This window comes from Branchiibius sp. NY16-3462-2, from assembly GCF_001594145.1.
Lineage (GTDB): Bacteria > Actinomycetota > Actinomycetes > Actinomycetales > Dermatophilaceae > Branchiibius.
In genome coordinates, this window is sequence record NZ_LVCF01000042.1 from 1 (window position 1) to 114,160 (window position 114,160).

Annotated in this window: 105 protein-coding genes and 1 riboswitch (1 of these 106 cut by a window edge); of the genes, 62 read left to right on the forward strand and 43 right to left on the reverse strand. The window is 66.9% G+C overall.

The window, feature by feature from the left end:
• Window positions 1-176: 176 nt before the first annotated feature.
• Window positions 177-698, forward strand: a complete 522-nt coding sequence (locus tag AZH51_RS14925; RefSeq protein WP_291525642.1) for a hypothetical protein — start codon at window positions 177-179, stop codon at window positions 696-698.
• 94 nt (window positions 699-792) lie between these two features.
• On the opposite strand, the gene trxA is transcribed toward AZH51_RS14925, so the two are convergent.
• Entirely contained in the window at window positions 793-1,176 is a 384-nt protein-coding gene (trxA, locus tag AZH51_RS14930; protein ID WP_291525643.1) for a thioredoxin, read from the reverse strand.
• Window positions 1,177-1,468: 292 nt separating this feature from the next.
• On the opposite strand from trxA, the gene AZH51_RS14935 reads away from it, so the two are divergent.
• Window positions 1,469-1,936, forward strand: coding sequence for a cysteine dioxygenase family protein (locus tag AZH51_RS14935; RefSeq protein ID WP_291525644.1), 468 nt, complete (start codon window positions 1,469-1,471; stop codon window positions 1,934-1,936).
• Between the two features lie 155 nt (window positions 1,937-2,091).
• Window positions 2,092-3,570, forward strand: coding sequence for a DEAD/DEAH box helicase (locus AZH51_RS14940; protein WP_291525645.1), 1,479 nt, complete (start codon window positions 2,092-2,094; stop codon window positions 3,568-3,570).
• 6 nt (window positions 3,571-3,576) lie between these two features.
• Here the strand turns inward: AZH51_RS14940 and AZH51_RS14945 are convergent, their stop codons facing one another.
• Window positions 3,577-4,047 (reverse strand): aminoacyl-tRNA deacylase, encoded by a 471-nt coding sequence (locus tag AZH51_RS14945; RefSeq protein ID WP_291525646.1) that lies wholly within the window; start codon window positions 4,045-4,047, stop codon window positions 3,577-3,579.
• 51 nt (window positions 4,048-4,098) lie between these two features.
• On the opposite strand from AZH51_RS14945, the gene AZH51_RS14950 reads away from it, so the two are divergent.
• The 3 genes from AZH51_RS14950 to AZH51_RS14960 are packed head-to-tail and all read left to right on the forward strand — an operon-like array spanning window position 4,099 to window position 6,717.
• Entirely contained in the window at window positions 4,099-5,355 is a 1,257-nt protein-coding gene (locus tag AZH51_RS14950) for a low temperature requirement protein A (RefSeq protein ID WP_291525852.1), read from the forward strand.
• A 10-nt stretch (window positions 5,356-5,365) separates the two neighbouring features.
• A complete protein-coding gene (locus AZH51_RS14955; RefSeq protein WP_291525647.1) occupies window positions 5,366-6,169 on the forward strand; it encodes a crotonase/enoyl-CoA hydratase family protein in 804 nt (267 codons plus the stop codon).
• A complete protein-coding gene (locus tag AZH51_RS14960) occupies window positions 6,166-6,717 on the forward strand; it encodes an NUDIX hydrolase (RefSeq protein ID WP_291525648.1) in 552 nt (183 codons plus the stop codon). The genes AZH51_RS14955 and AZH51_RS14960 overlap by 4 nt, the downstream gene beginning before the upstream one ends.
• On the opposite strand, the gene AZH51_RS14965 is transcribed toward AZH51_RS14960, so the two are convergent.
• The 3 genes from AZH51_RS14965 to AZH51_RS14975 all read right to left on the reverse strand — a co-directional run bounded on the left by AZH51_RS14965 (window position 6,676) and on the right by AZH51_RS14975 (window position 8,753).
• Window positions 6,676-7,227: a hypothetical protein gene (locus AZH51_RS14965; protein ID WP_291525649.1), complete on the reverse strand. Its 552-nt coding sequence runs from the start codon at window positions 7,225-7,227 to the stop codon at window positions 6,676-6,678. The genes AZH51_RS14960 and AZH51_RS14965 overlap by 42 nt on opposite strands.
• 72 nt (window positions 7,228-7,299) lie before the next feature.
• Window positions 7,300-7,785: a phosphoribosyltransferase gene (locus tag AZH51_RS14970; RefSeq protein WP_367188057.1), complete on the reverse strand. Its 486-nt coding sequence runs from the start codon at window positions 7,783-7,785 to the stop codon at window positions 7,300-7,302.
• 5 nt (window positions 7,786-7,790) lie between these two features.
• Window positions 7,791-8,753, reverse strand: coding sequence for an endonuclease/exonuclease/phosphatase family protein (locus tag AZH51_RS14975; protein WP_291525651.1), 963 nt, complete (start codon window positions 8,751-8,753; stop codon window positions 7,791-7,793).
• Window positions 8,754-8,804: 51 nt separating this feature from the next.
• On the opposite strand from AZH51_RS14975, the gene AZH51_RS14980 reads away from it, so the two are divergent.
• From AZH51_RS14980 to AZH51_RS15000, 5 genes are all read left to right on the forward strand, one after another.
• Window positions 8,805-10,880 carry an NAD(+) synthase gene (locus tag AZH51_RS14980; protein ID WP_291525652.1) on the forward strand — a complete coding sequence of 692 codons (2,076 nt, stop codon included), beginning with the start codon at window positions 8,805-8,807 and terminating at the stop codon, window positions 10,878-10,880.
• Between the two features lie 61 nt (window positions 10,881-10,941).
• Window positions 10,942-14,184 carry a DEAD/DEAH box helicase gene (locus AZH51_RS14985; RefSeq protein WP_291525653.1) on the forward strand — a complete coding sequence of 1,081 codons (3,243 nt, stop codon included), beginning with the start codon at window positions 10,942-10,944 and terminating at the stop codon, window positions 14,182-14,184.
• 72 nt (window positions 14,185-14,256) lie between these two features.
• Entirely contained in the window at window positions 14,257-15,123 is an 867-nt protein-coding gene (locus AZH51_RS14990; RefSeq protein ID WP_291525654.1) for an SDR family NAD(P)-dependent oxidoreductase, read from the forward strand.
• Window positions 15,124-15,203: 80 nt separating this feature from the next.
• Window positions 15,204-16,178: a diiron oxygenase gene (locus AZH51_RS14995; RefSeq protein WP_291525655.1), complete on the forward strand. Its 975-nt coding sequence runs from the start codon at window positions 15,204-15,206 to the stop codon at window positions 16,176-16,178.
• Window positions 16,179-16,205: 27 nt separating this feature from the next.
• Window positions 16,206-17,876, forward strand: a complete 1,671-nt coding sequence (locus AZH51_RS15000; RefSeq protein WP_291525656.1) for a 4Fe-4S binding protein — start codon at window positions 16,206-16,208, stop codon at window positions 17,874-17,876.
• On the opposite strand, the gene AZH51_RS15005 is transcribed toward AZH51_RS15000, so the two are convergent.
• Window positions 17,877-18,479 carry a hypothetical protein gene (locus AZH51_RS15005; protein WP_291525657.1) on the reverse strand — a complete coding sequence of 201 codons (603 nt, stop codon included), beginning with the start codon at window positions 18,477-18,479 and terminating at the stop codon, window positions 17,877-17,879.
• A 180-nt stretch (window positions 18,480-18,659) separates the two neighbouring features.
• Here AZH51_RS15005 and AZH51_RS15010 point away from each other — a divergent pair, with 180 nt between their 5' ends.
• The 4 genes from AZH51_RS15010 (at window position 18,660) to AZH51_RS15025 (ending at window position 22,452) form a co-directional block, all read left to right on the forward strand.
• Complete coding sequence (locus AZH51_RS15010; RefSeq protein ID WP_291525658.1) at window positions 18,660-20,798, forward strand: glycosyltransferase family 39 protein; 2,139 nt, start codon at window positions 18,660-18,662, stop codon at window positions 20,796-20,798.
• An 18-nt stretch (window positions 20,799-20,816) separates the two neighbouring features.
• Entirely contained in the window at window positions 20,817-21,659 is an 843-nt protein-coding gene (locus AZH51_RS15015; RefSeq protein ID WP_367188058.1) for a dolichyl-phosphate beta-glucosyltransferase, read from the forward strand.
• 149 nt (window positions 21,660-21,808) lie between these two features.
• Window positions 21,809-22,060 (forward strand): type II toxin-antitoxin system VapB family antitoxin, encoded by a 252-nt coding sequence (locus AZH51_RS15020; RefSeq protein WP_291525659.1) that lies wholly within the window; start codon window positions 21,809-21,811, stop codon window positions 22,058-22,060.
• Window positions 22,057-22,452: a type II toxin-antitoxin system VapC family toxin gene (locus tag AZH51_RS15025; RefSeq protein WP_291525660.1), complete on the forward strand. Its 396-nt coding sequence runs from the start codon at window positions 22,057-22,059 to the stop codon at window positions 22,450-22,452. The genes AZH51_RS15020 and AZH51_RS15025 overlap by 4 nt, the downstream gene beginning before the upstream one ends.
• A gap of 432 nt (window positions 22,453-22,884) precedes the next feature.
• Here the strand turns inward: AZH51_RS15025 and AZH51_RS15030 are convergent, their stop codons facing one another.
• The 5 genes from AZH51_RS15030 to AZH51_RS15050 form a co-directional block, all read right to left on the reverse strand.
• Complete coding sequence (locus AZH51_RS15030; RefSeq protein WP_291525661.1) at window positions 22,885-24,183, reverse strand: M1 family metallopeptidase; 1,299 nt, start codon at window positions 24,181-24,183, stop codon at window positions 22,885-22,887.
• Window positions 24,183-28,016, reverse strand: coding sequence for a Pls/PosA family non-ribosomal peptide synthetase (locus tag AZH51_RS15035; protein ID WP_291525662.1), 3,834 nt, complete (start codon window positions 28,014-28,016; stop codon window positions 24,183-24,185). Before AZH51_RS15035 ends, AZH51_RS15030 begins: the two co-directional genes overlap by 1 nt.
• 195 nt (window positions 28,017-28,211) lie before the next feature.
• On the reverse strand, window positions 28,212-29,402 hold the full coding sequence (locus tag AZH51_RS15040) for a hypothetical protein (protein WP_291525663.1): 1,191 nt from the start codon (window positions 29,400-29,402) through the stop codon (window positions 28,212-28,214).
• Between the two features lie 14 nt (window positions 29,403-29,416).
• Entirely contained in the window at window positions 29,417-30,808 is a 1,392-nt protein-coding gene (locus tag AZH51_RS15045) for an FtsX-like permease family protein (RefSeq protein WP_291525664.1), read from the reverse strand.
• The gene (locus tag AZH51_RS15050; RefSeq protein WP_291525665.1) at window positions 30,805-31,560 is read right to left on the reverse strand and encodes an ABC transporter ATP-binding protein; all 756 of its coding nucleotides are present in this window, start codon (window positions 31,558-31,560) and stop codon (window positions 30,805-30,807) included. The genes AZH51_RS15045 and AZH51_RS15050 overlap by 4 nt, the downstream gene beginning before the upstream one ends.
• A 172-nt stretch (window positions 31,561-31,732) precedes the next feature.
• Between AZH51_RS15050 and AZH51_RS15055 the strand changes: the two genes are divergently transcribed.
• Window positions 31,733-32,041 carry a hypothetical protein gene (locus AZH51_RS15055; RefSeq protein WP_291525666.1) on the forward strand — a complete coding sequence of 103 codons (309 nt, stop codon included), beginning with the start codon at window positions 31,733-31,735 and terminating at the stop codon, window positions 32,039-32,041.
• 10 nt (window positions 32,042-32,051) lie between these two features.
• Here AZH51_RS15055 and AZH51_RS15060 read toward each other — a convergent pair whose 3' ends face one another.
• The 5 genes from AZH51_RS15060 to ligD all read right to left on the reverse strand — a co-directional run bounded on the left by AZH51_RS15060 (window position 32,052) and on the right by ligD (window position 36,289).
• Window positions 32,052-32,702, reverse strand: a complete 651-nt coding sequence (locus AZH51_RS15060; protein ID WP_291525667.1) for a response regulator transcription factor — start codon at window positions 32,700-32,702, stop codon at window positions 32,052-32,054.
• Window positions 32,696-33,871, reverse strand: coding sequence for a histidine kinase (locus AZH51_RS15065; RefSeq protein ID WP_291525668.1), 1,176 nt, complete (start codon window positions 33,869-33,871; stop codon window positions 32,696-32,698). Before AZH51_RS15065 ends, AZH51_RS15060 begins: the two co-directional genes overlap by 7 nt.
• 4 nt (window positions 33,872-33,875) lie before the next feature.
• A complete protein-coding gene (locus AZH51_RS15070; RefSeq protein ID WP_291525669.1) occupies window positions 33,876-34,847 on the reverse strand; it encodes a cation diffusion facilitator family transporter in 972 nt (323 codons plus the stop codon).
• A gap of 143 nt (window positions 34,848-34,990) precedes the next feature.
• Window positions 34,991-35,299 (reverse strand): helix-turn-helix transcriptional regulator, encoded by a 309-nt coding sequence (locus AZH51_RS15075; protein WP_291525670.1) that lies wholly within the window; start codon window positions 35,297-35,299, stop codon window positions 34,991-34,993.
• A gap of 21 nt (window positions 35,300-35,320) precedes the next feature.
• The gene (gene ligD / locus AZH51_RS15080) at window positions 35,321-36,289 is read right to left on the reverse strand and encodes a non-homologous end-joining DNA ligase (RefSeq protein WP_291525671.1); all 969 of its coding nucleotides are present in this window, start codon (window positions 36,287-36,289) and stop codon (window positions 35,321-35,323) included.
• A gap of 31 nt (window positions 36,290-36,320) precedes the next feature.
• Here ligD and AZH51_RS15085 point away from each other — a divergent pair, with 31 nt between their 5' ends.
• Entirely contained in the window at window positions 36,321-36,593 is a 273-nt protein-coding gene (locus tag AZH51_RS15085; protein WP_291525672.1) for a hypothetical protein, read from the forward strand.
• A gap of 67 nt (window positions 36,594-36,660) precedes the next feature.
• Window positions 36,661-38,445: a long-chain-acyl-CoA synthetase gene (locus AZH51_RS15090; RefSeq protein WP_291525673.1), complete on the forward strand. Its 1,785-nt coding sequence runs from the start codon at window positions 36,661-36,663 to the stop codon at window positions 38,443-38,445.
• 9 nt (window positions 38,446-38,454) lie between these two features.
• On the opposite strand, the gene AZH51_RS15095 is transcribed toward AZH51_RS15090, so the two are convergent.
• Window positions 38,455-38,736 (reverse strand): hypothetical protein, encoded by a 282-nt coding sequence (locus tag AZH51_RS15095; RefSeq protein WP_291525674.1) that lies wholly within the window; start codon window positions 38,734-38,736, stop codon window positions 38,455-38,457.
• A gap of 69 nt (window positions 38,737-38,805) precedes the next feature.
• On the opposite strand from AZH51_RS15095, the gene AZH51_RS15100 reads away from it, so the two are divergent.
• The 3 genes from AZH51_RS15100 to AZH51_RS15110 are packed head-to-tail and all read left to right on the forward strand — an operon-like array spanning window position 38,806 to window position 40,977.
• Complete coding sequence (locus AZH51_RS15100) at window positions 38,806-39,432, forward strand: histidine phosphatase family protein (RefSeq protein ID WP_291525675.1); 627 nt, start codon at window positions 38,806-38,808, stop codon at window positions 39,430-39,432.
• Window positions 39,429-40,340, forward strand: coding sequence for an alpha/beta hydrolase (locus AZH51_RS15105; protein ID WP_291525676.1), 912 nt, complete (start codon window positions 39,429-39,431; stop codon window positions 40,338-40,340). The genes AZH51_RS15100 and AZH51_RS15105 overlap by 4 nt, the downstream gene beginning before the upstream one ends.
• A 43-nt stretch (window positions 40,341-40,383) precedes the next feature.
• Window positions 40,384-40,977 (forward strand): hypothetical protein, encoded by a 594-nt coding sequence (locus AZH51_RS15110; protein ID WP_291525677.1) that lies wholly within the window; start codon window positions 40,384-40,386, stop codon window positions 40,975-40,977.
• A gap of 1 nt (window position 40,978) precedes the next feature.
• Here AZH51_RS15110 and AZH51_RS15115 read toward each other — a convergent pair whose 3' ends face one another.
• Entirely contained in the window at window positions 40,979-41,746 is a 768-nt protein-coding gene (locus AZH51_RS15115) for a hypothetical protein (RefSeq protein WP_291525678.1), read from the reverse strand.
• A gap of 63 nt (window positions 41,747-41,809) precedes the next feature.
• On the opposite strand from AZH51_RS15115, the gene AZH51_RS15120 reads away from it, so the two are divergent.
• From AZH51_RS15120 to AZH51_RS15130, 3 genes are read left to right on the forward strand one after another with little or no spacing between them, the layout of a single operon-like run.
• Complete coding sequence (locus AZH51_RS15120) at window positions 41,810-43,477, forward strand: FAD-binding dehydrogenase (RefSeq protein ID WP_291525679.1); 1,668 nt, start codon at window positions 41,810-41,812, stop codon at window positions 43,475-43,477.
• 24 nt (window positions 43,478-43,501) lie between these two features.
• Window positions 43,502-44,674 carry an AI-2E family transporter gene (locus AZH51_RS15125; RefSeq protein WP_291525680.1) on the forward strand — a complete coding sequence of 391 codons (1,173 nt, stop codon included), beginning with the start codon at window positions 43,502-43,504 and terminating at the stop codon, window positions 44,672-44,674.
• Entirely contained in the window at window positions 44,671-45,174 is a 504-nt protein-coding gene (locus AZH51_RS15130; protein WP_291525681.1) for an NUDIX hydrolase, read from the forward strand. The genes AZH51_RS15125 and AZH51_RS15130 overlap by 4 nt, the downstream gene beginning before the upstream one ends.
• A 4-nt stretch (window positions 45,175-45,178) precedes the next feature.
• On the opposite strand, the gene AZH51_RS15135 is transcribed toward AZH51_RS15130, so the two are convergent.
• From AZH51_RS15135 to AZH51_RS15145, 3 genes are read right to left on the reverse strand one after another with little or no spacing between them, the layout of a single operon-like run.
• The gene (locus AZH51_RS15135) at window positions 45,179-45,730 is read right to left on the reverse strand and encodes a bacterial proteasome activator family protein (protein WP_291525682.1); all 552 of its coding nucleotides are present in this window, start codon (window positions 45,728-45,730) and stop codon (window positions 45,179-45,181) included.
• A 17-nt stretch (window positions 45,731-45,747) separates the two neighbouring features.
• Window positions 45,748-46,716: an NAD(P)H-quinone oxidoreductase gene (locus AZH51_RS15140; protein WP_291525683.1), complete on the reverse strand. Its 969-nt coding sequence runs from the start codon at window positions 46,714-46,716 to the stop codon at window positions 45,748-45,750.
• Window positions 46,717-46,726: 10 nt separating this feature from the next.
• The gene (locus AZH51_RS15145) at window positions 46,727-47,500 is read right to left on the reverse strand and encodes an IclR family transcriptional regulator (RefSeq protein WP_291525684.1); all 774 of its coding nucleotides are present in this window, start codon (window positions 47,498-47,500) and stop codon (window positions 46,727-46,729) included.
• 55 nt (window positions 47,501-47,555) lie between these two features.
• Here AZH51_RS15145 and hutH point away from each other — a divergent pair, with 55 nt between their 5' ends.
• From hutH to AZH51_RS15180, 7 genes are all read left to right on the forward strand, one after another.
• A complete protein-coding gene (gene hutH / locus AZH51_RS15150; RefSeq protein WP_291525685.1) occupies window positions 47,556-49,112 on the forward strand; it encodes a histidine ammonia-lyase in 1,557 nt (518 codons plus the stop codon).
• A gap of 26 nt (window positions 49,113-49,138) precedes the next feature.
• On the forward strand, window positions 49,139-50,791 hold the full coding sequence (hutU, locus tag AZH51_RS15155; protein WP_291525686.1) for a urocanate hydratase: 1,653 nt from the start codon (window positions 49,139-49,141) through the stop codon (window positions 50,789-50,791).
• Window positions 50,788-51,963: an allantoate amidohydrolase gene (locus AZH51_RS15160; RefSeq protein WP_291525687.1), complete on the forward strand. Its 1,176-nt coding sequence runs from the start codon at window positions 50,788-50,790 to the stop codon at window positions 51,961-51,963. The genes hutU and AZH51_RS15160 overlap by 4 nt, the downstream gene beginning before the upstream one ends.
• Window positions 51,960-53,291 (forward strand): formimidoylglutamate deiminase, encoded by a 1,332-nt coding sequence (locus AZH51_RS15165; RefSeq protein ID WP_291525688.1) that lies wholly within the window; start codon window positions 51,960-51,962, stop codon window positions 53,289-53,291. The genes AZH51_RS15160 and AZH51_RS15165 overlap by 4 nt, the downstream gene beginning before the upstream one ends.
• Entirely contained in the window at window positions 53,279-54,418 is a 1,140-nt protein-coding gene (gene hutI / locus AZH51_RS15170; protein ID WP_291525689.1) for an imidazolonepropionase, read from the forward strand. Before AZH51_RS15165 ends, hutI begins: the two co-directional genes overlap by 13 nt.
• A gap of 210 nt (window positions 54,419-54,628) precedes the next feature.
• Window positions 54,629-55,243, forward strand: a complete 615-nt coding sequence (locus AZH51_RS15175; RefSeq protein ID WP_291525690.1) for a TetR/AcrR family transcriptional regulator — start codon at window positions 54,629-54,631, stop codon at window positions 55,241-55,243.
• A 143-nt stretch (window positions 55,244-55,386) separates the two neighbouring features.
• Window positions 55,387-56,943, forward strand: a complete 1,557-nt coding sequence (locus tag AZH51_RS15180; RefSeq protein WP_291525691.1) for an MFS transporter — start codon at window positions 55,387-55,389, stop codon at window positions 56,941-56,943.
• Window positions 56,944-57,041: 98 nt separating this feature from the next.
• Here the strand turns inward: AZH51_RS15180 and AZH51_RS15185 are convergent, their stop codons facing one another.
• The 3 genes from AZH51_RS15185 to AZH51_RS15195 all read right to left on the reverse strand — a co-directional run bounded on the left by AZH51_RS15185 (window position 57,042) and on the right by AZH51_RS15195 (window position 60,208).
• Window positions 57,042-58,412, reverse strand: a complete 1,371-nt coding sequence (locus AZH51_RS15185; RefSeq protein ID WP_291525692.1) for an HNH endonuclease signature motif containing protein — start codon at window positions 58,410-58,412, stop codon at window positions 57,042-57,044.
• A gap of 180 nt (window positions 58,413-58,592) precedes the next feature.
• On the reverse strand, window positions 58,593-59,825 hold the full coding sequence (locus tag AZH51_RS15190) for a DUF6596 domain-containing protein (protein ID WP_291525693.1): 1,233 nt from the start codon (window positions 59,823-59,825) through the stop codon (window positions 58,593-58,595).
• Window positions 59,822-60,208: a YciI family protein gene (locus AZH51_RS15195; RefSeq protein WP_291525694.1), complete on the reverse strand. Its 387-nt coding sequence runs from the start codon at window positions 60,206-60,208 to the stop codon at window positions 59,822-59,824. The genes AZH51_RS15190 and AZH51_RS15195 overlap by 4 nt, the downstream gene beginning before the upstream one ends.
• 142 nt (window positions 60,209-60,350) lie before the next feature.
• Here AZH51_RS15195 and AZH51_RS15200 point away from each other — a divergent pair, with 142 nt between their 5' ends.
• Window positions 60,351-60,740 (forward strand): ankyrin repeat domain-containing protein, encoded by a 390-nt coding sequence (locus AZH51_RS15200; RefSeq protein ID WP_367188059.1) that lies wholly within the window; start codon window positions 60,351-60,353, stop codon window positions 60,738-60,740.
• Here the strand turns inward: AZH51_RS15200 and AZH51_RS15205 are convergent.
• A complete protein-coding gene (locus AZH51_RS15205) occupies window positions 60,737-61,027 on the reverse strand; it encodes a DUF4235 domain-containing protein (protein WP_291525695.1) in 291 nt (96 codons plus the stop codon). The two genes, AZH51_RS15200 and AZH51_RS15205, sit on opposite strands and share 4 nt — an antisense overlap.
• 69 nt (window positions 61,028-61,096) lie before the next feature.
• Window positions 61,097-61,546: a DUF4282 domain-containing protein gene (locus tag AZH51_RS15210; RefSeq protein ID WP_291525696.1), complete on the reverse strand. Its 450-nt coding sequence runs from the start codon at window positions 61,544-61,546 to the stop codon at window positions 61,097-61,099.
• A gap of 90 nt (window positions 61,547-61,636) precedes the next feature.
• Window positions 61,637-61,742: riboswitch (TPP riboswitch) on the forward strand.
• A gap of 18 nt (window positions 61,743-61,760) precedes the next feature.
• Here AZH51_RS15210 and AZH51_RS15215 point away from each other — a divergent pair.
• The 4 genes from AZH51_RS15215 (at window position 61,761) to AZH51_RS15230 (ending at window position 66,678) form a co-directional block, all read left to right on the forward strand.
• Window positions 61,761-62,843, forward strand: a complete 1,083-nt coding sequence (locus tag AZH51_RS15215; protein ID WP_291525697.1) for a thiamine ABC transporter substrate-binding protein — start codon at window positions 61,761-61,763, stop codon at window positions 62,841-62,843.
• A 77-nt stretch (window positions 62,844-62,920) separates the two neighbouring features.
• The gene (locus AZH51_RS15220) at window positions 62,921-64,540 is read left to right on the forward strand and encodes an iron ABC transporter permease (RefSeq protein ID WP_291525698.1); all 1,620 of its coding nucleotides are present in this window, start codon (window positions 62,921-62,923) and stop codon (window positions 64,538-64,540) included.
• Window positions 64,537-65,544 (forward strand): ABC transporter ATP-binding protein, encoded by a 1,008-nt coding sequence (locus tag AZH51_RS15225; RefSeq protein WP_291525699.1) that lies wholly within the window; start codon window positions 64,537-64,539, stop codon window positions 65,542-65,544. Before AZH51_RS15220 ends, AZH51_RS15225 begins: the two co-directional genes overlap by 4 nt.
• A gap of 9 nt (window positions 65,545-65,553) precedes the next feature.
• Window positions 65,554-66,678, forward strand: coding sequence for a phosphatase PAP2 family protein (locus AZH51_RS15230; RefSeq protein WP_291525700.1), 1,125 nt, complete (start codon window positions 65,554-65,556; stop codon window positions 66,676-66,678).
• On the opposite strand, the gene AZH51_RS15235 is transcribed toward AZH51_RS15230, so the two are convergent.
• Window positions 66,565-67,341 carry a thioesterase family protein gene (locus AZH51_RS15235; protein WP_291525701.1) on the reverse strand — a complete coding sequence of 259 codons (777 nt, stop codon included), beginning with the start codon at window positions 67,339-67,341 and terminating at the stop codon, window positions 66,565-66,567. The genes AZH51_RS15230 and AZH51_RS15235 overlap by 114 nt on opposite strands.
• A gap of 181 nt (window positions 67,342-67,522) precedes the next feature.
• On the opposite strand from AZH51_RS15235, the gene AZH51_RS15240 reads away from it, so the two are divergent.
• The 4 genes from AZH51_RS15240 to AZH51_RS15255 all read left to right on the forward strand — a co-directional run bounded on the left by AZH51_RS15240 (window position 67,523) and on the right by AZH51_RS15255 (window position 79,331).
• Complete coding sequence (locus AZH51_RS15240; protein ID WP_291525702.1) at window positions 67,523-68,731, forward strand: hypothetical protein; 1,209 nt, start codon at window positions 67,523-67,525, stop codon at window positions 68,729-68,731.
• A 101-nt stretch (window positions 68,732-68,832) separates the two neighbouring features.
• Entirely contained in the window at window positions 68,833-71,019 is a 2,187-nt protein-coding gene (locus tag AZH51_RS15245) for a cation-translocating P-type ATPase (protein WP_291525703.1), read from the forward strand.
• Between the two features lie 138 nt (window positions 71,020-71,157).
• Window positions 71,158-78,642, forward strand: a complete 7,485-nt coding sequence (locus AZH51_RS15250) for a DUF5979 domain-containing protein (protein ID WP_291525704.1) — start codon at window positions 71,158-71,160, stop codon at window positions 78,640-78,642.
• Entirely contained in the window at window positions 78,639-79,331 is a 693-nt protein-coding gene (locus AZH51_RS15255) for a class F sortase (RefSeq protein ID WP_291525705.1), read from the forward strand. The genes AZH51_RS15250 and AZH51_RS15255 overlap by 4 nt, the downstream gene beginning before the upstream one ends.
• On the opposite strand, the gene AZH51_RS15260 is transcribed toward AZH51_RS15255, so the two are convergent.
• Window positions 79,328-79,630 carry a hypothetical protein gene (locus tag AZH51_RS15260; RefSeq protein WP_291525706.1) on the reverse strand — a complete coding sequence of 101 codons (303 nt, stop codon included), beginning with the start codon at window positions 79,628-79,630 and terminating at the stop codon, window positions 79,328-79,330. The genes AZH51_RS15255 and AZH51_RS15260 overlap by 4 nt on opposite strands.
• Before the next feature lie 149 nt (window positions 79,631-79,779).
• Here AZH51_RS15260 and AZH51_RS15265 point away from each other — a divergent pair, with 149 nt between their 5' ends.
• Window positions 79,780-81,048: an MFS transporter gene (locus AZH51_RS15265; RefSeq protein WP_291525707.1), complete on the forward strand. Its 1,269-nt coding sequence runs from the start codon at window positions 79,780-79,782 to the stop codon at window positions 81,046-81,048.
• Here the strand turns inward: AZH51_RS15265 and AZH51_RS15270 are convergent.
• Window positions 81,018-81,638 (reverse strand): GNAT family N-acetyltransferase, encoded by a 621-nt coding sequence (locus tag AZH51_RS15270; protein ID WP_291525708.1) that lies wholly within the window; start codon window positions 81,636-81,638, stop codon window positions 81,018-81,020. The two genes, AZH51_RS15265 and AZH51_RS15270, sit on opposite strands and share 31 nt — an antisense overlap.
• A gap of 42 nt (window positions 81,639-81,680) precedes the next feature.
• Complete coding sequence (locus tag AZH51_RS15275; RefSeq protein WP_291525709.1) at window positions 81,681-82,475, reverse strand: trypsin-like serine protease; 795 nt, start codon at window positions 82,473-82,475, stop codon at window positions 81,681-81,683.
• A 180-nt stretch (window positions 82,476-82,655) separates the two neighbouring features.
• Between AZH51_RS15275 and AZH51_RS15280 the strand changes: the two genes are divergently transcribed.
• On the forward strand, window positions 82,656-83,234 hold the full coding sequence (locus tag AZH51_RS15280; protein WP_291525710.1) for a PadR family transcriptional regulator: 579 nt from the start codon (window positions 82,656-82,658) through the stop codon (window positions 83,232-83,234).
• Window positions 83,219-84,772: a DHA2 family efflux MFS transporter permease subunit gene (locus tag AZH51_RS15285; RefSeq protein WP_291525711.1), complete on the forward strand. Its 1,554-nt coding sequence runs from the start codon at window positions 83,219-83,221 to the stop codon at window positions 84,770-84,772. Before AZH51_RS15280 ends, AZH51_RS15285 begins: the two co-directional genes overlap by 16 nt.
• Before the next feature lie 10 nt (window positions 84,773-84,782).
• Here the strand turns inward: AZH51_RS15285 and AZH51_RS15290 are convergent, their stop codons facing one another.
• Window positions 84,783-86,261, reverse strand: a complete 1,479-nt coding sequence (locus AZH51_RS15290; RefSeq protein WP_291525712.1) for an MFS transporter — start codon at window positions 86,259-86,261, stop codon at window positions 84,783-84,785.
• Window positions 86,262-86,383: 122 nt separating this feature from the next.
• On the opposite strand from AZH51_RS15290, the gene AZH51_RS15295 reads away from it, so the two are divergent.
• From AZH51_RS15295 to AZH51_RS15305, 3 genes are read left to right on the forward strand one after another with little or no spacing between them, the layout of a single operon-like run.
• A complete protein-coding gene (locus tag AZH51_RS15295) occupies window positions 86,384-87,082 on the forward strand; it encodes a TetR/AcrR family transcriptional regulator C-terminal domain-containing protein (RefSeq protein WP_291525713.1) in 699 nt (232 codons plus the stop codon).
• A 2-nt stretch (window positions 87,083-87,084) separates the two neighbouring features.
• Entirely contained in the window at window positions 87,085-87,675 is a 591-nt protein-coding gene (locus AZH51_RS15300) for a GNAT family protein (RefSeq protein WP_291525714.1), read from the forward strand.
• Window positions 87,676-87,684: 9 nt separating this feature from the next.
• Window positions 87,685-88,749: a putative zinc-binding metallopeptidase gene (locus AZH51_RS15305; RefSeq protein ID WP_291525715.1), complete on the forward strand. Its 1,065-nt coding sequence runs from the start codon at window positions 87,685-87,687 to the stop codon at window positions 88,747-88,749.
• Here AZH51_RS15305 and AZH51_RS15310 read toward each other — a convergent pair.
• Window positions 88,711-89,457 carry a dienelactone hydrolase family protein gene (locus AZH51_RS15310; protein ID WP_291525716.1) on the reverse strand — a complete coding sequence of 249 codons (747 nt, stop codon included), beginning with the start codon at window positions 89,455-89,457 and terminating at the stop codon, window positions 88,711-88,713. The genes AZH51_RS15305 and AZH51_RS15310 overlap by 39 nt on opposite strands.
• Window positions 89,458-89,472: 15 nt before the next feature.
• The gene (locus tag AZH51_RS15315; RefSeq protein ID WP_291525717.1) at window positions 89,473-90,510 is read right to left on the reverse strand and encodes a S66 peptidase family protein; all 1,038 of its coding nucleotides are present in this window, start codon (window positions 90,508-90,510) and stop codon (window positions 89,473-89,475) included.
• 62 nt (window positions 90,511-90,572) lie between these two features.
• Between AZH51_RS15315 and AZH51_RS15320 the strand changes: the two genes are divergently transcribed.
• The 6 genes from AZH51_RS15320 (at window position 90,573) to AZH51_RS15345 (ending at window position 96,740) form a co-directional block, all read left to right on the forward strand.
• The gene (locus tag AZH51_RS15320) at window positions 90,573-91,097 is read left to right on the forward strand and encodes a GNAT family N-acetyltransferase (RefSeq protein WP_291525718.1); all 525 of its coding nucleotides are present in this window, start codon (window positions 90,573-90,575) and stop codon (window positions 91,095-91,097) included.
• Between the two features lie 145 nt (window positions 91,098-91,242).
• On the forward strand, window positions 91,243-92,415 hold the full coding sequence (locus AZH51_RS15325; protein WP_291525719.1) for a substrate-binding domain-containing protein: 1,173 nt from the start codon (window positions 91,243-91,245) through the stop codon (window positions 92,413-92,415).
• Window positions 92,416-92,498: 83 nt separating this feature from the next.
• Window positions 92,499-93,284, forward strand: coding sequence for an ATP-binding cassette domain-containing protein (locus AZH51_RS15330; RefSeq protein ID WP_291525720.1), 786 nt, complete (start codon window positions 92,499-92,501; stop codon window positions 93,282-93,284).
• Complete coding sequence (locus tag AZH51_RS15335) at window positions 93,281-94,600, forward strand: ABC transporter permease (RefSeq protein WP_291525721.1); 1,320 nt, start codon at window positions 93,281-93,283, stop codon at window positions 94,598-94,600. The genes AZH51_RS15330 and AZH51_RS15335 overlap by 4 nt, the downstream gene beginning before the upstream one ends.
• Before the next feature lie 24 nt (window positions 94,601-94,624).
• Window positions 94,625-95,806 carry an ROK family protein gene (locus tag AZH51_RS15340; protein ID WP_291525722.1) on the forward strand — a complete coding sequence of 394 codons (1,182 nt, stop codon included), beginning with the start codon at window positions 94,625-94,627 and terminating at the stop codon, window positions 95,804-95,806.
• A gap of 58 nt (window positions 95,807-95,864) precedes the next feature.
• On the forward strand, window positions 95,865-96,740 hold the full coding sequence (locus tag AZH51_RS15345) for a GNAT family N-acetyltransferase (RefSeq protein ID WP_291525723.1): 876 nt from the start codon (window positions 95,865-95,867) through the stop codon (window positions 96,738-96,740).
• A 54-nt stretch (window positions 96,741-96,794) separates the two neighbouring features.
• On the opposite strand, the gene AZH51_RS15350 is transcribed toward AZH51_RS15345, so the two are convergent.
• Window positions 96,795-97,310: a peptidoglycan-binding protein gene (locus AZH51_RS15350; protein ID WP_291525724.1), complete on the reverse strand. Its 516-nt coding sequence runs from the start codon at window positions 97,308-97,310 to the stop codon at window positions 96,795-96,797.
• 182 nt (window positions 97,311-97,492) lie between these two features.
• Between AZH51_RS15350 and AZH51_RS15355 the strand changes: the two genes are divergently transcribed.
• From AZH51_RS15355 to AZH51_RS15365, 3 genes are read left to right on the forward strand one after another with little or no spacing between them, the layout of a single operon-like run.
• The gene (locus AZH51_RS15355; RefSeq protein WP_291525725.1) at window positions 97,493-98,239 is read left to right on the forward strand and encodes an SDR family oxidoreductase; all 747 of its coding nucleotides are present in this window, start codon (window positions 97,493-97,495) and stop codon (window positions 98,237-98,239) included.
• 29 nt (window positions 98,240-98,268) lie between these two features.
• Window positions 98,269-99,153: an oxidoreductase gene (locus tag AZH51_RS15360; protein WP_291525726.1), complete on the forward strand. Its 885-nt coding sequence runs from the start codon at window positions 98,269-98,271 to the stop codon at window positions 99,151-99,153.
• A 54-nt stretch (window positions 99,154-99,207) separates the two neighbouring features.
• Complete coding sequence (locus AZH51_RS15365) at window positions 99,208-99,744, forward strand: potassium channel family protein (RefSeq protein WP_291525727.1); 537 nt, start codon at window positions 99,208-99,210, stop codon at window positions 99,742-99,744.
• On the opposite strand, the gene AZH51_RS18765 is transcribed toward AZH51_RS15365, so the two are convergent.
• From AZH51_RS18765 to AZH51_RS15390, 4 genes are read right to left on the reverse strand one after another with little or no spacing between them, the layout of a single operon-like run.
• A complete protein-coding gene (locus AZH51_RS18765; RefSeq protein ID WP_367188060.1) occupies window positions 99,725-100,615 on the reverse strand; it encodes an NUDIX domain-containing protein in 891 nt (296 codons plus the stop codon). The genes AZH51_RS15365 and AZH51_RS18765 overlap by 20 nt on opposite strands.
• A 9-nt stretch (window positions 100,616-100,624) precedes the next feature.
• Window positions 100,625-101,374: an ABC transporter permease gene (locus AZH51_RS15380; RefSeq protein ID WP_291525728.1), complete on the reverse strand. Its 750-nt coding sequence runs from the start codon at window positions 101,372-101,374 to the stop codon at window positions 100,625-100,627.
• 7 nt (window positions 101,375-101,381) lie between these two features.
• Window positions 101,382-102,143, reverse strand: coding sequence for a class I SAM-dependent methyltransferase (locus AZH51_RS15385; RefSeq protein WP_291525729.1), 762 nt, complete (start codon window positions 102,141-102,143; stop codon window positions 101,382-101,384).
• A complete protein-coding gene (locus tag AZH51_RS15390) occupies window positions 102,140-102,559 on the reverse strand; it encodes a hypothetical protein (protein WP_291525730.1) in 420 nt (139 codons plus the stop codon). Before AZH51_RS15390 ends, AZH51_RS15385 begins: the two co-directional genes overlap by 4 nt.
• A 159-nt stretch (window positions 102,560-102,718) precedes the next feature.
• Between AZH51_RS15390 and AZH51_RS15395 the strand changes: the two genes are divergently transcribed.
• Genes AZH51_RS15395 through AZH51_RS15405 form a run of 3 tightly spaced genes read left to right on the forward strand, consistent with a single transcriptional unit; the run spans window position 102,719 to window position 104,742 of the window.
• Window positions 102,719-103,807 (forward strand): histidine kinase, encoded by a 1,089-nt coding sequence (locus AZH51_RS15395; RefSeq protein ID WP_291525731.1) that lies wholly within the window; start codon window positions 102,719-102,721, stop codon window positions 103,805-103,807.
• Window positions 103,804-104,460 carry a response regulator transcription factor gene (locus AZH51_RS15400; RefSeq protein ID WP_291525732.1) on the forward strand — a complete coding sequence of 219 codons (657 nt, stop codon included), beginning with the start codon at window positions 103,804-103,806 and terminating at the stop codon, window positions 104,458-104,460. Before AZH51_RS15395 ends, AZH51_RS15400 begins: the two co-directional genes overlap by 4 nt.
• 36 nt (window positions 104,461-104,496) lie before the next feature.
• Window positions 104,497-104,742 carry a GAP family protein gene (locus tag AZH51_RS15405; protein WP_291525733.1) on the forward strand — a complete coding sequence of 82 codons (246 nt, stop codon included), beginning with the start codon at window positions 104,497-104,499 and terminating at the stop codon, window positions 104,740-104,742.
• Between the two features lie 678 nt (window positions 104,743-105,420).
• On the opposite strand, the gene AZH51_RS15410 is transcribed toward AZH51_RS15405, so the two are convergent.
• Window positions 105,421-107,211 (reverse strand): alkaline phosphatase family protein, encoded by a 1,791-nt coding sequence (locus tag AZH51_RS15410; RefSeq protein WP_291525734.1) that lies wholly within the window; start codon window positions 107,209-107,211, stop codon window positions 105,421-105,423.
• A gap of 214 nt (window positions 107,212-107,425) precedes the next feature.
• Between AZH51_RS15410 and AZH51_RS15415 the strand changes: the two genes are divergently transcribed.
• Genes AZH51_RS15415 through AZH51_RS15425 form a run of 3 tightly spaced genes read left to right on the forward strand, consistent with a single transcriptional unit; the run spans window position 107,426 to window position 109,930 of the window.
• Entirely contained in the window at window positions 107,426-108,193 is a 768-nt protein-coding gene (locus tag AZH51_RS15415; RefSeq protein WP_291525735.1) for a hypothetical protein, read from the forward strand.
• Window positions 108,194-109,054, forward strand: coding sequence for an undecaprenyl-diphosphate phosphatase (locus tag AZH51_RS15420; RefSeq protein WP_291525736.1), 861 nt, complete (start codon window positions 108,194-108,196; stop codon window positions 109,052-109,054).
• Window positions 109,055-109,114: 60 nt separating this feature from the next.
• Window positions 109,115-109,930 carry a ferric reductase-like transmembrane domain-containing protein gene (locus AZH51_RS15425; RefSeq protein WP_291525737.1) on the forward strand — a complete coding sequence of 272 codons (816 nt, stop codon included), beginning with the start codon at window positions 109,115-109,117 and terminating at the stop codon, window positions 109,928-109,930.
• 452 nt (window positions 109,931-110,382) lie between these two features.
• Here AZH51_RS15425 and AZH51_RS18770 read toward each other — a convergent pair whose 3' ends face one another.
• Window positions 110,383-111,381, reverse strand: coding sequence for a G1 family glutamic endopeptidase (locus tag AZH51_RS18770; protein WP_367188061.1), 999 nt, complete (start codon window positions 111,379-111,381; stop codon window positions 110,383-110,385).
• A gap of 431 nt (window positions 111,382-111,812) precedes the next feature.
• Between AZH51_RS18770 and AZH51_RS15430 the strand changes: the two genes are divergently transcribed.
• Complete coding sequence (locus AZH51_RS15430; RefSeq protein ID WP_291525738.1) at window positions 111,813-113,015, forward strand: DUF2207 domain-containing protein; 1,203 nt, start codon at window positions 111,813-111,815, stop codon at window positions 113,013-113,015.
• Here AZH51_RS15430 and AZH51_RS15435 read toward each other — a convergent pair whose 3' ends face one another.
• The 3 genes in view from AZH51_RS15435 to AZH51_RS15445 are tightly spaced (at most 19 nt apart) and all read right to left on the reverse strand, a layout consistent with a single transcriptional unit that may run on beyond the window.
• Window positions 113,016-113,636 (reverse strand): DUF402 domain-containing protein, encoded by a 621-nt coding sequence (locus AZH51_RS15435; RefSeq protein ID WP_291525739.1) that lies wholly within the window; start codon window positions 113,634-113,636, stop codon window positions 113,016-113,018. It abuts the gene before it with no gap.
• A 10-nt stretch (window positions 113,637-113,646) separates the two neighbouring features.
• Window positions 113,647-114,072: a hypothetical protein gene (locus AZH51_RS15440; RefSeq protein ID WP_291525740.1), complete on the reverse strand. Its 426-nt coding sequence runs from the start codon at window positions 114,070-114,072 to the stop codon at window positions 113,647-113,649.
• 19 nt (window positions 114,073-114,091) lie between these two features.
• Window positions 114,092-114,160, reverse strand: the final stretch of a protein-coding gene (locus tag AZH51_RS15445; RefSeq protein ID WP_291525741.1) for a VOC family protein. 336 nt of this gene lie beyond the right edge of the window; the window shows 69 of its 405 coding nt (coding positions 337-405); the start codon falls outside the window, past its right edge; its stop codon occupies window positions 114,092-114,094.

The following is a 114,160-nucleotide window of genomic DNA, read 5'->3' on the forward strand; positions in this document are numbered from 1 at the left end:
CAACCGGCGCCGCCGGCAACGACGCCTCGGCAAGCTCACCCCCGTGGAGTTTGAGACAATCTACACGGCCGCACAAGCGGCCTAAGAACTACACACCCCGAGTGTCAACCAAATCGGGGGCAGTCCCTCCTGGCGTAGACGCCGAGGATGTCCAGCGCGCAATTCGATTGGGATCGATGCAGGCGGAGCTCGCAGGCCGGTCATCGCAGGACGTTGTCCGCGATGTCTCCACGCGAGCCACGGTCTTGCGTGAGCTGGCTGCCAACGCGTGCGACCTGCCCGAAGGTGAGGAGCGCCGGGCACTGCTGCTGGCGGCTGGAGGACTCTACGACGCCGACCGCTCCATTGCGTGGAGCGTGGTGAACACCGAGGTTGCGCAGGCCCTTGGATGTGAACCGGTCGCCATCTGGTGGGCAGAGGTGATCCCACCAGGATCGACCAACCCGCCTTCAGCCAATGATGCCGAAGTGCGCGAACTCGTCGCCGAGACCTTCGCCGATCTGATCATCGCCGACCTGTCCGCAGACGAGCGCCGCGCGATCGTTCTTCGTCAGGCTGAGCTGGACCCGCCACGGGTTGACCGGTGGATCGACATGCTGGTTGAAGAAGTGTGGCACGGCGAGACGTCCCCCGCCGTGCCCACACAGGTCCGTTCGATACTCCGATCGGACCTGCTGCAGCGGCTTGCCCGCCGCTGATTCTGGAGCTATTCACCTTCTGCAGGACTGATTCGCTGAATCGGGCTCCAAAATCGTTGATCGCTCCAGAATCAGCCACGCAATCAGGCGTAGGTCAGGCTCCGGCAGAGTCTCCCTTGGCCTGCTGCTCAGCGATCTCGGCGTGGATCTTCTCCATCGGCAGGTTGCGCACCTGCTCGATGACATCGGCGAGCGCCCGCTGCGGCAACGCGCCGGAGTCGGCAAACACCAGGACACCTTCGCGGAACGCCATCACCGTCGGGATCGAGGAGATGTTCAGCGCACCGGCGAGGTTCTGCTGCGCATCGGTGTCGACCTTGGCGAAGACGATGTCGGAGTGCTGGGCGGACGCGGCCTCGAAGACCGGTCCGAACTGACGGCACGGCCCGCACCAGGTCGCCCAGAAGTCGACCAGCACGATGTCGTTGTCGTTGATGGTGGACGCGAAGTTCTCTTCGGTCAGCGTGGTCGTGGCCATGGACGTGCTCCTCGTATCTGCAGTCAAAACGTCTCGCTCTTGTTCAACGTGTTCTGTCGGCAAAGATTCCCCCACACGCCCCGCACAGTGTCCGCCTAGCGGAATCACCTTTGGTCCGTGCGTGGATGGCATGGTGAACTATGGGCATGTCTTCGACCGCCACCTATACCGCGATGCGCCTCACCCAGCGCGCCGCGATGTGGCATCGCTGTCGCGTCTGAGCACACCCGCTCACGTCCGACCAGCCCGGGCCCACCGCCCGAACCCCCAACCCACGAAGGCTTCCCATCACATGTCCACCCCATCGGTTTCATCACTCGGTATCCGTGACTTCACGGCCGAGCAGCTGGTCCGTATCGCGCGCCTTTTCGCCTCCGACGACAGCCACGCCGGCCAGGTCGACCTGTCGGTGACCGAGCGTCAGCGCATCCCGCTGGACTCCACCGAGCACCTCGAGGTGTGGCTGATGGTCTGGCCGGTCGGGTCGAGCACCGGGTGGCACGACCACGGCCAGGCAGCCGGTGCGTACGTCGTGGTGACCGGTGAGTTGATCGAGGAATCCCGTCGCGGTGGCTCGGCCGACGATCACCTGCTCGGCAAGGGCGAGGAGCGCGCTTTCGGCCCCGGGCACATCCACAACATGACCAACGTCGGCGACACCCCGGCGTTGACCGTGCACGCCTACTCCCCGGGCCTGACCGAGATGACCCCATACGAGCTGGTCGACGGCCGATTGGTGCCCGTCAACCCTAAGCACTAGGCTGGCTGAGGCCGCGCGCCCCGTTCTGCAGCGCACGCGCCTTTGCGATTCATCCAGTCGATGCCCATTCCGTCGATGCCATCGTGACGCGCTCGCACCCGCGAGGACCGCGCCGGGCAGAACCGACCGCATCACCCTGTTCTTTCGGAGAACCTTTGTCACTCAGTACTTCTGCACGTCCCGCTGCCCAGAAGGCAGCAACCTCCTTCGGCGCGCTCGGCGTGCCCGCCCCGTTGGTCGAGGTCCTCACCAGCGCGGGCATCACCACCCCCACTCCCATCCAGAGCGCGACCCTGCCGGATTCCCTGGCCGGTCGCGACGTGCTGGGCCGAGGCCGCACCGGCTCCGGCAAGACTTACGCCTTCCTGCTGCCCCTGGTGGCGCGGTTGGCGGCCAGCTCAGGTCGGCGTACGCCGAAACGCCCCCGGGCGCTGATCCTGGCCCCCACGCGTGAGCTGGCTACCCAGATCGATGAGGCACTTGCTCCGCTGGCCGCGAAATACCGCCTGACCTCCCGCACCGTCTTCGGTGGTGTCGGCCAGGGTCCGCAGGTCAGCGCCATCCGCGGTGGTGTCGACATCGTCGTGGCCTGCCCCGGACGGTTGGAAGACCTGATGGGTCAGGGTCACGTCGACCTGTCAGCCGTCGAGGTCACAGTGCTGGACGAGGCCGACCACATGGCCGACCTCGGCTTCCTGCCCGGTGTCCGCCGCATCCTGTCTAAGACGCCGCAGCGCTCGCAGCGGTTGCTCTTCTCCGCCACGCTCGACTCCGGCGTCAACCAGTTGGTCAAGGCGTTCCTGCACGAACCCGTGACCCACGAGGCCGACTCGGCGCAGTCGCCGGTCTCCGCGATGAGCCACCACGTCCTGCACGTCGCCGCGAATGACCACCTTCCGGTGCTCACCGACCTGGTGGCCGCGCCTGGCCGCACGGTGGTCTTCACCCGCACCAAGCACCGCGCCAAGAAGCTTGCGCGCCAACTCAATTCAGTCGGTGTCCCCGCGGTTGAGTTGCACGGCAACCTTTCCCAAGGTGCGCGCACCCGGTCGATGGACGCGTTCCACTCCGGCGCCGCGGAAACACTGGTCGCCACCGATATCGCCGCGCGCGGTATCCACGTCGACGACGTCGCCCTGGTCATCCACGCCGACCCGCCGGTCGAGCACAAGGCCTACCTGCACCGTTCCGGACGTACGGCGCGCGCCGGCGCTCGCGGCACCGTCATCACCCTGATGACGGACGACCAGGTCCGCGACGTGCGCGACCTGACCCGCCAGGCCGGCATCAAGCCGACGACCACCCGCGTCACGGCGCAGCACCCGTTGCTGCGCGAACTGGCCCCGGGTGAGCGGACGTTCGCCGAACCGTCGGCCACGTCGCCCGCGGCCGCGCCGGCTCAGGCACCGTCCAGCGGCAACCGCGCACCGCGATCGGGTAACCGGTCGGGTAACGGCCGTGGCCGCTCGAACCGCTCGTCGTCGGGTCAGTCGGGCCGTTCTGGTCAGTCGCCCCGCTCCGGCCAGTCCGGACGTGGCGCCGGCGGTTCCGGTGGTGGGCGTGCGGCTCAGCCGGCCGCTCGCAAGTCCAGCGCCGCCGACTTCTCCTCGCGCCGGTCCAGCCGCGCGCGCTGAGGGTAGCTAGCCCGCCGACTTACTGATGTCGGCCACGGTTGCCTTGAAACCGCGGATCAGGTCGTCAGCCTCGACCCAGAGGCTGCGACCGGATGCCCCGGCGCCCATGGAGATCCGGCGACCAACGACGCTCGCATCGGCGTACACCGGCCAATTGCCCTGCGCGCCGAACGGGGTGATGGTGCCGCGCGCGTAGCCGGTCGCGGCGAGCGCGTCGTCGGCATCCGGTAGCCGGAGTTTGTTGACACCGACGAGCGCTCGCAGTTTGGCCCAGTCGATCTGCCGGTCGCCGGGGATCAGCGCCAGCAGGTAGTCGCCGTCATGTCGTTTCACCACAAGGGTTTTCACGATGTCGGCGGGACTGATCCCTTGGGCGGCGGCGGCCTCCTCCAAGGAGCCTGCCGGCGGCCGGTCGACAACCTCGATGGTGATGCCGCGGGCAGCGGCGTCCTGTTCGGCAGCAGAGGGTTCGCTCACCGGCCCAGTATGCTTCGCGGCGTCCGCCCCCGACGCTCGCAGTAGGTGACAATGACCGACCACGCGCATGCCCAGGTGCACCGGATCCGGCAGATGACCGGTCGCGACCCGCACGAAGAGGGTCGGGTCTCCAGCCCGCTGGAGTTGCTCTTCGACCTGACCTTCGTGATCGCGGTCGGTGTCGCCGCGACGTACCTGGCCGAGGTCACCGCCGAGGGTCACATCCTGCCCGCACTGCTCGGGTTCGGCTTCGCGACCTTCGCGATCACCTGGGCGTGGATCAACTTCACCTGGTTCGCCTCGGCGTTCGACACCGACGACTGGGTCTATCGCGCGATGACGATGGTCCAGATGGTCGGCGTCGTCATCCTGGCGCTCGGCATCCCGGCGATGTTCGAATCCATCGAAGAGGGACACCACCTGGACAACCGGGTGATCGTCGCCGGATACGTCGTGATGCGCGTGGCGATGATCTCGCAGTGGCTGCGGGTGGCCAAGCAATCGCCGGAGTACCGCGACACGGCACTGCGCTACGCCAAGGGCGTCGGCCTGGCCCAGATCGGCTGGATCGTGGTGGCGATCATCGAGCTGCCGCTGGTGCCGACCTTGTGCCTGACCACTGCGCTGACCGTCTTCGAGATGTGTGTGCCCTTCTGGGCGGAGTCCACCACGCGCCCGACCCCGTGGCACCCGCACCACATCGCCGAGCGGTACTCCCTCTTCGCGATCATCGCCCTGGGTGAGGGACTGGTCGGCACGATTGCCTCCTCGACCGGCGTCCTCGGTGGTGAACACGGCGGGCACTGGACCTGGTCCGCCGTGGCGGTGGTCATCGCCGGCGTCGGCCTGACCTTCGGGTTGTGGTGGATCTACTTCATCAACCCGTTCGGCAAGGTGCTGGAGCATCGCCCGCAGTACGCGTGGCTCTTCGGCTACGGCCACATCATCGTTTTCGGCTCGATCGTCGCGGTCGGGGCCGCGCTGCACCTGGCCGGGCTCTACGTCGAGCATCACACGCAGTTGTCCGCGACCCAGGTCATTGCCTTCATCGCGGTGCCCATCGCGATCTATATCGTGTCGATCTACGCCATCCACCTGGTGCTGTTGCCGGTGTGGTCGTGGCTGTACGCCTGGCTGATCCTAGCCGCGCTGGCCGTATTGGGCCTGGCCATCGCGCTGGCAGCAGCAGGGGTGTCGGTCCCGGTGTGTCTGCTCATCGTCATGGTGGCGCCGTTCATCCAGGTCGTGGGCTACGAATGGCGCGGTCACAACTTCCAGCAGCGAGCCCTGGACCAACTCTCTGATTAGTCTTGTGGTCATGGCAGAAGAGCTCGTCACCTGCGATATCGCCGATCAGATCGCCCGGGTGCACCTGAACCGTCCGGCCAAGCTCAACGCGCTCACGCTGCCGTTGCTGGCGCAGCTGGTGCAGACCGCGCACCGGCTGCGGGCCGACCGCTCGGTGCGGGCCGTGGTGTTGGCCGGCGCCGGCGAATCGTTCTGTGCCGGCTTGGATTTCGCGTCCGTGGGCAAGGACCCGAAGAAGATGTTCCTGGGGTTCGTCCCCAATCCGATCCGGGGGACCAACCGCTTCCAGGAGGCGTGCTGGGCGTGGCGACGGCTGCCCGTGCCGGTGATCGCTGCTGTGGAGGGTCACTGCTACGGCGGCGGCATCCAGATTGCGCTGGCCGCGGACTTCCGGATCACCCACCCCGACGCGAAATGGTCTGTGCTGGAAGGCAAGTGGGGACTGATCCCGGACATGACCGGGGTGCGCTCGCTGTCCGAGCTGGTCGGGGTCGAGACGGCCAAGCGCCTGACGATGACTGCCGAGGTGATCACCGGTGCCCAGGCGCACCAACTGGGGCTGGCCGGGCAAGCCAGCCTCTCGCCGTACGCCGATGCCCTGGCTCTGGCGGAGCAACTCACCCAGCGCTCCCCGGACGCCCTCGCCGCTGCCAAGCGGCTCTTCGACAAGGCGGGTGGGGTGTCGCCGCGCCGGCTCTTCGCCGCCGAGCGGCGTGAACAACTGCCGCTGCTGTTGGGACGCAACCACAAGGCCGCCCGGACCGCTGGGCTGAACCGGGAGACGCCGACGTACGTCGATCGCGCCCGTCGATGAAATCGTCCTGGCAGCAGGTCAGTTCGCGGATCGCCTACGAGAACAACTGGATCCGCGTCGTCGAGGACGAGGTGATCCGACCTGACGGGTCGCCCGGGCTCTTCGGGGTCGTCGAACTGCGAAACCCGGCCGTCTTCGTGGTCGCGCTGACCGAGGACGACGAGGTGTTGCTGGTGGAGATCGACCGGTACACCGTCGGCCGGTCCCTCGAGGTGGTTGCTGGGGGGACCGACGGTGAGGAACCACTGGTCGCCGCGCAGCGGGAGTTGCTGGAGGAGACCGGCGTGGTCGCGCAGACCTGGCGGCAGGTGGGGACCTTCTTCAGCCTCAACGGCGTGTGCCGGCTGCACTGCACGGTCTACCTCGCGACCGATCTGACCAACCCGCCCGAGGAGTTGTCCGAGCATCAGCACCTCGAAGGGATCGGTGCGGTCTTGCGGGTGCCCTGGGACGCCGTACTGCGATTGGTCGCGGGCGGCACGATCGTCGACGGCGAGAGCCAGTCCTCACTCCTGCTGGCTGCCGTAGCGCTGGGCCGCGTCCACTAGATCAGACTCCTGATAGGTGCAGTGCATGATCAGGGTGCGCTGCAGGAGTCGTCCGATGGCACCCTCGAGCCGCAAGACGTCTCCGGTAGTCGTCAGTTCTGGCGCGATGGTGTGGATGTCGAGCAGCGGCTCGCCAGCCTTCTCGGCTGCTTCGGGCCCGAACATGGCAGCAGTCATCGCCCGATCCACATAGGGCATCGGATACCAGCATCGTTCGACGAGGTGGGTCTGGTCGAAGCCGAAATGCTCGCCGAGCCACTGGACCGCGGGCTGCGCGGCCGGGAGGAGGGTTTGGCGAGGTAGCTGTCGGGTGGCGGACCGGGACACCTTGGAGAGCATTCGCGTCACCCCGGTCTGGGAGATACCCAGCTCAGCTGCCAGTTGGGTATGAGAAATGCCCGTCAGGCTGGCCGCCTTGACCAGCAGGATTCTCTGCAACCGCGTGACTTCCGCGGACCAGACAGCGGCCTGGTGCGCGCGATGCCAGGTGGCATCTGGACCGCGGGTCATGGGGTCATCCCAGCCCACGGCGTCGAGCGGCTGGGCATGGGCGGTCGAGTGGGGGCGGCCGGGGAGGCCGGGTTAGGGGATCAGGCCGGAGCCGGAGCTCCACGGGAAGTTGATCCAGCGATCGGTGGCCTTCCAGGAGAAATCCGGCGCGATGATCGTGGTCGGCTTGGTGTAGATGACCGCGGTGCGGATCTCGCTGGCGTGCGGTTTGAGCAGGTCCACGACCAGCGCCAGCGTCTTGCCGGAGTCCACGACGTCGTCGACGATGAGCAACTTCTTGCCGGTCAGGGCGCCGGTGTCCAACAGCGGCTCCAACACCACCGGCTCGGGCAGCGTCTCCTCGATGTCCGTGTAGAACTCGACGTTCAGCGTTCCAGCGGCCTTGACCTTGAGCGCGTAGGCGATGGCACCGGCCGGGATCAGGCCGCCGCGGGCCACGGCGATGACCAGTTCGGGGCGGAAGCCGGAATCCTCGATCGCGGAGGCCAATTGCCGGGATGCCTGCCCGAAGATGTGCCAGGTCAGATTCTCGCGCTCATCATCAGCAATCTCAGCCACGACGCTCACGGTATCCGCAGCTGCGCCTCCACCGCGCGGTGGTCACTGCCATTGGCGGGCAGCACCGACACGTCGTGGGTCTCAGCGCCGCGCAGCAACACATGGTCCAGCCGGATCAGGCCGAAGCTCGCGGGCCAAGTGAACCCGAAACCGAAGGACGAGCCGTGGGCCTCCGGGGCGGCCGCGGACAACTCCTGGAACGACGGGTCGGTCGAGGCGGCGTTGAAGTCACCCATCATCACGATCCGTTGCGAGGGATCAGCTCGCACCACAGCGCTGAGATTTGCCAGCATCAGGTTGCGGTCGGCGAACTCGTTCCACCGCACCGAGGCCATGTGCACGACGTACACGCGCACGGTCCCCGACGGCGTCGCGACGTCCGCCCGGAAGGCGCGCGCCCACGAGAACCCCAGGCTCATCGCCCGGGTGTTGCTGATCGGGTACTTGCTCCACAATCCGACCGTCTGGATCGCATACCGGTAGCGGTAGTTGCTCAGCGTGTCCGTGATCGAGGCCCGCTGCGTCGGCGTGAACTCCTGCAGCGCCACCAGATCGGCGTCCTGCGCGGCCAGGTTGCGGACGGTGGCCACCGTGTCCGGGTTCTCCGCCTGCACGTTCTGGCTGATTACCGTCAGGTTGCTGGTGGTGGCCAGATCACGGGCGGGCAGCAGGTACGGCGCGCACACGGCCAACCAGGTCGCGGCCGCAACCAGCGCGGCAACGACCGCGACGATGCTGCGACGCGCGGCCGCCCTCACCAGCAGGATCAATGCCGGGATCCACAGCCACGGCAGCAGCGTCCCGAAGACGTTGGTGATGCCACCGCGGTGCGGCAGCTGGCCGTGCAACGCCACGACCAGCGCGAAGAGCACCGCCAGGATCGCGCACACCCACGCGGTACGCCGCGGGCGGGCCGGGTCGAAATCCTCCGGCATCCGCCGGGGCTGGGTCTCGATCGGGCTGGTCATCGCCCGATTCTCCCAAAGGAAACTGTGCCAAGCGGTCATAGGATCGCGGTCATGGACTTCTACAACAGTTACGCGCACGGCTTCGCGCGGGTAGCTGCGTGTGCCACGCCGACCGCGATCGCCGACCCGGCCACGAACGCCGCGACCGTCATCGCCCAGGCGAAGGCGTGCCACGACCAGCACGTCGCCGTTGCGATCTTCCCCGAGCTGACTCTCTCCGGCTACGCCATCGACGACCTCTTGCTGCAGGATCCGCTGCTGGACGCGGTCGAAGCAGCCCTCGCCGAGGTGGTCGCCGCCAGCACCGACCTGCTGCCGCTGCTGGTCGTCGGCGCGCCGTTGCGGCACGGCAACCGGCTGTACAACTGCGCGGTCGTCGTGCACCGTGGCCGCATCCTCGGGGTCGCCCCCAAGGCCTATCTGCCGAACTACCGCGAGTTCTACGAGAAGCGGCATTTCGCCGCCGGTGACCTGAGCACCGGCCAGACCCTCACCTTCGGCGCGGGGGCGCCCGATCGGCGTACGTCGATCGCAGGACTCGAGGTGCCCTTCGGCACCGATCTGCTCTTCAGCGCGAGCGACCTGCCGGGGTTGGTGCTGCACGTCGAGGTGTGCGAGGACATGTGGGTGCCGGTGCCGCCGAGTTCGGTCGCGGCGCTCGCGGGCGCGACGGTCATGGCCAACATTTCGGGGTCGCCGATCACGGTCGGGCGGGCCGAGGATCGCCATCTTTTGTCCCAGGCGCAGTCCGCAAGATGTCTGTCGGCATATCTGTATGCCGCTGCAGGACAAGGGGAGTCGACGACAGATTTGTCCTGGGACGGCATGACGATGGTCTACGAATGCGGCGGCCTGCTGGGGGAAACGGAGCGTTTCCCCGACGGCCCGGTCGCCACGGTCGTCGACATCGACCTTGACCGGATCCGCCAGGACCGGTTGCGCGACGGCTCGATCGACGACAACGCCCGCACGTACGAGCAGTGGTCCGGGGCGTTCCGCACGATCAGTTTCGAGGTGGCGCCCCCCGCCGGGGACCTGGGCCTGCTGCGGCAGATCGACCGCTTCCCGTTCGTGCCGGACGATCCCGCCCGGATGGCGCAGGACTGCTACGAGGCTTACAACATCCAGGTGTCCGGCCTGATGCAGCGGCTGCGCGCGATCGGCCAGCCCAAGGTCGTGATCGGGGTGTCCGGTGGTCTGGACTCGACGCATGCGCTGATCGTTGCGGCCCGGGCGATGGACCGGCTGGGCCGGCCGCGCTCGGACATCCTGGCCTTCACGATGCCTGGTTTTGCGACAGGAGCCACCTCCAAGGGTTTCGCGTGGGCACTGGGTGAAGGCCTCGGGGTGACATTCGAGGAGCTGGACATCACCCCGGTGGCGCGGCAGATGCTCACCGATATGGGGCATCCGTTCGCCGGCGGGGAACCGGTCTACGACGTGACCTTCGAGAATGTGCAGGCGGGTCTGCGCACCGACTTCCTGTTCCGGATCGCCAATCAGCGTGGCGGCATCGTGCTCGGCACCGGCGACCTGTCGGAGCTGGCGCTGGGTTGGTGCACGTACGGCGTCGGCGACCAGATGTCGCACTACACGGTCAACTCCGGCATCCCCAAGACCCTGATCCAGCACCTGATCCGCTGGGTGGTGACCGAGAAGTTCTTCGACGAGGCCGTGGGCCAGACGCTCACCGGCATCGTGAACGCAGAGATCTCCCCGGAGTTGGTTCCTGCCGGCGAGGACGAGAAGCCGCAGTCGACCGAGGACGCGATCGGGCCCTACGCGCTGCAGGACTTCAACCTCTACCACGTGCTGCGCTACGGCTTCCGGCCCAGCAAGATCGCCTTCCTGGCGTGGCACGCCTGGCATGACCCGGCGCTGGGCGACTGGCCCGAGGGGATGCCGGCCGATCGGCGTACCGGATATGACCTGGAGACCATCACGCACTGGCTGGAGGTGTTCATCAAACGGTTTTTCGCCTTCAGCCAGTTCAAGCGATCCGCTCTGCCGAACGGGCCCAAGGTCGTCCACGGTGGATCCCTGTCCCCGCGCGGCGACTGGCGCGCCCCCTCCGACGGCAATGCCGCGGTCTGGCTGGCCGAGTTGCACGACGCCCTGCCCGACTGAGCGGGGAGCACTATCCACAGCGGCTCCGGTGGCCGTCGGTGCTGACGCCTAACCTTGGGACATGGCCGGATTCGCGAGCACCCTTCGCACTGCGAAGTGGTTGACCCGGCTGACCCCCGAGGACGTCCGGATGTCCGTGCACCCCTTCGCCTACGAACGCGGGGTGGGGTACGCCGACGCGGAGCGGGTGATCGCGCTCTATGGCGAAGCCTCCCGGTTGACGGGGCTGGTCGCTGGTTCTGAGGCCACGCCGTACGCAGTGATCGTGACCGTGCGTGATGTCGGGCGCGGCCGGGTGAGCTGGACCTCGCGCTGCTCCTGCCCGTTGGAGACCGACTGCAAACACGTGGTGGCCGCACTGCTGACGGCCATCGAGGTGATCGCCCCGCAGGCCCCGCCGCCGCCAGCACCCGACGCGTGGCGCGGCCGGGTCGAGACCTGGGTCCGGGAGGCTGCAGCGCAGGCGGAGGAAAAGATCGCCGTGGGTTTGCGGTTCGCGATGACCTCCGGACCACGCGCCGGTGGCGAACTCAGCGTCATCGTGACCCCGACGCGGATGGGCAAGAGTGGGCGGTGGCACAAGGAAGTGCGCTGGTCGGATCTGGAGTACGACGCAGCGCGGGTCTACGACACCCGGCAGGCCCGGGCGGCGGTGGAGTTACGCAACCGGTTCCGCAACAGCAACGCCTCCCGCTACGTCTACGGCGACACGATGATGCTCCAGTTCGCCGATGCTGCGGTATGGCCAGCGCTGCAGGCCGCCATCGACGCCGGTGTGACTCTGGTGCCGGGCTACCAGCAGGACTTCCCGATCCGCTTCGAACTGCGCCGACGGGAGCCGCGGGTGCAGGTCCAGCGTGATCCCGACGGAAGCATCGAGTTACAGGCGGATCTGGAGTCGGTCCCCGGCGGCCGGTTCGTCGGCGAGCCACTGCATGCCGTCATTTCCTACGACGATGCCGGACTGCAGATCCTCGGCTTTGCGGCGCCGGTCAGCCCGATCGTCGATGCGTTGATCCGCGAGGGTTCGCTGCATGTTCCGGCCGCCGACGCGGACGAATTCCTGCAGGTCTACTACCCGCGACTGGCTCCGCGCATCGAGACCGCGGCACCGATCGCGGGTGAGATCGAGCAACCTGAACCGCTGCGGCTGCGTCTGACCCTGAGCCCGGCGCCCGGTGCGGTCGACGGCCCGCCCGGGATCGGCGTACGGGCGCACATGTTCTACGCCGGCCGGTTCGCCCAGGACGTGAGCCTGGAGCACACCTCGATGCGGCGGGATCGGGCGATGGAGCGCGACCTGGTCCAACGGTTGGTGCCGGTGTTGCAACCGCTGGGTCTGCTCGAAACCATCGGTGGGCTCGGCTGGTGGCCCCGCGCCCAGCACGTCCTGTCCGACGAGGGTGCCCTGGCGCTGATCGACGGCCTGGAGGAGTTGCGCGCCCACGACGACCTGGTGCTGGAGATGGCCGGCGAGCTGCCGGTGTTCGAGGAGTCCGGCGCCGACCCGTTGATCGAGATCGCGACCCATCAGGATCCGGACGACCCCGACTGGCTCAACCTGATGGTCACCATCAGCATCGACGGCGAGTCGGTGCCGATCGGACCGCTGATCAAGGCGCTCGCCCAGGACAAGGAGGTGCTGGTGCTGCCGTCGGGCACCTGGTTCACCCTGGACAAACCGGAACTGCTGCGGCTTCGCGACCTGCTGGCCGAGGCGCGCGAGATCGCCGACCGACCCAGTGGGGTGGCGATCAACCGCTATCAGGTCGGGTTGTGGGATGAGTTGGAGCAACTCGGGATTGTCGATGAGCAGGCGTTCGCCTGGCAGGCGACCGTCAAGGCGCTGCGCTCCCACGGCGCGGACCTCGAGGCGGAGCTGCCGGACGGGTTGAAGGCCGAGTTGCGGCCCTACCAGCGCACTGGCTACGGCTGGCTACACACGTTGTGGAGCGCCGGCCTGGGCGGGGTGCTGGCCGACGACATGGGTCTGGGGAAAACCCTGCAGACTCTCGCTCTGCTCGAATCTGCCCGTGTCACAGGTGATCTCGATGACAAGCCGGTTCTCGTGGTTGCGCCCAGCTCGGTGGTCGGGACCTGGGTTTCCGAAGCCGCGAAGTTTGCACCCGACCTGAACGTCGTGCCGGTCGTGCAGACCAGTGCGCGACGGGGTGCGCAGGCCCTGGCTGATCAGGTGCGGGGCGCGCATGTGGTGGTCACGTCGTACGCCGTGTTGCGCCTGGACGCCGAGGCGTTCCACGCCCTGCCCTGGCGGGGTCTGATCCTCGACGAAGCGCAGAACGTCAAGAACCACCAGAGCAAGACGTTCCACGCGGCCAAGCGGATCGGTGCCCCGTTCACGCTGGCGATGACCGGCACCCCGCTGGAGAACTCCCTGATGGATCTGTGGGCGATGTTCGCGCTCGCAGCACCCGGGCTCTACCCCAGGCCGGAGCAGTTCGCGGCGATCTACCGCAAGCCGATCGAGAGTGGGGACAAGCCCGAACGCCTGGACCAGTTGCGTCGCCGGATCCGGCCGCTGATGTTACGACGAACCAAGTCCGAAGTGGCAACTGACCTGCCGGACAAGCAGATTCAGGTGCAAAACATCGCCCTCGGCACGCGACACACCGCGCTCTACAAACGGCACTTGCAGCGCGAACGCCAGCGCATGCTCGGGCTGCTGGAGGACCCGGAAGCCAACCGGATCGCGATCCTTGCCTCGTTGACGCGATTGCGGCAGTTAGCACTCGACCCGAGCCTGGTCGATGAGGAGTACGCCGCCCGGGAATTGCCGGCGAAGCTGGCCTTCCTCGTCGAGCAGATCCAGGAAGTCTCAGCCGAAGGGCACCGCGCGCTGGTCTTCAGTCAGTTCACGCGCTTCCTGGGCCGGGCGAGAGACGCATTGGAGATCGCCGGGCTGAGCACCTCCTACCTGGATGGCTCCATGACGGCCAAGGCTCGTCAGAAGGAGATCGACGCGTTCCGGTCCGGCGACCAGTCGGCGTTCCTGATCTCGCTGAAGGCCGGCGGCACCGGCCTGACCCTCACAGAGGCCGACTACGTCTTCGTGCTGGACCCGTGGTGGAATCCCGCTGCCGAAGCGCAGGCGATCGACCGGGCGCACCGCATCGGTCAGGACAAACCCGTGACGGTGTACCGCCTCGTGTCGGCCGAGACGATCGAGGAGAAGGTGCTCGCGCTGCAGGAGCGCAAACGCGACTTGTTCACGCAGGTGGTGGACGACGGTGGTGCGCTGAGCGGGGGACTGACAGCGCAGGACCTGCGCGGCCTGTTCGAGTGAGAACTTACGCATCCGGAGGTTTTCTTTCTACGGAAGTAGAAATGTGGCCCGGGTCACGTCTACAGTCGGCGCATGGCTCTCTTCTCCAAGGAACGTTCCTACCGTGACGCGCGCGTCCTGCTGACCGGCGGTTGCTCCGGCCTCGGCCTCGAACTGACCAAGCTCTTCGCCGCCGATGGCGCCCGGGTCCTGGTCGGGGACGTGCACGAGCAGGCGCCGGAGGGGGTGCTGCCGCAGGGTGTCGAGTACCGCCAGCTCGACATTCGCAGCGATGAGCAGTGGGAGGAAGCCCGCAACTGGATGGAAGCCAACTGGGGCGGCATCGACGTCCTGGTCAACAACGCCGGGATCGCAGCAGGTGGCCGCCTCGATGTCGAGGGGATGGACAACTGGAAGCGCATTGTCGACATCAACCTGCTCGGCGCGGTCCGCGGCATCCGCACCTTCGTGCCGTTGATGAAGGCCCAGCATTCGGGTCAGATCATCAACACCGCGTCACTGGCCGGGCTGGTGCACGCCCCGGCGATGGCTTCCTACAACGCCGTCAAGGCCGGGATCGTCGCGATCTCGGAGACGGCCCGCTGGGAGTTGGCGCCGTACAAGATCACGGTCTCGGCGATCTGCCCGTCGTTCTTCCGCACGAACCTGCACCACTCCCTGGAGGGCAAGGACGTGGAGATGCAGGAGACCGCCGTCAACCTGATCACCAAGGCGCCGCGCGGTGCAGCGCAAGTGGCGGCCGCGGCGTACAAGAAGGTCAAGCAGGGCAAGTTCATCGTCATCACCGACCCTGACGGGCAGATCGCCTACTTCGGCAAGCGCTACTCGCCCCTGGTCTACAAGGCGCTGATGCTCCAGGCGGGTCGTCGCGTTGGCTCCGGGAAGACTCCGGTCCCCCCGATCATCGACAAACTGCAGTCGCTCGGCGCGAAACGCTGATCGCATCCGTGCTGGTCAGCGGCTTTTGCGCCGTCTAGGTCTGGCGGTTACCGATCCGTATCTTCTACAGTGGTAGAAACGTGATCCAGATCACGACATTTCCGTTGCAGCATCCCGCTCCACAGCTCTCGATCTCCGAGGAGAAGCCCATGTCACTGGCCACCGAGTTCCGGACCTCCATTGACGACGATGACTTCCTGGCGCGTCTGCTCAGTTCCAGTGAGCAGTTGTCCTACGACCCCGACAAGGAGATCGACTGGGCGGCTCCGCTGGATCCCACCAAGTACGGGCTGAACCCGGAGTGGAGCACCCTCTACGGGACGCCGCTGTGGGACAAGATGTCCGAGGAGCAGCGCATCGAGCTGACTCGCCACGAGGTCGGCTCGATCATGCAGATCGGCATCTGGTTCGAGATGATCCTGCAGCAGATGATCGTGCGGGATCAGTACGTGAAGGACCCCTCGGGCGATGAGTTCCGCTTCGCCCTCGTGGAGATCGCTGATGAGTGCCGGCACTCGCTGATGTTCGCCAAGACCTGCGAGAAGCTCGGCGTTCCGCACTACAAGCCGGACCCGATCTCCAAGGAGTTGGCCCGCGGCTTCAAGGCGCTCGCCTTCGGTGAGAACGCCTACGGCGCCATCCTGGTGGCCGAGGAGATCCTCGATGTCATGCAGCGGGACTGGATGCGGGGGGAGAACGTACTCGATGAGGTGCGCACCACCAGCAAGATCCACGTGGTGGAGGAAGCCCGGCATATGGGCTTCGCCCGGCACGAGATCCGTGAACGCATGGAAGGCACCTGGGCGCCGCGTCAAATGCTGGCGGCCAAGGCCATCGCCATCGTCGCCTTCGTCATCGTGAAGAACCTGGTCAGCAAGGACGTCTACGAGAACGTCGGGTTGGACCGCAAGGAAGCCCTGCACGCGGTGAAGCACAACACCCACCACCAGAACCTCATGCGGCTGTCCTGCATCCACCTGATGGACTTCCTCAACGAGTGCCGGCTCATCACGCCGGTGAGCACGCCGTGGTACCGCGCCGTGCACATGCTCTGACCCGTATCCACGCGAACAGAAAATTCCATGGCTTTCGTTATCACGCAGTCCTGCTGCGCGGATGCTTCGTGCGTCTCCGTGTGCCCCGTCAACTGCATCCACCCGACTCCCGACGAGCCGGACTTCGGCACGACTGACACGTTGTACGTCGATCCGGCCGTCTGCATCGACTGCGGCGCGTGCGCGGATGCCTGCCCGGTGAAGGCCATCGTGCCGGCGGACATCCTGCGTGGTGATGCCCGCAACTTCATCGACATCAACGCACAGTTCTACGAGACGCCACGCGACGAAACCGTTTGGAGTGCACCGTCGTTCACGCACTCGATGGACACCGACGGGGATCCGTTGCGCGTCGCGATCGTCGGGTCGGGGCCAGCTGCCTCCTACACGGCGCGGCACCTGTTGACCACCACCACGTGTGATGTGGCGATTTTCGAGCGGCTGCCGATTCCCGGCGGCCTGCTGCGGGAGGGCGTTGCGCCTGATCACGGCAGCACCAAAGCCATGGCCAGTGCGTTCCGGTGGGTCTACGCGCATCCCCGCACCTCGACGTACTTCAACGTGGAGGTCGGCAAGGACATCAGCCTGGCCGAGTTGCGCCAGCGGTTCCACGCGGTGATCTACGGGGTCGGCGCCCGCGGTGCCAACACGATCGGTTTCGTCGGGGAGCAGGACCCGGCCGTCGTGCACGCCGGCGATGTCGTCGGTTGGTACAACGGTCGGCCCAGTGAGCCCGGGGTGGAGCCGTTCGCGATGCCGCTGGACAAGGAGCGCGTCGTCGTCATCGGCAACGGCAACGTGGCGCTCGACGTTGCCCGCACTTTGCTGGCCCCGGTCGAGTCGCTGCAGACCACCGACATGCCTGCCGGTGTGCTGGAACAGTTGCGGCACAGCAAGGTTCGCGAGGTCGTCGTGCTCGGTCGCCGGGCACCGAAGTTCGCGGCGTTCACCCGCCCCGAGTTGCTGATGCTGCCCGAGACCGCGAACTGCGATGTGGTGATCGAGGACCGTCCCGGCATCCGCGACGAGATCGCCGAACTCACGGAGGCCCGGCACCAGGTGCTGGCGTCGTTGCCCGTGGTGCCGATTGACCTCACCGCGCCACCCGTGCCGGGCCGACGGATCGTGCTTGGTTTCGACACCACCATCGCCCAGGTCGTCGAGGGGCAGGTCAGTCTGCGGCGCACCCAGGACGCGGCCGCCGGGGACGGGATGGAACCCCAGGAGTTCACCATCGGGCAGGCGAACGTCGTTCTCGCCAATGGCTTCCGGGTGCTTCCGCAACCCGGTCTGCCCTACGACGAGGTCACCCATCGGATCCCCCAACAGGACGGTCGGGTCGTCGACCCGGGCACCGGTCAGCCGATCGGGGGTGTGTACGTCGTCGGCTGGACCAAGCGCGGTGCCGTCGGGGGGCTGGGCAAGAACCGCCTCGATTCCGAGTCGACGGTCAACGCCCTGCTGGAGGACGCGAACGCCGGCCGGCTGAACAAACCCACGATGGGTTGGTTAGCCTTCCGCCGCCTGGTCAACGGTCGCACCGATGTGGTGTCCGCCCGCCGGGCCCTGCACGTGCTGGACCGCGAGGAGAAGGCTGGCCGCAAGGCGGGCCGACCGCGCGAGAAGTTCGTCTCGACCGACGAGTTGCTCGCGGCCTCCCGGCTCCTGCCCCGACGGGACCGGACGCCGATCGGCTGATCAGGTGTTGCTCTGCGGGCCGATCTGACCGTTCTGGTTGGACTGGCCGTTCTGGTTGGACTGGCCGTTCTGGTTGGACTGACCGTTCTGGTTGGACTGACCGTTCTGGTTGGACTGGCCCTGCTGGTTCTGGCTGCCGCCGAACCCGCCTGTGCCGCCGCCGAATCCACCGGTACCGCCGGGGAAGTTGCCGCCGCCGCGTCCGCCGAACTGGTTCTGCGTCGTGCCCTGGGGCACGACCGCCGCGGCAGCGATAGCGCCGGTCGCGGACAGGCCGATGGCCAACGCAGCGACCACGGCGGTCTTCTTGCCGGACCAGCCGCTGCCCTGACCATCGCCCGCCGGTTCGGTCTGCGCGGCCGGTTGCCCCTGCGGGGCGTTGGCTGCGGGCGGAACGTACGCAGCGGCGTACTGCGGGGCGTTCGGATCCGGCTGGACGTACTGGGCTGAGTACTGCGGAGCATTCGGATCGGCCTGCGGGTACTGCGCGGCGTAGTGGCCAGCGTTCGGCTGGACGTACGGCGCGGCGTACGGCTGCTGCGGGGCGGCCGGCTGGGACTGGGGATTCGGTTCGGGCGTCTCGGGGGACTGTGAGTGACTCACGGGTGATCCTCTGTGACTAGGGGACGGTCTCTTGCGGTCAGGTAACCGCGACGACCTGTGGTGGCGCTGTGGCCGCCGTAGCTCATGGCCAAGAGCGGGATTCACGGTGCTGCGGCTCACATCGGCGGCCATAACGACCGTCACAGGAACGTCAAAGACTCCACCGGCACCGTCGTTGGCATGGAGACCGCAACCCCGACGCTGCGCAGCACCGAGCACGCTGCCCCGACGTCCTCCCACTTCTGGACGCGGAAGGCCGTTGACCCGGCCGCCCCGCGCACTTCCCGGCTGACGCGCCTCGTGCGCGGACCTGAAGAAGACCCTCGCTGGGCCCGGCCCGCGCTGCTGGCGTTGCTCGCCGCCACTGCCATCTTCTACTTCATCAACCTGACCGCGAGTGGTTGGGCCAACTCCTTCTATTCCGCTGCGGTGCAGGCGGGTTCGGCGAACTGGCAGGCTTTCCTGTTCGGATCCTCCGACGCTGCGAACTCCATCACCGTGGACAAACCACCGGCCGCGCTGTGGATCATGGCGCTGTCGGTACGCGTCTTCGGATTGAACTCGTTCGCGATCCTGATGCCGCAAGTGCTGATGGGTGTCGCGACCGTCGGCGTCCTCTACGCCACCGTGAAGCGTTACTTCGGTGCCGCGGGCGGTCTGCTGGCCGGCGTCGTGATGGCGTTGACGCCGGTCGCGGTGTTGATGTTCCGGTTCAACAACCCGGACGCGCTGCTGGTCCTGCTGATGACCCTCGCTGCGTGGGCAACGATGCGCGCGATCGAGAAAGGCTCGATCAAGTGGATGGTCTGGGTCGGGATCTTCCTCGGCTTCGGCTTCCTGACCAAGACGCTCCAGGTCTTCCTCGTCGTGCCGTTCCTCGGCATTGCCTTCCTCGTCTGCGCGAACACCACCCTGCGTCGCCGGATCATCGGCTGTCTTGCGGGGATCGCCGCAATGGTCGTCGCGGGCGGTTGGTGGGTCGCCATCGTCGAGCTCACCCCGGCGAGCATGCGCCCCTACATCGGCGGCAGCCAGGACAACTCGTTCCTCTCGTTGACCTTCGGCTACAACGGTTTTGGCCGCCTGTCCGGTAACGAGACCGGCTCGGTCGGCGGGGGCGGCGGCGGTGGCGGGACCGGCGGCGGGATGTGGGGTTCCACCGGCATCTTCCGGATGTTCGGTGACACCGCAGGCGGCCAGATCTCGTGGCTGATCCCCTCAGCCCTGGTCCTGCTCGGCGTCGGACTTTTCCTGCGCGGCCGCAAGCCCCGCACGGACCTGCGGCGTGCCGCGTACCTGGTCTTCGGCGGTTGGCTGATCGTTACCGGTCTGACCTTCTCCTTCATGGCCGGCATCTTCCACGACTACTACACCGTGGCGCTTGCCCCGGCCATTGCCGCCCTGGTCGGCATGGGTGCGGTCGAAGCCTGGGAGCGGCGTACCTCGCCCATCGGCTCGATCACGCTGTCGGTGGCAACCGCTGCCGCCGCCGTCTGGTCCTTCATCCTGCTGAGCCGCACCACGGCGTACGGCGATTGGTTGCGGATCGGGATCCTGGCCGTTGGCATGGCGTCGGCGTTCCTGATCCTGGCCCTGAACTGGTTGCACCGCAGGGCGATTCCGCTGGTTCTCGCTGGGGCGCTGGTTGCCGGGCTGGCCGGCCCCGCGGCGTACAGCGTGACCACGATCAGCGAGGCGCACACCGGCTCGATCGTCACCGCCGGCCCGAGCACGGGCGGTATGGGTGGCATGGGCGGTGGTGGCCGCGGCGGGATGGGCGGCACCGGGCAGGCTCCCGGTGGAACCACGGGCCAGGCCCCTGGCGGTACGACGGGTGGCACCGGCGGCGGCGCGGGGACCCAGCAGGGACCCGGCGGTACGACGGGTGGCACCGGCGGCGGCATCCAGACCGGCGGTGGCGGGATGGGCGGACTGCTCAACTCCAGCACCCCGAGCACCGAGGTCGTCGCGGCGCTGCAGGCCAACGCCGACAAGTACACCTGGGTCGCGGCAGCCATCGGCAGCCAGAACGCAGCCGGTTTGCAACTGGCGACGCAGTTGCCGGTCATGGCGATCGGCGGCTTCAACGGCAGCGACCCTAGCCCGACGCTGGCGCAGTTCAAGCAGTACGTCGCAGAAGGCAAGATCCACTACTTCTACGGATCCTCGACAGGAGCCGGTCAGGGCAGCGGAAGTGAGATCGCGACCTGGGTAGCGGCCAACTTCAAGCAGGTCACCATTGGCGGCTCGACCTTCTACGACCTGACCCAGCCAACGTCCAGCAGCTCGACCAGTTCGTCGAGCACCTCGACGACCTGATTTCGAAAGGTGAATCTGATGAAACGACAGAGCAATTCGATCGGCGGTGGGGTCACCGTGCTGGATGTGGTGATTCCGGTCTACAACGAGCAGGAGCAGGTCGCGGACAGTGTTCGCACGGTGCACGCGTACCTGAGCGAGCAGTTCGCCTACCCTTTCCGGATCACCATCGCGGACAACGCCTCGACCGACGGGACCTTGCACCTCGCCCACCAGGTGCAGCACGAATTGCCCGGAGTGCGGGTCGTGCATCTGGACCAGAAGGGTCGCGGCCGCGCGCTGAAGCAGACCTGGCTCAGCTCCGACGCGTTGGTGCTGGCGTACATGGACGTGGATCTGTCCACGGACCTGGATGCGCTTGCGCCACTTACCGCCTCGCTGATGGCCGGTCACTCCGATGTGGCCATTGGCAGCCGGCTGGCGCGGGGTGCGAACGTCGTGCGAGGTGCCAAGCGGGAGTTCATCTCGCGTGGTTACAACCAGTTGCTCCGCACGGTGCTGCGGGTGCGATTCACCGACGCGCAGTGCGGGTTCAAGGCGATTCGTGCCGACGTGGCTCGTGAGTTGCTGCCGCTGGTGAAGGACACGACGTGGTTCTTCGACACCGAGCTGCTCGTGCTGGCGCAGTGGTCGGGGTTGCGGACGCACGAGGTCCCGGTCGACTGGTACGACGACCCGGACAGTCGCGTCGACATTCCGCAGACAATCAAGGACGACCTGGCCGGGGTGTGGCGATTGTGGCGGACGCGCTCGCAGCTGCGGCCCTCACTGGATCGCATCCGCCGGTCCATGGGCCGGGGCCGGTTGCTGCCGGTCGTAGTGACGGCACCTGCGCCCGTACCGATGGCTGTCGGCCACTAACAGCCCTCGATCACGCGACCCGACCCCACTTGCGGCACAACCTGCGCAAGTGGGGTCGGCGCCGTGGGTCTACGCCCCCGTTTGCGGCACTACGTGCGCGACTGAAGTCGTATCTAGCATGGGTAGAACAGACAGGTATACTTCTACCCATGGGGTTGAACATCAAGAACGAGCGCGTTCACGAGCTCGCTAAGGAAGCGGCGCGTCGCACTGGCCGCACGCAGACCAGTGCCATTGAAGTCGCGCTGGAAGAGTTCCTCGCCCGAACTGACGCTGAGCAATCGGCCGAAGCCCGTCGGCAGCGGGCCAGTGAACTCATCGCCGAACTTCAGTCAATGTGTGCCGGTAAGGACTTGTCGACAGATTTCTTGTATGACGACGAGACCGGTCTGCCGGCGTGATCATCGATACCTCGGCGCTCGTTGCAGTACTTAAGGCCGAGGCTGGCTGGGAGCGGATCGTTGCAACTGCGGAGGCGGCGCCGAGTCTACTGATCTCCGCAGCTACTTACGTCGAGTTCGGCATCGTCGTTGATCGGCGAGGTGGCCCTGCGGGCACGCGGCGGGCCGATAACCTGCTCCGCTCGTGGCAGGTTGAAGTGACAGATGTGACGGTTCGGCAGGCCAATATCGCCCGCGCTGCCTATCGAGACTTCGGCAAGGGCACGGGACATCCGGCCCAACTCAACTTCGGAGACTGCTTCGCCTACGCGCTGGCCGTCGAGCGTGACGAGCCGCTGCTTTTCGTAGGCGACGACTTCATCCACACCGACGTGCGAACAGTTCCGGCCTGAGTCGCGCAGGAAGCCAACCCGCACGGGCGTACTAGTGGCCGAGGGCTGTCGGAGCTTTAATGCGAGATCCTGCGATTTTCCTGGTGGGCATACCCGTTCGGCCATTGTTGATCAGCGTGCGGCGGAACTCCGAACCGTTGAGGGTGAATGCGGGTAGCTTCGGTCTAACCGAGTTGCTGGTGGGCAGGGGAGCACTCCTGCGCGATCCGATCTCGGTACTCGATCGGAAGGAAGATGACCATGGAGAGTTTTGGTCATACAGGTGGGCACAGCTTGATTCCCGACGTCATCTTCTGGCCAGTGTTCATATTGATTTTTGTATTTTGCGTTGCATCCTACTTAGTGCGCAAGAAAAGGCAGAAATAGGACTGGCGATTCGGGCTGAGCGCAGTAACACCACCGTGGGCCGCCCGATGGCGCCTTAGTCGGTTCTCAGAGTTTGGGCAGCGGGGGGAGCGGCAACTCGCACAGCCACGGCTCCACGATCCGGCCGACCGGGTGACCCGTGAACGTCTGGGCAAACTCCACGAACTCCTGCGTGGTGGCGTTGCTGCCCTTGTGCCGATCGATCCACCCGGCTAGCAGCGCGAAGAACGACTCATCACCGATCGCCGCCCGGATCGCGTGCACCGTGAGCGCGCCGCGCTTGTAGACCCAGTCATCGAAGACGTGCTCCGCGCCCGGAGCGGCCAGCAGATGGCGAGGAGTCTTGTCGGACAACTGTTTCCAGTGCACCTCGGCCTCGTCCTGCGTCGACCTGCGCCCGCACTCCTGCGACCACAACCACTCGCTGTAGCACGCAAAGCCCTCGTGCAACCAGATGTCCTGCAACCGTGCCAACGTGACCGCGTTGCCGAACCACTGGTGGGCCAACTCGTGAGCGATCAACCGCTGGCTGTCCCACCGGCGGTCCAGCAGGTTCGAGCCGAAGATTGACAACGACTGCGCCTCGAGGGGGATTTCCAGCGAATCGTCAGTGACGACAATGCGATACGACGGGAAGGGGTAGGGCCCGAAGCAGCGGGTGAACAACTGCATCATCGCGGTCTGGTCCGCGAACGCTCGATCAAAGCGCGTACGCAGCGAAGGCGGCACCACGGCGTACGTCCGGGTCGGTCCGCCGGTCACCTCATGCTCGACGTACCGGCCGATCTGCACGGTGGCCAGGTAGGGCGCCATCGGCTCGGTCTGCACGTAACTCCACGTGGTCTTCGAGCCGTGCCGGCGCACGGCGGTGCGGGAGCCGTTGGCGACCACAAAGTACGCCGAGTTGCAGGTGACGCTGATGCGATACGGGGCCTTGTTGCTGGCCCGGTCGTTGCACGGGAACCAGCTCGGCGCGCCGCCGGGCTGCCCGGCGACCAGGACGCCGTCGTCGAGTTCCTCCCAGCCGGCCTCACCGACCTTGTCGCGCACCACCTTGGGCACACCGCGGTAGGTGATGGTGACCGTGACCCGGTCATCGATCCGCAGCGGCGAGGCCAGGCGCAGCCGCAACCGGTTGCCGTCGTGGCGGTGCCGTTCGAGTTTGACCCCGGTGATCTTGACGACCTTCAGCGCGTGCAGATCGAGGGTGAGGTCGCGCAGGTTGTCCTGCAGCGCGCGGATCGTCAGCGTGGCGCGACCGGAGAGATGGTTGTTCTCGATCGCGTAGTCGAGGTCCAGGTCGTAGCCCGTGACGGCGTACGTCGTATCTCCGTGACCGGGCAGATAGGGGTCAGCCGAAGGCATCAGTCCTCCGCCCAGGGGCCGATCGGGTTGCCGACCCACCGGGTTTTGTCCGGGACGGATTCCCCACGCATGACCAATGACACCGGACCGACCGTAGCGTGCCGGCCGAGTCGCGCGGCGGGCAGGATCACCCCGTGGGGCCCGAGCGTGGCGCCCTCGGCGAGTTCGACAGTGTCCAGTGACAGCACCCGATCGTGGAAGAGATGGGTCTGTACGACGCACCCGCGGCCCACGCTCGCGCCGGCTCCCAGCCGGATCAGATCCGTCTCCGGCAACCAGTAGGTCTCACACCACACGCCCCGCCCGATCCGCGAACCCATCGCGCGCAACCACAGGTTCAGCACCGGCGTGCCGGCGACCGAGCGGGCCAGCCAGGGCGCCGCCAACATCTCCACGAACGTGTCGGCTAACTCGTTGCGCCACACGAACGAACTCCACAGCGGGTGCTCGCCCGCGCGCACCCGACCGATGAGCGCCCATTTGGCCAGTACGGCGAGTGCGGCCGCAACCAGTCCGCCCACCATGAGCAGCGGGCCGAGCAGGATGATCGCCCACGCCCAGCCGAGGTGCTGCTGGATCGCCCACGCGCCCAGTGCGACTCCAGCGGCGAGGGCGAACGCCAGCAGCCACGGCACGATGCGGCAGACCTCGACCAGGGAGCGGGCCACCTTCAGGCGCGTCGCGGGCGCGTAGGTGCGCGAGGAGTCGGCCTCGTCGGCGTGCCGGCGCAGCTGCATGGGCGGACTGCCGATCCACGAGGTGCCCGACGAGGCGTGCTCCTTGCGGCCGGGGGCGGCCGAGAGTACGGCGACCAGCCCCTCCTTGGGCACCTTGCGTCCCGGGGCGGTCATCCCCGAGTTCCCCACGAAGGCCCGCTTGCCGACCCGCGACTTCTCGGTGCGCAACCAGCCGCCGCCGAGTTCATAGGGGCCGATGAGGGTGTCGTCGGCGAGGAACGCGCGCTCGCGGACGGTCACGAGCTTCGGGATCATCAGCACGGTGGACGCTTCGACCTCGTCACCGATCTTCGCGCCCAGCGACCGCAACCAGGAGGGGGTGAGCGCGCTGGAGTAGATCGGGAAGAGCCAGCCGCGGGCCTCATCCATCGTGCGCAGCGTGCCCCAGGCCGCGAGGGCGTGCCAGGAGTGCACCGGATGATGACCGGCCGCGACGCCGGTGCCCAGGAAGCGGACCAGCAACCAGATGAGCAGCGCAAGCACGACGATGCCGGTGAGGCCGCCGGCCACCAATGCCGGGACCGCCATCGCGGCTAGCGAGCGATCACCGACCACAGCCACTGCGACGGCAAGACCTGCCACAGTGGCTACGACGGGCAGGAGGCTGATCGCGATGGCCAGGACGCCGTACGCGACGGACCACCAGGGGCGGTGCGGCGGGTGCTCATCGGACCACGAGCCGCGGGCTTTGCCGACGCGGCGGGCGGGTGCACCGCTCCACGCCTGATCGGCGGGCACGGTTCCGAAAACGCCTGAGCCCGGAGCGATCTCGCTGCGTCGGCCGATGTCACAACCGGGCACGAGCATCGAGCGGGTCCCGATCCGAGCGTCGCGGCGGACGGTGACCTGGCCGATGTGGATGCGGTCGCCGTCCATCCAATGACCGGACAGGTCGACCTCCGGCTCGATCGACGCGCCACGACCGACGTGCAGCATCCCGGTCACCGGCGGGATCGAGTGCAGGTCGGCGTCGCGGCCAATGCGAGCGCCCAAAGCCCTTGCGTACCAGAGCATCCACGGCGCACCCGAGAGTTTCGTGGCGCCGGTCTCGTCGGCGATCCGCTCGGCCAGCCACAACCGCATGTGGACCTTGCCGCCGCGCGGGTAGTTGCCGGGCTTCACGCCGAACAGCACGATCCGGATCAGTCCGACCGCGATCGCCATGCGGCCGATCGGAGTGAGGAAGAGTGCCCACATCACCAGGACGAGCCACCCGGAGGGTTTGGGTACGTCGATCGGCACGTGACCGGCGGCCAGCCAGCAGCCGAGGAGCAGCCAGGCGGCCCAGCGCAGACCGGCCAGCCAGCGGGTTCCGAAGAGGGCGAGTTGCTGTCCGATCTGTGACTTCAGCGGGGTCGGTCGCACCGGTTTGCTGCGCAACTGGGCGCTGGCGGTCATCGAATCCAGCCGGGTGGCAAGGGATTCGACAGTGGGGTAGTCATAGACGTCGGCGACCGTGATCTCCGGGTAGGTCTCTCGCAGTCGGGACACGATCTGTGCTGCCGACAGCGATCCGCCGCCGAGATCGAAGAAGTCGTCGCTGGCGGAGCCGACCACGGCGCCGAGGACTTCGAGCCACTGGTCGGCGACCTGCTGCTGCGAAGGAGTGAGTTCAGCGGTGCCGTCGGACTCCGCGCGCAGGGTTGCGACCGGCCAGGGCAACGCGTCCCGGTCGATCTTGCCGGAGGTGCGTGTGGGCAATGTGTCGACCTGCGCGAGGCGCGGCACCATGGTCGCGGGCAGTTCGGCGCGCAACCGGGACATCGCGGCCGATAGGTCGAAATCGCTGGCCAGCGTGATGTATCCGACGAGGATCTTTGCGCCGGCGTCGGTCTGTCGAACGGCAGCGGCGCCGCCGGCCACCCCCGGCAGTGCGGTGAGGGCGGCGTCGACCTCGCCGAGTTCAATCCGACGACCGCCGAGTTTGATCTGGTCGTCAGCGCGACCAGCGAAGAGCAGCCCGGCCTCGTCCTTGATGACGACGTCGCCCGAGCGGTAGGCGCGGTCCCACCCCAGAGTCGGCATCGCGGCGTACTTCTCGGCGTCCTTGGCCGGATCCAGATAGCGGGCCAGGCCGACGCCACCGATGATCAGCTCACCCGATTCGCCGTCAGCGACCGGATTGCCCTCACCATCAACGACTTCCAGGTCCCAACCGTCGAGGGGCAGGCCGATGCGGACCGGTCCTTCGGCGGTCAGCTGCGCGGCGCAGGCGACGACGGTGGCCTCGGTCGGGCCGTAGGTGTTCCAGATCTCCCGGGTCGCGGTGGCGTAGCGGGCGCCGAGTTCGGGTGGGCACGCCTCGCCACCGAGGATCAGCAGCCGGACCTTGTCGAGGGCCCGCGCGGGCCACAAGGCCAGCAGCGTCGGGACCGTGGACACGATGGTGATGTCATTGGCGACCAGCCAGGGGCCGAGATCCATGCCGCTACGGACCAAGGAGCGGGGCGCTGGGACCAGGCAGGCGCCGTACCGCCAGGCCAGCCACATCTCCTCGCAACTCGCGTCGAACGCGACCGACAACCCGGCCATCACCCGGTCGTCGGTGCCGATCGGGTGACCCTGCAGGAAGAGGCGGGACTCGGCGTCGACGAAGGCGGCGGCGTTGCGGTGCGAGACGGCGACACCCTTGGGCAGACCCGTCGAGCCCGAGGTGAAGATGACCCAGGCGTCGTCCTCGACGGCGGGGGCGAGCACCTCGGGTCGGGGTGCGGCGGTGCGCAGGACGGTGAGGGCGAGGTCCTCGGTCAGCGTGGCCGCGACTCCTGCTTCGCCGAAGACGGTGACGGCCCGCTCGTCCGGATCGTCGGCGTCGACCGGGACGTACGCCGCGCCAGCCAGCAGAGTGCCGATGATCGCGATGTAGAGATCGGTGGTGCCGGAGTTGATCCGGATGCCGATCCGGTCGCCGGGTCCGATGCCGGCCTGCGCGAGCTGTTCGGCCAGCGCGGAGGCGGTCTCGAGGAGTTCGGCGTAGGTGAGGACCGTGTTGCCGCTGTCGATCGCGGGGGAGTCGGGGCACTCGGCGGCGGTCTCGGTGAAGATGTCGACCAGCGTCCGCGGCGGTGGGGCCAGATCCCCCCGGCGAAGGGTCACGCGATCCTCCTGGCGTCGTACGGCGGCAGCGGGCTCAGTCTTTCACCGCTAGCGCCGCCGACGCGGCAGGGTCCGCAAAGCGGGCAGTCTTGGCGGGTTTCACCGCGACGATTCTGGAGCGATCAACGTTCTGCAGGGAGTTTCCGCAGCAAACGGCTCCAGAATCGTCGATCGCTCCAAAATCAGTGGGACAAGTCAGCCGTCAAGAGGAAGTCGCGGCGGTTGGTCGAGCCCAGCCCGCTCGCGCACGCGGGCTAGGAGCTCAGTGACATCGCGGTGCGCCTGGTCGACACCCTCCGCACCGTCGAGCATTGACGCGGTGGAGCGCTGAATGATCGCGGTGATGTGATGTGCGTAGCGCCGGACTGTGTAGGACTGCCGCAACGGCGGGCCGAAGCCGCCGTCCCACGTGCCGGTGATCTCCAGCAACCGGACCGGCGAGTTGCGCCACCAGTCCGCCCAGGCCGGGTCAACCTGGACATGACAAAGCAACTGGTCCAGGGTCTGCTCGTACTCCCGCGGCATGCCATTGGTTAAGCCGTGACCGCAGAAGCGGATCTCGTGCGGCTGCTCCGGCGCTGAGCGACCGACGCCCATGACGGATAAACCCAGACCGGAGCTAACGACAGGCTTTGCTGGAGCGGTGGGTTCCGGTGGCCACACGACGTCGGGCTCGGTCGCTGTCAGCTGCGATAGAGACCAGCGCGACGTCGCAGCTTGTGTGCCGAACAGGCCTACCCACGGCACCGCCTCGACGCTCTCGGCACCTGCCCATCGCAACGTCCGAGCTGAGCGTTGGAAGCCTTCGATCGTGCTGAAGCTGGGGACTGCCTCCGAACGGAGGACCTGGGCTGTCTTGACGTCGGTCACCTCGAGGATGGCGATGCCGAAACCGTTGTCCTGCAGGCTGAACCGAAGGCGCGCCTTGTGCTTCCGGGTCCGCGATGTCTTCCAGGGACTATCCCAAGAGAACTCGAAGCGGTGAGCGATCACTGCGGCGTGCGCCTCGTTCAGCCGCTCGGGATCCCAACCTCGCGCCTGGCCGAGGCGCATCATGCCGCCGTGCACAGTTTCCAGGACTAGTGCTGCGCGATAGCCCGCGTCCAACGTGGTCGCTGCCGGTGGCAGCGTCACCCTGCCGGACTCGCTGTCGCTCGGATCGACCGACATGGCCACCTCGACATCGCCGGGTTCGCCCTGCCCGACGAAGAACCGCACACTGCTCGACCGGTTCGACAACTCGGCCTTTCGCAGAGCGTCGCTATAGCGCTCGCACACCCGTCGCGAGGTTCGTACGAAAGCGTCGCAGTTCGGTTCATCAGGATCCCAGGGCTCCGCCTCTGGTCCGGCCAGCGGCCAGAAGTGCACATCTCGCAGGAGCCCCATGGACGCCAAGATAGTCAGCCGTCGATGCGGAGGGCTGCGACGACGGGAACGCTCGTTGCGCGGCGGGCTGGGGGCAGTGCGGACACCAGGACCAGCGCGACACCGACCGCGGCAACGGTGCCGAGGAATGCCCAGGGCGTGCCCCACACGAAGCCGTTGGTCTGGAAGCCGATGACCGACTGTGCTCCGATCGAGCCGAAGATCACCCCCAGGATCAGTCCGAAGAGGACCGCGGTCCCGGCGAGGGCCGCTGATTCGCGGGTGATCATCGAGCGGATCTGGGTGCCGGTGAAACCGACGGCTCGCAGCAGACCGATCTCCCGGCGCCTCTGGATCACCGTGAGGGACATCGTCGAGATGAATCCGATCACCGAGATGACGCAGGACACCACCACGATGCCCGTCATCACGGCACCGATCGCACTGAGCAACTGATGGGCTAGCTCCCGGTCGGCGGGTGTGAGTTGGGTCCAGCCGTCGACGGCCTGCTGCAGAGCGCCCATCCCGGACGCGATGGTGGTGACGATTGCCACACCGATGACCAGACCCATCGTGGAGCGGGTGGTGCGCTGCGGGTCGAGGACCGCGTTACGACGGGCGATGCGGCTGGCGGGAGTTTCGCCCAGCGCTCGTCCGGCGGCGCTGACCAGCCCGGGCACGACGTACCGCGCACCGATCAGCAAGCCGGTCGCGAAGGTGGCGGCGCCGAGGAAGGCGAGCAGGAAGCCGTAGCCCGCGTAGTGCTCGCCGGTCCAGGCGGCGCCGAGCAGGAAGACAACGCCGGCGGCCATCGTGAGTACGGCGAAGGCCTTGCGCAGCCGGGACTCGCGGCGGGTCGCCGCCGAAGGGGCGGATACTCCGGTCATCGCTTCAGCCGGTGTCACGGTCAGGACGCGGCGGGACCCGAGCCAGCCACACACCAGCGCCACGATCGCGATGATGAGGACCGGGACGATCAGGAAGCTGCTGGTCAGCGGATAGTCGTGCGACGGGAGCGTGCCGCGTGCCACCAACACGACCCGCGCGACGGCGGTGATGGCGACCCCGAGGGCCGCTCCCCCGAGGGCAGCCAGCAGGCCGATCAGGCCGGTGGATCGCATCACCACCTTGCGCAGGTCGGCTGAGCGGGCGCCGAGCAATCGCAGCAGCGCCAACTGCCGCAACCGTCCGGCCAGGACCGTGTCGACCGCGTTGGTGATGACGACCGCTGCCACGTAGATCGCGACGAGGTTGAACACCAACGAGGCGATCTGCAGGGTGAAGCCGAGCCTGCCCGGGTCGTTGCCGAGGGTCGCCAATACCGCACTGGCAGAGACCAATACACCGGCGTACAGGCCGCAGAGGGCAGCGACCAATCCGATCGTGCCGAGGTCGCGACCGGAGCCAAGGACGAGTTCCCTATTCACGCTGCACCAACCTCCAGGTTCACCATCAGCCGGGCGATCTCCGTTGCGGGCATCGCCGGGTAGTCGCCCGCGATCCGCCCGTCGGCGACGACAAGGATGCGATCGGCGTACGACGCGGCGACCGGATCGTGGGTGACCATCAGGATCGTCTGGTGATGCTCCTGGGCGGCAGCACGCAACAGCGCCAATACTTCTCGGGAGGTGCGGGTGTCCAGGTTGCCGGTGGGTTCGTCGGCGATGACCAGGTGGGGGCGTACGGCGAGTGCCCGGGCGATCGCGACGCGCTGCTGCTGACCGCCGGACAACTCCGCGGGACGGTGGGTGATGCGCTCCTTGAGACCCAGCGTCTGCGTCAGGTAGTCGATGCGCTCGCGGTCCTGCTCGCTTGGCGTGCGCCCAGCCAGGTCGAAGGGCAGCAGGATGTTCTCGCGGACGGTCAGCGTCGGGACCAGGTTGAACGCCTGGAAGACGAAGCCGATGTGGTCGCGGCGCAGTTGGGTGCGCCGGTCGTCGGACAGTTCGTGGAAGGGCTGACCGGCCAGCCACACCTGGCCCTTGCTCGGATTGTCCAGTCCTGCAGCGATGTTCAGCAGCGTGGACTTGCCGGAGCCGGACGGACCCATGATGGCGGTGAACTGGCTGGGCGCGATGTCGAGGCTGATGTCGGTGAGGGCGGGGACGGCACTGGGTCCATCGCCGTACCAGCGATCGACGTTGCGCATCCACAGGACAGGGGGTAGTTGTTCGGTCATACCCACGACGTTAGGAAGCGGCGGCCTCATCGCGCGTCGGCCTGTGGGAGGGTTCTGCCTACATCGCAGGATGTACATCAGCAGCTGATCGACGAAAGGGCGGTCCATGGATGGGTTAGTTGATGACGATGACCCATACTTCTCTGGCGGCCCCCGCGGCGACGGTCAGCGGATGGGGCCGCTGCCCGACGGCAACTGGTACGTCGTTGCCGCTGTTCCACAACGTTTTCCCGGCTGGCTTATCGAGGCGGGTGAGGGACTGGCGGGAGTCCCAGCGGGGATCGTTGCAGGGATCACCTATGGAGTGGCAAATGAACCCCCGTACGAAGCAAGGGTCTACAGCTACCAACGCAAGCGGCAGATGCGAAAGAAGCTCGTGTTCGCAGAGCCCTTCCCGACGATGGCCGAGGCGCGGGCCAGAGCACTAGAAATGCGTGATTCGCTGAAGTCGGGACATGTTCCCGATCGCTCAACGAAGTAGCTCGCCTCGCTCAAGTAGCCAATCCGTGCTCATACGCATAGACGACCAGTTGCACGCGATCGCGCGCACCCAGCTTGGTCAGGATGCGCGAGATGTGCGTCTTCACCGTTGCCTCCGAAAGGAATTCGGCGGCGGCGATCTCCGCGTTCGACAGGCCCTTCGCGGCCTGCAGCAGGATCTCGCGCTCCCGGGCGGTGAGTGAGTCGTACTCCGGACCAGGGTGGGCGCTGCGCCCCCGGAAGCGGGCGAACAACGCGCGGGTGGCACCGGCAGCGACCACCTGATTGCCCGCCGCGACTGAGCGGATCGAGGCCAGCAACATCTCGGGTTCCGCTGATTTCAGGACGAACCCGCTGGCGCCGGCTTCGATCGCCGCCACCGCCGACTCGTCCTCGTCGAAGGTCGTCAGCACCAGAACCTTCGGGGCATCCGCACCCATCGACTCCTGCAGGGTCCGGGTCGCGGTCACCCCATCCACGCGCGGCATCCGCACGTCCATCACGATCACATCCGGTTGCGCACTGCGCACGAGCGATGGCACCTCGCTGCCGTCGCCCGCTTCGCCGACAACCGACAAGTCGTCCTGCGAGGAAATCACCATGGCGATGCCGGCCCGAAAGAGCGCCTGATCGTCCACCAGGGCAACGCGGATCGTCACCACTTGTCCTCCGGGATGAAAACGTCCACCTGCCAACGGGTTCCGGCGTCGGCAGGTTCCGCACGCATCATGCCGCCCGCAGCAATCACCCGCTCCTGCATCCCCCGCAGGCCATGCCCACCGGTACCGACCGGCCGGGCCCCCGCAGCATTGGTCACGCTCAACCGGTACCCGTCGCTCCAGTCTTCGCGCACCCGCACCGGAGTGCGCAGATCGCCGTGTTTGAGCGCGTTGGTCAACGACTCGGTCAGGACCCGGCTGGCAGTGGCCGTGAGCTGGGGGTCCGCACTCGGCGTACCTTCCTGGGTCACCTCCAGGCTCACTCCCGCGTCGCGCAGGCGCTGGATCAGCGCGGCCGGCTGGTCCAGCGTCAGCGGCGCATCGGAGTCATCGTCCCGCAACCGGCTGAGCAGGCCACGGATGTCGGTCATGGCGGAGCGGGCGGTCTCCCCGATCACCGACAGCGCTTCCTCCGCGCGGTCCGGATCGGTGCGCAACAGATAGCGGGCGCCATCGGCCTGAGCGGCCACGACGGCCCACGAGTGGGCAACGACGTCGTGCATGTCCGAGGCGATCGCGATGCGCTGCTGCTGCTGGGTGACCAGGTCGCGCAGCCGGCGTTCCTCCGCACTCTGCAACTCCAGGCCCACCCGCTCGCGGATCACCTCGCGGCGCTGGTAGCGCAGGTAGCCGGTCACCCACCCGCCGAAGACGACCAGCGCGGTCAGGCCACCCATGATCGCGCCCGCGATCAACCGGTGGGTCAGGTCGGTGGCGACCGCCGGCTCAGCGCCGCCCTGGATGGTGATCCACCCGGCCGCCACCAGGACCGCGATAGTGCAGGCGATCAGGCCGAATCGACGTACGGCGCGATCCCGGTGCGCGCCCAGGCGAAAGGCGATCAGGGCGTAGCCCAGGTCGGCGACGTAGTTGATGTCGCCGTCGACCACCTGCCAGATGGCGGCGACGATCGCCAGGGCCACGCTGGCCGCAAGCCAGCGGCGACGGATCGCGAGGGCGACACCGAGCAGGATCGCCGCGGGCCAGGAGTGCAGTTCGTTGAGCGCGGTGATCGCGATCGGGACCAGGCCGATGAGGATGTCGATGATCCAGCCGCGCCGGGTGAGCGGCTGGTCCTCTCCCCACGGATCGAGCTGGGCGGTCCCGGTCATCTCGCTAGTGCGCGTGGGCGGACGACTCGTGGGAGGCGTGGCTGACCGGTTCGAGTTGGAAGGTGGAGTGCTCGACGTCAAAGTGGCCAGCGATGCAGGCCTGCAATTCATCCAGCAGCCGTGCGGAGTGCCCATCGGTGAAGCACTCGTCCTCCACGACGACATGCGCGGAGAGGGCCGGCAGGCTCGAGGTAACCGTCCAGACGTGCAGGTCGTGGACGCTGACCACGTGCTCCGGCTCCAGCAGATGAGCGGTGACGTCGCGCAGGTCGACCTCGCTGGGCGCGGCCTCCATCAGCACCCGGCCGCTATCGCGGGTGAGCGCCCAACCGGCGCGCAACATCAGGGCGACGACCACCAGGGAGGCGACGGCGTCGGCCCGCATCCACCCGGTGAGCAGGATGATCAGGGCTGCGATCGCCGTACCGATGAAGCCATAAAGATCAGTCAGGACGTGCTGGTAGGCGCCTTCGACGTTCAGGCTGCTGCGATTGGCGCGGGCCATGGCGGCGGCGGCCGCGATGTTGACGACCATGCCGATCAGCGCCACCACCAACACCAGCCCACCGGTCACTTCCGGCGGGTCGATCAGCCGGCGGATCGCCTCGATCCCGAGGACCGCGGCAAGCACGAGCAGCGTGATGCCGTTGCCAGCGGCTGACAGGATCTCGGCGCGTTTCCAGCCGAACGTCCACTTGCCGCGGGCCGGTTGGGCGGCCAGGTGCATCGCCCACAGCGCCGCCCCGATGGCAGCCACGTCGGAGAGCATGTGAGCCGCGTCCGAAAGCAGGGCGAGCGATCCGGAAATGAACGCCGTGATGACCTCGCCGACCATAAAGGTGGCCAGAAGGCCGAGGGCGATCCACAGGTAGCGGCGGTCGGCGTCGGCGGAGATGGCGTGCGAGTGTCCGTCGTGGCTGTGCGCGTCAGCGGTTTCGGCCGCGCCGTGGGGGTCGGCGCCGGAGCACAGGCTCATGGCTCGAGTGTAGGTGGCTGGGCGTGATGTCCACGTCCTCCGTAGGGAACGGTGAGCCATGCGCGACGGCAGCGATCCCGCCGATCAGGACGAAGTCAACATCGTGGGTCCGTAGCACCGCCAGGAGAGCGGCCAGATCGAGTTCACGCATCGCGCACCGCCCGCAGCTGCGAACTCACCCGCTGATGTCGTTCCAGCCGTTCCTGCGGGCTGAGGTTGCGCAGGCGTTCGGCCTGGGCAAGGTCGCTGCCGTCGTAGGGAACGAGGGAGACCTCGAGGTCCAGACCGCACAACCGGACCAGTCGCCGTACGTCGCTCAGGCTCGGGTGGGTGCGCCCGGATTCCCAACGGGCGACACCGGATTGGGTGGTCCCGGCGAGGTCCGCGAGTTCCCGTTGGGTGAGGCCTGCGCGGCGGCGCGCCTCACGGATCAGGGCACCTTCGAGAGCCATCACAACAGCATAACCGATCTGTTATGTCGCTGACCCATCCTCGTCGTCTGCTGGCGGCTCAGCGCCCGCCGCCTCGTCCCGCTGCGCCCAGTCCAGCAACGTCTCCAGCCCGTACGCCGTGTCGTCGATTCCCGCGGTCAGGTCACCGACCGCTGCATAGCGTGAGGGCATTGTGGCGATGGTGAAATCGTCCGGTTCGGCCTCGTCGACCTCTGCCCACAGCAGCGGTGCCGACACCGTGCCCCGCGGATTGCCGCGCACCGAATAGGCCGCAGCCATCGTGTGATCGCGGGCGTTCTGGTTGTAGTCGATGAAGACGACATCCGAGGGCCGGTCCTTCCGCCACCACGTCGTGGTCGTCTCGGAAGGGGCCCGACGCTCGACCTCCCGACCGAAGGCCAGGGCGGCGCGGCGTACGTCAGCAAATCCCCAGTCCGGGCGGATCCGCACGTAGATGTGCAGTCCGTTGCCCCCGGAGGTCTTGGGATAGCCCTCGATGCCCAACTCGGACAGCACTTCGTGCGCCACGGCGGCCACGCGGCGTACGCGGGAGAACGGGCAGTCCGGCATCGGGTCCAGGTCGATGCGCCACTCGTCGGGCGCTTCGACGTCGAAGCGGCGACTGTTCCACGGATGGAACTCCACGGTCGACATCTGAACGGCCCAGATCACGTCGGCGATCGAGGTGACACACAACTCGTCGGCGGTGCGGTTCCAACGTGGGAAGTGGATCTGCACCGTCTCCACCCACGGCGGCGCGCCCCGGGGCAGCCGCTTCTGGTGCACCTTCTCGCCACTCACTCCGGTCGGGAAGCGGTGCAGCATGCACGGCCGGTCGCGCAATGCGCGCACGATGCCGTCGGAGACCGACAGGTAGTACTTCGCGAGATCCAGTTTCGTCTCGCCGCGCAACGGGAAGTAGACGCGATCAGGGTTGGAGATGCGGATCTCGTGCTCGCCCGCGGTGACCTCGGTGGACGGACTGGCCATGGCTCGACGGTAGACCTGCGACGATGGCGACGTGGCAGCTAAACCACCCCGGACGCTGTTCTCGGTCGACGCGGTCTTCCCCAAGTTGATGCTGATGTGCACCGGCGCGTTCGGCGGGTTGCTCCTGGCGATGGGGTTGCTCCTCGCGCTGCTCGTCGCGACCGGGCGCACCTCGGGTCCGACGACCATCTTGATGTGGTGCTGCATCGCCGTCGGGATCACGCTGATGGTGGTCTCTCGCGTCCTCTTCGGCCGGTTCATCCGGGGCTATCTGCACCCGACCGACGACACCTCTGTGGACTAGTTACCCATCGGTAGTGTGACCGAGGTAACCTTTGGGCCAGATTTCCCGTGCATGAGAGGAAGCCGCAATGGCTGCAGCCACCAACGTCCGCCAGAAGATCCACGTGACCGACGTTGCGAAGGGTCTGATCGGGATGGCTCCCGACCTCGGAACCCTCACCCGGGAAGGGCCGGGGCTGCTGCTGCGCAAGCCCACCGACAAGATGTCCGTCGGGCGGATGTTCGAGAAGACTGCGGCCAAACACCCGGACCGGACCTTCCTCAAAGGCGAGGACCACGTCACCTTCACCTACGACGCCGCGAACAAGCGGGTCAACCAGTACGCCCACGTCTTGAAGGAGGACTACGGCGTCCGGCGCGGCGATGTCGTCGGGATCATGGCGCACAGCCAGGTCGAGTACATCCTCATGCTGCTGGCCGCGGTGAAGCTGGGTGCCATCGCCGGTCTGCTCAACTACAACCAGCGCGGTGACGTGCTCGCACACAGCCTGGGTCTGCTGGACTCCAAGGTGCTGCTGCTGGAGGACGGCATGCAGGAGGACCTGGCGACCGCCGGCGACGTGGGTGCGGCCCAGACGGTGCTGACCATGCCCGACCTGGCCAAGCTGGCCCGGGAGAAGGGCGTGACCAACCCGCCCGACTGCGCCGCGACGGTGGCCAAGGAGCAGGCGTACTACATCTTCACCTCGGGCACGACCGGTATGCCCAAGGCCTCGGTCATGAGCCACTTCCGCTGGCTGAAGTCCTACTCAGGTCTGGGCGCGCTCGGTGTCCGGCTGAAGTCCAGCGACACCATCTACTGCCCGCTGCCGCTCTACCACAACAACGCGGTCACCGTCGCGCTCAGCTCCGCGCTGGTCAACGGCTCCGCGTTCGCCGTGGCCAAGAAGTTCTCGGCCAGCAAGTTCTGGGACGAGTGCATCAAGTACGACGCCACCGCCTTCGTCTACATCGGCGAGTTGTGCCGGTACCTGCTCGCGCAGCCGGCCAAGCCGGTCGACACCCAGCACAAGGTCCGCGTCATCGTCGGCAACGGCTTGCGTCCGGACATCTGGCACGAGTTCCAGGACCGCTTCAAGATCAAGCGGATCGCGGAGTTCTACGGCGCCTCCGAGTGCAACATCGCCTTCATCAACGCCTTCAACATCGACCAGACCGCCGGCACCTGCCCGTTGCCGTTCACGGTCGTCGAGTACGACCCGGAGACCGGTGAGGCCAAGCGCAACGACAAGGGCCGGTTGATCAAGGTCAAGCACGGCGGCACTGGCCTGCTGCTGGCCAAGGTCAGTTCGCGCGCCCCGTTCGACGGTTACACCGACCCGGCCGCGACGGAGAAGAAGCTCTACCGCAACGCGTTCAAGGACGGCGACACCTGGTTCAACTCCGGCGACCTGGTGCACAAGCAGGGCCACCTGCATGTGTCCTTCGTCGACCGCCTGGGCGACACCTTCCGCTGGAAGGGTGAGAACGTTGCCACCACCGAGGTCGAGGCCGTGCTCGGCAAGGCGCCCGGCATCGAGGAGTGCACGGTGTACGGCGTGGCCGTGCCCGGGACCGACGGCAAGGCCGGGATGGGCGCAATCGTGTTGCAGGAGGGCGCCGACTTCGACGGCGATCAGGTGGGCAAGGCGCTCACGACCGGACTGCCGGCGTACGCCGTGCCGCTCTTCCTGCGCGTCGTGGACTCCCTGGAGCACACCTCGACCTTCAAGAGCCGCAAGGTCGAGCTGCGCGACGCCGGGTACAGCGACATGGAGCACGAGGTCGTCTTTGTGCTGACCGACGGGAAGTACGTGCCGTACTACCCGGAGTACACGCAGGACGTCGCGGCCGCGAAGTACCCGCGCATCTGAGGTCGTCGGTCAGATACGGCGCAGCCGGCCGTCGGAGTCGGCGGCCAAGGTGATCGCGGCGTCGCCGACCACGGGAATCGCCGTCGGCGACGTGCCCGCGACGTAATGCAGTGCGGGGGGTCGTACGCCGGCTGCTTCCGCCTCCGCGGCGGGCAGTGCTGCCGTGCCGATCAACGCGACCGCCGCGGTGGCGCAGACCGCGCGGGCGGTCCGTGCGCCGCGTCGTCGCCCGGCCACCGGGGCCGGCGTCTTCGCAGAAGGGGTGTGGCCGAGGGCTGGGTAACTGGTCATGGGACCAGCGTGGTGAGGGTCTCTGTCACCCGTCTGTGTGGTCGTTGTGGTGACTGGAAGACTGAACACATGCGGCTGTTCCTCATCCGGCACGGTCAGACGACCGCGAACGTGGCCCACGAACTCGACACCGCTCTACCGGGTGCACCGTTGACCGATATGGGTCGCCACCAGGCAGCCAGTCTCCCAGTCCGGCTGGCGCAGGAGCGGTTCGATGGGATCTGGTGCTCCCGTGCGCAACGGGCAAAGGACACGGCTGCGGCACTGGCCGAGGGCACCGGCCACTTGCCGCAGGTGATGCCGGGCTTGCACGAGATCCAGGCCGGCGACCTGGAAATGTCTGCCGACCGCTCGGCCTGGCAGGCCTACCTCCAGCTGCTCGAACAGTGGATCCGGGGTGACCTCACCGGATCCGTGCCCGGTGGGGAGAGCGGTGCGCAGGCGATCGCCCGGTTCGACGCCGATGTCGCCGCGATCGAGCAGCAGGCGCCCCGACAGGCCGCGATCGTCGCCCACGGCGCCATCATCCGGCTCTGGTCGGCGACCAGAGCCGTGGATGCCGACCGGGAGTTCGTGATCCATCACCCCCTGAAGAACACCGGGTATGTGGTGCTGAACGGCACTCTTGCGCAGGGCTGGTCACTGGAGGCATGGCACGGTGATCTGCCTCTCGTATCGCGTAACCTGCAACCGTGACGGTTACATGGGAGGCAGCCGATCAGTACGTCGAGCTGTTGGGTCTGCGCGTGCGATACCGCACGTGGGGCAACCCGGACGCCGGCACGACGTACGTGCTGGTGCACGGTCTGGGCGGTTCGCTGGAGAACTGGGGGCTGGTCGCGCCGTACCTGGCCGACGCTGACGGGTATGTCTATGCGCTCGATCTCGCCGGGTTCGGCCAGACCGTCCCGCAGCACTACCGACAGGCCCGGGTGGGTCGCAACGTCGAACTCGTCGAGGAGTTCCTGCGATCGGTGGTCGGCCGCCCGGCCGTGATTGTCGGTAATTCGATGGGTGGCCTGATCAGCCTGCGCGTCGCAGGCCGGGCACGGGTACCGATCAAGGGTGCGGTCCTGGTGGACCCGCTGATCCCGCTCAGTCCCCGCCATCGGCCGCATCCGCTGGTAGCAGTGGCGTTCACGATCTACACCGTTCCGGGGCTCAACAAGGCCTTCCTGCGGTTGCGGTCCGGTGAGGAGCATCTCGAGGACAGCGTCGAGGAAGCCCTCAAACTGGTGACTACCGACGTGGACAAGATCGACCCCGAGGTGCGGGCGGCGCACCTCGACCTGGCCCGGTCCCGGCTGAGTCAGACCGGGACGGCCGAGTCATTCCTCGCGGCGGCCCACACGACGTTGCTGCACGGGGTGCGCCGGCGCGACTACACCAAACACGGCCGCTCGATCGCGGCGCCGGTGCTGTTGTTGCACGGCGATCGGGACCGGCTGATCAACGTCGGGACCGCTCGCGGGCTGGCCCGACGTCACCCGGAGTGGACCTATGTCGAGGGCCCGGGAATCGGTCATACGCCGATGCTGGACGAGCCGGAATGGGTCGCGGACAACATCCGGGAGTGGGTCGAGAAGGTAGCCGCTGCAAGCTGAGCCGATTTGGTCGCGCACTGGTCGTAATTGCATGGTGGTAGCCATGAGTAGTTCCTTACAGACCGTCCGACTGCCGGTTTTCCTCTCGGCGGCCACAGTTTCCGCACTGGCTCTGGCGGGCTGTTCCGGCGGCTCCGACAGCGCAGCGACGTCCACGCCCCCGGCGACGTCGACCACCTCGTCCGCCACGTCGACGGCGACGCCCACAACCACCTCGACGGCGCCTTCGACGACCACGAGCAAGCCGCCGTCAACGACCGTGTCGCCCTCCACCACTCCGAAGCCCACGGCGACGACGTCGACCACGCCGCCCCCCTCGGCCAAGTTCATCAGCGCCTGCGTGACGGCGAACTCCAAGCTGAACACGGCGGTCTCGCAGTGGAACGCTGCGGTCTCCAGCGGGAACAACAGCAAGTTGGATGCGGCCGCGAAGAACTTCACGACCACTGCCAAGGCGTTGTTGGATCTACGGACCGACGCTGCTGACGGTCAGTTCAGCACCAAGGTCCAGGCCATCGCCAGCGAGTTGAACGATATGGCCAGCGCTCGCAAGAACGACCAGACGGTGACCACCGCCGACTTCAACAACAAGGTGACCGACCTTCGCACCTACTGCCAGTCGCGGCTGAAGTCCTGAGTCAGCCGCCGGCTTCATTGAGTTGTCGCCGGGCCTCTGCCAACGCTTGCTCAGCGGCCGCGTGACGCTGCTGCGCTGCCGACAACGTCTCGTCGGCCGTCCGTAGCTCGTCCTCCGCGGCGGATACGGCCTGCTGCAATCGCGCTCGGCGTGCGGCGGCGTGATGATCCGGCTTCTGCTTCGACTTCTGCGTCGCAGTGGTCTTCGGAGGGCTCTTCTTGTCGCTCGTCTTGTTGGTGCTGGTCTTCTTGTCGCTGGTTTTCTTGGCGGCCGGGGCCGCCCCGGTGGTCTCGCTCCACCGGGCGACGGCGTCACTGAGATCGACCTCGCCAAAACCGCTGTAGCTCAGGGCTTTCGTCAGGCGGCCGCTGCGTAATGCCGCACCGGCGGCGGGATCGGCCAGCGCGGCGGTGGCGGTGGCCATCACCTGGTCACGGAGGGTGCCTGTGGGTTGTCCCAATGCCTCCAGGAGCTGGTCGATCGCGGCGGTGCGCTCGTTCGACAGCGCGCGCATCGCGGGGGCGTCAACGCGCTGCTGGGCATCGCGCAGGCGATCGCCGAGATCGCACAGCTGCGCGACGACCGGGTCCTGGGCCAGCCGGTTCAGTGCGGTGGCAGCAGCGGTTGGTCGACGCAGGGCCTTGACCTCATCAGCGGCGTCAGCCTCACCTGCGGTGCGCAGACTTTTGACCAAAGCATCACGTGCCGTGACGAAGTGCTCGACCGGGCCCGCGTAAAGAGCGGCGATGGATGAGCGCAGGTCGGTCATCATCGGCTCCCGTCGCGGATTAGGTTGATCACATCACACGTTGCGCGCCAAGGGAGTCCCGCGATGGCTACACAAGAGTTCGATGTCGTTGTCGTTGGTGCCGGGCTGGCCGGGCTGGTTGCCGCAGCCGAGGCTGTCGCTGCTGGCCGGAGCGTCGCTGTGCTTGACCAGGAGAACGCGAGCAACCTTGGCGGACAGGCGTTCTGGAGTTTCGGTGGACTCTTCCTGGTGGACTCACCCGAGCAGCGCCGGATGGGGATCAAGGACTCGTTCGACCTGGCCTGGCAGGACTGGCAGGGCAGCGCCGCGTTCGACCGCCTGGGCGATGAGGACTCGTGGGCGGTCAAGTGGGCGAGGGCGTACGTCGAGTTCGCCGCCGGTGAGAAGCGCGCCTGGCTCAAAGAGCGGGACATCTCCTTCGTCCCACTGGTCGGCTGGGCCGAACGCGGCGACGGCCGGGCCGATGGTCACGGCAACTCGGTGCCCCGCTTCCACATCGCATGGGGCACGGGCACGGGAGTCGTGAAACCGTTCGTCGAGCGCACCCTCAAAGCGGCCGACGAGGGCCGGTTGACCTTCCTGCATCGGTATCGCGCGGACGAGCTCATCGTGGAGGCGGGGCGCGCCCTCGGGGTGCGGGGCGTCGTACTCGCACCGGATGATCACCCGCGCGGTGAGCCCAGCAACCGCGACGTGGTGGGCGACTTCGAGGTGCGCGGCGGCGCGGTCGTGCTCACCACCGGCGGGATCGGCGGTAACCACGAGCTGGTGCGGCATTGGTGGCCGGAGCGGCTCGGCACTCCGCCGAGCTCGATGATCACGGGAGTCCCGGCGTACGTCGATGGTCGGATGCTCCAGATCGCCGAAGAGGCGGGGGCACGCACCGTCAACCGGGACCGGATGTGGCACTACACGGAGGGCATCCAGAACTGGGACCCGATCTGGCCGCAGCACGCGATCCGGATCCTGCCCGGGCCGTCCTCGATGTGGTTCGACGCCCTCGGTCGGCGGCTGCCCTTCCCCTGCCTGCCCGGGTTCGACACCCTCTCGACGCTGCGGTACCTACGCACGACACCGGACATCGCGGCGCATGACCACTCGTGGTTCGTCCTCACCCAGAAGATCCTCGAGAAGGAGTTCGGGCTGTCGGGCTCGGAGCAGAACCCGGACATCACGAACAAGGACTTCAAACTGCTGCTATCACGGGTGAAGAGCGGTGCGCCCGGTCCGGTGGAGGCGTTCAAGACCAAGGGCGCGGACTTCGTGGTGGCCGACTCGCTCGAGGAACTGGTCGCGGGCATGAACAAACTCACCGATGAGCCGCTGCTCGATCCGGTGGACATCCGGCGGCAGGTCGAGGCGCGCGACCGGGAGATGGTCAACGGCTACAGCAAGGACGCACAGGTCACGGCGATCCACGGCGCGCGCAACTATCGCGGCGACAAGCTGGCCCGGGTGGCCTCGCCCCATGCGCTGCTGGATCCCAAGGCCGGTCCGTTGATCGGCGTGAAGCTGCACATCCTGACCCGCAAGTCGCTCGGCGGGCTGCAGACCGATCTGCAGTCGCGGGTACTGCGCCCGGACGGCTCGGTCTTCGAGGGTCTGTTCGCGGCCGGTGAAGCGGCCGGCTTCGGCGGCGGTGGAGTGCACGGGTACAACTCCCTGGAGGGCACCTTCCTGGGCGGTTGCATCTTCTCCGGTCGCGCTGCTGGTCGGGCCGCCTCTGGGTGACGCACGCGTGGCAGGATCGGGGGTATGAATCAGCGGCCCCGTCGGGCATCGGACGATGTGTCCTTCGGTATCAAGGTCGCCGCGCTCTGGTCGGTGTGCCTGCTAGCGATCATCGCCTTCCTGGCCGCCCTGGTGTGGCTGCTCAATTCGATCTCGTTGGTCACGATCACGGTTGCGGTCGCGATCATGATCACCGCGCTGTTGCAGCCGGCCGTTGCGTGGCTGGATCGCCGGGGAATGCCCCATGCTCTGGCCGCGATCCTGGTCTACATCGTGGGGATCGCTCTGCTGGGCCTGGCGCTGTGGTTCGTGATCTCGCAGATCGCTCAGTCCCAGACCAACATCGGCCAGCAGTTGACCGCGTCCCTGACCACCATTCGTGACTGGTTGGTCAACGGGCCGATCCACATGTCGTCCAACGAGGCCGACAAGTACACGATCCACCTGGGTCAGACGATCGGGCAATACAAGAACCAGATCGCCTCCGGCGCCTGGGAGAGTGCGAACACGGCGATCGGGATCGTCTCCGGTGGGGTGTTCACGCTCTTCGCGGTGCTGTTCGTGCTGCTGGACAACGGCAAGATGTTCGGCTGGTTCGTGAAGTTCTTCCCGGATGACATCGAGGGTCACGTGTGGGCCGGTGGCGCCGCCGCCTGGCGCACGCTGACCGCCTACATGCGCAGTCTGGTCCTGTTGGCCGCCGTCAACGCGGTCGCGATGGTGCCGGTCATGATGATCGCCGGCCTGCCCTTGGTGGTGCCGCTGGCGGTGCTGCTCTTCATCGGTTCGTTGGTGCCGATGGTCGGTGTCCTGGTGGCGGGCGCCGTGGTGGTCCTGATCGCCCTGGTCACCAAAGGCATCACCACGGCCATTGTCGTGGCCATCATGCTGGTGCTGATCGTGCAGTTGTTCGGCAACCTGCTCAACCCGGTGATCCTGGGCAAAGCCGTCGATATCCACCCGTTCGCGATCCTGGTCGGCGTCACCGGAGGCACGTTGCTCGCCGGCGTCTTCGGTGCCTTCGTTGCTGTGCCGTTCATTGCCGTGGTCAATAACGCGATGCGCGCGATCCGGGAGTACAACGAGGGCGAGATCGATCCACTGATCGCCGGCCACCTGCCCCAGGAGATCGCCGATCATCCGCCGGCCGTGCCGCACGGCCAGGAGCATCGCCTACCCGATCCGGACACCGCGTGACCCAGCCGTCGCAGGCGCGGGTCGCCGGGTTGCGGATCTACCGTCTGCTCCCGTCGGTGATTACGGCGCCGGTGGTGCACCTGGTCACCCCGTCGTTCACGATGGGTGCCATCGCTGTCATCGAGTACGGCGATCGGATCCTTGCGCTGCGACAACTGCACCGCCGCGGCTTGTCCCTGCCTGGTGGTCTGGTCGATCGCGGTGAGACCCCGCAGCAGGCCGTGGTGCGCGAAGTCCTGGAGGAGACCGGGCTGCGGGTGACCAGTGGCGCGGTGTACGCCGTGTCCGTGGCCACCCGCCGACGCCAGGTCGACGTGATCTTCCGGATCGTCTGCGATACGCAACCGCAGATCCATCCGGCCAGCGAGGCCACGTCGTACGAGTGGGTGGATCCCTCGTCGTGGGATCCCGCACTGGCCGACAAGTCGACCCGGCGGATCCTCAAAGCCCTGCACGCGGCGTACGGCGATCCAGGCCCTGGGCGGGTCCTGACCGACTGAGGGGCTAGAGGTACTGGCCTGTGGAGTGACCCGGCTCGGGCCCGGGTGACGGCGGGGTCGAGCCGGGCGGCAGCCCACGGCGCATCGCCTGCAGCTGCGCCTGCGCGGCCATCTGCTGGGCGACGATCGCGGTCTGGATCCCGTGGAAGAGACCTTCGAGCCAGCCGACCAGCTGGGCCTGGGCGATCCGCAACTCGGCATCGCTGGGAGATTCCTCGCTGAACGGCTGGGAGATCCGGTCCAACTCCTCGACGAGTTCGGGCGCCAGCCCGTCCTTGAGTTCGTTGATCGACTGCTCGTGGATCTGCGCGAGGCGCTTGCGGCCGGCTTCGTCCAGCGGAGCGCTACGAACCTCCTCCAGCAGTTGCTTGATCATCGAGCCGATCCGCATGACTTTCGCGGGTTGCTCGACCAGGTCGGCGGGGCTGGTGGGTTCGTCGGCTCCGGTGGGCTCCTCGTTGGGGGCGACGCCCATCCCGGTCTCGGTGACGACGACCACCTTGTCGTCGTCCTGGTGCACGACGCCGGAAACGGCCTGCTGCTCGTTGTCGGTCATGAGTCCATCCTGCCTGGTCAGAACGTCAGCAAGATCTTGCCGATGTGCTGGGACTGCGCCATCGCGCGGTGGGCGTCGGCTGCTTGCTCGATGGGGAACGTCTCGCTCACGATCGGGCGGATGCTGCCGTTGGCGATCAGCGGCCAGACGTGCTCGCGGACCTGGTGGACGATGGCGGCCTTCTGTTCAAGGGGTCGGCTGCGCAGGTTGGTGGCGGCGACCGTGCCCCGCTTGACCAGGAGCTGGTTGATGTCCAGCTCGGCCTTGGTGCCGCCCTGCAGGCCGATGATTACCAGGCGGCCACCGTCCGCGAGTGCAGTGACGTTGCGAGACAGGTACTTTGCGCCGATGACGTCGAGGATCACGTCGGCACCGCCGGCCTCCTGGATGACCTCGACGAAGTCCTGCTCGCGGTAGTTGATCAGGATGTCCGCACCCAGCGCGGCGCACGCGTCGAGCTTCTCCTGGGACCCGGCCGTCACCGCGATCCGGGCGCCGAGATGCTTGGCGATCTGGATGGCCATCGTGCCGATGCCGCTGGAGCCGCCGTGCTGCAGGAAGAGGTCACCGGTCTTCAGGTGGGCGGTCATCACGATGTTGGACCACACCGTGCAGACCACCTCTGGGAGTGCGGCCGCGTCCTGCAGGCTCACCCCTTGGGGGACGGGTAGGACCTGCCCGGCGGGTACGACGACCTGCTCCGCGTAGCCACCCCCGGCTAGTAGCGCGCACACCTCGTCGCCGATCGCCCAGCCCATCGCTGCGCTTCCGAGCTGGGTGATCGTGCCGCTGACCTCCAGGCCGGGGACCTCGGAGATCCCTGGGGGCGGTGGGTAGAAGCCCTGCCGCTGCATCAGATCCGCGCGGTTCACCCCTGCTGCGGCCACCTCGATCAGGACCTCGCCGGGGCCGGGGCTCAGATCCGGCACCTCGCTGAGGGTGAGGACGTCCTCGTCGCCGAATTCCGGGATGGTGATCGCACGCATGCGTTTCAGCCTACGTCTGCGCGCGACGCCCGAGTCTGCGGGACAGCTCTGCTGCCGATCGGCGTACGTCGATCGCGGCCTTTTCGGGGTCGCTCACCTGATCGACCGGGTAGGTGAGCGCGATCCCGGCCACGGGGAAGTCGTTGTGGTCGAGGACGGCGGCCGCTACGGAGGCGAATCCGGCTGTGACAGAGTCACTTTCGGTGGCAATCCCGCGCTGTCGGACGGTCGCCAGTGCGCTACGCAGTTGCGTCAGGGAGGTCGGTCCGAGGCCGTTGCGCTGGGCGAACGAGTCACGGTCGGGGTAGAGGGCACGCACCTGCGCCGACGGTAGGGCGGCCAGCATCGCCAGCCCGGAGGCGGTGACGGTCGCGGGCAGTCGGACGCCGACGTCGGTGACCAGGGAGGGACGGCGCGGCGCACGTTCCTCGATCACGTAGAGCACGTCGCGGCCGTGCAGCACCGCGAGGTGCGCATTGTGCGTGGTGGCATCGACCAGCCGGGTCAGGATGGGCCGGGCGATGCGTTGTAGCGGGGCCTGTCGGCTGTACGCGGAGCCGAGTTCGAAGGCGGCAACACCCAGGCCCCAGCGTCGGTCCTCGTCCAGGTGGACCACGAAGCCGGTCTCCTTGAGGACCGTGAGCACGCGATAGGTGGACGAGCGGGGCAGGTCGAGGGCCCGGGCGATGGCGGCAGCGGGGAGGGGTTCGGCGCGCCGGGCAAGCAGTTGAAGCACGGCGATCGCGTGTGCGGCAGCGGGAGCGGCCATATCTGACTGTCTCATATGTGAGACAAGACTGCCCCGTCAAGGGTGGGTTTCTCGTCGTTGGGGCGGTGCAATGGAAGGCATGAGCCTCGTGGACACCCAGACCGTGACTGTCGGCGTCGGACCTGTGAGCCGGGACGACGTCGTGGCGGTGGCGCGGTATGACGCACGGGTGGAGCTGGGTGCTGACGCCCTGTCGGCGATGTCGGACAGTCGCGCGGTCATCGAACGACTCGCGGACGACACGGTGGCGCACTACGGCGTCTCGACCGGGTTCGGAGCACTGGCCACTCGACACATTCCGTTGGACGACCGGAAACAGTTGCAGCGCAGCCTGATCCGCTCGCACGCCGCCGGCAACGGCCCCGAGGTGGAGCGCGAGGTCGTGCGCGCGACGATGCTGCTCCGCCTGTCCACCCTGGCAACCGGCCGCACTGGAGTCCGCCCGGTGGTTGCGCAGACGTACGCCGCGCTGCTGAATGCCGGCATCACGCCGGTCGTGCATGAGTACGGCTCGCTCGGCTGCTCCGGCGACCTCGCGCCGCTCGCGCATTGTGCGCTCGCAGTGATGGGGGAAGGTGTGGTGCGCGACGCCTCGGGCGACGTGCGGCAGACCGGTGATGCGCTGCGCGAGGCCGCCATCGAGCCGGTCGAACTGGCCGAGAAGGAGGGCCTTGCGCTGATCAACGGCACCGACGGCATGCTCGGGCAGCTCAGCCTCGCGTTGCACGACCTGGCTCGGTTGGTGACGACCGCCGACATCACGGCTGCGATGTCGGTCGAGGGTCTGATGGGCACCGATGACGTCTTCGCCGCGGACCTGCAGGCGTTGCGTCCGCAGCTCGGCCAGGGTGCGAGTGCGGAGAACATGCGGAAGGTGTTGAGCGACAGCCAGATCCGTGAGTCACACCGCCTCGCGGACGAATGCCCGCGGGTGCAGGATGCGTATTCGCTGCGGTGTGCGCCCCAAGTGGCCGGTGCCGTGCGCGACACCATCGCCCACGCGGCTCTGATTGCGGACCGCGAACTCGCCTCTGCTGTCGACAATCCCGTCGTCACGCTGGACGGCCGGGTCGAGTCCAACGGCAACTTCCACGGAGCCCCGGTGGCGTATGTCCTGGACTTTCTGGCCATCGCGGCTGCCGACCTGGCGTCGATGAGTGAGCGGCGGACCGACCGGTTCCTCGACGTCGCCCGCAACCACGGACTACCGGCCTTCCTGGCCCACGACCCCGGTGTCGACTCCGGGCTGATGATCGCCCAATACACCCAGGCAGCAATCGTTTCCGAGCTCAAACGACTCGCGAACCCGGCCAGCGTCGACTCGATCCCGAGCAGCGCCATGCAAGAGGACCACGTGTCGATGGGCTGGTCGGCCGCTCGCAAACTGCGCCGGGCCGTCGACGGCCTGACCCGCGTCCTGGCGATCGAGTGCCTCACCGCGTCCCGCGGGCAGCAGTTGCGCGCACCTCTCACCCCTGCCCCGGCGACGGGCGCGGTCAGCCAGGCACTCGGCGTACCTGCAGGTCCCGATCGTTTCCTGGCACCCGATATCGAAACCGCTGTTGAACTCGTGCAATCCGGGGGCGTCGTCGATGCCGCTGAAGCCCACACCGGACCGCTGAACTAACTGTCAACGAACGCAAGGAGATCACCATGGAAGGCGCTCGCCCCGTCCGCGCACCGCGCGGCACCACCCTCACCGCGCAGTCGTGGCAGACCGAAGCCCCGATGCGGATGCTCATGAACAACCTCGATCCGGAGGTGGCCGAGCGGCCGGACGATCTGGTCGTCTACGGCGGCACCGGTCGTGCGGCCCGCGATTGGCGCTCGTTCGACGCGATCGTCCGCACCCTCCAGGGCCTGAAGCAGGACGAGACGCTGCTGGTGCAGTCCGGGCGTCCGGTCGGTGTGATGCAGACGCACGAGTGGGCGCCACGGGTTTTGATCGCGAACTCGAATCTCGTTCCGGACTGGGCAAATTGGCCCGAGTTTCGCCGGCTGGAGCACCTCGGCCTGACGATGTACGGGCAGATGACTGCGGGGTCGTGGATCTACATCGGCACTCAGGGCATCGTGCAGGGCACCTACGAGACGTTCGCCGCCGTCGCCGAGAAGCGTTTCGGCGGAACCCTCGCCGGCACGCTCACGCTGACGGGTGGCTGCGGCGGGATGGGCGGCGCGCAACCGCTGGCCGTCACCCTCAACGACGGTGCCTGCCTGATTGTGGACGTCGACGAGTCGCGGTTGCGGCGTCGTGTGAAGGACCGCTACCTCGATGAGGTTGCGGAGAACCTGGACGACGCGATCGAGAAGGCGGTTGCCGCGCGCACTCAGCGTCGGGCGTGGTCGGTGGGTGTGGTCGGTAATGCCGCGGAGATCTTCCCCGAGCTGCTGCGCCGCGGTGTGCCGATCGACATCGTGACCGACCAGACCAGCGCGCATGACCCGCTGTCCTACCTGCCCGAGGGCATCGACCTGGACGACTGGAGCGAGTACGCCGAGAAGAAGCCGGCCGAGTTCACCGACCGGGCGCGGGCGTCGATGGCCAAGCACGTGCAGGCGATGGTGGAGTTCCAGGACGGCGGTGCCGAGGTGTTCGACTACGGCAACTCGATCCGCGACGAAGCCCGACAGGGCGGATATGAGCGGGCGTTCGAGTTCCCGGGGTTCGTCCCGGCGTATATCCGGCCGCTGTTCTGCGAGGGCAAGGGCCCGTTTCGGTGGGCGGCGCTGTCGGGTGACCCGAAGGACATCTACGCGACCGACAAGGCCGTCATGGACCTCTTCCCGGACAACGACCGCTTGCAGAAGTGGATGCGTGGGGCGAAGGAGAAGATCGCGTTCCAGGGTCTGCCGGCCCGGATCTGCTGGCTTGGTTACGGCGAGCGGGACAAGGCGGGTCTCGCGATCAACGATCTGGTTGCCCGCGGCGAGGTCAGCGCGCCCATCGTGATCGGCCGCGACCACCTGGACTGCGGTTCGGTCGCCTCGCCCTACCGGGAGACTGAGTCCATGCTCGACGGGTCGGACGCGATCTCCGACTGGCCGCTGCTGAACGCCATGGTTAACACCGCCTCCGGTGCGACCTGGGTGTCCATCCACCACGGCGGCGGCGTCGGCATCGGCCGGTCCCAGCACGCCGGTCAGGTGTCGGTCGCTGACGGCACCCCGCTGGCCGCGCAGAAGCTGGCGCGCGTGCTCACCAACGATCCCGGCATGGGTGTCATCCGGCACGTCGACGCCGGTTACGACATCGCCGAGAACGTCGCTGCGGCCCAGGGCGTGCGCGTCCCGATGCGCGAATGAGCTTCTCCTCGTTGTGGTCTGACCTCGAACCGATCGGTCGTACGGCGACCGGCGGCTACCGCCGGTTCGCCTGGACCCGCGAGGACCACACCTTGCGTGAGTGGTTCGCGGGGGAGGCCGCCGAGCGTGGCTTGTCACTGGTGGAAGACCGCGCCGGCAACCAATGGGCCTGGTGGGGGACACCCGGTCAGAGCAACGGTGTCGTGCTCGGCTCACACCTGGACTCCGTGCCGGCCGGTGGCGCGTACGACGGGCCGCTGGGTGTCGTGTCCGCGTTCGCGGCCGTGGACCAGGCCCGGGCCGACGGCTTCTCGCCGAGTAAACCTGTGGCCATCGTCAACTTCGGTGATGAGGAAGGTGCCCGGTTCGGGGTGGCCTGTGCCGGTTCGCGGCTGATCACCGGAGCGCTCGCTGCCGACACCGCACGGGCGCTGAAGGACTCCTCCGGGGTGACGATGGCTGCCGCCCGTCGGAAGGCGGGTGCGTTGGGTGATCTCGGTCCGGATCCCGAAACCCTCTCCCGCATCGGCTGTTTCGTCGAACTGCACGTCGAGCAGGGTCGTGCGCTGGTCTTCGAGGACGCCGTGGTGGGCGTGGGTACGTCGATCTGGCCACACGGCCGCTGGCGCATCTCGGTGCCGGGCCGGGCCAACCACGCCGGGACCACGGCGCTCGTGGATCGCGACGACGCCCTGTTGAAGGCGGCCGCTCTGGTCCAGGCGGCGCGGGCCGCTGCTGAGGAGAACGGCTGTGTCGCGACGGTCGGGCGGTTGGACGTCCAACCGGGCGGGGTCAACGCGATCGCCGAACATGTCGAGGTATGGCTGGACGCGCGAGGCGCTTCGGCTGCATCCGTGACGGCGTGTGTCGCGCAGATCGAGGGCGATGCTCAAGCGTTGGGCGCGAAGCTGCAGCAACTGTCCTGGACTGCCGACACGCCGTTCGATCCGGCGCTGGCGAAGCGGTTGTCGCAGTTGCTCGGCGCACCGATGTTGTCGACGGGGGCAGGTCATGACGCTGGCATCCTGGCCAACGCCGGGATCCCAACCGCGATGATCTTCGTGCGCAATCCGACCGGCGTCTCGCATGCCCCCGATGAATTCGCCACTCCCGAGGACTGTTTGGCGGGGGTTGACGCGCTGACGCGCGTGCTGAAGGAGTTGGCTGCGTGACCAGCTACTGGGCGGCGAAGGCGTGGCTGCCGGCCGGCGTACGGGAGCGAGTGCGGTTCGAGGTGTCAGACGGCGTGTTCACGTCGATCACGCCCGACGCTTCGGCCGACGGTGCGCACCGGCTGCCCGGCCTCGTCCTACCCGGCTTCGCCAACGACCACAGTCACGCGTTCCACCGCGCGCTGCGCGGGCGGACCCACGCGGATGGTGGCACTTTCTGGACCTGGCGCAAGGCCATGTATTCCGTTGCTGCGCAGCTCGATCCGGACTCGTACTACCAACTGGCACGGGCGACGTACGCCGAGATGGTTCTGGCCGGGTACACCTCGGTGAGTGAGTTCCACTATCTGCACCACGGGCCGGGTGGCACGCCGTACACCGATCCGAACGCCATGGGGCACGCGCTGATCCAGGCTGCCAAGGACGCAGGCATCAGCATCACACTGCTCGACACGTGTTACCTGCACGGTGGACTCGGCCCGGACGGCTACCTTGAACTGGATGAGGTGCAACAGCGATTCGCTGATGCCGATGTGTCGGCCTGGGCAGGTCGGGTCAGCGAGTTGGAGCCGGCCGATGACGTGTCGATCGGATCCGCGGTCCATTCGGTCCGCGCTGTGACGCCTGCGGAGTTGGAGCAGGTGTGGCAGCACGCTGCGCACGTCCATCACGGGACGAACGCGCACCACATCCATCTGTCGGAACAGCCTGCGGAGAACGAAGCAACGCTGGCCCACTTCGGCCGAACGCCCACTCAGCTGCTCGCCGACGCGGGGTTGATCGATCGGGACCTGACGGCGGTTCATGCCACCCATCTGACGGGTGCCGATATCCAGGCACTGGGCGAAGCGGGAGCGACTGCGTGCTTCTGCCCGACCACCGAACGTGATCTGGCGGACGGGATTGGCCCTGCACCGGAGTTGGTGAGCGCTGGTGCCCGCCTCAGCCTGGGTTCGGACCAGCACGCCGTGATCGATCCGTTCGAGGAACTGCGCGGGCTGGAGATGAACGAACGCCTCCGCAGCCTGCGTCGCGGGACGTTCACTCCGGGGGAGCTGCTCGAGATAGGAGTAAGCGGTGCCAGCCTCCCCGGCCGGCCGCACAGTGGGCTGTTGCAGATCGGTGCGCTAACGAACCTGGTTGCCATTCGGACTGATTCGCCCCGCACCGCTGGTTGTTCGGGTGAGCAGATCATTTTCGGAGCTTCTGCGGCAGACGTGGATACGGTGGTGGTCCGCGGTGAGGTGATGGTCGAAGGCGGTCAGCACGTGCTCGGAGATGTGGGCCGGATGTTGAAGGAGGCAATCGAACCACTATGGCAACTCTGATCACCAATATCGGCGAATTAAACACGTGCGACGACGAATTCAGCATCCAGCGTGACGCCGCGGTTGTCGTCGAGGACGAGCGGATCGCGTGGGTGGGCGCCGCAACGGAAGCGCCGCCCGCGGACACGGAGGTCGACGTCGAGGGCCGTGCCGTTATCCCGGCCTTCGTCGACAGCCACACGCACCTGATCTTTGCCGGCGACCGGTCAGCCGAGTTCGCGGCGCGGATGACCGGGACGGCGTACGACGGGGGTGGGATCGCCGTGACCCGGGCAGCCACCGTCGCGGCCAGTGACGAAGAATTGCGGGCACTGCTGGCGGCACGTATCGACGAGTCGCGAGCCCAGGGGACCGGCACGATCGAGATCAAGTCCGGCTACGGACTGTCCGTCGAGGAAGAAGCGCGGCTCCTACGGATCGCATGTGAATTCACCGACGAGACAACGTATCTCGGAGCGCACGTCGTGCCGCCGGAAGTGGACCGTAACGACTACGTGCGGTTGGTGACGGGTCAGATGCTCGCCGCTTGCGCGCCGTACGCCAAGTGGATCGATGTGTTCTGTGAGCCGCACAGTGCGCACGCCTTCGACGGTGACGAAGCACGGGCGGTTCTCACCGCCGGCCGCGATGCAGGCTTGGGCCTACGGGTGCACGGTGGGCAACTCGGTTACGGCCCGGGGGTGCAACTGGCGGTCGAACTTGGTGCGGCGAGCGTGGATCACTGCACCTACCTGACCGACGCGGACGTCGATGCGCTGGCGAGTAGCGACACCGTCGCGACGCTGCTACCAGGTGTGGAGTTCTCGACCCGCTCGCCGTATCCGGATGCCCGACGGTTGATCGGGGCTGGCGTCCAGGTTGCGTTGGCGACCGATTGCAATCCGGGCACGTGCTACTCCAATTCGATGCCGTTCATGATCGCGCTGGCTGTGCGCGAGATGGGCATGACACCCGCTGAAGCGTTGTCGGCAGCGACCCGTGGTGCGGCAAAGAGTTTGCGGCGCGACGATATCGGAACGCTTGCTGTCGGTCAGCGGGCAGATCTCACGGTCCTGGACGCACCGACGTACCTGCATCTGGCCTATCGCCCCGGCGTACCGATTGCCCGGTGTCTCGATCTGGACTAGCGGATCTGCCGGACTGGAAGTGTTGTGCCGTGACCGATGGGGTCGACCCGGACACGGCTGGCGCCATGGTGGCGCCACCTGTGCACCCCCGAGGTGGGATCTGTCGCGGGGTGTTGCGCAGCGAAGCCACGTCGGCTTAACGTGTGGATAGAACGAAACGGTTTCGTTCCATCAGATCCGGCCAATGGAGAAGACCGGGAAAGGACAGTCGTGAACAGCGAGCAGGCGCCGGTTGTCGCGAATCGCCCTCGGGTTGAAGGGGATCGCGAAGCAGAGATCCTCCAGGGAGTCCTGGAGGTCTTGATCGAACTGGGCTACGACCGGCTCACGTTCGATGCCGTCGCCAACCACGTGCGGGCCAGCAAGGCGACGCTCTACCGCAAGTGGCCGACGAAGGCCGAGTTGACGCTCGCTGCCGTCGAGCACTTGAAATCCTCATCGCACGAGAACGGAGAAATTCCGGACACCGGCAGTCTCGAAGGCGACTTCACCGTCGAGTTCTGCGAGGCCCCGGACTACAACGAATACAGTTCCCAGGTCTTCCGGGCGATCGTGCCCGCGTTGCACCGGGATCCCGAACTGACCCGCCTGTTCAACGAGCGGTTCATCGCACCGCGCCGCGCGTTGATCCGGGACGCAATGGAGCGTGCCCAAGCGCGAGGTGAGATCGGAGCATCGGCGGATCTCGACGTACTCGCTGCGATCGTGCCGGCTGCCATCACGCTGGAAGTGATGACGTCCGGAGAAGCCCCTAGCCCCCAATTCATTCAGACCGTTATCCGTGAGGTTCTGCTGCCCGCGTGTCGGGCGTCCATCGACTCCTGAGTCGCCCCACACCCGTCCCGGCAACGTTGCCGGGTGACCGCTGAGGTCACCACTAACCCACATATCCCTGCCTGTTGGCTGCCCACTCGGGTGCGCCGACTGATCGTTGCTGCCCAATTCCGGGTCGCTGAGAGAGGAAAGCTATGTCCACTTCGGTCACCGAAGAAAAGGACGAAGAGTGCGAGGCTCCTCGTCATACCAACCTGACGGTGGCGCTCATCGTCATCGCGATGGCCCAGCTGATGATCGTGCTGGACGCGACCATCGTGAACATCGCCACCCCGCACATCCTGACCGCCCTGGACTTCACCCAGTCCAGCGTCCAGTGGGTCGTCACCGCTTACGCACTGTCGTTCGGCAGCCTGCTGCTGCTTGGTGGTCGCCTCGGTGATCTCTTCGGCCGGCGGCGGATGTTTGTCATCGGTGTGATCATCTTCGCGGTGGCCTCGTTGATCGGCGGTCTTGCTCCGAACGGCGCGATCCTTCTCGCCGCTCGTGCGCTGCAGGGAGCAGGCGCCGCTCTGGCGTCGCCGGCGGCCCTTGCGTTGATCAACACGACCTTCCCGGCGGGCAGGGAGCGCAACCGGGCGATGGCGGTGTACGCCGCGATGTCCGGTGCCGGTGCCGCGGTCGGACTCATTCTCGGTGGAATTCTGACCGAATGGGACTGGCGCCTAACGTTTTTCATCAACGTGCCGCTCGGCCTGATCGTCGCGCTGTTGGCGCCACGGGTGCTCGTGGAGTCCGAAGGCAACGACGGATCGCTGGACATCTGGGGGGCCATCGCGGCCACCGTTGGTCTCTTCGGCATCGTCTACGGCCTGTCCCACGCGGGTCAGCAGGGTGCCTCCTGGGGCGACTTCGAGACGCTCTTCCCGTTGATCGGCGGCCTGGTCGTCCTGGCGATCTTCGTAGCTATCGAGAACCGCGTGCGGCATCCGCTGTTGCCGATGCGCATCGTTGCTGACCGCACCCGCGGCGTCTCACTCTTCGTGATGCTCATCGTCGGCGCGGCCATGTTCTCGATGTTCTTCTTCCTCGGTCTGTACATCCAGCAGGTGCTTGGCTACTCGCCGATCAAGTCGGGCTTCGCCTTCCTACCGTTCAGCGTGGGGATCGTGGCCGCCGCCGGTCTGGCGTCCAACCTGGCCGGACGAGTGGACCCGCGGTGGCTCGCCGGCGCCGGCGGGATCCTCACCACCGTGTCGCTGTGGGGCTTGACCCATCTGTCCGTGGACAGCACGTACGCCGCGCACCTGCTTCCGTGGATCACGATCATGGGCTTCGGGATGGGATTCATCTTCATCCCGCTGACGCTGACCGCCACGGCAGGTGTGGACCAGAACGACTCCGGTGCGGCCGCGTCAAGCCTGAACACTGCGCAGCAGATCGGTGGTGCTGTCGGAATTGCCGCTCTGACAACGGTATTCACCCACTTCGCGACGCAGCGAGGCAACGAGTTGGCGGCGGCGGGCAAGGCGGCGATGGCGAAGGCCGCTGCTGCCGGGCAGACGCCGACCCAGGAGCAGATCGCTGCTGCTACCCACCAGGCCCAGATCGACGCGCAGACCTACGGATCGACGCATGCCTTCTGGGCCTCGGCCATCATGGTGCTCGTCGGAACGCTGGTCGTGATGGCCTTCCTGACCATCAAGCACACCGAACTGGCCGAAGAGGAAGCTGCCATGGCCATCGTCTGATGACGCCGCCCTGAAGGAACAGCTGATCAGGGAACACCCGATCGTGCGAATGCCTGCCACCGCGATGACATGGACTATGTCGTCGCGGTGGCTCGCTTTTAGACGCGGAGCCGAATCCGTTTGGTGTGGATGCGGATTGAGCAGGCGCTTGTCGGGCGGCCGGGTGGGTCGGGGGCTCGGCTGGTGGCTTGGATGCCGCGGGCGCGCACGGTGTATTCCTCGGCGTTGCCGGTGACCTGTAGGTCGGGGTGTTCTTTGGCGTAGTTGCAGCGTTCGCAGTCACCGGCGGCGTTGTGTACGCAGGTTTGACCGCCGTCGGCGACGGGTTGGATGTGGTCGATGTGTTTGATCGTGGCTCCGCAGAACGGGGTGCGGCAGACCTGGTCGCGCAATCGCACGAACGCGGCCAGCAGGCCGGGGAAGGCGCGGGCGCGGGAGTCCATCGCCACCAGTTCGCCCGTCTTCGGGATGGTGAAGACGCGTCGGATCAACCCGCCGACGGCCTCGTGGTCGGCCAGGAATTCGCGCACCACTTCGGCCGGGATAGGTCCGAACCCCTCCAGGTGACCCTCGCCCTCCCCGGTTAAGGACTCCATCGGCACTAACAGGTTTACGGCCACCGGCGACGCCCCAGGGCTAGTACCCGGGCCAGGGCTAGTGCCAGCGCGAGTTCCGGTGTCAGTCGCCGTGCTGTCGCGGTCGTCGGGGTCGGGCTGCGCATCCGGGTCGGTGACAGCTGCAACCTTGGGTGCGAGCCTGGCCGGTCGGCCGGTGATCCGCTCCACCAGGGCATCGGCCATCCGTTGACCTTTGCCGCGTCCATCCTCCGGCCCGGTGGGGCCGACACCGGTCAGTGCTGCCTGGCAGGCCACCCCGTCCGCGACGGGCAGTAAAGCGGTCAGCAGGGTCATGCAATCGGGTGCCGGTCGCAAGGACACCCGCCGTTCCCGTTCGGCTGTGGCGCGTCGGGCTACGAACGCTTCGGGGTCAGCCCGATAGGCCGCGGCCCGTGCGGCACCGGCCAGTTTGCGGTCGGAGGTTGTGCCCAGCAGGTGCCGCACCGCCTCATCGACGACTTGCCGGTCAGCCAGGGACAAGAACGCGGTCTCGGCGACTAGTTGGGTGGCTTGCCATTCCCCGATCACCCCGGCCCGCAAGGCCCCGGCGGTGTGCGGCATTTCGGTCATCGCACGGGCCACGCCCAGGAACCGGGTACCCAGTCGGGGGCTGATCCGCCGGGCCAGACCCAGCTGGTTACCCACGACCCGTGCGGTCTCGCCTGCGTTGATGCCGCGAGCCCGGTCGGCAGCGGTCTGAGCATCGTGCAGCGTCACGGTCAGCTGCGCCTGCGCGGACGTGGCGGCGTTCTTGCATTCCTCCAACGCCCGGATCAACTGCAAAGCAACATCAGGGTCCGACGTGAGGGGCTCGCACGTGAGGGCGGCACGGAACGCATCGATATCCGTCACACTCACCGACATTGAAAACCCCCTCAGCTCTGATGCGAGTCCCCACCCGCATCACCCACTACCTAACCCCCACCATACCGAACATATGTCCAGAATGGGAAGGCCTGTGCACAACCAAAAATACATGAAAAACACTGCAGCACAAGGAAATACGCGGACAGCTCACTAACCAGGGAAAGCCTATCGCGAGCCACTGACAGCCACTTCGTCACGACGGCGGGAGAGGTAGGCGCGTTCGGCCGGGTTCGGCGCCAAAGCAATCGCGCGCTCGTATGCTGCAACCGCCTCCGACGAACGCCCGAGTCGGCGCAGCAGGTCAGCTCGCGTCGCGTGGAACGCGTGATACCCGTCCAACCGAAGCTCGTCCACCAGCGCCAATCCCACTGCAGGACCGTCGAGTTCGGCCACGGCAACCGCTCTGTTCAACGCCACGATGGGCGACGGCTCCAGCCGCAGCAGCCGGTCGTAGAGCGTCACGATCTGCGACCAATCGGTCGAAGACGACGACGGCGCGTTCGCGTGCACCGCGGCCATCGCCGCCATCAGTTGGTACCGGCCGGGTGGAGGGCCGCCGGCCGCTACCGCAGCAAGAAGAGAGCGCACCAGTGAAGTGCCTTCGTCGATCATGGGTCGAGACCAGAGCGACCGATCCTGCTCCGACAACGTCACCAATGATGCGGCCGAAACTCTCGCTGCCCGACGGGAATCCGTGAGCAGCATCAGCGCCAGAAGCCCCGTGACCTCCCCGGACGCGGGTAGCAGCGCGTGCAGCAACCGCCCGAGTCGGATGGCCTCATCACTGAGGTCCGACCGCAACGCGGCCTCGCCCCCGGAGGATAGGTAGCCCTCGTTGAAGATCAGATAGACCACCGCGAGCACGCCGTCCAGCCGTTCGGACAAATTGGTGGGAACGACGTACGGAATGTGGGCTTTCTTGATCTTCGCCTTCGCACGGGTAATCCGTTGCGCCATGGTCGTTTCCGGCACCAAGAACGCTGCTGCGATCTCACCCACCGTCAATCCACCCAGCAGGCGCAAGGTGAGCGCGACCTGAGCCGGCATGGCCAGCGCCGGGTGACAGCAGGTGAAGATGAGCCTCAGCCGATCGTCAACAACGGGTCCGGTCGGCTGGGGCGGTGAGTCGTCGTACGTCATGACCGCCTCCTGCTCCTTGGGGCCGCGCTGGGACTCCCTACGCACTTGGTCCAGCGCGAAACGGGTTGCCGTTGTGGTCAGCCACCCGCCCGGGTTGGGCGGGACACCGGAAACTGGCCACCGCGAGGCCGCCCGCGCAAACGCCTCCGCGGCGGCGTCCTCGGCAATGTCCAGCGAACTGAAGCGCCGAGCGAGCGCCGCGACCACCCGCGCCCACTCCTCGTGGTAGGCGCGGGTGAGCGCGTCGGTGACCGTCACGCGTCGAGCATGGCCTTGATCGACTCCTCGGTGTGGAAGGGTCGCACCTCGACCTTCCCGCGGCAGGCCTTCGAGCCCTGCGCCGCCAGGTCGAGAGCGACGTCCAGATCGGGTACGTCGATCACCCAGAAGCCGCCGAGGTGCTCCTTGGCCTCGAGGTAGGGACCGTCCTGCAACACCGGTGTTGCGCCCTGGCCGTCGACGGTCGTGGCGGTCGCCACCGGCTCAAGGCCGTCGGCGAAGACGAAATAGCCCTTCTCCACCAGCATGTCGTTGAAGACGCCGGTGTCGGCGAATGACTGCAGCATGTCCTCCTTGGAGGGGTAGTCACCGAACTGGTTGCGCTCGGCCGGACCGTAGACGGACATCAAATACCTGGGCATTGCGATCACTCCCTGTCGTGGTTGGTTACATCCTGTCCACGAACGGCCGCCCCCGGATACGACACGTCACCCCCGGGTGGGACGAGTCATTCCCGGATACGACAACTCGCCATCGGTGGCCTCCGCAGTTAGGCTTACCTTCGTGACTGACGCCGCGCGTATCGAGCCAGCCCCGGAGCTGGTCGAGATCGCGCACGCCTGCATGGACTTCGCGCGCGAAGGAGACGTCACCCGGCTCTCGGCGTACGTCGATAACGGAGTTCCGGTCGATCTCACCGATGCGGCGGGTAACACCCTGCTCATGCTGGCGGCCTACCACGGGCATGTAGCGGCCGTCTCGGCCCTGATCGAGCGTGGCGCTGACGTCAACCGGCTCAACGACCGCGGTCAGACGCCCTTGGCGGGAGCGGTTTTCAAGGGCGAGGACACCGTGGTGTGGCGGCTGCTCGAAGCGGGCGCCGACATCCACGCCGGCTCACCATCTGCTGCCCAGACGGCCGAGTTGTTCGGCCGCGGCGATTTATTGCGCTAGCTCTTCTCGCGCAGGTGCTCGACCGGCGGCGGTGCGTGACCGGTCGACTTCTCGTAGAAGTCGGCCGCCTTCCGGTCCACGAACGTGCGGGTGACCGCCATGACGGCGGCCGAGACACCAGCGAAAACCAGTGCCTCGACCGCCGACGACGACGGGTCCTTCGAAGCAAGCGGCATCGGCTTGCCGGTGACGGCCTTCCAGCCGCCCTTGGTCACGGCGCGGGAAATCCGTGACGCCACGACGCCACTCGCGAGCGCGATCAACTTCCAGCCGATGTTGCCCTTCATGCTGTCTCCTCATCACGGGGGTGGGACTGATCCCGACCCTAGTCGGGCTGACCGCACCCCCACGAGGGTTCAGCGCAGTCTCTGGTGGATGTCTTCCGACATCCGGACCACCGAGTAGTAGAACTCCAGCGTCATCCGCGCCAGCGCAAGATAAACCAGCGCGACCAGGGTGCCGAAGATGAGGACGACGAAGAAACCGCCCCACTCGCCGTTGGCGAGCATCGAGATCAATGCCCCGAGCCAGGCCAGGGCGATGACGACGGCGATCACGATGTAGACGATCCGCACGATCTTGGGGGTCGCGAACGTCTTGAACGAGAAGTCGAACAGCGAGCGCAGACCACCGCTGAGATCGTCCTGCGGCGTCGACAAGGCGCCACCGTACTGCGGTGCGGTCGGATCGACCGGCTGCTGGTAGGGCTGTTGGTAGGGCTGCTGCTGACCCGGCTGCTGGTACGGCTGCTGTGGCTGCTGACCCGGCTGCTGGAAGGGATCGTTCGGCGGGGGCTGCTCGGACATGGGGGACCTCGATCGGTAGTGGCGGATAGTCCGATCAGCGTGTCAAGAGTTCGGCCCCGCGCGGCCGCGCCACGCCGGGCGCTACCCTGGATGGCACGACAGGGGAGCGCACCAGGCGCTGAGAGTGCGGGACAGCCCGCAGACCCTCGAACCTGATCCGGTTAGTACCGGTGGAGGAAGTCGAGCCCCTTCTCGATGACCGAGGAGGACGTCAATGTCATCTGCCTATGCCCGTACGTCGATCGCTGCCGTGGTCGCGGCCCTCACCCTGGCGGGGTGCTCGCTGAGCAACTCCGGTGACGGGGGATCCACACCGAGCGGCACCGGTTCCAGCACCGTGAAGAACACCACCGTCACTCTCGTGACTCACGATTCGTGGGTCGCGGACAAGGCGTTGCTCGCGAAGTTCACCGAGCAGACCGGCTACACCGTGAAAGTGATCGCCAGCGGTGACGCCGGCCAGTTGGCCAACAAACTGGTCCTCACCAAGGGCAATCCGACCGGTGACGTCACTTTCGGTGTGGACAACACCTTCGCGACCCGCGTCGTGGATTCCGGTGCGCTGGAGGCTTATGAGCCCAAGGACCTGCCCGCAAGCGCGAAGGAGTTCGCGCTATCCGGTGACGGCGGAAAAGACCTGACCCCCATCGACTTCGGCGACGTCTGCGTCAACGTCGACAACGCGTGGTTCACCAAGAAGGGTCAGACACCGCCGGCGAACTTCGCGGACCTGCTCAAACCGGAGTACAAGAACCAGTTCGTGACACCGGCCGCCTCGTCGTCCTCCCCCGGGATGGCCTTCCTGCTGGCAACGATCGCGGAGTACGGCACCGACGGGTGGCAGGACTACTGGAAGAAGCTGATGGCCAACGGCACCAAGCTGACCAGTGGCTGGAGCGATGCGTGGAGTGTCGACTACACGGCGGGTGGTGGTAACGGATCGCGGCCGATTGTGCTGTCCTACAACACTTCGCCGGCCGACACGATCAAGGACGGCAAGGCCACGACGTCCGCCCTGTTGGACACCTGCTTCCAGTCGGTCGAGTACGCCGGCGTGCTGTCCGGAGCCAAGAACCCTGATGGGGCAAAGGCATTCATCGACTTCATGCTCGGCAATGACTTCCAGAAGGCGCTGCCCGAGGCGATGTACGTCTTCCCGGTCAACACGACCATCGCGTTGCCGGCCGCGTGGCAGCAGGCGGCGAAGGTTCCCGAAAAGCCTTTGACCGTCGACCCCGCCGAGATCACCAAGAACCGCGACACCTGGTTGCGGCAGTGGCAGGACGTGACCTCCTAGCGATGCCGACCACCCCGCGGACTTTTGGAACGGGATCCACGCGTCGCGCGTCGGATCGGGTGAATCCCGTTCCAAAAGTGGGGAAGGCCATCGGCTGGGGGGTGCTGGCCGCCGTACCCCTGCTGTTCCTCGCCGTCTTCTTCTTCGTCCCGGTCACCGGCATGATCGGTCGCGGGCTGCGCCCGGACGGGGTGTGGGATCTGGCGGGCGCGTGGGACGTCCTCACGCGCGCCCGCACGGCCAAGGTCATCGGCTTTACGCTGTTCACCGCGGTCGTCGGCACCGCGATCACGGTCGCGCTCGGCGTACCCGCGGCGTATTGCCTCTATCGCTTGCGTCTTCCGGGCGCGACGCTGTTGCGCGGGCTGCTGGTGATGCCGTTCGTGTTGCCGACCGTGGTCGTCGGTGTCGCCTTCCGGACCCTGCTGGCCGAGAGCGGCCCGCTGGGGTTCCTTGGTCTGGACGGCACCCCCACGGCGATCATCGCCGCTCTCGTCTTCTTCAACCTCTCCGTCGTGATCCGGGTGGTGGGTACGGCGTGGGCGGGCCTTGATCCCCGACCTGAGCAGGCCGCGGCGTCCCTGGGTGCCTCGCCGGGGGAGGTGTTCCGAACCATCACGCTGCCCTCCCTGCGGCCGGCGATCATCTCGGCGACGAGCGTGGTCTTCCTCTTCTGTGCCACGGCGTTCGGGGTGGTCCTGACGTTGGGTGGGGTGCGCTACTCGACGATCGAAACCGAGATCTACCTGTTGACGACGAATTTCCTTGACCTGCAAGGCGCTGCGGTGTTGTCCATCCTGCAGTTCGTCATGGTCCTGGTGTTGCTCGCGCTGGTCGGCCGGGTCCGGCGGGACGGTGCCGTCAGCGGTCAGCCGCGCCCCGCGCCGATCCGCCGCAGTGACGCCGGCCCGTTGCTGGCGCTGCTGGTCTGTCTGGTCCTTGTCATCGCACCGCTGGTCACCCTGGTCACGAGATCGCTTCACGTGCAGGGTGATTGGAGCCTGGGTAACTACCGGAACCTCACCTCGGTCACCGGTGACAACGCATTGCCGGTGACGGTGTGGCAGGCGCTGTCGACGTCGTGGCGGATCGCGGTGGACGCGACGCTCCTGGCGGTCGTCCTCGGGCTGATCGTCGCTGTTCTGGTGTCCCGTCGCCCGCGGTCCCGACGGGCGCGACGGGCGGTGGGCCTCCTCGACGGGGTCTTCATGCTCCCCCTGGGCATCTCCGCCGTCACCGTCGGGTTCGGCTTCCTCATCACCCTGGACAAGCCGCCCTTCGACTTTCGCGACAGTGTCTGGCTGATTCCCGTCGCCCAGGCCATGGTCGCGTTGCCGTTGGTGGTGCGCACCCTCGCCCCGGCCCTGCGCAGCGTCGATCAACGGCAGCGGGAAGCGGCGGCGGCGCTCGGTGCCAGCCCGCTGCGCGTCGCGTTGACCGTCGACGTCGTCGCGGCCTGGCGGCCGTTCCTGGCGGCGATCGGATTCGCGCTCGCGGTATCGCTGGGCGAGTTCGGGGCAACGAGTTTCCTTGCGCGCCCGGATGATCCGACGCTGCCCGTGGCGATCTACCAGTTGATCGGGCATCCGGGAGCGGCGAACTTCGGGATGGCACTGGCTGCGTCGGTCGTGCTGGCGGCAGTGACAGGCACCATCATGGCGGGTGTGGACCGGCTCGGCGGACGGACGACCCTATGAGCGGTCTCGAGGTGCGCGACGTCAGTGTCGCTTTCGATACAACGCAGGCGCTCGACGCGGTGAGCCTTGACGTTGAGACCGGCCGCATCCTGGCGGTGCTCGGTCCGTCCGGCTGCGGGAAGTCGACGCTGCTGCGGGTCATCGCCGGGCTGCAGCAACCGGGCAGCGGTCAGGTCCTCTTCGACGGGCAGGACGTCACCGGGGTGCCGACGCATCGCCGCGGTTTCGCGTTGATGTTCCAGGACGGCCAACTCTTCGAGCATCTTTCAGTCTCGGCGAATGTCGCGTATCCGCTACGGCGGCAGGGTGTTTCGCGGCGTGAGGCGTCTGAGCGCGCCCGCGAACTACTTGATCTGGTCGGCCTCACCGGCTTCGCCGATCGGGCGCCGCGGACCCTGTCCGGCGGGCAGCAGCAACGCGTCGCCCTGGCCCGGGCCCTCGCCGCACAACCTCGGTTACTCCTGCTCGATGAACCGCTATCAGCCCTCGATCGCGACCTGCGCGAACGACTGGCCATCGATCTGCGGCAGATCCTGTTGTCCACCGGGACGACGGCTCTGTTGGTGACGCATGATCACAGCGAGGCGTTCACCCTGGCCGATGACGCCGTACTGTTGCGCGCCGGCCGCGTGGTGCAACACGGTGAGGTGGCTGACCTCTGGCGCGGACCGGTGGACGAAGAGGCCGCGCGCTTTCTCGGCTACGGGACGATTCTGACCGGGGAGCCCGCCATCGCCGTACGTCAAGCGCTCCAGGCGCCGGGCGACGGACCCGTCGCGCTGCGGCGGGGTGCGCTGCGGGTGAGCACCGGGTCCGGTCAGTTCGCCGGGGTGGCCGGCCCATCGGCGTACGCCGCGGACGAGGTGACCGTCGAGGTGGACTTGCCAGCGCTCGGCCGCGTGCCGGTCACGGCGGAAGTGGCACCCCCGGAAGGGGCTCGTCTCGGAGTGGACCTACTGCCCGCACGGGTCGCTTTTCTGAATGTTCACAGGACGGCCACTTAGAATCCACCGGTGGCGATCTCCGAGCAGCGCGAACTCGGCGACGAGGCTGCCCTGGAACCCGGCACCTTTGCCCGAGTCGACCTCACGTCGCTACGACGACTGTCCGTCGCCGCCTACTTGGTAGTTCTGGCGGCCTATTGCATGTTCGTCGGCGTGCCCATCGACCGGGTGGGTATGACGTTGTGGATCGTTGCCGGTCTGTCCGTGCTGTGTATCGGGCGCGGCTGGCGGGCGTGGCGGATGACGCTGTTGGCCTGGCTGCCGTTCGAAGGGGTGCTTCTGGCCTACGACTACAGCTACGGGTTCGCCGGCCGGTTCAACGGCGAGCTGGATGTGATGGGTTTCCCGATGCAGGGCGCGACCAACCTGCTCGGAATGCCGCTGCACACGACCTTCCCGATCGAGGCTGACCGCTGGTTGTTCGGCGGCACGCTGCCTGGTCAATGGTTGCAGGAGCATCTTCGGGCGGACGGGCCGATCGGTTGGGTCGGTGTGCCGGTCACCCTCACCTACCTGTCGCACTTCGTCGTCACTCCGATGGTGGCGGTGGCGTTGTGGATCTGGAACCGGGACCGGTTCCTGAAGTGGGTGCGTGCGGTCGTGAGCCTGGCCGTGGTGGGGCTGAGCATCTACCTGCTCTTCCCGATGGCGCCACCGTGGTTGGCGACCCAGCAGGGCCTGATCCCCGGTTGGTCGATTGTGCGCGCAAACGGCGACGGCTTCCACTTCATGGGTCTACGGATCGCCCAGGACGTGCTCGCCGACGGTCAGGCGCGTTCCAACCCGGTTGCGGCCATGCCGTCGCTGCACATGGCCTTCGCGACCTTGGCGGTGCTGTTCTTCTGGTCGTCCGTACGCCGCTCGCTGCGTCCCCTGCTCCTGCTCTATCCGGCGATGATGGCGTTCACCCTGCTCTACTCCGGCGAGCACTACGCGATCGACGAGATCGCAGGGGTGCTCGCGGCGCTGTTGGTGACGGCGTTCTGGTGGTGGGTGGATCGCTGGTGGCAGCGGCGCCGGTCAGCGGGGGAAGTGCCGGACAGTCAGCGCCTGCTCGGCGCGCCCGAAGGGACCAGCCTGGTCGCTGAGCGTGGTCGAGGTGAGGCCGAGACCATTGGTGCCGAAGGAGACTGAGGTATCCAGGCCCACCCAGGGCGGCTGCGGCTGCCGCAGCAGGTGGATCGTCAGGTCGACGTTCGGGAACATCATCTCCGTGGGACGCACCCGGGTGGCTATCCCGTTGGCCAGATCCACCAGTGAGATCGCGGCCGCGGTGTCACTGATCTGTTCCTCGGCCACCACGGGGTGCGGGGTGCGGGCCCACACCTGACGCCGACCCGGCCGGCCGCCGGGTAGCGCAACGGTCTCGATGGAGGCCAGGAAACCGCCCTTCCATTCCTCGAGCGCGTCGTAGGGTTCGCCGCCGTCCGGACCAGCGGCCATCGCGGGCAACTCGACGCCGGCCACCTCGGCCACGTCGTCACTGATCGCCAGCCGCCACGCGCGAGCACGGATCCGTGGGCGGTCCTCGATGATCGCCGTAGCCTCGATGAGTTCTATGGTCCGGCCCGGGCGGATGGTCTCGACCGTGACGGTGGTGTCGGCCAGCGGGATCAGGCCGAGGATCTCGAAACTGATCCGGGACAACTGGACCGCTGGGTTGTGCTCGTGACCGTCGATGGCGTGGGTGATCAGGCCGGCCACCGGGGACATGTGTTGCTCATGGTCGTTCCACGCGCCCTGCACGTGCTGCGTGGGCCGGTACGTGTCGGCGCTGACGCGTTCGTAGTAGCTCACGGTGGCGAGGTTACGCGTGGCTACCTTCACCGTCTCGTGGGGCGCCGGTAAACGGCCGGTAAGCGATTCGGCTCGGTATCCGCCGGAAATCCTGAGAAAACCCTGGGAGCACTGGCGGGGCAATCATTCCCGCCGACACAGTGAACGCACCCATCCCCTTTCCCCCGAGGAGAGCATCACCATGCGCAACACCCCCATGGCCGCCACGCTGCTCGCCCTGGCCACCGCCGGAGCACTGAGCGCGGGACTGCCGTCGGCGGACGCCGTCACCACCGCGAAGGCATCCGTCACCCAGGTCCACTCCTGTTCAACAACTCCCAAGGCCGGCTACGCGTCGTGCTTCGCGATCCACCTCACCAACCCCGCGACCGGCAAGTCGGTCAACGCCCGGGGCAACGCGATCACGCCGAAGGCGATCTCCGGCAAGACCCCGTCGGATATCCAGAGTGCCTACAAGCTGTCCGGCCTGACCTCCGGTGGGCGCACGGTGGCCATCGTCGATGCTTACGGGTACCCCAACGCCGAGCGGGACCTCGGCGTCTACCGCTCGCAGTTCGGTCTGCCTGCATGCACCAAGGCGAACGGTTGCCTCAAGATCATCAGCCAGACCGGTTCCACCACTTCGCTGCCAGCGACCAACGTGGGCTGGGACCAGGAGCAGGCCCTCGATCTCGATGCCGTCTCGGCAGCCTGCCCGGACTGCAACATCGTTCTGGTGCAGGCGAAGACGGCCTCCTTCGCCAACCTGGGCACGGCGGTGAACACTGCAGCCAAGCAGACGGGTGTTGTGGCCATCTCGAACAGCTACGGCGGTGGCGACGCGAAAGACTCGACCTACGCCAAGTACTACAAGCACTCCGGCATCGCGGTGACGGCCTCGACCGGTGACGACGCCTACCAGGGCGCCAGCTACCCGGCCTCCTCCCAGTACGTCACCGCGGTCGGCGGCACCTCGCTGACCGCCTCCTCGAACTCACGGGGTTGGACCGAATCTGCCTGGAGTGACGCGGGATCGGGCTGCTCGTCGTACAACACAGCTCCGGCCGGCCAGAGCTCATCGGTGACGCACTGCTCGGGCCGCGCCATGGCGGACGTGTCCGCCGTCGCCGACCCGAACACCGGCCTCGCGGTCTACGCACCCACCAGCGCCACCGCGTCCAGCTGGGCCCAGTACGGCGGTACGTCCCTGTCCTCGCCGATCGTCGCCAGTGTCTATGCGCTGTCCGGCAACACCTCCGGCTACGCCAACACCAAGCCCTACGCGGCGACCTCCGGACTGTTCGATGTGACCTCGGGCTCCAACGGCACCTGCAGCTACTGGTGCACCGCGAAGAGCGGTTGGGACGGACCGACCGGCCTGGGCACTCCGAACGGGGTCAGCGCCTTCTGACCTGACTCCCCACCCACGTCGGCCCCGCAGCTCGCGCTCACGCTGCGGGGCCGACGTCTGCCCCGTGCCCAAGAGATACCCCCAGGGGGTATTATGGTCGTATGGCCGTTGATCAGGACATCCGCCTGGACATCCAGGGGATGACGTGCGCCTCCTGCGCGATGCGCATCGAGAAGAAACTGAACAAGATCGACGGTGTGCAGGCCAGCGTCAACTACGCGTTGGGTACGGCGAGCGTGCACGCCCCAGCGACTGTCCCGGTGGATCAACTGGTCCAGACCGTCGAAGCCGCCGGCTACAACGCCTCGCTTCCGCAACCCGCGGCCGAACCGGTCGACGAGACCGCCGGCCTGCGTCGCCGGCTGATCATCACCTGGATCATGGCGCTGCCGGTCATCGTCCTCTCGATGGTCCCGGCGCTGCAGTTCCCGGGCTGGCAGTGGGTGGCCCTGGCGCTGACCGTGCCGGTGGTGCTCTGGGGCGGCCTGGGATTCCACCAGGCCGCCTGGAAGAACCTGCGGCACCGCACCGCCACGATGGACACCCTGGTGTCGGTCGGCACGTTGGCCGCGCTCGCCTGGTCGATCTACGCGATGGTCTTCGGCCACGCCGGCATGATCGGGATGCACCACCACTTCTCGGTGGTCGTCGAGCCGCAGGAAGCAGCCGATGCGATCTATTTGGAAGCAGCCGCCGGGGTCACGGCCTTTCTCCTGCTCGGGCGCTACCTGGAGGCGCGATCCAAGCGCGCTGCCGGTGCCGCCGTGCAGGGCCTGCTGCAGCTGAAAGCCGACGACGTCCTCGTGGAGCGCGCTGGTGTGGCAACGAGTATTCCGTTGTCGGAGTTGGTGATAGGCGATACCTTCCGGGTGCGTCCCGGTGACCGCGTAGCCACTGACGGAGTCGTGATCGACGGCCACGCCAGCATCGACGCGTCCGCAGTGACCGGCGAGAGCGTCCCGATCGAGGTCGGGTCGGGCGACCACGTCGTGGGTGGCACCCTGGCGGCCGGCGGCAGTCTGCGCGTCCGCGCCACCGCAGTCGGGGCGGACACCGAGTTGTCCCGGATCGCTGCCCTGGTCGAGCAGGCGCAGACCGGTAAGGCCTCCGTGCAGCGATTGGCCGACAAAGTGGCCGGTGTCTTCGTGCCGATCATTCTGTTGCTGGCGCTGGCGACCCTGCTGGGCTGGTGGCTGATCGGCGGGGATCTGACCCGCGGCTTCACCGCCGCCGTCGCCGTGCTGGTGATCGCCTGCCCGTGTGCCCTGGGATTGGCGACGCCCGTGGCGCTCCTGGTGGGAACGGGTCGGGGCGCGCAACTGGGCATCCTGATCCGTGGCCCGCAGGCATTGGAGCAGGCCGATGCGATCCAGACCGTCGTGCTGGACAAGACCGGAACCCTGACTGATGGCCGGATGAGTCTGGTGGACGTCTGGGCTGCCGACGGGGACGAGCAGCAGGTACGCCGCGTCGCCGCCACCCTGGAGCAGGGTTCGGCCCATCCGATCGCGACCGCCATCTGCCGTGACCGCACCGACCTGTTGCCGGTCCGCGACTTCCACAGTTACGACGGGGCTGGCGTCGGTGGTGTGGTCGAGGGACGGTCGGCTCTCCTCGGCCGGGTGAGCTGGCTGCGGGACCAGGGGATCGACGTACCTGCACTCGTCTCGGACCGGGTGGATGCGCAAGCCGGCCTCGGCCGCACCGCCGTGGTGCTCGTCGTCGACGGTCAGGTGAGCGGGGTGCTCAGCGTGGCGGATCGGATCCGAGCCACGTCAGGCCAGGCAGTGCGCGGGTTCGAGGCCCTGGGGCTGCACCCGGTCATGATGACCGGCGATCACCAGGGGGTCGCCGACGCGGTCGCGCGGCAACTGGGGATCAACGAGGTGTACGCCGAGGTGCGACCACAGGACAAGGCGGCGCACATCTCCACCCTGCAACAGCAGGGCCAGAAGGTGGCCATGGTCGGCGACGGCGTCAATGATGCTGCTGCCTTGGCTACCGCAGACCTGGGCATCGCCATGGGTTCGGGCGCGGACGTCGCCTCCGACGCAGCTGATCTGACGCTGCTGCGCACCGATCCGGTGGTCGCGGTGGATGCGGTGCGGTTGTCGCGGGCCACGTTGCGCGTCATCCGCCAGAACATCGGCTGGGCGTTCGCCTACAACCTTGCTGCGGTGCCGCTGGCGATGTCCGGTCGGTTGGGGCCGATGGTGGCGGGCTTTGCGATGGCGGCCTCGTCAGTCCTGGTGGTGCTCAACTCGCTGCGGCTACGTCGTTTTCGCTGATGAGAGCCCTGCTGGGAGACTGTGGGCAGCCTGTGTAGGAATGGTCACATCGGTGGACAGCACCCCTTGTTTATGCGACTCTCGGCCCGGCGGACCCGAGATGGCCGCATGGACTGAGGCATCAAGGAAAGCAGCGCAATGGCGGCGATCAAACGGTTCGGGCAGGCAACGGCAACGCGGGTGATCGCCGCTATGGCGCTGGTCGTGGCCCTCATCGCGACGATGAGCCTGGCGACCGCGCCGCAGGTTGCCGCAGCCGACCCGACGGCCACCATGCAGATGGCCAAGACCGCCGACGTTGGTGGTGACCTCACTCCCGGGACCGAGTTCCTCTACACGATCACCGTGACGTGCTCGTCGGTTGCCGTCGGCGGTTGTGAGAACTACGTCCTCACCGACCCGCTACCGCAGTACATCGAACCCGTCGGCGATCCCACCGTCGACAACCAACCCTCCACGGTCACCATCAGTCCGGACAACGTCGTGACGGTGGATGTCAACCAGGCGCTCGGCGGCGGCAAGACCGGTCTGAAATCGGGCGACACACTCACCGTCACGATCCCGGTCAAACTCGCCGACGACGCGCCGGCAACGATCAACGGCAAGACCATCACCAACACCGCCACCTCGACGGCGGACAACGCCACTCAGCAAACCGCTTCGGCTGACGTGACTCCCGTGGTGACCAGCGAACTGGGCGCGACCACCACCAAGACCATCGAGCCGTCTGGTGCCGCCGCGAAGCCGGGGACCACCGCTGATGTGACCTTGACGGGTAGGAACACGTCCAATACGCCGGTTCATGAACTGGTGGTGCAGGACCCGGTCGACCCGGCTGCCTCCCCGAACCCGTTCACCTACCTCGGCGTGACGACGCCGCTCGGCGACGTCACCATGCCCAAGGGCGCCGACCAGGTCGTGGTGTGGGCGTACGTCAACGGGCAGTGGGTCGAGGGCGAGCCCGGGCCGCCGGCCACGCTGCCTGCCGGTGTTGACCCCAGTGCTGTGCAGGGACTGCGGTACGTCTTCACCGACACCACGGGGGACGGCATTGCCGCCGGCGCCACCGCCACCATTCCCTTCACCGTCCAGCAACGTGCCAATGTCACGGAACTGACCGGCCCGGTGACCGTCAAGAACGACGCCCAGACCACAGTCACCACCACCGACGGGCAGAGCAAGACGTCCGATCCCGCAGACGACACCTATGTGATCACTCCACCGGAGTTGGATGCTGCGGTCACCAAGAAGTTCGACCCGGCAACGGTGCACGCCGGTGACCCGAGCACCGTGACGATCGGTGCCACCAACTCCTCCAACGTCCCGGTCGACTCGCTGACCATCAAGGAACCGTCCGGAGCCACGAACCCGTTCGAGGGTGACAACCCGTTGACCTTCGCTGGATTCACCGGCGGCGTGGTCTGGCCCAGCGGCGCTACCGCGGCCGCCATCACCTACACCGGGCCGGGTTGTTCTGATCAGGCGCTGACCACGACCACTGCGAACACCCTGCCGGAGCCGCCCACCGGGTGCCAGCCCACTGGTTTCACCGTCACCTTCACCGGAACGATCGAGGCAGGGGCCGAGGCCACCCTTCCGTTCACGGTCGAGACTGACGCCGACCAGAGCGTCGACTCCCTGACGCACAACAACCAGGTCAGTGCCCAGACCGGTCTGGACGGAGCCACCAGCGATCCGGCCACCGCCGACTCCTCCCTGGTGACCCTGGCCGATCGCATCGCGACCTCGACGACCAAACGGATCACGCCGAACGACATCCCGGCGGTGCCGGGTCAGGACGTCACGACCAGCCTCACCGGAACGATCAAGGCCTTCCCGGATTCAACGGTCGATGCGCAACGCATGGTCGTCCAGGACCCCGAAGACCCCAGTGTCAGCCCTAACTTCTTCGACACCTTCCGGCCCACGTCGGTGGACAGCACGGAGATCAACGAGTGCAGTCAGCTGACGGTCAATTACTGGAACGGCACCGCGTGGGTGCCCGTGCCGGGGATGACCGACCTGCAGGGTCCGCAGCGTTTCTCGGGCAAAATTCCGGCGAGCGTGGACGCGCACGGCCTGCAGTTCGTCTACACCCCCGGTCCCGGGTGCACCGGTTTCCCGCCCGGCACCTCCTTCTCGCCGAACTTCACGTCCAACGTGCGCCCCGGCGTACCGAATGAGGACGCCACCGTCAGTAACTGCGCCGGCACCGACGGCAGCGCCCCGACCGTCAGCCAGCCCGCCCACTCCCAGGGCTGCGCCGACGTCGACCTGAACCACGTCACCCCGGGCGAGGGCGACCTGATCGACAAGTCGTGGGACGACCCGGCCAACGTCGCGGAGCGTTCCGGTGACGAGCGCGGCGCGACACTGCGCTGGTCGACGGGCGGATTCTCGAACTTCGAGAAGGTCGTGATCAGCGATGTGCCCAACCCCCAGGAGCCGATCCAGAACTCCGTCTTCGATTCCTTCGACCTGGTGCGGATCGACCCGATCTCAGCGGCTGACGATCCGCTGCTGAAGTACGACCGGGTCGCCAGCGTCGAGCTCTACATCAACGGCCAGTGGGTCGAAGCCTCCGGTGACCCCTGCCCGGCCGCGTGCGATGGCACTTTCCCCGGGTACACGCTGACCGCCTCCGAGCGCGCTGATGCCACTGCCTTCCGGCTGACCTACGAAGAGTCCGACACCAACCGCACCGGCGCGGTGGGCACGCCGGTCGTCGGTTCCGGTGTCGCCCGCTCCAGCGGCGACAACCGCACCATCCACCCGGTCTTCGCGCTTCGCGACGTCACCCGCCACACCCCGGCGGCTCCGGTGCTTTCCACCAGCGCCCTGAACACCGACCAGGCCGGCCTTGTCAGCAACACCGCCGGCGCCGACGCCTACTTCCCGGGCGACACCACCCCGTCGTACTCCGATCAGGCCAGTGACCGGATCACCATCGTGCCGGCCAACCTGCAGGTCGACCTGGCCAAGACCTGGGAAGGCGGTCCGCTGGGGGTCCCGGCACCGGGAACGGCAGCCGAGAAGTACCCCACGAGTGAGGTGACCCTGGCGGCCACCAACAAGTCGCTGTCCCGGCTGGACACGCTGACCATCACCGAGCCGACGGGCACGTCCAATCCGTTCGACACGTTCGATCTGATCGGCTTCACCACCATCACTGCGCCCGCCGAGATCGGCGCCACGGACGTGACGATCACCGTGCACTACGCCGGTGGCGCGCCCGATCGCACCTTCACCCGACAGGAGGCGCTGGACGCCCCGGCCACCGACTTCGAGGGTGCGGTCGGCTTCGACACCGTCTACACCGGCCGCATCAACTCCGCGACGGACCAGCAGCGTGGTGCCCACAACACCGCAACCGTGGGATTCGACACCCGGCTGCGGCCGACGCACCGCGCCGACGGCACGCCGGTCACCGCACCGGCCACCATTGCCAATGAGGCGACCACGACAGGTAAGGATCTGGTCGACTATCCGAGCGACACCAAGACCGCTACCGACAAGGACACCGCGAGCATCGATCTGGTCCCCGGCGCCCTGACGGTCCAGGCCGGCAAGTCGATCAAGCCGGCCAGTCAGGTCGAAGGTGACAACTCGCCGGTCACCGTGACCCTCAGCGGTCAGCCGAAGGGTCCGGCCCGCACGGTGCAGATGATCGTCCAGGACGACGCACCGACCTTCTGGAACCAGTACGACTTCACCGGCTTCTCCGCCTTTTCCTTCACCAACCCGATCAACCAGGTGCAGGTGGATGCACTCACCGGTGGCACCTGGAGCGTCGTAGGCGGCGAACCGGTCCTCACCGGGGCCACCTGGAAGACCGGCACCCCGGGCACCGCTCTGGCCCTGCCAGCGGGAGTCACGGCGCCGCAGGTGCAGGGACTGCGCTTCACCTTCACCCGGGCCGACGGCAAGAACTGGGAAAACCCGTCAACGCCGAAGCAGAACGTCTCGTTCAAGGTGACCCGTCGCGCCACTCTCAACACCGGCGGCCCGGTCCTCACCGATCAGAAGGGCAACGCCCCCGCCCCGGGTGAGACCCAGGCGGGGCGGGCCAGCGATGTCGTCGACGTCGATGCGACCAGTTCCGCGCTCGACGGTGACGGCAACCCGATCGTGGCGGACGACACCGCCAACGCGCATATCGACTACGTACACCTGAACAACGCGGTGCAGATCACCAAGAACCCGAAGGGGAACACCTACCAACCCGGCGTTCCGTTCACCTACGTCGTCACAGTCAAGAACACCGGTAAGGCGCCCATCGAGAACCCGGTCATCGTCGACGCCATGCCGACCGATGCCGACGGCGCCCAACTGGTCTTCAACCCCGACGTTTCGGCGAGTAACCGGTACACCTACACCCTTACTCCGCCGTCGGAGGCCGACACGGCGCTGCCGACGACAGCAGACGACGTCACGGTGGCCCAGGAATCCGACGCCCAGGACTCGCCGACGTCGCTGACCTTCACCTTCCCGGACGGATCCATCCTGCAACCCGGCGAGACCTACTCCATCGCCTTCTCCGTCCTCACGCGTCCCGGGCTGAAAGCCAAAACAACCTTCACGAACAAGGTCGGCATCACCGCCGACCGTCCGTGGGACAGCTGCTCCGGGACCTTGGACCCCAGCACGGGCGCCTGCACCACGACGGCCGCCAACACCATCGGTGAGGGTGCTGCGATCGGCGTCTCCAAGCGGGTCAAGGCCGAGGACTCCGACACCCTCGGGGTCATCACCGACCCCGCGCTGACCAAAGCGGTCGACTGCCACCCCGACGCTGCCGGGTTCTACGGCAAGCCCTGTATCCCCGTGACCAAGCCCGGTGGTGACATCACCTGGCGCACGACGTACGTCAACACCGGCAACGAGTCGCAGACCCGCATCGTCGCCATCGATCGGCTGCCCAAGCCGGGTGACACCGGCTCGACCAACAGCCTGGCCCGCGGGTCCCAGTGGCGCCCGATCCCGTCCGGTCGACCCACGCTGGTGAGCGGTAACTCCATCGATCTGTCGGTGTACTACACGACCTCGGACAACGTGTGTCAGGACGACCTGGTGCAAGCCAACCCGGGGGCCTGCCCGACCGGGGCATGGACCCTGTGGGCGGAGGGCACGACGCTGCCGGAGAACGTCCTGCAGTCGATCACGGCGTTCCAGTTCGTGTACGCGCCGAACAAAGCGCTGATTCCGCCACTGGGGGGCTTCAGCGTCGACATCCCGCAGACGGCACCGGCTTTGTCGCCGACCGCCGGTGCGGACACCGTCGCCTTCAACACTACGGGCGCTCGCGCTGAGGCGGTGCGCGCCAACGGCACCGTGCACACGACCCTGACCACGGAACCGCCGCGGGTCGGCGTATCGCTGGCCACCGGTCCGTTGCAGGTCGAGAAGGTCGTCACGGGTCCGGCCGCGGAGAATGCACCGGACACGTTCTCGGCGACGTTGCACTGCACGTCGGTGGGTGTAGAGGTCGACCTGGGTGACAAGGCGAATCTCACGTTGACGCCGAACACCCCGGTGACCGTCAAGGACCTGCCGTACAACGCCGACTGCTGGGTCACCGAGTCCGGGGACGGCGGTCAGACCAGCTCGAGTTCGACCCATGTGACGGTCACCCGGGATGAGCAGAACGTCCCGTTGATCACGCTGACCAACGTCTACGAGAACGCGTCGCTGGTCGTCAGCAAGACGGTTGACACGACGGCCACGGACCAGAACGGCGCGCCGCTGACGTACGGCCCGTTCCAGATCGCGGTCGAGTGCACCTTCCTGGACAAGCCGGTCTACGCCACGGGCTACTCGGCGGACAAGCCGATGCAGGTCACCCTGAAGGACGGCGAGTCGCACACCTTCACCGGTCTGTCGGCCCGCTCGATCTGCACCGTGACCGAGTCGGATTACACCGGGGCCAGTGTCAGCTACGAGACCACGACCGGCGAGGACTCGTCGGCGACAGGTACCGGCACCCTGGTGCCCGATGGATCGGACGGAAGCGCCCAGAACACGACCAAGGTCACCAACACCTTCGACAGTGGGTCGCTGCTGCTCACCAAGAAGGTGGAGGGTGACGCCGCGTCGACGTACGGCGCCGGCCCGTTCACCTTCCACCTGGTCTGCACGCTGGACGACCACGCTGAGGGGGCTGAGCAGCCGCGCACGGTGTACGAGGCCGACCTGACCCTTGGTGGAGACGAACCACTGCAGCGCTCGGTCGACCACATCGCCACCGGCGCACAGTGCACCGTCAGCGAGACGGATAACGCCGGCGCGACCAGCTCGTCGCTGGATCCGGCGGACGGCACGGTCACGATCGGCTCCTCGACCGCCGAGATCGCCACGGTGACCGCGACCAACACCTTCGACGCGGGCACCTTGGCCGTCACCAAGAAGGTGTCGGGAGCAGCCGCGGATTACGCCCCAGCCTCGTTCCCGGCGGAGGTGACGTGCACGGCGGACGGCAAGACACTGCCCGGCTTCCCGCGGCAGATCACGATCACGCCGGGCGAGACGACCACTGTGGACGCCCTGGTCGGAGCCTCGTGTGTCGTGCGGGAAACAGGCCAGCATGGCGCCACCGGTGTCACCTACGACCCCGCCGACCCGGACAACCCCGACCAGAGCAAGCCGGTGGTGATCGGACCGGCTGAGCAGGACCCGGTCCAGGTGGGCATCACCAACGAGTACCGGGCCGGCGGTCTGCAGATCTTCAAGCAGGTCGACGGACCGGGCGCCCCGGAGGCATCCGTCGGACCGTTCGTCTTCTCGGTGGTGTGCACCTTCGACGGCAAGCAGGTCTATGACCACGAGGTCACCCTCACCGGCGATGGCACCAGCACGGTGTTGAAGTCCGAGATCCTGTCGCCGTTGCCCGTCGGGGCGCAGTGCGTCGTGCGTGAGACCGGTAACGGAGGCGCGGACAGCACCCCTGCACCGGTCACCGTGACCATTCCCAATGTGGACGACTCGGGTACGGCCCAGGTTGTGGTCGCGGGCTTCACCAACGAGTTCTCGGCCGGAACCATCGCCCTGGCCAAGGACCTGGCCGGTGATAACGCCGAGAGCGCCCGGGACAAGGTCTTCACGATCCAACTCACCTGCCAGCTGGAAACACCGGATGGTGAGCGGGTGACGCTCTTCTCCGACCCGGTGCAGATCAAGGGCGGAGAAGTGCTGACGCCGACGGACGCGGACGGCAACGAGTTGAAGCTGCCCCGCGGTACCCACTGCTTCGCAGAGGAAACCGACTCCGGGGGAGCGACCTCCGTCGAGGTCAGCAATGGTTCGTACGACGACGCGGTCGTGGTGGGTACCTCCGGGGAACTGCAGAAGCTGACGATCACCGTGACGAACACGTTCACGAAGCCGACGCCGCCTCCGACGACCCCGCCGCCGACGACGCCGCCTCCGACGACGTCACCGTCGCCGACCGGGACGCCGACCGGCACCACGTCACCGGCTCCGTCGGGCACGACCCCGCCGTCGGTCTCCACGGGTGGTCACATCGGATCGGGTGACAACTCCTGGGCACTAGGAGTGGCCGGTATCGCGTTCCTGATCGCGGCAGGAGCCGCTGGGCTCCTGGTGTCGCGCCGACGCAAGGGGCAGTGAGCCCGCGGCAGGGCGCCGCACGACGGCACCGCGGGGCAGTCACCCTCGCGCTGCTCGCTGTCGTGGTCGGCGCCCTCGCCGTCGCTGGCTTCAGCCTGCGGCAGTACGTCGCGGCCCCCGAGCCGACGCACAGCGGACTGACCGACATGAACGGTGCGATCGTCGTACCGGACGATCCGCCAGACGTGCAGGGGGCGCAGGTGCGCTCCACCGGGAAACGATTTGTCGCGCCGGACCAGGGCCTCGACGTACCCCTGGACTCGATGGATGTCACCGGGGGCGTGATCAACCCACCGTCTTTCGCCACGGCGTTCCTGATCCGGCAGTACGGGCAGCCCGACGATCCGGCGTCGGGTCTGAGTGTGGTGACCATGCACGCGGTCTACGGCGGACGCAGCCCGGGCAACTACCTGTTCTCCATGGCCCCCGATGATTCACACGCGGTGATCCGGGCTGGGGACCCGGTGCTGGTCGCAGGGGTGGGCTACACCGTCACGTCGACCATGGTCATCGACAAGGTCGCGGCCACCGACTCGCAGCGGATGTGGGGCCGGTGGAAGGAGCGGGGCAACGAACTGATGATCATCACGTGCCTGCAGCGCGCGGGCCAGGGCAGCGTGCACGCCGCGGACAACTTGGTGGTGTTCGCCCGCCGCGATCACGCCGCGGCAGGAGCGAGCGCGGGTTAGAAGTGCCGACCGTGACGCGCCGCGCGACCCAGGCTCAACAGGGCGACGCCGGCGGCGAAACAGCAGGCGTACACCGCGAGGCCACCCACCAGGAGGGGGCGCATACGGTCAGCGACGTCGGGCGAGATTCCGGGGGTGATCGCCACGATGAGCAGCACCACTCCGGCCGGTACCAGCACCATCAGCAGGGAGAGACAGGCGGCGGTGATCGTTGCACCGATCTCCAGCGCGGCGTTCGAGGAACGCGCCGGATGGGGCATATGCGCGGTACGCGCCGATTCGCTCATCACCCGAGTCATACCGGCAGTTTGACAGCCGCAAGGACGACCAACCCAGGGCTCACCTAGACCAAAAGGTGTAGATATGTACCCTCTTTACCAACTATTTGCCGCTAGTCCACCCGCGGTGGCGTAGAGGACCAGATACGTAGACTGTCGATCTTGTGAACATGCGTGGCGCCCTGGCTGACACCCGGCCTCTCGCCGTACCCGCCTACCGGCGGTTGTGGACGGCGAACATCGTCACGGTGATCGGTGCCCAGCTGACGGTGGTCGCCGTGCCCGCCCAGATCTACGCCATCACCGGGAGTTCCTTCTACGTCGGACTCACTGGCCTGTTCGGCCTGGTGCCGCTGATCATCTTCGGGCTGTACGGCGGGGCGCTCGCGGATGTCATGGACCGACGGCAGTTGCTGATGATCACCACGGTCGGCCTGATCGCGATGAGCGCACTGTTCTGGGTGCAGGCGGAGTTCGGCTGGTCGAACGTGTGGGTGATCCTGCTGATCTTCGCCGCGCAGCAGGCCTTTTTCGCCGTCAACCAGCCCACCCGAAGTGCCCTGCTCCCGCGGATCATCCCGCTCGACCTGCTCCCCGCCGCCAACTCCCTGAACATGACTGTGATGCAGGCCGGCGCGATCGCCGGGCCACTGGTCGGTGGGGCGCTGATCCCCGTGCTCGGCTACTCGGCGCTCTACCTGATCGACACGCTGTGCCTGTTCGCCACGCTCTGGGCGGTCATCAAACTGCCGCCGCTGCCGCCGCTGGAGAAGGTCGGCCGGGCCGGACTGCGTTCGGTGCTGGAGGGATTCGCCTATCTACGCGGGCACACCGTGCTGTTGATGTCGTTCGTCGTCGACATCATCGCGATGGTCTTCGGGATGCCCCGGGCGCTCTTCCCGCAGATCGCGCACGAGAGTTTCGGCGGGCCGATCGACGGGGGACTGGCTTTCGCCCTGCTGTTCGCCGCCATTCCCCTGGGTGCTGTGGTCGGCGGGGTCTTCTCGGGGTGGGTGTCCCGGATCTCGCGTCAGGGGGTGGCCGTCGTGGCAGCGATCATCGTGTGGGGTGTGGCGATGACCGTGTTCGGACTGGCGGTGTGGCGGGCATCGGGCAGCATCGGTGTCGCGTTCTGGATCGCCTTCGTCGCGCTGGCGATCGGTGGCGCCGCCGACATGGCCTCCGCCGCGTTCCGCTCCACGATGCTGCAGCAGGCGGCGGCCGATGACGTGCGCGGTCGCCTGCAGGGTGTGTTCATCGTGGTGGTCGCTGGTGGACCGCGCATCGCGGACGTGGTGCACGGCGGTGCGGCCGCCGTCGTCGGCACAGCCGCGGCCGCAACTGGGGGTGGGGTGCTGGTGGTCGTGCTGGTTGTGGCGGTGACTCTGGCCGTGCCGGCATTCGTGCGCTATCGGGTGGCTCCCGCACCCGCGCTCTGAGCTTCGGCGCCCACCGTCTTGACCATGACGCAGTTCTTCAGCCCCTTGGGCCGGTCGTAGGTGAACCCGAGCCGTTCGTACATCCGCCGGGTCCCGTTGTAGAGGAACGACGACGACATTTTCTTCGTCTGGTCGGTCAGGTCGTGCGGGTAGCTCTCCACCCGGCCACCGCCCGCCTGGGCGATCAGGTCGAGGGCTCCGGTGATCGCCAGCTCGCTGACGCCGTGTCGCCGATACCGTTTGTCCACGAACACACAGGTGATCCGGTAGTCCGGATCCTGCGTCTTGGTCGCGTCGTACTGCTTCTTGTGGTGCAGGGTGGGCAACTCCACCGGTGTGCCGTACTCGGCCCAGGCGATGGCCTCGTCACCGACCATGACCAACGCAGCGTGCGCAGCCCCTTGGTCGACGTAGGACTTCTTCAGCGCCCGGTTCGCCTCCGCGCCCTGACCGCGCTCGGGCCCGTCGGGGTGGAACCAGATGCACCAGCAGCCGCCGAAGATGCCGTTGTGCCGTTGGACCAGGGCGTCGAAAGCCGGCCAGGTCTGCGGGCTGAGGGCGGCGATGGTGTACGGCGCGTCAAGGGCCATAGTCCACCGTAGCCAGGCACCGTGCCCCGCAACAGGGCGTACTCAGCAGCCGTCGCCGCCGGCTTGGACGACGTTGTCACCGGTGTGGTGCAGGACTGCGCGGGCGAAGAGGAACATCACGCCGAGCCGGAACGGTGAGGAGTAGGACACGTAGTCCACACAGCCACCCTGGTGCAGACCACCGATGACCCCGGTGATGCGAGCCGATTGCCCCGTGCCCGTGACGAAGGCCGACCCGCTGCTCCCGCCGACGTATCCGCCGCATTCGAACATGGGGTACCCGTCCTGGCGCAGTTGCCGCTGGGTACAGGTGATCGGGCGATCGCCGCTTCCCGCGTTGTAGGACGTCACGGTGGTGACGGTGCCGGGAGCGGCTTCCGCAGCGAGGCGAATACCGCCGGTGACCTGCTGGATGCCCACGTTGTGCCCGGCCCGTTTCTGCTTGGCGAGGCGAAGGATGGCGATGTCGGCCAGGGAACTCTGCTGGCTCTGCCACAGCGGCCGGACGTAGGCGGCGGTTACGTTCCACACGCCGTACGGTGCGTTGCCCTTGTCGTAACCCGGCACGAACGTCCATCCCGCCCCGGTTCCGTTCAGGCAGTGTGCGGCCGTGATGATCAGGTCCTGACTAGGACTGGCCAATACCGTTGCGGTGCAAGTGTGTTGGCCGCCTGAGTTGGGCGGGAAGAGGGCGCCGACGGTTTCGATCGGTGCGGTCGTGTGCGATTGCGGGATGGTCGACGGCATGGCTTCGGCGCGCACCTGCGCCCCCGGGGCGGCCAGCATGAGGCTGGACAGCGCTGCACAGGCGAGCAGGGCTCGGACTCCGCGATTCATAACAGAAGTGTATCGGGCGCGAAAGTCATTGTGGTGCAACGGCATTCACGTGTCAGTGGGCTGGGAGTGCGCTGGACGCCGTCCGGATGCGTTCTGTGTGGCGCCGTCGGGAGGTTTGCCACGTGGTGACGTGCGGGGGTTTAATAGTCCGCGCGGAATATTTGATGCGGACTAACCAGGATGATCGGAGAGCTCGTGGCGGCGCTGACACCGTTGGCCATCGTGATGCTTGCGCTGCTGCGTGAGCGCCCGATGCATCCCTACGAGATGCATCAGACCTTGCTGGAGCGGCACCAGGACCGGGTGCTCAAGATCCGGCCGGGCTCGCTCTACCACACGGTCGAGCGACTGCACTCGGACGGACTCGTCGAGGTCAAATCCGTTGAGCGCGAAGGAAATCGGCCCGAACGCACGACCTACCGCATCCTGCCGGCAGGGGAGCGCGCGCTTATCAATCGAGTGGCCGAGCTGGTGCGGGAGTGGGGACGGGACTATCCGTCCTTCCCGGTGGCAATCGGCGAAGCGCACTTCCTGCCCAAGGAAGTCGCCATCACCAGCCTGAAGGAACGACGGACCCTCATCGAACGGGACCTGGTCGTCATCGGCGATGGCCAGGTCGAAGCACTCGCCCGGAACATCGACCCGGTCGTCCTGCTCTCCGGCAACTACCTGCAGCACATGCTCAGCGCCGAGCACGAGTGGCTCACGCGCACCATCGAACTCATTGAGACTGAGGAGTACTCATGGCCGAACAACTGACCGGTCGGCGGGGCGTCGAGCCCACCGCGCCGGCGAATCCGTGGCCGGCCCTGTGGGCCATGGTCATCGGGTTCTTCATGATCCTGGTCGACTCGACCATCGTCACCATCGCGACTCCCGTCATCCGGGAGAAGCTGAACACCGACTACAACAACGTCATCTGGGTCACCAGTGCCTACCTGTTGGCGTACGCCGTGCCGCTGCTGATCACCGGACGCCTGGGTGACCGCGTCGGGCCGAAGAAGATCTACCTCATCGGACTGGCGATCTTCACGCTGTCGTCGCTGTGGTGTGGCCTGACCGATTCCATCTCCATGCTGATCACGGCGCGGGTGGTGCAGGGTCTGGGTGCGTCGTTGATGACGCCGCAGACCATGGCGGTCATCACCCGCACGTTCCCGCCGACCGCTCGCGGCAAGGCCATGGCGCTGTGGGGTGCGACCGCCGGCGTCGCGACCCTGGTCGGCCCGATCCTGGGTGGCGTCCTGGTCGACGGCCCCGGTTGGGAGTGGATCTTCTTCATCAACGTGCCGGTCGGCATCATCGGCTTCGTGCTGGCGATGCGCCTGGTCCCGGAGTTGGAGACCCACTCGCACAAGTTCGACTGGCTGGGCGTCTTCCTCTCCGCCGCCGCGATGTTCCTGATCGTCTTCGGCATCCAGGAGGGCCCGACGTACGACTGGGGCACCATCAAGGGCTGGATCTCGGTGCCGCTGCTGATCATCGCCGGTCTGGTGCTGTTCGCGGTTTTCCTGTTCTGGCAGGCCAAGAACAAGAACGAGCCGCTGATCCCGCTCAGCCTGTTCAAGGACCGCAACTTCTCGCTGTCCAACCTGGCCATCGCCTGCGTGTCGTTCTGCATCACCTCCTTCGCCTTCCCGTTCACCCTGTGGGCGCAGACGGCGCGTGGTTGGACACCGACCCAGTCGGCTCTGTTGATGGCGCCGATGGCGCTCATGACCGGTTTCCTCGCGCCCGTGGTCGGTCGGTTGACCGACAAGGTGCATCCGCGGATCCTGGCCTCCACCGGCTTCGCGGCGTCGGCGGTCGCGCTGATCTGGTTGACCTTCGTGGTGAACACGACCTCCGCCGTGTGGGAGATCCTGGCGGCCATGGCGCTGTTCGGTCTGGGTAACGCATTCTTGTGGGCCCCGTTGGCGGCGACCGCGACGCGCAACCTGCCGATGAAAGCGGCGGGTGCGGGTTCGGGTGTCTACAACGCGACCCGCCAGGTGGGCGCGGTGCTGGGTAGTGCCGCGATCGCCGCGGTGATTTCGGCGCGGTTGACGGCCAACCTCGGTCCGATGGCCTCGGCCGCGAACGCCGGACAGGAGGCACCGGGCACCAAACTGCCGCCGCAGGTGGGTGTGCCGTTCTCCACCGCGATGTCCCAGTCGCTGTGGCTGCCGGTGATCGCGCTGCTGGTCGGCCTGTTCATCTCGCTGTTCTTCGCGGCACCGTCGCACCGTGAGGTGCGCACCCGGGGCAAGCACGCTGCCCGTACGCCGAGCGCGGACCCCGCGCCCGAACCGGCCTGAGCGCGCGTTTTTATGCGGCAGCTTCCGCAAGTTCCTCCGACGGGTGCTCCTCGACGCTGCGGGAGTTGGTGAGCGTTAGCGCACCCGCCGCAGCGATCACTCCGACGATGATCGCCAGCATCGTGAACAGGATCCGCTCACCGCGGAAGAACGAGGTCACCAACTCGTTGCTCCAGACGCCTTCCGGGAGCACCTGCGTCACCAGCACCGCGATCACGGTGCCGACGATCGCCGTACCCACACTGGTGCCGACCTCCTGGGCGGTGTCGTTGAGGGCGGCACCGATCGACGTACGATTCGCCGGCATCGCATCGACCAGGGCGACCGCGCAGATCGTCATGACCGTCCGCAGACCGATCGTCATCACGACCATCGACACCGCGATGGCCCAGTAGTTGTGCTCGACACCCCAGGCCAGACCGGCCAGGCCGGCGGCGAGGAAGCCGGCGCCGACGAGGCAGGCCACGCGGTGGCCGTACTTCTTGGCCAGGCCTTCGGAGATCGGGGTCGCCAGGATCATGGTGAGGATCATCGGCAGGTTGGCCAGGCCCGCACGCATGGGGCTCCAGCCCCAGGCGTACTGGAAGTGCAGGATCAGCGCGAACATCACGCCGGCCATCGCGATGGAGGTGCCGACCTGGGCAATTGCGGCGCCGCGCACGGGCCCGCGGGAGAAGTAGTTCAGGTCGAGCATGGGCTCGGCGGCCGTGCGCTCGCGCACGATGAACCCGACGAGCGCGGCGACCGCGGCGACGAAGCAGCCAAGGGTCAGGGGCGCGGTCCAGCCGTGCTCGACGCCGCTGGTCAGGCCGTAGCAGGCCAGTCCGATGGTGGCGATGGACAGTACGGCGCCCGGCAGGTCGAGCGCGTCATCGGTCAGCCCGTCCGGGTGATCGGCAGGGACGCCGGCCCGGACTCCCAGCCAGGCGATCAGGGCGATCGGGGCGTTGACCAGCAGGAGCCAGTGCCAGGAGAAGTGCGCCAGAACGGTGCCGCCCAGGACGGGTCCGAGGACGAATCCGGACATGCCGACGACCATCATCACGGTGATCGCGCGCATCCGCAGGGTCTGGGAGTCGAACAGCCGGAACACCAGGGAGTTGGTCACCGGTGCCATCGCGGCGGCGGCCAGGCCGAGCGCAGCACGCAGGGCGATCAGTTCGCCGCTGGTGTTCACGAAGGCGACCCCGAGACTGATGATGCCGAACGCCGCCAGGCCGTAGGACAGGACGCGTCGTCTACCGAAGCGATCAGCACTGGACCCGGCAGTCAGCAGCAGCCCGCCGAAGGTCAGGGAATAGGCGCCGGTCACCCACTGCAGGGAGGTGGTATCGGCGTGCAGGTCGCGGCCGATGGTCGGCAGCGCGATGGTCAACAGGGTGTTGTCGACCATTTCGACGAAGAAGGCCAGGCAGAGGGCGGCCATGGGGATCCACGCCGCCCGGAGGGACGAGTACGTGCGCGGCCCCGCAGTAGGGATCGTGGTCATGGGTGCTCCTGGAGGTGCTGTGCGGATTATCGAACAAGGTTCGGTAATAGAACGTGGTTCGATAATAGAACCATGTTCGGTTCTAATGCAACCACTGCCCGTCCGTGTGGTGGGATGGTCCCGTGAGCAGTCAGTCCACCCGCCCTGCCGCCCGTCGTCGGCGTGCGTCGCACTCCCTGGAGTCGGTGCTCACCGAGGCCGTGGCGATTCTGGATGAAGCCGGCGGCGCCGGGTTGACCTTCCGTGCGCTCGCAGCCCGGTTGGGCGGCGGAGTGGGCAGCATTTACTGGTATGTCTCCAGCCGGGACGAATTGCTCGACCGGGCCGCGGACTTCGCCATGGCGGATGTCGTGGCCTCGATCGAACCGGTCGGCAGCGACGACCCGATCGCCGACATCCGCACGATCGCCGTCGCGATGTTCGACGCGATCGTCGACCGGCCCTGGCTGGGCGCCTACCTGATGAGGGACACCGGCGTGCAGGAGAACTCGCTGCGGATCTACGAGAAGATCGGCGAGCAGGTCATGCGCCTGGGCCTGACACCACGCCAGGCGTTCCATGCGACGTCTGCTGTCGTCGGGTTCGTCATCGGCACCGCCGCCGATATGGGCCAGGAGTTGCCGGAAGCCGTCGTGTCGGGGGAGTTGGACCGCGATATCTATATGTCCCGCGCTGCCCAGCAGTGGCGAGATATGGACCCGGCGCAGTTCCCGTTCATTCACTACATCGTCGAGGAATTCGCGGTGCACCAGGACGTGGAGCAGTTCCGGGCGGGGCTGGACCTGATCCTCGCCGGTCTGAAGCTGCAAGCGGACGGCTGAGCGTGCCCGCGACCTTCCCCTCCGACGGCCCACTGGTCGGCCGGGTGGTCCGTCTCGACCGGCTCACCGACGCGGACATCGACCCGTTGCACGAGTTGATGGCCGACCCCCGGGCGTTCACCAGTGGTGCGTTCCCGTTCGAGACCGCGCACACTTCGCGGGAGCAGACCGCTGCCTTCGTCGGGTCGCGACTGGCTGACACCGCCAGCGTGCCCTACGCCGTACGTCTGGTGGACGGGACCTTCGTCGGCACCACGTCGCTGTTGGAGATCGACTTGGTCAACGAGAAGACGCACATCGGCTCGACGTTCTACGGCCGGGATTTCTGGGGGTCGAGGGTCAACCCCGAGACCAAACTGCTGCTGCTTCGCCATGCCTTCGATGACTGCGGTTTCGGCCGGGTCAAGATCCAGACCGACCACCGCAACGAGCGCTCGCGAGCGGCGATCGCGCGGCTGGGGGCGACGTACGAGGGGACGCTGCGACGCGACGTACGTCGATCGGACGGATCCTGGCGCGACACGGTCGTTTTCAGCATTCTGTCGGCTGAATGGTCTGGCATTCGCGAGCGGCTGGGCGAGCGGCTGAAGTAGGTTGGAGACGTGCGAAGTTTCGGGTGTCCGCAGTGCCGGGTGAACGTCTCTTTTGAAGCTCTCAGGTGTGAGGCATGTGGTGCGCGAATCGGCTACCACCCGCCCAGCTACCAGTACTACGTCCTGACTGATGGAGTGGCCGACGTCCACGGCCAGCGGTGGGAGGAATGTGCCAACCGGGACTGGGCCTGCAACTGGCTGGTCGACCCCACCACCGGCCGAACCACTTGCTCCTCAACGGAATTCATCCGCGGCCGGCCCGATGCCGATGACACGGTGGCCCTGGACAAGTTGGCCGATGCTGCGCACTGGTTGCGCCGGTTGATCTACCAACTGGACCACCTCGGTCTGCCGTTGGACAGCTACCAGGACAAGGAAGGCGCTCTGGCCTTCGACTTCTTTTCGAGTATCGCTCTGGGCAGGCCGGTCACGATCGGGCACGCCAACGGCGTGATCACGATCGACCTGGCTGAAACGCTCGACGATCGCCGTGAACGACTGCGGGTCAGGTTGGGCGAGCCGTACCGGACCATGCTCGGTCACCTTCGTCACGAGGTCGGCCACTATTACGAGAGCATCCTGGTGGAGAAGCCGGGCGGGCCGCTGCTGGATGAGTGCCGGGAACTCTTCGGCGACGAGCGGATCTCCTACGCCGACGAGATCAAGCGGCATTACAAGTTCGGGGCCCCCGAGAACTGGCGCGACTCCTACATCTCCGAATACGCCACGATGCATCCGTGGGAAGACTTCGCCGAGAGTTGGGCGCACTATCTGCACATCACGGACACCATGGAGACAGCCGCCGCCAGTGGCATGATGCTGAGCACCGCGCGGATCAATGACTACGACGGGCCGCCGATCTCGCCCCGATTCGATTACGGTCCAGATCATTTCGACGCCATGTTGGAAGACTGGTTCTGGATCAAGACGTTCTTCAACCGGATCAACCGGTCGATGGGTAAGCGTGATCTCTACCCGTTCGAGATCAACCGGGCGGTGGCCAAGAAACTGGCCTTCGTGCACAAGGTCGTGACCTCAGCCTCGGTCAAGCGTCCGGTCGAGCAGCCCGCGTAAGGTCCGCATCGCCCGCCGCGCACTTGCTTCGTCGTACGACGCGGTGTCGGCCATCGTGTATCCGTGCGACGCGCCGGGGTAGACCTCGTTGATCCCGGTCAGACCGGCGTCACGCAGGGTCTCGCCCAGGACCGCGACCGCCTCAGGTGGCATCGATCGATCGTTGTCGGCGTGTCCATACGCGAATTCCGCTCTCGCAGTTGGGATTCGCAGATGCGGACTGTGTTCGTCGTCCGTCACCAACCCACCGCCGTGGAAGCCGGCGCAGGCAGCGACGAGTTGTGGGTGGTCGCCGGCGGCGATGGTGGCGAAGCGGGCACCCATGCAGTAGCCGACGACGCCGATCGACCCTTCGCTCACCTCGGGACGGCGGACCAGTTCCTCCACGAACACGGCGGCATCCTGGCTCATCCGCTCTGCTGTCAGTGTGCTCAGCCGGGGTCGGACGCCGGCAAAGAACGCCTCCCGCTTCTCCGGTGTCTCCAGCGGGCCGTCCGGTGAGGTCTCCTGCGCATTGCCGAAGCGGAAGAACACGTTGGGCGCGAGCACGGTGTAACCCCACGAGGCGATCTCGGCGGCCATGGAGTCGATCTGTGGTCGTAAACCGATGGCATCCATGAACAGCAGCACTCCCGGTGCCGGGGCGTTCGGTCCAACCTCCAGGTACGCCTCGACGGGGCCTTCCGGATGCTCGACCGAAACCATCATCGTTCTATCTAACCGTCACTGATAGTCGGCCCACACCCGCCGGGAGGTCCCGTCGATCGTCATCCGACCGCCGTACGGAACGATCCATTGCGGCCGGGTGTGGCCGAACGGGATCCCGAGCACGACGACCGCATCCGGGTTGTAGCGCGTGATGAGATCGACGGCCATGTCGGATTGCTCTTGGCGGCGGGCAGACCTGGTCGGCGAATCGGCCGGGCGTTCGTGCTCGGAGGTCGGCGGTCGGGCCACCAGCACAGCCGACGACCGCGCCAGAAGTCCTCGCTCGCCGAGAGCGCGCAGGATCCAACCGAACTCACGGGCGGGGATGAGCTCTTCCGACGTCTCCAGCAGCAGGACGCCCCCGTCCATGTCCGCACGGTTGTCGTCGAACCGGCCTGCGGTCAAGAGCCATTGGACCACCTCGGCGCAACCACCCCAGGTGACGCCGTCGACCACTCGCTGGGCACCGGCCCACCGCCAGGGCTGGGTCGGTTCGCGATCGCCGTACGTCGTCAGGGCACGCGGATCAAGCCAGTCGACCCCGAAGTCCTCCGACTCACCCGGCTCGGTCAGCTCGAGCCGTTCACCCGTCAGCAGCGCCGCTCGCAGGCTCGCGACGTGGATCGGATCGACGCCCGGTCCCGGGCCGAGCTGCACCTGGGTCGAGCCACCGTAGAAGCCGGTGATTCTGTTCTGCCACAACCAGTTCAGGATGTTGGTGTTGTCGCTGTAGCCGAGGTACGGCTTGGGATCGCGCCGGGCGAGCTCGGCGTCCAGGTGCAGGACCACCGTGATCTGGTCCTCGCCGCCGATGCTGGCCAGGATCGCGCGGATGGAGGGGTCGGCGAGCGCGGCGTTGAAGTCCGCCGCCCGGTCCTTCGCGGAGGCGCCAAGCTGCCGGGTAGTCGGGTATTCGACCGGGATGAGCCCCGTCACCTCGGTGAGCCGGCGCATGGCCTGTTCGTGCACGGCAGGCGCGAAGCCGGGCGCTGCGAACGAGGGGGACAACACGGCGACGCTGTCCCCGGGTGCGGCCTTCGGCGGCGTGATCATCCCCGCACGATAGGGCCCGGGTCGGAGCCCATTCCACAGGATTTTGCGGTCATGATGATCCGGTGGCGCAACAACTGACGATCCGCTCCGCCGACCCCGAGTTGGACGCATGGGCATGCGCGCAGATCTACGCGCCGTACGTCACCGACACCGTTGTGTCCTTCGAACTCGACCCACCACCCGCACCGGAGATGGCCCAGCGGATCGGCGACGCCATCGAATGGCTGGTCGCGATCCGGGGCGATCAGGTCATCGGGTACGCGTACGCGGTGCAGCACCGTCAGCGCGCTGCCTACCGATTCGCTTGTGACGTCAGCGTTTACGTGGATCGCGGTGCGCACCGCGGCGGGATCGGCAGCGAGTTGTACCGGCAACTGTTCGCTCGGTTGGAGAAGCGCAACTACCGGACCCTGTGCGCTGGGATCACGATGCCCAACGACGCCAGCGAGGGCTTGCACACCGCTCTGGGGTTCACGCGCGTGGGTGTTTACCACCAGATCGGCTGGAAGTTCGAGGCCTGGCACGACACGCTCTGGATGCAGAAACACATCGGCGGCGCCGGTCCGCCGGCCGGCGAGCCGGGCTGAGCCAGCATCCTCGCCCACGGGGCCGGGGTAGTTAACGATTCCATTACGGATGTGGCATGGATCACTCCCGGGATATATGTTGTCGGACACAACAAAACTGGCGACGGTCCTGTGCTGGCCGCAGCCTCCTGAAAGGTAGTGAAATATGCGCAAAGGTGCGCTGAGCGCGGCAGTCTTCGCCGCCTCCGGTGTCATGGCGCTGGCCGCCTGTGGCAGCAGTTCCTCATCCTCCTCGCCGTCGGCTACCGCGGGAGGGGGCACATCCGGTGGTGGGATGACCTCCAGCGCTTCGAGCAGTGCCGGCGGTGGCAGCAGCGCCGGCGCAACGGTCGACGGTAAGGGCGCGAAGGTCGGCATCATCCTGCCGGACCGCACGACGTCCAACCGCTGGATCTCGACCGACCCCGACGCCCTGGCGGCCCGGTGCAAGGCCGACAACCTGGACTGCGACATCCAGAACGCGAACAACTCCGCGACCACGATGGCCACCCAGGCCGACACCATGATGAACAACGGTGTGAAGGTCCTGATGCTGGTCAACCTGGACTCTGCGTCCGCGGCGAAGATCGAGCAGAAGGCCAAGTCCAAGGGCATCATCACGATCGACTACGACCGCCTGACCCTCGGTGGTGACGCGTCGCTCTACGTGTCCTTCGACAACGTCAAGGTCGGCGAGTTGCAGGGCCAGACCCTCGTGCAGTGCCCGCAGGTCAAGGGCAAGTCGGCGGTCAACTATGTCGAGTTGAACGGTGCCCCCACCGACAACAACGCCACCCTGTTCGCCCAGGGCTACAACAGCGTGCTGTCCAAGCAGCCGGGTTGGAAGAAGCTGGCCGACCAGTCGATCGCGAACTGGGACAACACCCAGGCGGGCATCACCTTCACCTCGATGTACCAGAAGAACCCCGACATCCAGGCCGTGATGGTCGCCAACGACGGTATGGCCGGACCGGTCATCGCCGACCTCGCCAAGCAGAAGAAGGCTGGCACGGTTGCGGTTTCGGGTCAGGACGCCACGGTCGAGGGACTGCAGCGGATCATGCAGGGCACCCAGTGCTTCACGATCTACAAGCCGTCCGTCGGTGAAGCGGACCCGGCCGTGGACGCTGCTGCGAAGTTCGCGACTGGTCAGTTGCCGACCACCACGGCCACGGTGACCGACACCGAGACCGGCCGCAAGGTGCCGGCCATTCTGGCGACGCCGATCGCCATCACCCAGGCCAACGTGGCGCTGCCGATCAACGACGGCTACACGCCGAAGGCGACGACCTGCGCCAACACGTTCGCCGAGTTGTGCACGAAGTTCGGAGTGAAGTAACTCCACCGCACGCGTGGGTCGGGTCGGCTGGTCCCGCGACCAGCCGGCCCGACCCACCAACTCCCTGACGCCAGAAGGAATTCATGTCAGACACCCCTGTCCTGCAACTGCGGGATATCAACAAGAGCTTCGGTGCCGTCCACGTCCTGCGCGATGTCGACTTCGAGGCGTACGCCGGTCAGGTCACGGCCCTGGTCGGCGACAACGGCGCCGGCAAGTCCACCCTCGTCAAGTGCATCGGTGGGACCTATCCGATCGACTCCGGCGAGTACCTCTTCGACGGGAAGCCGGTCTCCGTGCACGGCCCTCGCGATGCAGCGGCGCTGGGCGTCGAGATCGTCTACCAGGACCTCGCGCTGTGCGAGAACCTCGACGTCGTCCAGAACATGTTCCTGGGCCGCGAGCAGATGCGCGGTCTGGCCATGGACGAGGACTCGATGGAGGTCGCCGCGAGCGATGCGCTGAAGTCGCTGTCGGTGCGGACCCTGAAGTCCGTCCGGCAACGGGTCTCGAGCCTGTCCGGTGGCCAGCGGCAGACCGTGGCGATCGCCAAAGCCGTTCTGTGGCAGGCGAAATTGGTCATTCTGGATGAGCCGACCGCTGCCCTGGGTGTCGCCCAGACCGAGCAGGTCCTGAATCTCGTACGGCGCCTGGCCGATTCAGGCGTAGCCGTGGTTCTCATCTCGCACAACATGAACGACGTCATGCAGGTCGCCGACAGGATCGCGGCCCTCTACCTCGGCCAGACTGCGGCCATCGTCAACAGCAAGGACGTCACGACCACCCAGGTGGTGGAGCTGATCACGACCGGCCGGTCCGGCGACCTCGGCCTGCCCGCCACCTCTCCCGTAGGAGCTGCTTCTTCGTGACCACCGAAACCACCACTGCCAGAGACGAACTGGCGCTCGCCACCGTCCCCACCAGTGACCTCAAGTCGTTCATCGGCGGCTACATCACCCGGATCCGCGGCGGCGACATGGGCTCGCTGCCCGCTGTCGCAGCGCTCCTCGTGTTGGTCCTGATCTTCTCGATCTTCGATAGCGGCTTCTTCTCCCTCAGCAACCTGTCGTCACTGACGACGCAAGCAGCACCAGGCATCCTGCTCGCGATGGGCCTGGTCTTCGTCCTGCTGCTGGGTGAGATCGACCTGTCCGCCGGCACCACCTCCGGCGTCGGCGCCGGCATCATCGCCGTGCTGCTGTTCCACCAGTGGCCGTGGCCGATCGCGCTTCTCGTCGCCCTGGCCGTCGGCGCCCTCATCGGCCTGTTCATCGGAGTCATGCGGGCCAAGCTGCGCGTGCCCTCCTTCGTGATCACCCTGGCGCTGTTCCTGGGTCTGCAGGGCGTGCTCATCCTGATCATGAACACGGTCGGTAGCAGTGGCGCGCTGTCCTATCACCAGGACGTTCTCGATGCGATCGAGAACGAGTTGATGCCGCTGTGGCTGGGCTGGACCATGGCTGCCCTCGTCGTGCTCGGCTATGCAGCCATCGTGCTCAACCGGATCCGCGGTCGCCGGTCCCGGGGATTGGCCACCGAGCCCACCGCCGTGACTGCGTTGAAGATCGGTACGACCGCCGTCGTCGTCCTCGGCGCGACCTTCCTCTACAGCCTCAACCAGAACTCCGGCGCCACGCCGGGGGTCGCCACCGTCGACGGGAAGCTGGTCCAGGTGGCACCGCCGACGCTGCAGGGCATTCCGTGGGTCGTCCCGATGATCCTGGTGCTGGTTCTGGTGCTGGCCTTCGTGCTGAACCGTACCCGCTACGGGCGGCACATCTACGCCGTCGGCGGTAACGACGAAGCGGCGCGCCGTGCAGGTATCCGGGTCGACGCCGTGCGCATCTCGGTGTTCGTGATCTGTTCGACGATGGCGGTCATCTCCGGTCTCGTCCTCGGATCGCAAAGTGGCGTCAGCCAGCAGACCGGTGGCGGCAACACGCTGCTCCTTGCCGTTGGCGCCGCAGTCGTCGGTGGCACAAGCCTTTTCGGTGGCAAGGGCAAGATCACCGACGCGGTCGTCGGTGGCCTGGTGGTCGCGGTGATCATCAACGGTATGTCCGACCTCATCCAGAGCAAGAACAACGCGGCCTGGCAGATGATCGTCACCGGCGCCGTGCTGGCCCTGGCGGCAACGGTCGATGCGTTGAGCCGTCGTCGAGCGGGTGCGAGCGGTCTCGGCTGATCCTGTCGATACTCTGTCCTCGCGATGAGCACAGTCATCCGGCCGGTCGCCCGGCCCGAGCAGATCCGCAAGCACAACCTCGGCCTGCTCCTGCGGCATCTGCACCAGGTGGGGTCGATCTCCCGCAGCGAACTCACCACGGCGACCGGCCTGAACCGCAGCACGATCGCCGCGCTCGTCGGAGAACTCGCCGAGCGTGAGGTGGTGGCCGAGCATCCTGATCCGACCAAGTCCGGAGCCGGGCGACCGTCGTACGTCGTGACCGCCCTGCCGCAGGCGGCGCACGTCATCGCCGTGGACCTGGATGTGCGTACGGTGAGCGCCGCGGCCGTGGGGTTCGGCGGTCAGGTGCGCGCGCGGCGTACCTGGAACCATCCGGTCAAACACCCCGAGCCCGGGGATGTCGCCGATGCCATTGCCCAGGCGGCTAGCGAACTCGATTGCGAGGCAGCGGGATCGCGGTGCGTCGGGTTGAGCGTCGGTGTCCCCGGGATGGTGCGTGCGCACGACGGTTGGGTGCTCAACGCGCCGAACCTGCGCTGGCACGGCGTGCCCTTCGGCCAGCTCCTCCGCGAGCGGGTCGGGCGCGAGGTGCGCACGGCGAACGACGCCGACCTGGCGGCGTACGCCGAGCACCTGCGGGGCGCGGGTCGCGGGTACAACAACCTGATCTGCGTGCTGGGCCGCAACGGCGTGGGCAGCGGGGTGCTCGTCGATGGCATCCCGTTGCACGGTGCCACGGGATATGCGGGCGAGCTGGGTCATGTCGTGATGGACCCTAAGGGGCGCCGGTGCCATTGCGGCAACCGGGGGTGCGTGGAGCAGTACGCCGGCGCGCCCGCGTTGCTGCGAGCCGCTCGGCGACGCGGCGCCCCCGTGGCAGACGTGGACGAACTGTTCAGCCGCTTCGACTCCGGCGACGAAGTAGCAGCGCGGGTCGTGAGCGAGGTCGCGGATTGGGTGGGTGTGGTCACCGGCAATGTCGTGACCTTCCTGGAGCCCAACGCCATTGTCTATGTCGGTCATCTCGCCGAAGTGATCCGCCGGTGCGAGTCAGCGGTCGCACGCCGCGTCGCACGCGGGGCAACCGCCGACGCCGCTGCGCCGGTGGCCCTCCTGCCCGGTGTGCTCGATGAGCCGATCCTCGTCGGTGCAGCGGAACTGGCGTTCGAGGATCTTTTCGCCGGGGACCTGTCGATCCTGTAGGCCGTGTCCCACTCCTAATTGGCTCGCGCTGCCGCTCGGGCGCCGGTAGCGTCGCGCCATGCAGGTCGACTTCTACACGGACGCAACGGAATTCCTGTCGGTTGCAGGGGGCTACCTGGCGGTGGATCCAATCCGCCTCAGCGTCCTCGCGACCAACGCCACCCGGTACGCGGGTGCCTCGGTGGAGCCGGTCGATTGGCCGCGGTGGTGGGCAGTTGTCCGTGACGACGACGGCATTGTCGGCGTCGCGATGCGCACCCATCCGGCCGGCGAGCACTCGGTGTGGTTGGGCGGACAGCCCGAAGCGTCCGTTGCCGCACTCGTCGCCGCGTTGCGCGCTCGGGGCGAGATCGTCCTGGCAGCCAACGGTGAGTTGCCTGCCGTCCAGCAGTTCGCCGAAGGCATGGCGCACGCCGCTGGGGGACAGGTCGTACGGGATGTGCCGACCCGGTTATGGGCGTTGACCCAGGTGCAGTGGCCGCCCCAGCCAGTGGGATCGCTGCGCGAGGCGACTGCCGAGGACGTCGATGTCCTGCTGCCGTTGATGGCTGGGTTCATGGCTGAAGCGGCGGAGCAGGCGTCACGCCCGTTGCACCCCGGGGAACGCGTCGAGCACAGCGCCGAGGATCTGGCCGCTGGGATCGCCGCCGGCCGGCGCTACCTGTTATGGGAGGTCGACGACCAGATAACCCACGTCACAGGGATCAACGTGCCTGCTTTCGGGTCTGCGCGAATCGGCCCGGTGCTGACGCCAAAACCGTTCCGTGGCAACGGGTACGCCGCGTGGGTCGTGGCGTCGGCCGCGCAGCAGATCCTCGACGCGGGACTGTGGGCCTGTCTCTACACGGACGTGACCAATCCGGTGTCCAACGGCGTCTACGCGCGGATCGGCTTCGAGGCGCTTGCTGAGTCCGCGGAGTACTCGGTGGCATAACGCAGGACGGCCCGCTGTCGCGGGCCGTCTTGGCGTTTTCTGTTGTGGGTGTGATCAGTTGTTGCCACCCATGACGTTGTTGCCGTGGGCCAGCATCACCGTGAGGGCGTTGGCGGTGGCCTTGTTCATCACGCCGGTCTGGGGCAGGTGCGCGTCGCGCTGCAGGTACTTGATCGCGTTGATCGTCTGCGTGCCGTCGATGCCGTTGATGGGGCCTTCGTAGTAGTTCAGCTGTCCCAGCTCGCGCTGCAGTTCCTTGATGCTGTTGGAGGGCTTGACGCTGTGGTGGCCGGCCGGGGTCACCGGGACGGCCGGGACAACGGTGCCGGGGGTGTTGTGGCCGCTCGGGGTGACCGGGACGGCGGGCACGACGGTCTTGGTGGCGGCCGGGGTGTGCGATGACGTGGCGTGGGCGGTGGAACCGCTGAAGCCGAACGCGGCGGCGCCGCAGATGGCGGCGGCAGCGATGCCGGTGAGGGTCAGGCCGGCGACCATGCGCCGCTTGGACTTGGCGGCCTGCGCCTTCTGCGCGTCGATGTCGGTGGCCTGGCGGGTGGTGGTGGTGTTCATTTCGGATCTTCCTTTTCTGGTGGGCCTCGGCTTGTCCGGGGCGATGACTTAACTTTCGGCCCGGTGGCGGCTCGGACCTGTCGACCGTTCGGCCCACGTACCGGGTGAACTGGATGTCCCCCGATCGGGGGACACGACGAACTGAGTGCCGCGGCCATCCCTGTGGCGCATAGGGTCACGCCATGGGCAACGAGGTCTATCTGGTTACCGGCGGCACCCGCGGCATCGGCGCCGCCACCGCTCGACAGCTGGCCGGTGCTCCCGGCCGGACGCTGGTGCTGGCCTACCGGTCTGATGCTGAAGCCGCTGACCGCATCGTCGCGGAACTGGACGCGCCCGGCTCGCCCGTGATCGCCGTACGGTGCGATGTCGCTGACCCGTCCGCGATCGAGGAACTCTTCCGGGCCGTTGACGGGTACGGCGATCTGGCGGCTCTGGTGAACAGCGCCGGCATCGTGGGTCGCCAGAGTTCGTTCGTCGACATCGATGCCGATCGTTGGCGAAACATGTTGCAGGTCAACGTGATTGGCACGGCACTGTGTTGTCGCGAGGCGGTCGTCCGAATGCGGGCGCGTCCCGTAGGCGTCCGCGCGATCGTCAATATCTCTTCCAAGGCCTCGGTGCTCGGTTCCCCGAACGAGTACGTCGACTACGCCGCCAGCAAGGGCGCGGTCGATTCCCTGACCCGCGGCCTGGCGCTGGAGGTTGCCGCCGAGGGGATCCGGGTGAACTCGATCCGCGCGGGCATCATCGACACCGACATTCACATCCTCGGTGGGGAACCGCGCCGCGCCGACCGCGTGGGGCCGATGCAGCCGATGGGCCGCGCGGGAACCGCCGAGGAGGTCGCCGACACGGTGACCTGGCTGCTGTCGGACCGGTCGTCGTACGTCACCGGCGCCTTCATCGACGTCTCCGGAGGTAGGTAGCCCCAGGAAGGGGAGGTAGCCTCCGTTACGTGACTGACAACGTGGTGAACGCCGCTGACGCGGGAGATTTCGAACTGGCCGGACGCCCGGTCCACCGGATCGGCTTCGGGGCGATGCAACTACCCGGCCCGGGTGTCTTCGGGCCACCGAAGGACAAGGACGCAGCGATCGCAGTGCTGCGGCGCGCCGTCGAGCTGGGCGTCAATCACATTGATACCGCTCAGTTCTATGGGCCGGATGTGTCCAACGAGTTGATCCACGAAGCGTTGCACCCTTATCCCGATGACCTGTCGATCGTGACCAAAGTGGGCGCGCGTCGCGACGGCGAGGGCAACTGGGTCCCGGCGCAGACTCCCCAGGAGTTGCGCGAGGACGTTGAGGCGAACCTGCGCACGCTCGGCCTGGACCAGATTGCTGCAGTGAACCTGCGCCGGATGGACGAACACGAGGGTCACGACGTCGTACCCATCGAGGACCAGTTGTCCGAACTGGTTGCGCTGCGCGGCGAAGGGAAGATCGGCGGTATCGGGGTGTCAACCGTTGATCTGGACACGCTGGACCTGGCGATCAAGGAAGCCGACATCGTCTGCGTGCAGAACGCATTCAGCCTCGTCGACCAGTCGGATGCGCCTGTCCTCGAGCACTGCGCAGCCGCCGGCATTGCCTACGTGCCGTACTTCCCACTGGGTTCGGCGTTCCCGAATATGCCCAAGGTCGTGGATGATTCGCGGGTCAAGGAGATCGCCGCTGCGCGCGGTGTCGGCCCCGCCCAGATCGGTCTGGCGTGGCTGCTGGCCCGCTCACCGAACATCCTGTTGATCCCGGGAACCTCATCGGTGGCCCACCTGGAGGAGAACCTCGCGGTGGGAGACATTCACCTGACCGAGGCGGAGTTGGTAACCCTCGCTGGATAGCCGTCGCGGCGTGCCGTGACGCTGCACGCCGCTCCGTCCGCCACAGTGGGGTCCGTGAGTGGGAAGGACCAAGCCAGGACCGCAGCCGCCTGGATCTTCATGGCGGTGCGGGTCTGTGTCGTGGTCATCCTCGCCGCAGCTCTCTTCGTGATCGTGCCGGTGCGGGGCAACGGCTTCGCGAGAGACTGGCAGTGGTTGCTGGTCTTCATCGCGGCCATGTCCCAGGTCATCGCCATGGCTGTCTGGATCATCCAACATGCGCGGTACGCCGTCGTGCGTTCGATGGAAGCACTCCTGGTCATCATCGCGATCTTCCTGATCTTCTTCGCCCGGCTCTACCTGTCCGCCTCGGCGAGAGATCCGGCAGCGTTCACCGAACCGCTGGACCACGTATCGGCGTTCTACTTCACGGTCTCCACGTTCGCAACGGTCGGGTACGGCGACATCGCGCCGCGCACCGATGCCATGCGCCTGGCCGTCACGCTGCAGATGTTGTTGAACCTGATCCTGCTCAGTGGCGTGGCGCGGCTGATCTTCACCGCTGCGCGCAGGCGGCCTGTCCACCCGGAGGCTAGAACCCCGTCAGACTGACCGGTTCGTCCGGGGTTCCTTGCTCCCGGAGACGGGTCAGCAGGTCAGGGAGCGACCGTGGACTGAAAGTAACTGCGCCATCTGCGATCTCGGTCGGTGACCACCATCGCACCTCCTGCACGTGCTCGGCCCGCAGCTGCTCCTCGCTGAACCCGGGTCGAGGCTCAAAATGGGCCATCCGGAGCAGATAGATGTGGTCGATCTGACCGTCCCACTGTCCCATCGGGAAGTGGGCGGTCTTCGTCCACATCTCCGGGCCGGTCGCGTCCACGTGCAAACCGATCTCCTCCAGCATCTCCCGCTGCAGTGCCTGCAGCGGCGACTCCCCGGGCTCGATACCGCCACCCGGGAGTGCCCAGAACTCGGCCACGCCCCCGGGTTCATCCCAGCGGAAACGCAGCAGCAGCGCGTGGTCGTCGTCATCGAGGATCAGGGCACGGACACTGTGCCGCATACGTGGCGAAGCAATGCGGGGAAGGAGCAGCCGGGCCAACGGGGCGAGCCGGTCGCCGAGTGCGTCGGCTTCAGCGGGGGTGAACCAGCGCGCCTCCGCGATCTCGGCAGACGCCGTCACCGGCTGATCCAGATGCAGCCGGAACACCTGGGAGTGCAGCACATGACCGGGTTCGTTGGCCGTGTCCGTCTCGAACTCCCCGAGCGGGCGCAGCGCCGCCTCCGGTACGTCGATCTGCAGCTCCTCGTGCAACTCCCGTCGCAGCGCCTCGACCGCCGTCTCTCCGGCCTCGGGCTTTCCACCGGGTTGCATGAAGACCTGCGATGACTGCTTGCGCACCAACAGGATTCGGCCGTGTGGATCCGTGGTCAACGCGGCGACCACCCGGATCAGGGGAGCAGGCTGGTCGGCAGGCACCGTCCCAGCCTAGGCGAGTAACTCGACCGGTTTCAGCGCGGTTCGACCGAGCAATCGAGTGGTCAGCGTCGCCGCGATCGCGCTGCACGCCATGATCGCGGCGAGCACGAGGACCTGAAACCGCCCGGCCTCCAACGGTGACAGTCCGCCGAAGATGGCACCGACGAATGCCCCTGGCAGAGTGACCAATCCGGTGGTCCGGGTCTGATCGATCGACGGGACGAGGGCGTGGTAGGCGGCTGTCCGTGCCACGTGCAGGTTGGCCTGGGGTGGTCGTGCCCCGATCGCTAGCCAGCCTTCGATCTGGTCCCACTGGTCGATCGAGGATTGCCGGAACGAGCGCCCGGCCAGCGTCGTACACGTCATGGAGTTCCCGATGACGATCCCCGCGATGGCCAGTGCGTACCGGGGAGTGGCATCCAACGCGCCGGTCGCGAAGACCACGGCCAGGGCCACCGTGACACCGCTCAGCATCGCCGTCGCGGCGATCGGGATCTGATGCGCACCACCGAGTCGGCCGGCCGCGGTCCAGATCGCGATGGCGGCCATGATCGCCAACGCGAGGAGCACACCCCACCATGACCGGATGAGCCCACCGAGGACGACGGCCAGCACCGCCAGTTGCAGCACGCCACGGCCGATGGCGAGCACCGGCGCGAGCGGATGTGGCAACCGATTCGCCCAGAAGATAGCGGCACTGATCGCGGCCAGGATCGCCACGGCGACCAGTGAGGCGACCAGGTGCTCAGCGTGCGGCACCGCGGGATCAGCTCCGGGTTCCGATAGCCACCCACGCCACCGCATGGTGCGGCCCGGGTGCGGGCGGCAGCAAGTGCGCGCAGCGCTGCCGGAGTGCCTCGCGGTCGGAAGAGTCCAAGGTGGCCAGGTAGGCACCGGCCGGACCCACCCCCAATTCGTAAGGCTGCCACCAGGACTCGAAGCTGTCGTAGACCAGATCCACGCTTAACTCGGTGTCCGTGGCCAGCGACAACCCGGCGTCGCGCAGAAGGTCACGCAGTTCGCCGGCTTGCGTCCCACGCTGCCCCGATTCGTCCGGGACGTCCTCGAAAAGCTCGTTGGCCGCCTGCCAGAAGACCGACAACGGCGACCGGCCACCGCCGAAGTCCCACACCGATACGGCGACCCGGCCTCCGGGCCGGGTCACCCGGACCATCTCCGCAAGCCCGCGATCTGCGTCGGCCATGAACTGCACCACCAGTTGAGCGATCACCAGATCGAAGGTTTCGTCGTCGAACGGTAGTGACTCGGCGGCCGCCAACCGGACTTCGGCGTTCGGCATGCTTTCGCCCAGCGCCGCGACGAACGGTGGGGACGAATCGACCGCGGTCACGGCGGCCTCGCCCAGGAAGTAGGCAAGCCGCTGCGCCACGGCACCGGTGCCGGCACCGACATCCAGAGCGCGTTGCCCGGCAGTGGGCGCGAGCAGGGAGATGAGACGGTCAGCCAACCGATCGGCGTACCGCCCCATGAACGCCTGGTAGGCGTCCGCCGCGACGTCGAAACTCACGAGTCCAGCATGGCCGAAGTGGGATCGGTCCGCACGAGCCGGGCTGCTCGCGTCGGCAACCAGACGCCCAGGCCCATGAGGACCAGCGCCAGCGGCACGTGCACCGCCGTCAGGGCATCGTCGCCGTTGTCGGTGATCTGCCCACCGAGGTGGGCCTCACCCGCGATGGCCAGCACGAGCGCAACGCTGCCGAGCCACAGCGCGCGGTCACTGCGCAGCCGCAGGGTCACCCAGGCCGCCGCCGCGACTGAGCACAGCAGGGTGGCCCAGGCGCCGAGGTCATGCACGTGGATCCACGAGTCCGATCGCGGGTCGGATGCGAGGAAGAGTCCGGCCCACACGCCCTGGAGCACGATGAGGATCGCGGTCAGTCCGAGCAGGATCGCGGCGATGAGCCGGTCTCGTCTGGTTGTCACTCACCGACCGTGCGGGCACGGGCGGCGTAGCGACAAGAGGCTGGTCCCAGGTGTGGCTCAGGGTCCGAGTCAGGCGGGCGGCGGGTACGACCCAGGTCGTAGAACCGACCCCACGCGGGTACGCCGCGCGAGGACTGGTCGGCCGGTTACCGTCAGGGGGTGGACAGTGAGCGGCTCGCAGCGACGCCCGCAGCGCGCCTGGGTGCGATGTCGCCGGCGGCGCGCGATGCGGTGTTGGCTCTCGGTTGTCTGCTCATCGGGCTTCCCGAGGTCATCGCCCACGGCGGCTGGAACCTCAAGGTCGCGCTCGCGCTGATCGCCATGAGCGCGCCCGTCCTGCTCCAGAGCCGCTACCCCGTAGCGGTTTTCGCTGTCCTCGCGGTGTTCGCGGCGGTGCAGTGGTGGCTGGACGTGCGGGTGCTCAGCGACGTGTCGTTGTTGGTGGTGCTGACGACGCTGGTCATGCAGCGACGCACCCGGGCCGTGGTTGCCGCGGTCGTTGTCCTCGAGATCGGTGTGGTGCTCGCGGTCGCGAAGTGGTCCGAGCACTCCCTCCTGCTCGGCGTCCTGCTCAACATCGCCATCGCCGCCGCGGTGCTGCTGGGTGTCTACCTGCGGGAGCGCGCGGCCTATCTCACGCAGGTCACCGAGCGCGCCGGGCAGCTCGAACGCACCCGGATCGCGCGCGACATGCACGACGTCGTCGGCCATCATCTGGCGGTGATGATCGCGCTGGCTGACGGTGCCCAGGCAGCGGTGAAGCACGGCCAACCCCCGGATGAGGCGCTCCGGCAGCTATCCCTCACCGGTCGGCAGGCGTTGGCTGAAACCCGTTCTCTGGTGACTGTTCTCGCTGCGCCGACTGCGCCACTCCCGTCCGCGCTGGAGCAACTCGCGACTCCGGTCCGGCTGGCCGGCGTCCCGGTGCGGATTCAGGTCGCCGGTCAGCCCACCGCCGACAGCGGCGACGTCGACGAGGTGGTGCGGCGCGTCGTACAGGAAGCATTGACCAACACGCTCAAGCACGCCGAACGCCCAGCCAGCGTCGAGGTCAACCTCACGTACGCCGAGTCCACCGTGACCGTGGACGTCACCGACCGCAGTGCCCGGCCGCCGCTACCCCAGCCCGCGGGTCGTGGCATCAGCGGAATGTCCGAACGTGTTGCTGCACAGCATGGTTCGTTCAGCGCCGGGCCGGACAACAGCGGATGGCGGGTACACGTCACGCTGCCGGTCGTGACGCGATGATCCGGCTCCTGCTTGCAGACGACCAGCCACTGTTGCGGCTGGGCTACCGAATGGTGCTCGACGCGGAGCCGGATCTCGAAGTCGTCGCCGAGGCCGGCACGGGCCGCGAGGCGTTGGCTCAGGTCAGCGCGAGCGCACCCGATGTCGTGTTGATGGACGTGCGGATGCCGGAGATGGACGGCATCGCGGCGACGGCGCAGATCACCCGGACCTCGCCGCAGACGCGTGTGATCATCCTGACCACCTTCCAGCTCGATGAGTACGTCTTCGCCGGATTGCGCAGCGGCGCAGCAGGATTCCTCCTCAAGGATGTCGAGCCGCCTGCGCTGATCGCGGCGATCAGAGCAGTGGCCCAGGGGGATGCGGCACTCTCACCGCAGGTCACCCGCACGATGCTGGATGCGGTCGCTGACGCCCTTCCCGATCCGCAGACCGAGGCCGAGCGCCGCAGGATCACCGAGGTGCTCACCGCGCGCGAGCTGGAGGTGCTGGGACTGGTAGCAACCGGCCTGACCAACCCGGAGATCGCCGCGCAGCTCTTCCTGTCGGAAGGGACTGTGAAGGTGCACATCGGGCGGATCCTGGCCAAGTTGGAACTGCGTGGCCGGGTGCAGATGGTGATCCTGGCCTACCGGGCGGGCCTGGCTGGTTGAGCCCACCCGCCGGGACTCAGCTCGACGCCCTTCGCCGTGGGTCAGATCGTCAGGGATGGGTACAGCCTGCCGGTGCAGTTGCTGCTGATCCTCGGCTTCAGCCTGGTGACGTACGTCGTGGTCGAAGTCCCCGTCGTTGGTTACTGGGTTGCGCCGGACAGCACCGCGGCACGGGTGGACGCGTTCTCGAAATGGTTGGGCAGCCACAAGATTCAGACCGTTGCGGTCCTCGCGGGCATCATCGGGATCGCGATGATCATCAAGGGACTGACGGCACTGTGATCGCGGGCAGCTTGTGACACCCGGGAGTGTCGACGCCACCTCCGCAACAGCCGATCGACGAACGCTGCGGCCGCACTGGATAGCTCTCGGCGGTTTCGCCCTCGGGTTGGTCTCGGTCGCTGCCGCAGTTGTTCTGGCGCAGCGCGGCCTCGGCCAGGTCGCGCAGCCCGTGATTGAGCCCCGGTGCGTCTACACCGCGACGACGACCACCTGCGCGCCTGCGGGCTCGTCCGTCGACCTGCAGCGAGTCTCCAACCTCGCGACCCCGTATGTGGAGTTGCTTCAGGAGTTTGGTCTCAACCCCCCGTCCCGGTTCTTCCTCACCGGTTCGACGGCGGCGCCAGCAACCTACGTCAGGTTGGCGTTGCCCGCAGAGTTTGACTCCCCAGCAGCGGCGGTCAACCGGCAGCTTGCGACCACCATCGCTGGGCCACGCCCGTGCGCCAGCTGCGATCAGCTCGTGCGCACGAGCGTGGCCCAGGCCCGTGCTCTGCTGACCTGGTGGTTGTTGCGTCAGGTGATTGGTTCCGTACCCGTTCGAATGACACGGGCTCAGGCGTCTTGGTTGGTCAGCGATCAGGCAAGCCAGTGGGTCCTTGCCAATTACTCGGCGATTGCCAACTGCAACAGAGTGATTCGGATTCCGATGCCCTTTGCGACACGGTGAGCGCGCGGCGACTATGCGCGTCGGGTCAGTCCGGGCAGGACGGCCGTCCCCTCGACGCGAACCGCGCGCAGCGCGTGGGGGTTCAGGCCGAGCAGCTTGAGGATGGTCGGTGCCACCTGGGTGGTCTGCACGGGTGTGGAGACCACGTGATGGTGTGACCCGGGTGTGTCGACGAGCATCAGGACGTGCTGGTCGTCGGGATTCATTCCACCGTGTTCGGCGAGTTTCGTTGGCTTGGCGTAGACGACGCCTTCCCGGACCTTGCCGAAGACGTCCGGGTAGTGCCCGTTGTTCGTCGGCACTCCGAAGAACGTGGCGGCGGCGGCCCCGGCCCAGATCTGGGTCAACCCCGAGTGGGGCACGGTGATGGATTTTCCGTCGACGGTCAGGCCGTCAGCGGTGTGGCTCCACAGGTAGGCCTTGACGAAGTCGCACGCGGCCTGGGAGTTGTCGGAGAGGTAGGACTGCCAGAGGTCGTCGTTAGTACCCGCCACAATGAGGTCCTTCGCGTGCGGGTGTTTCTGGGCCCACGCTGCGTTGATGGCCGCGACGATCGGACCGTCCTTGATCGTGACCAGCTTGCGCGGGTCCTGGGGTGACTGTCCGTGCTTGGCGGTGAGGATGATCGAGGTCGAACCACTCAGCCCGTCCTTGTGGATCTGGCTGAGCATGCGGCCGACCTGGGCGTCCACGTAGTCGAGGGCGCTGGAAAGTACTGGACCAGGGACCAATTGGCCGCCGACCCACTGGTAGCCGCCGGCTTGCGGTGCGCTGGTGTGGTAGTTCCCGTGGGCATCGGGACCGATCAGGTCCGCCGGGGTCGTCTTCAGTTTCTGCGCGACCGAGACGACCTGAAAGTTCATTCCGAAGATGGCGGGGGTGCCGACGTGGTGCTTCCCGGAGTGGTCGTGACCGTTGATCTGGTTCAGGACAGCCTGGACCTTGTAGCCGTCGTACTGCTTGGTCGCGGCCTCGATGTGCGCCCAGTCATCGTCCTGGGGGTACGGCACGCCGTTGGGCTCCACCGCTTGGGAGTCGATCTCCGGTCCGAAGAAGTCGTCGATGCTGGCGGCGTGCGAACCGGGGCCGTTGAAGGACAGGTAGACCGCGTGCTTGTCGGACCATGCGGTGCGCAGGCCAGCCTGGTGGGCGACTTGGAAGATGCTGTTGTCGCCGAGGTAGTCCCACGGGGTGATCGGCTTGCAGGTCTTCGGGTCGACCGGGAAGGTCGCCGGGTTCAGGGAGGAGGCGTTGTTGTGCAGGCCCATGATCGCCGCGGGCCGGTTGTCCAGCCCCTTGCTGAAGATCGACCCGTTCTCGTCGAAGGAGGGGAAGGTGCCATTGGTCGGGTTGATGAAGTCGGGCACCGAGGCGAGCGCGTCGTCGGGTGAGTCGTAGATGACGTCGCCGCCGGTCGCCGGTTTGCCAGGCGTGCACTTGGTGCCGGGCTCGTCGGTCTTGTGGCTGTACTCGACGTCGTAGTAGATGCCCGTTGACTTTGGGTTGCCGCCCGTCATCAGCGCCGTGCCACCCGGATCGGAGTCCGAGGGATTGGACGTCCTGGCGTGGGTGTACTCAGTGCCGCCGCTTACCAACTGCGCAATGGCCGAGTGGGGGTGATGAGCGACGAACCAGACCAGGTCGCTCTGGTGCATACCGTCGACCGAGATCAACAGCACGTGCTTGCTGGTGTGCCGGACAGCCGGCGCAACGGGTGAGGGTTGGGCGGCGGCGGTTGCCGCGCCGCCAAACAGCCCCAGTGCTCCGAGGACGGCAATGGGCGTTATCACGCTATGACGCATGGCAATTCACTCCTGACAGAGGGTTCGAGAACAACTCCGCTACCCCAGCCGAGCAACCTCCGAAGTGACTCGGAGGAGCGCTAACGGAGGGTGAACATAGTGCGAATTGCGCACCAGATCGTGACCGCCTATGACCAGGGTCGTAGACCGGTGCATCGAAGCTCGGCCCGCCGGCTGATGTGGTGGGATCACTGAGCGGCCTACTGTCCGTTGAGTGTCTGGCTCTTCGATCAAGGTCCCACCGATCGATGGCGACTTCTGGGTCCTCAAGCTGCTGACCACCGCAGGCGGTGAAGCCCTCTCGGACTACCTGGCCGGTCGCAGCGTCGTCCTCGCGGGAGTCGTCGGGCTGGCGTTGCTCGGGCTCGGCGCCGCCGTGCAACTTCGCGCGCGCAGCTACCAGCCGGTGCCCTACTGGCTATTCGCTGCTGCGATCGCTGTGTTCGGCACGATGCTTGCCGACGGGATGCACGTGGTCGCCGGCATCCCCTACCCGGTGACCTCGACCCTCTACGCCGTGGCGCTGGCCGTCGTTTTCCTCTTGTGGCACCGGGCCACCGGCAGCATCGACATCCACACAGTGACCGCGGGCCGGCCAGAGCTCTACTACTGGTGTGCCGTGGGTGCTGCCTTCGCATTGGGTACGGCGCTCGGCGACTTCGCGGCGTTCAGCCTCGGTCTGGGGTACCTGGCGTCCGCCCTTCTGTTCGGAGTCCTCTTCGCTGCGGCGCTCCTGCTGCACCACCGCGCGAGGTGGGGTGCGACGGTGACGTTCTGGTCGGCGTACGTGCTGACCCGGCCCTTCGGCGCGTCGGTGGCGGACTATCTGGGCAAACCGCACGGGCACGGCGGCGGTCTCGGCTGGGGCGACGGCGCCGTCGCACTCGGATTGTTCGCAGCTTTCGCCCTCATGCTGATCCGGGTCGCGATCCGGTACGACGGCGTGGCCCGCCCCGTGGGTTCCACCGATGAAAGTGCGTGAATGACTGACCTGACCTATCCGCAGGCGCTGGTGATGGGCGCCATCCAGGGCGTCGCCGAACTCTTCCCCGTGTCCAGCCTCGGCCACTCGATCCTGGTCCCGGCGTGGATCGGTGGTTCGTGGTCGGATCTGGTGACGCAGCAGAGCTCCCGCGGCCACACGCCGTACCTCGCGTTCATCGTGGCCCTGCACGTCGCCACCGCCCTCGCGCTGATCGTCTTCTACTGGAAGGACTGGATCGCGATCATCGCGGGCGTCGGCGACCTGGCCCGCGAGCGCCGGCTGACGACGCCGAGGTCGCGGTTGGCCTGGTGGCTCATCCTTGGCACGATCCCCGTCTGCATCATCGGCCTCCTGCTCGACAAGACCCTGCGAACGGTCTTCGCCAAACCCCTCTACGCGGCAATCTTCCTGACGCTCAATGGTTTTCTGTTGCTTGCAGCGGAGTTGTTGACCCGTCGGTCACGAGATCGCGGCCTGCGCCTGCGGGATCTCGGCTGGGTCAACGCGACCATCATCGGCGCGTCGCAGGCGGTCGCGTTGCTGCCTGGTTTCTCCCGGTCGGGCGCCACGATCTCCACGGGTCTGCTGCGCGGACTCGATCACGAGAGGGCGACCCGGTTCGCGTTCCTGCTGGCCACCCCGGTCATTCTCGCCGCCGGTGTCCTGAAGATCCCGGAACTGTTCGGCCCGGAAGGCAAGGGGATCGGCGGGCAGATCCTGGCCGGCTCCGTGGTGGCGTTCATCTGCGCCTATCTATCTACGCGCTTCCTGACCCGCTACTTCCACACCCGGACGCTCTACCCGTTCGTCGTGTACTGCCTGATCGCCGGCGGGATCAGCATCCTGCGCTTCGCCTGATCAACGACCACAGCGCAGGCACAGGTCGTCATAAGGGCAGCCCCGACCAGTCTGACCACGATGAGCGATGTGAGCAGCGGCGTGATGCCTGATCAGCGGGTGCGCAGTGTCACCGTCGAGGATTCGTTCACCGGGTCCGGACGAGTGGCTACACAGATCAGTCTCGCCCTCGCGTGGCTGGTGATGCTGGGCGTCACCGCACTCTGGGTCAGCGGCGGCGGCATCCAGGAGGTCTTTTCGTCAGCGACAGGACTTTTCACGAGTCTCGGGCGGCTGACCGGTCTGCTCGCCTCGGCCGCGTTGCTGATCCAACTGGTGATGATGAGCCGGGTGCCCTGGCTTGAACAGGCCTGGGGTCAGGACGAACTCGCCTGCGGCCATCGGTTGGTGGGACTGACCAGCTTCACCGGGTTGCTCGTGCACATCGCGTTGATCACCATCGGGTACGCCGCGGCGCAGCCCGCGCGGTTATGGTCCACCGCCGTCGACCTCACGCTGAACTACCCGAGCATGCTGCTGGCCGTTGCGGGAACCGTGGCGTTATGTCTGGTGGTCTTTACCTCGGTCCGCGCCGCCCGGCGGCGGTTGCGCTACGAGTCGTGGCATCTCATTCATCTCTATGGGTATCTGGGCGCAGGACTGGTGCTGCCGCACCAACTGTGGACGGGGCAGAACTTTCTGACCTCACCCGTCGCGACGGTGTTCTGGTGGGGGCTTTGGGGCCTCACAGCCGCGCTCTTCCTGATGATCCGGATTGCTTCGCCACTGTGGCGTTCCCGTCGAGCGAACCGTTGGCCAGTTCTTCCAGTTGCGCTTCCTCATCCGTCCGGGTTGGACGCGGGCGACCCCGTTCTCACTTCCACGAGTCAGGTCTGACCGACGCGCCGCCGAGTCGGCCTCGGGTTAAGGCAAACCTCCCTACCCCAAGTGAATTAACCGAGTGGTTCCGGCCACTGTGACTTTGAGGGCAGCGCCAGCACCCTTTCTGAAACCGAATCGGACCACCGTGGGCCTGCCGTTCGCATCAGCCGCCTTAACGCCGTATTCATAGAATGCCGAGGCGGGATCAAGCACAATCGTTCCTCCAGTGGCGCAGGAGGGTCCCACCTGGTAATACCCCGCTGCTGGCGCGAAAATGCTGGTCGGGGACGTCATGAGGACGGGCACGGTTGGCATCGAAGCACCGCTACTCACCTGCACACCGCACACCTTCGTGGGCCGCCCATCGCTGTGAGGATTCTCCTCGCAACTTGCGAGCAGAACTGTCGTCAGAAAGAGGGCCGCGACCGCCGTGGGAATTTTTCTACTGGACAAGTGTCGCATTTAGATCACTGATATTGGCAAACGAATGAGGTGTTGGAGGTTTCGTGGCAGGACGATTTAACGGTGCTGCCCTGGGTCATGGAGATACGAAGCTGAGAATCGCTCATTTGTCCGCGGCCAGACACTGAGTAGTCCCAATAGGCGTTTGTGAACCTGATCCAATGGAAGTTCGGGGGGTTGTACAGAGCGTCTTGATAACTGGTGCGCTCGACGATCCATTCGTAAACGTAAGGGAGCGGCTGATACTTCGCCCCAGCTATTTGGGCACTGTCGCACGAATTCGTTGACCGGTTACACAGCAGCGCCTGAGAGGAGCTAGGGACGCTCACCTGAACGTAAACGTTCTGGCCGGGGCTGACGGGCGGGCCCTGAAGACTCTGGGTCGCGTTGGGAAAGAGCTCATACCACATATAGTTCTGTTGCCTAGACGAGGAACATGAAGAAGTTGTACAGATTGAGTCTGTCTCTGTCCCCGCCTGCACTAACGGCCACTCGGTGTTGTTGCACATAGTTCCGTTACCGAGGCCGACCCACTCGGAAAGGTAGTTGTTGGTGCTTCCCACGTGCGACACGGCGGGAACATTCCAGTTTGCCTCTACGCCCCACGGTCTACTGCTGGCTTGAAACTGATAGCCGCTCCAGTTCTTGGTGTAGTTCGTCACTGGGTCGCAGCCATCGTCAGGGCTCACGCCCTTGCCGCCCAGCCCCTCGGACCGTGAGCCGTGCGGCGCGCGACAAGTCATCACCCCCCAATGAACAGAGGGGTTGGCAATCCAGAGGTTTGCCTGAGACGGTTTGACCCCGAGGGCATTCAAGTCCATTCCCCGGCCGGGCGCGGGCAGAAGCGCCTCTCCGGCGGTGCCTCCCGGGCACCGAAGTGCGACTTTCCTCATGCGGCCCAGTGGAGGGCTGCTCGCAGCGGCAGTTACGTCGGCAGCAGATGAAGCCATCACCACCACTCCGCACCACAATGCGACGGCGGAGACAAACGCTTTGAGTTGCATCGCTCCCGCCTCCTAATCGCGGCGCAATAGGCTCGACGCGCCCTAGTGCCTCAGAGCGAACCGGATGTTGCTGAGAGAATCCTGAGACACGAGCAGAGACGGCCGCCGTCCTCAGGCTCGGAGGGGCTCAAGCCAACGACAGCTCGCGGAACGGCACCAGCCCCCAACTGGTCCAGGCTGGCCAGGTAGCCATTCTCGGTGTACGGATCGTGGCTGGCGACCAGCAGCAGTGGCACCGGCCCGTTCCACCGCGCGGCAACGCCATCAACACCGATTCCGGCGGCAGGTCGGTCTTGGGCAACATCATCGCCGTGGTGGCAACGTCGTCCCTCAACTCAGGCGGCGAGGGACAGTGGCAGCCCACGGTCGGCGTACCGCAGTGTGGACCTGCCCTGACCGGCAGGGCTCCCAGGTTTTATTAAGGTAGGGCCATGCCAGCCGGTCTCACCGTCGCCGACATTGCTGTGGGCCTCGTGCCCATCCTCGCCGCCCTGGTCACCGTCGGGATCTTCCGGTGGCGGCGCAAGGATGAGATCTTCACCGACGTCACGCCCGGGCTGGCCCCCGGAATCGGCGCGTCTGATCACACCGAGCGGGTACGCCGAGGGGTTGAGTACTCCGGCCCCGTCGCCGTCCGCTTCAACGCGCCCGACAACTCCACCCCGGCCCTGTCCGGCACGGTCATCGACGGCATCGTGCACGGCCGGGATCTGACCGCGACCTTGGTCGATCTGGCGCTGCGCGGGATCGTCACCCTGGAGAAGGAGACGAGTCCGAAGGGCAAGGACGACTGGCGGATCTCCCGCACCGGAGTCGGTGAGGAGACGATGGCCGAACACGAGCGAGTGCTGCTCGACGCGCTGCTGGCGGGTCGCACCAGCGTGCTGCTCGGGTCACTGCGCCAGGCCGACGTCGCGCAACGGTGGCGTAAGGCGGAGATCGCCGTCTACCGGGCCGTGGTCGATCGCGGCTGGTATCGCAAGCACCCGCGCTCGCGCAACGGTCTGCTGTCCTTCCTCGGTGTCGCTCTCATCGTTGCTGCCTGCGGCGCCGGTCTGGTAGCGGCGGTGGCCGAAAACCATTGGCAGTGGGTGCCGTTGGGCGTCGGACTGGGGGTGGGAGGCGTGCTGCTCATCTGGCGGGGCAGGGGTCGTACGCCGCGCACGGCTCTCGGGACGGCGGCCCGGATCCAGGCGCTGGGCTACGAGGAGTACCTCAAGACCGCCGAAGCCGGTCAGCTCAAACACGAGGAACTCGCGGGCGAGATCCGCTCGATGCTGCCGTACGCCGTGGCTTTCGGTGTCGCCCCGCACGTGGCGTCGGTGCTGGGGGAGGCGTTGCGGTCTGCGCGGATCGCGGAAGGGTCGGAGGCGGCGCTGGGGATGGCGGCCGACATGGCCCTCGACCCAGGAATCTTCTACTTGATGGACGGTCTGGTTGACCTGGTCGGGTCCGTTGATCTGTCGGCGCTGGCCGACGTCGATCCCGGGGACGCGTTGTCCGGCTTGCTCGACGGCTTCGACGGGCTGGGTGATGCGCTGTCCAACCTTGGCGACGGCATCGGCGACCTGGTCCCCGGCGACGGATGTCTCGACGGATGCGACGGCTGCGACGCCGGCTGCATCGACTTCTAGTCAGTCGGGCAGGTAATCGCGCCAGTTGTCCGGCAGGTCCAGCGGACCCCACTCGGCCGGCGGCTCCCAGTGCGCCCAATGTTGTTCGACGGGAACGCCGTTCGCCGAGACCAGTTCCTTGACCCGCTCGAAGTTGGCGCGGATCTGCTCCGCCTCAGCTTCGGTGAACCGGCCGTCGAGCACTTCCTGCTCGAAGAGTTCGACGTCCTTCTCCTCGACGGTTCCGTCCGGACTGATCACCAGGTCGAGTTCCTGGTCGGAGCCGTCGATGCCGCCCTCGAACCGTTGGATCGGTGCGATGACGTCGATGTACCAGCACTCGAACTCCCGGTCCGGGCCTGTCCAGAAGACGGTGGTCTGCCAGGGCTCACCGGCGCGCACGATGGTGAGCGCGCCGTGACCGGTCCACCGGTCGTGACCCCTTGCCTTCCAGGGGTGTTCACCGAGCGGGTGCGGCTCGGGGAAGCCCATCTGGGCCCCGGAAGGAATGTAGGTGACCAGGCGGTCGCCGGTGTCCTCCACGACGTACTCGCTGGTGACCAGCCACACCGCACCGTGGTGGATTTCCCGGGTCAGGATGACGTCGCCGAACTCCCACCGGGTCCCCGTGTATCGCTGCACGGGTCCGACGTTACGACACGGCCTTCTTGATCAGAGCGGTCAGTGTCTTCTCGACGGCCGGTGTCCACTTGAGCAGCGCGTACGTCGTGGGCCACAAGTCGCCGTCATCGAGAGTGGCCGCGTCTTCGAAACCCACTGTGGCGTAACGGGTCTTGAACTTCGCAGCGTCCTTGAAGAAGAGCACGATCTTGCCGTCGGCGTTGGTGTAGGCGGGCATGCCGTACCACGTCTTGCAGTCCAGGTCGGGCGCGACCGTGGTGACCAGCACGTGTAGCCGCTCGGCCAGTGCCTTGTCGTCCGGTGCCAACTCGGCGATCTTGTCGAGCACCTGTTGGAGGCCATCGGCCTTCTTGGTGCCCTTCCTGCCTTCCGCGCGCAACTCCTCTGCGCGTTCCTTCATCGCCGCGCGTTCGGCGGCGCTGAATCCGTCACTCATCAGTCGATCCCTCTCGTGGTCAGGCCTGTTGGATGCGCAGCAGGTTGCCGGCGGGGTCACGCACGGCGGCATCGCGCACACCCCAGAA

What these genes read in the sequence shown, in the direction of transcription:
- AZH51_RS15400 (WP_291525732.1), top strand. Translation starts at nt 103,804, where the DNA reads ATGATCCGGCTCCTGCTTGCAGACGACCAGCCACTGTTGCGGCTGGGC.
- AZH51_RS15055 (WP_291525666.1), top strand. Translation starts at nt 31,733, where the DNA reads ATGGGGCCGCTGCCCGACGGCAACTGGTACGTCGTTGCCGCTGTTCCA.
- AZH51_RS15355 (WP_291525725.1), top strand. Translation starts at nt 97,493, where the DNA reads ATGGGCAACGAGGTCTATCTGGTTACCGGCGGCACCCGCGGCATCGGC.
- AZH51_RS15285 (WP_291525711.1), top strand. Translation starts at nt 83,219, where the DNA reads ATGGCCGAACAACTGACCGGTCGGCGGGGCGTCGAGCCCACCGCGCCG.
- ligD (WP_291525671.1), bottom strand. Translation starts at nt 36,289, where the DNA reads ATGGCCAGTCCGTCCACCGAGGTCACCGCGGGCGAGCACGAGATCCGC.
- AZH51_RS15430 (WP_291525738.1), top strand. Translation starts at nt 111,813, where the DNA reads ATGCCAGCCGGTCTCACCGTCGCCGACATTGCTGTGGGCCTCGTGCCC.
- AZH51_RS15040 (WP_291525663.1), bottom strand. Translation starts at nt 29,402, where the DNA reads ATGGGGCTCCTGCGAGATGTGCACTTCTGGCCGCTGGCCGGACCAGAG.
- AZH51_RS15195 (WP_291525694.1), bottom strand. Translation starts at nt 60,208, where the DNA reads ATGCCCAGGTATTTGATGTCCGTCTACGGTCCGGCCGAGCGCAACCAG.
- AZH51_RS15000 (WP_291525656.1), top strand. Translation starts at nt 16,206, where the DNA reads ATGGCTTTCGTTATCACGCAGTCCTGCTGCGCGGATGCTTCGTGCGTC.
- AZH51_RS15140 (WP_291525683.1), bottom strand. Translation starts at nt 46,716, where the DNA reads ATGCGTGCGATCACCATCCCGGAATTCGGCGACGAGGACGTCCTCACC.
- AZH51_RS18770 (WP_367188061.1), bottom strand. Translation starts at nt 111,381, where the DNA reads ATGCAACTCAAAGCGTTTGTCTCCGCCGTCGCATTGTGGTGCGGAGTG.
- AZH51_RS15135 (WP_291525682.1), bottom strand. Translation starts at nt 45,730, where the DNA reads ATGACCGACAACGAGCAGCAGGCCGTTTCCGGCGTCGTGCACCAGGAC.
- AZH51_RS15270 (WP_291525708.1), bottom strand. Translation starts at nt 81,638, where the DNA reads ATGGCCCTTGACGCGCCGTACACCATCGCCGCCCTCAGCCCGCAGACC.
- AZH51_RS14985 (WP_291525653.1), top strand. Translation starts at nt 10,942, where the DNA reads ATGGCCGGATTCGCGAGCACCCTTCGCACTGCGAAGTGGTTGACCCGG.
- AZH51_RS15280 (WP_291525710.1), top strand. Translation starts at nt 82,656, where the DNA reads ATGATCGGAGAGCTCGTGGCGGCGCTGACACCGTTGGCCATCGTGATG.
- AZH51_RS14925 (WP_291525642.1), top strand. Translation starts at nt 177, where the DNA reads ATGCAGGCGGAGCTCGCAGGCCGGTCATCGCAGGACGTTGTCCGCGAT.
- hutU (WP_291525686.1), top strand. Translation starts at nt 49,139, where the DNA reads ATGGAAGGCGCTCGCCCCGTCCGCGCACCGCGCGGCACCACCCTCACC.
- AZH51_RS15010 (WP_291525658.1), top strand. Translation starts at nt 18,660, where the DNA reads ATGGAGACCGCAACCCCGACGCTGCGCAGCACCGAGCACGCTGCCCCG.
- AZH51_RS15340 (WP_291525722.1), top strand. Translation starts at nt 94,625, where the DNA reads ATGAGCACAGTCATCCGGCCGGTCGCCCGGCCCGAGCAGATCCGCAAG.
- AZH51_RS14960 (WP_291525648.1), top strand. Translation starts at nt 6,166, where the DNA reads ATGAAATCGTCCTGGCAGCAGGTCAGTTCGCGGATCGCCTACGAGAAC.
- AZH51_RS15225 (WP_291525699.1), top strand. Translation starts at nt 64,537, where the DNA reads ATGAGCGGTCTCGAGGTGCGCGACGTCAGTGTCGCTTTCGATACAACG.
- AZH51_RS15065 (WP_291525668.1), bottom strand. Translation starts at nt 33,871, where the DNA reads ATGACCGGGACCGCCCAGCTCGATCCGTGGGGAGAGGACCAGCCGCTC.
- AZH51_RS15310 (WP_291525716.1), bottom strand. Translation starts at nt 89,457, where the DNA reads ATGATGGTTTCGGTCGAGCATCCGGAAGGCCCCGTCGAGGCGTACCTG.
- AZH51_RS15015 (WP_367188058.1), top strand. Translation starts at nt 20,817, where the DNA reads ATGAAACGACAGAGCAATTCGATCGGCGGTGGGGTCACCGTGCTGGAT.
- AZH51_RS14975 (WP_291525651.1), bottom strand. Translation starts at nt 8,753, where the DNA reads ATGACCAGCCCGATCGAGACCCAGCCCCGGCGGATGCCGGAGGATTTC.
- AZH51_RS15125 (WP_291525680.1), top strand. Translation starts at nt 43,502, where the DNA reads ATGAATCAGCGGCCCCGTCGGGCATCGGACGATGTGTCCTTCGGTATC.
- AZH51_RS15100 (WP_291525675.1), top strand. Translation starts at nt 38,806, where the DNA reads ATGCGGCTGTTCCTCATCCGGCACGGTCAGACGACCGCGAACGTGGCC.
- AZH51_RS14980 (WP_291525652.1), top strand. Translation starts at nt 8,805, where the DNA reads ATGGACTTCTACAACAGTTACGCGCACGGCTTCGCGCGGGTAGCTGCG.
- AZH51_RS15205 (WP_291525695.1), bottom strand. Translation starts at nt 61,027, where the DNA reads ATGAAGGGCAACATCGGCTGGAAGTTGATCGCGCTCGCGAGTGGCGTC.
- AZH51_RS15330 (WP_291525720.1), top strand. Translation starts at nt 92,499, where the DNA reads ATGTCAGACACCCCTGTCCTGCAACTGCGGGATATCAACAAGAGCTTC.
- AZH51_RS15315 (WP_291525717.1), bottom strand. Translation starts at nt 90,510, where the DNA reads ATGATCACGCCGCCGAAGGCCGCACCCGGGGACAGCGTCGCCGTGTTG.
- AZH51_RS15070 (WP_291525669.1), bottom strand. Translation starts at nt 34,847, where the DNA reads ATGAGCCTGTGCTCCGGCGCCGACCCCCACGGCGCGGCCGAAACCGCT.
- AZH51_RS15290 (WP_291525712.1), bottom strand. Translation starts at nt 86,261, where the DNA reads ATGACCACGATCCCTACTGCGGGGCCGCGCACGTACTCGTCCCTCCGG.
- AZH51_RS15020 (WP_291525659.1), top strand. Translation starts at nt 21,809, where the DNA reads ATGGGGTTGAACATCAAGAACGAGCGCGTTCACGAGCTCGCTAAGGAA.
- trxA (WP_291525643.1), bottom strand. Translation starts at nt 1,176, where the DNA reads ATGGCCACGACCACGCTGACCGAAGAGAACTTCGCGTCCACCATCAAC.
- AZH51_RS14955 (WP_291525647.1), top strand. Translation starts at nt 5,366, where the DNA reads ATGGCAGAAGAGCTCGTCACCTGCGATATCGCCGATCAGATCGCCCGG.
- AZH51_RS15095 (WP_291525674.1), bottom strand. Translation starts at nt 38,736, where the DNA reads ATGACCAGTTACCCAGCCCTCGGCCACACCCCTTCTGCGAAGACGCCG.
- AZH51_RS15410 (WP_291525734.1), bottom strand. Translation starts at nt 107,211, where the DNA reads ATGCGTCATAGCGTGATAACGCCCATTGCCGTCCTCGGAGCACTGGGG.
- AZH51_RS15440 (WP_291525740.1), bottom strand. Translation starts at nt 114,072, where the DNA reads ATGAGTGACGGATTCAGCGCCGCCGAACGCGCGGCGATGAAGGAACGC.
- AZH51_RS15145 (WP_291525684.1), bottom strand. Translation starts at nt 47,500, where the DNA reads ATGAGACAGTCAGATATGGCCGCTCCCGCTGCCGCACACGCGATCGCC.
- AZH51_RS15180 (WP_291525691.1), top strand. Translation starts at nt 55,387, where the DNA reads ATGTCCACTTCGGTCACCGAAGAAAAGGACGAAGAGTGCGAGGCTCCT.
- AZH51_RS15345 (WP_291525723.1), top strand. Translation starts at nt 95,865, where the DNA reads ATGCAGGTCGACTTCTACACGGACGCAACGGAATTCCTGTCGGTTGCA.
- AZH51_RS15350 (WP_291525724.1), bottom strand. Translation starts at nt 97,310, where the DNA reads ATGAACACCACCACCACCCGCCAGGCCACCGACATCGACGCGCAGAAG.
- AZH51_RS15265 (WP_291525707.1), top strand. Translation starts at nt 79,780, where the DNA reads ATGCGTGGCGCCCTGGCTGACACCCGGCCTCTCGCCGTACCCGCCTAC.
- AZH51_RS15210 (WP_291525696.1), bottom strand. Translation starts at nt 61,546, where the DNA reads ATGTCCGAGCAGCCCCCGCCGAACGATCCCTTCCAGCAGCCGGGTCAG.
- AZH51_RS15160 (WP_291525687.1), top strand. Translation starts at nt 50,788, where the DNA reads ATGAGCTTCTCCTCGTTGTGGTCTGACCTCGAACCGATCGGTCGTACG.
- AZH51_RS15110 (WP_291525677.1), top strand. Translation starts at nt 40,384, where the DNA reads ATGAGTAGTTCCTTACAGACCGTCCGACTGCCGGTTTTCCTCTCGGCG.
- AZH51_RS15420 (WP_291525736.1), top strand. Translation starts at nt 108,194, where the DNA reads ATGACTGACCTGACCTATCCGCAGGCGCTGGTGATGGGCGCCATCCAG.
- AZH51_RS15275 (WP_291525709.1), bottom strand. Translation starts at nt 82,475, where the DNA reads ATGAATCGCGGAGTCCGAGCCCTGCTCGCCTGTGCAGCGCTGTCCAGC.
- AZH51_RS15090 (WP_291525673.1), top strand. Translation starts at nt 36,661, where the DNA reads ATGGCTGCAGCCACCAACGTCCGCCAGAAGATCCACGTGACCGACGTT.
- AZH51_RS15215 (WP_291525697.1), top strand. Translation starts at nt 61,761, where the DNA reads ATGTCATCTGCCTATGCCCGTACGTCGATCGCTGCCGTGGTCGCGGCC.
- AZH51_RS15115 (WP_291525678.1), bottom strand. Translation starts at nt 41,746, where the DNA reads ATGACCGACCTGCGCTCATCCATCGCCGCTCTTTACGCGGGCCCGGTC.
- AZH51_RS15245 (WP_291525703.1), top strand. Translation starts at nt 68,833, where the DNA reads ATGGCCGTTGATCAGGACATCCGCCTGGACATCCAGGGGATGACGTGC.
- hutH (WP_291525685.1), top strand. Translation starts at nt 47,556, where the DNA reads ATGGAAGGCATGAGCCTCGTGGACACCCAGACCGTGACTGTCGGCGTC.
- AZH51_RS15250 (WP_291525704.1), top strand. Translation starts at nt 71,158, where the DNA reads ATGGCGGCGATCAAACGGTTCGGGCAGGCAACGGCAACGCGGGTGATC.
- AZH51_RS14950 (WP_291525852.1), top strand. Translation starts at nt 4,099, where the DNA reads ATGACCGACCACGCGCATGCCCAGGTGCACCGGATCCGGCAGATGACC.
- AZH51_RS14965 (WP_291525649.1), bottom strand. Translation starts at nt 7,227, where the DNA reads ATGACCCGCGGTCCAGATGCCACCTGGCATCGCGCGCACCAGGCCGCT.
- AZH51_RS15325 (WP_291525719.1), top strand. Translation starts at nt 91,243, where the DNA reads ATGCGCAAAGGTGCGCTGAGCGCGGCAGTCTTCGCCGCCTCCGGTGTC.
- AZH51_RS15120 (WP_291525679.1), top strand. Translation starts at nt 41,810, where the DNA reads ATGGCTACACAAGAGTTCGATGTCGTTGTCGTTGGTGCCGGGCTGGCC.
- AZH51_RS15075 (WP_291525670.1), bottom strand. Translation starts at nt 35,299, where the DNA reads ATGGCTCTCGAAGGTGCCCTGATCCGTGAGGCGCGCCGCCGCGCAGGC.
- AZH51_RS15425 (WP_291525737.1), top strand. Translation starts at nt 109,115, where the DNA reads ATGAGCGATGTGAGCAGCGGCGTGATGCCTGATCAGCGGGTGCGCAGT.
- AZH51_RS15260 (WP_291525706.1), bottom strand. Translation starts at nt 79,630, where the DNA reads ATGACTCGGGTGATGAGCGAATCGGCGCGTACCGCGCATATGCCCCAT.
- hutI (WP_291525689.1), top strand. Translation starts at nt 53,279, where the DNA reads ATGGCAACTCTGATCACCAATATCGGCGAATTAAACACGTGCGACGAC.
- AZH51_RS14935 (WP_291525644.1), top strand. Translation starts at nt 1,469, where the DNA reads ATGTCCACCCCATCGGTTTCATCACTCGGTATCCGTGACTTCACGGCC.
- AZH51_RS15030 (WP_291525661.1), bottom strand. Translation starts at nt 24,183, where the DNA reads ATGCCTTCGGCTGACCCCTATCTGCCCGGTCACGGAGATACGACGTAC.
- AZH51_RS15240 (WP_291525702.1), top strand. Translation starts at nt 67,523, where the DNA reads ATGCGCAACACCCCCATGGCCGCCACGCTGCTCGCCCTGGCCACCGCC.
- AZH51_RS14990 (WP_291525654.1), top strand. Translation starts at nt 14,257, where the DNA reads ATGGCTCTCTTCTCCAAGGAACGTTCCTACCGTGACGCGCGCGTCCTG.
- AZH51_RS15050 (WP_291525665.1), bottom strand. Translation starts at nt 31,560, where the DNA reads ATGACCGAACAACTACCCCCTGTCCTGTGGATGCGCAACGTCGATCGC.